This window comes from Paenibacillus foliorum (genome assembly GCF_013141765.1).
GTDB lineage: Bacteria > Bacillota > Bacilli > Paenibacillales > NBRC-103111 > Paenibacillus_S > Paenibacillus_S foliorum.
In genome coordinates this window covers 57,672-173,014 of sequence record NZ_WHOD01000013.1, presented here as the reverse complement: position 1 = coordinate 173,014, position 115,343 = coordinate 57,672, and the positions used below count along the sequence as shown (strand labels likewise).

General features: G+C 45.2%; 93 protein-coding genes and 1 pseudogene (2 of these 94 cut by a window edge). 16 read left to right on the top strand and 78 right to left on the bottom strand.

The features are described 5' to 3' along the window. The 3 genes from GC093_RS03410 to GC093_RS03400 all read left to right on the top strand — a co-directional run. Positions 1–910 carry the 3' portion of an alanine racemase gene (locus GC093_RS03410; protein ID WP_171650452.1) on the top strand. 203 nt of this gene lie to the left of the window's left edge, so 910 of the gene's 1,113 nt are visible here — the last part of the coding sequence; its start codon lies beyond the left edge, outside the window; its stop codon occupies positions 908–910. A 33-nt stretch (positions 911–943) separates the two neighbouring features. After that, entirely contained in the window at positions 944–2,551 is a 1,608-nt protein-coding gene (locus tag GC093_RS03405) for an N-acyl-D-amino-acid deacylase family protein (protein ID WP_171650451.1), read from the top strand. 82 nt (positions 2,552–2,633) lie between these two features. Next, a complete protein-coding gene (locus tag GC093_RS03400; protein ID WP_171650450.1) occupies positions 2,634–3,098 on the top strand; it encodes a RidA family protein in 465 nt (154 codons plus the stop codon). 106 nt (positions 3,099–3,204) lie between these two features. Here GC093_RS03400 and GC093_RS03395 read toward each other — a convergent pair whose 3' ends face one another. The 15 genes from GC093_RS03395 to GC093_RS03325 form a co-directional block, all read right to left on the bottom strand. Then, positions 3,205–6,375: an alpha-mannosidase gene (locus GC093_RS03395; protein ID WP_171650449.1), complete on the bottom strand. Its 3,171-nt coding sequence runs from the start codon at positions 6,373–6,375 to the stop codon at positions 3,205–3,207. 53 nt (positions 6,376–6,428) lie between these two features. Next, the gene (locus GC093_RS03390) at positions 6,429–7,454 is read right to left on the bottom strand and encodes a LacI family DNA-binding transcriptional regulator (RefSeq protein ID WP_171650448.1); all 1,026 of its coding nucleotides are present in this window, start codon (positions 7,452–7,454) and stop codon (positions 6,429–6,431) included. Between the two features lie 86 nt (positions 7,455–7,540). Further along, a complete protein-coding gene (gene aroC, locus GC093_RS03385) occupies positions 7,541–8,698 on the bottom strand; it encodes a chorismate synthase (protein ID WP_171650447.1) in 1,158 nt (385 codons plus the stop codon). Between the two features lie 234 nt (positions 8,699–8,932). Next, positions 8,933–9,523 carry a hypothetical protein gene (locus GC093_RS03380; protein WP_171650446.1) on the bottom strand — a complete coding sequence of 197 codons (591 nt, stop codon included), beginning with the start codon at positions 9,521–9,523 and terminating at the stop codon, positions 8,933–8,935. 216 nt (positions 9,524–9,739) lie between these two features. Beyond that, a complete protein-coding gene (locus GC093_RS03375; protein WP_171650445.1) occupies positions 9,740–10,534 on the bottom strand; it encodes an SDR family NAD(P)-dependent oxidoreductase in 795 nt (264 codons plus the stop codon). Between the two features lie 20 nt (positions 10,535–10,554). Further along, positions 10,555–11,715, bottom strand: a complete 1,161-nt coding sequence (locus GC093_RS03370) for a UxaA family hydrolase (RefSeq protein WP_171650444.1) — start codon at positions 11,713–11,715, stop codon at positions 10,555–10,557. Between the two features lie 129 nt (positions 11,716–11,844). After that, the gene (locus GC093_RS03365) at positions 11,845–12,165 is read right to left on the bottom strand and encodes a UxaA family hydrolase (RefSeq protein WP_171650443.1); all 321 of its coding nucleotides are present in this window, start codon (positions 12,163–12,165) and stop codon (positions 11,845–11,847) included. A 123-nt stretch (positions 12,166–12,288) separates the two neighbouring features. Next, on the bottom strand, positions 12,289–13,215 hold the full coding sequence (locus GC093_RS03360) for a fumarylacetoacetate hydrolase family protein (protein ID WP_171650442.1): 927 nt from the start codon (positions 13,213–13,215) through the stop codon (positions 12,289–12,291). A gap of 172 nt (positions 13,216–13,387) precedes the next feature. Then, positions 13,388–14,161, bottom strand: a complete 774-nt coding sequence (locus GC093_RS03355; RefSeq protein WP_171650441.1) for an SDR family NAD(P)-dependent oxidoreductase — start codon at positions 14,159–14,161, stop codon at positions 13,388–13,390. A gap of 28 nt (positions 14,162–14,189) precedes the next feature. Beyond that, complete coding sequence (locus GC093_RS03350; protein ID WP_171650440.1) at positions 14,190–14,945, bottom strand: IclR family transcriptional regulator; 756 nt, start codon at positions 14,943–14,945, stop codon at positions 14,190–14,192. Between the two features lie 257 nt (positions 14,946–15,202). After that, the gene (locus tag GC093_RS03345; RefSeq protein WP_171650439.1) at positions 15,203–16,294 is read right to left on the bottom strand and encodes a mandelate racemase/muconate lactonizing enzyme family protein; all 1,092 of its coding nucleotides are present in this window, start codon (positions 16,292–16,294) and stop codon (positions 15,203–15,205) included. Positions 16,295–16,344: 50 nt separating this feature from the next. Further along, on the bottom strand, positions 16,345–17,883 hold the full coding sequence (locus GC093_RS03340) for an extracellular solute-binding protein (protein ID WP_171650438.1): 1,539 nt from the start codon (positions 17,881–17,883) through the stop codon (positions 16,345–16,347). Between the two features lie 65 nt (positions 17,884–17,948). Continuing rightward, the gene (locus GC093_RS03335; protein WP_171650437.1) at positions 17,949–18,860 is read right to left on the bottom strand and encodes a hypothetical protein; all 912 of its coding nucleotides are present in this window, start codon (positions 18,858–18,860) and stop codon (positions 17,949–17,951) included. Positions 18,861–19,027: 167 nt separating this feature from the next. Further along, positions 19,028–19,909 (bottom strand): carbohydrate ABC transporter permease, encoded by an 882-nt coding sequence (locus GC093_RS03330; protein WP_171650436.1) that lies wholly within the window; start codon positions 19,907–19,909, stop codon positions 19,028–19,030. A gap of 52 nt (positions 19,910–19,961) precedes the next feature. Further along, entirely contained in the window at positions 19,962–20,888 is a 927-nt protein-coding gene (locus tag GC093_RS03325) for an ABC transporter permease (protein ID WP_376768624.1), read from the bottom strand. Between the two features lie 340 nt (positions 20,889–21,228). On the opposite strand from GC093_RS03325, the gene GC093_RS03320 reads away from it, so the two are divergent. Both GC093_RS03320 and GC093_RS35435 read left to right on the top strand, forming a co-directional pair. Beyond that, entirely contained in the window at positions 21,229–23,559 is a 2,331-nt protein-coding gene (locus tag GC093_RS03320) for a helix-turn-helix domain-containing protein (protein WP_171650435.1), read from the top strand. 130 nt (positions 23,560–23,689) lie between these two features. Continuing rightward, positions 23,690–23,905, top strand: a complete 216-nt coding sequence (locus GC093_RS35435) for a hypothetical protein (protein WP_216624475.1) — start codon at positions 23,690–23,692, stop codon at positions 23,903–23,905. Positions 23,906–24,033: 128 nt separating this feature from the next. Here the strand turns inward: GC093_RS35435 and GC093_RS03315 are convergent, their stop codons facing one another. From GC093_RS03315 to GC093_RS03300, 4 genes are all read right to left on the bottom strand, one after another. Continuing rightward, positions 24,034–24,819: a LutC/YkgG family protein gene (locus GC093_RS03315; protein WP_171650434.1), complete on the bottom strand. Its 786-nt coding sequence runs from the start codon at positions 24,817–24,819 to the stop codon at positions 24,034–24,036. Continuing rightward, positions 24,816–26,318, bottom strand: a complete 1,503-nt coding sequence (locus GC093_RS03310) for a LutB/LldF family L-lactate oxidation iron-sulfur protein (protein ID WP_171650433.1) — start codon at positions 26,316–26,318, stop codon at positions 24,816–24,818. Before GC093_RS03310 ends, GC093_RS03315 begins: the two co-directional genes overlap by 4 nt. Next, on the bottom strand, positions 26,299–27,045 hold the full coding sequence (locus tag GC093_RS03305; protein WP_171650432.1) for a (Fe-S)-binding protein: 747 nt from the start codon (positions 27,043–27,045) through the stop codon (positions 26,299–26,301). The genes GC093_RS03310 and GC093_RS03305 overlap by 20 nt, the downstream gene beginning before the upstream one ends. A 780-nt stretch (positions 27,046–27,825) precedes the next feature. After that, the gene (locus GC093_RS03300) at positions 27,826–28,539 is read right to left on the bottom strand and encodes a FadR/GntR family transcriptional regulator (protein ID WP_171650431.1); all 714 of its coding nucleotides are present in this window, start codon (positions 28,537–28,539) and stop codon (positions 27,826–27,828) included. Between the two features lie 202 nt (positions 28,540–28,741). Here GC093_RS03300 and GC093_RS03295 point away from each other — a divergent pair, with 202 nt between their 5' ends. Then, positions 28,742–29,404 carry an HAD family hydrolase gene (locus tag GC093_RS03295; protein WP_171650430.1) on the top strand — a complete coding sequence of 221 codons (663 nt, stop codon included), beginning with the start codon at positions 28,742–28,744 and terminating at the stop codon, positions 29,402–29,404. 128 nt (positions 29,405–29,532) lie between these two features. Here the strand turns inward: GC093_RS03295 and GC093_RS03290 are convergent. The 11 genes and pseudogenes from GC093_RS03290 to GC093_RS03240 form a co-directional block, all read right to left on the bottom strand. Continuing rightward, positions 29,533–29,730 (bottom strand): annotated as a pseudogene (locus GC093_RS03290) (YunC family protein); the annotation flags it as partial. A 78-nt stretch (positions 29,731–29,808) separates the two neighbouring features. Then, complete coding sequence (locus GC093_RS03285; protein ID WP_171650428.1) at positions 29,809–30,918, bottom strand: site-specific integrase; 1,110 nt, start codon at positions 30,916–30,918, stop codon at positions 29,809–29,811. 111 nt (positions 30,919–31,029) lie between these two features. Then, positions 31,030–31,212 carry a helix-turn-helix domain-containing protein gene (locus GC093_RS03280; RefSeq protein ID WP_171650427.1) on the bottom strand — a complete coding sequence of 61 codons (183 nt, stop codon included), beginning with the start codon at positions 31,210–31,212 and terminating at the stop codon, positions 31,030–31,032. Between the two features lie 339 nt (positions 31,213–31,551). Continuing rightward, positions 31,552–33,372 (bottom strand): ABC transporter ATP-binding protein, encoded by a 1,821-nt coding sequence (locus tag GC093_RS03275; protein ID WP_171650426.1) that lies wholly within the window; start codon positions 33,370–33,372, stop codon positions 31,552–31,554. 120 nt (positions 33,373–33,492) lie between these two features. After that, positions 33,493–33,783: a lasso peptide biosynthesis PqqD family chaperone gene (locus GC093_RS03270; protein WP_171650425.1), complete on the bottom strand. Its 291-nt coding sequence runs from the start codon at positions 33,781–33,783 to the stop codon at positions 33,493–33,495. Further along, entirely contained in the window at positions 33,780–34,712 is a 933-nt protein-coding gene (locus tag GC093_RS03265; RefSeq protein ID WP_171650424.1) for a phosphoenolpyruvate carboxykinase (ATP), read from the bottom strand. The genes GC093_RS03270 and GC093_RS03265 overlap by 4 nt, the downstream gene beginning before the upstream one ends. 96 nt (positions 34,713–34,808) lie before the next feature. Further along, positions 34,809–34,937 carry a paeninodin family lasso peptide gene (locus GC093_RS03260; RefSeq protein ID WP_171650423.1) on the bottom strand — a complete coding sequence of 43 codons (129 nt, stop codon included), beginning with the start codon at positions 34,935–34,937 and terminating at the stop codon, positions 34,809–34,811. A gap of 15 nt (positions 34,938–34,952) precedes the next feature. After that, positions 34,953–36,875, bottom strand: coding sequence for an asparagine synthase-related protein (locus GC093_RS03255; protein WP_171650422.1), 1,923 nt, complete (start codon positions 36,873–36,875; stop codon positions 34,953–34,955). Between the two features lie 154 nt (positions 36,876–37,029). Next, entirely contained in the window at positions 37,030–38,274 is a 1,245-nt protein-coding gene (gene fliB / locus GC093_RS03250) for a flagellin lysine-N-methylase (protein ID WP_171650421.1), read from the bottom strand. Positions 38,275–38,567: 293 nt separating this feature from the next. Further along, complete coding sequence (locus GC093_RS03245; RefSeq protein ID WP_171650420.1) at positions 38,568–38,717, bottom strand: hypothetical protein; 150 nt, start codon at positions 38,715–38,717, stop codon at positions 38,568–38,570. A gap of 184 nt (positions 38,718–38,901) precedes the next feature. Further along, the gene (locus GC093_RS03240; RefSeq protein ID WP_171650419.1) at positions 38,902–39,090 is read right to left on the bottom strand and encodes a YqaE/Pmp3 family membrane protein; all 189 of its coding nucleotides are present in this window, start codon (positions 39,088–39,090) and stop codon (positions 38,902–38,904) included. Between the two features lie 372 nt (positions 39,091–39,462). Between GC093_RS03240 and GC093_RS03235 the strand changes: the two genes are divergently transcribed. Next, positions 39,463–39,930: a hypothetical protein gene (locus GC093_RS03235; protein WP_171650418.1), complete on the top strand. Its 468-nt coding sequence runs from the start codon at positions 39,463–39,465 to the stop codon at positions 39,928–39,930. Positions 39,931–40,103: 173 nt separating this feature from the next. Here the strand turns inward: GC093_RS03235 and GC093_RS03230 are convergent, their stop codons facing one another. The 18 genes from GC093_RS03230 to thiM all read right to left on the bottom strand — a co-directional run bounded on the left by GC093_RS03230 (position 40,104) and on the right by thiM (position 61,619). After that, positions 40,104–42,038 carry a sensor domain-containing protein gene (locus GC093_RS03230; RefSeq protein ID WP_246313311.1) on the bottom strand — a complete coding sequence of 645 codons (1,935 nt, stop codon included), beginning with the start codon at positions 42,036–42,038 and terminating at the stop codon, positions 40,104–40,106. Between the two features lie 182 nt (positions 42,039–42,220). Then, positions 42,221–42,601 (bottom strand): DUF423 domain-containing protein, encoded by a 381-nt coding sequence (locus GC093_RS03225; RefSeq protein ID WP_171650417.1) that lies wholly within the window; start codon positions 42,599–42,601, stop codon positions 42,221–42,223. A 216-nt stretch (positions 42,602–42,817) separates the two neighbouring features. Next, positions 42,818–43,120, bottom strand: a complete 303-nt coding sequence (locus tag GC093_RS03220; RefSeq protein ID WP_171650416.1) for a hypothetical protein — start codon at positions 43,118–43,120, stop codon at positions 42,818–42,820. Positions 43,121–43,237: 117 nt separating this feature from the next. Continuing rightward, positions 43,238–44,254, bottom strand: coding sequence for an HD-GYP domain-containing protein (locus tag GC093_RS03215; protein ID WP_171650415.1), 1,017 nt, complete (start codon positions 44,252–44,254; stop codon positions 43,238–43,240). Between the two features lie 161 nt (positions 44,255–44,415). Further along, entirely contained in the window at positions 44,416–46,791 is a 2,376-nt protein-coding gene (locus GC093_RS03210; protein ID WP_171650414.1) for a glycoside hydrolase family 95 protein, read from the bottom strand. Between the two features lie 354 nt (positions 46,792–47,145). Next, positions 47,146–48,075, bottom strand: a complete 930-nt coding sequence (locus GC093_RS03205) for a DUF6973 domain-containing protein (protein WP_171650413.1) — start codon at positions 48,073–48,075, stop codon at positions 47,146–47,148. A 119-nt stretch (positions 48,076–48,194) separates the two neighbouring features. Next, positions 48,195–49,229, bottom strand: a complete 1,035-nt coding sequence (locus GC093_RS03200) for a zinc-dependent alcohol dehydrogenase (protein ID WP_171650412.1) — start codon at positions 49,227–49,229, stop codon at positions 48,195–48,197. A gap of 61 nt (positions 49,230–49,290) precedes the next feature. After that, the gene (locus tag GC093_RS03195; RefSeq protein ID WP_171650411.1) at positions 49,291–50,739 is read right to left on the bottom strand and encodes a CoA-acylating methylmalonate-semialdehyde dehydrogenase; all 1,449 of its coding nucleotides are present in this window, start codon (positions 50,737–50,739) and stop codon (positions 49,291–49,293) included. Then, positions 50,736–51,581: a class II fructose-bisphosphate aldolase gene (locus GC093_RS03190; RefSeq protein WP_171650410.1), complete on the bottom strand. Its 846-nt coding sequence runs from the start codon at positions 51,579–51,581 to the stop codon at positions 50,736–50,738. Before GC093_RS03190 ends, GC093_RS03195 begins: the two co-directional genes overlap by 4 nt. Positions 51,582–51,631: 50 nt before the next feature. Beyond that, positions 51,632–52,627 carry a 5-dehydro-2-deoxygluconokinase gene (iolC, locus tag GC093_RS03185; RefSeq protein ID WP_171650409.1) on the bottom strand — a complete coding sequence of 332 codons (996 nt, stop codon included), beginning with the start codon at positions 52,625–52,627 and terminating at the stop codon, positions 51,632–51,634. 71 nt (positions 52,628–52,698) lie between these two features. Beyond that, the gene (iolB, locus tag GC093_RS03180; RefSeq protein ID WP_171650408.1) at positions 52,699–53,523 is read right to left on the bottom strand and encodes a 5-deoxy-glucuronate isomerase; all 825 of its coding nucleotides are present in this window, start codon (positions 53,521–53,523) and stop codon (positions 52,699–52,701) included. A 25-nt stretch (positions 53,524–53,548) separates the two neighbouring features. Continuing rightward, the gene (iolG, locus tag GC093_RS03175; protein ID WP_171650407.1) at positions 53,549–54,559 is read right to left on the bottom strand and encodes an inositol 2-dehydrogenase; all 1,011 of its coding nucleotides are present in this window, start codon (positions 54,557–54,559) and stop codon (positions 53,549–53,551) included. Between the two features lie 78 nt (positions 54,560–54,637). After that, a complete protein-coding gene (iolE, locus tag GC093_RS03170) occupies positions 54,638–55,519 on the bottom strand; it encodes a myo-inosose-2 dehydratase (RefSeq protein ID WP_171650406.1) in 882 nt (293 codons plus the stop codon). A gap of 33 nt (positions 55,520–55,552) precedes the next feature. Beyond that, complete coding sequence (iolD, locus tag GC093_RS03165; protein WP_171650405.1) at positions 55,553–57,415, bottom strand: 3D-(3,5/4)-trihydroxycyclohexane-1,2-dione acylhydrolase (decyclizing); 1,863 nt, start codon at positions 57,413–57,415, stop codon at positions 55,553–55,555. 191 nt (positions 57,416–57,606) lie between these two features. Beyond that, positions 57,607–58,614: a LacI family DNA-binding transcriptional regulator gene (locus GC093_RS03160; RefSeq protein ID WP_171650404.1), complete on the bottom strand. Its 1,008-nt coding sequence runs from the start codon at positions 58,612–58,614 to the stop codon at positions 57,607–57,609. 35 nt (positions 58,615–58,649) lie between these two features. Continuing rightward, positions 58,650–59,333 (bottom strand): MgtC/SapB family protein, encoded by a 684-nt coding sequence (locus tag GC093_RS03155; RefSeq protein WP_171650646.1) that lies wholly within the window; start codon positions 59,331–59,333, stop codon positions 58,650–58,652. 364 nt (positions 59,334–59,697) lie between these two features. Beyond that, a complete protein-coding gene (locus tag GC093_RS03150; protein ID WP_171650403.1) occupies positions 59,698–60,681 on the bottom strand; it encodes an aldo/keto reductase in 984 nt (327 codons plus the stop codon). Positions 60,682–60,809: 128 nt separating this feature from the next. After that, a complete protein-coding gene (thiM, locus tag GC093_RS03145) occupies positions 60,810–61,619 on the bottom strand; it encodes a hydroxyethylthiazole kinase (RefSeq protein ID WP_312886452.1) in 810 nt (269 codons plus the stop codon). A gap of 312 nt (positions 61,620–61,931) precedes the next feature. Between thiM and GC093_RS03140 the strand changes: the two genes are divergently transcribed. The 3 genes from GC093_RS03140 (at position 61,932) to GC093_RS03130 (ending at position 65,364) form a co-directional block, all read left to right on the top strand. Continuing rightward, positions 61,932–63,293: an LLM class flavin-dependent oxidoreductase gene (locus GC093_RS03140; protein ID WP_171650401.1), complete on the top strand. Its 1,362-nt coding sequence runs from the start codon at positions 61,932–61,934 to the stop codon at positions 63,291–63,293. A gap of 54 nt (positions 63,294–63,347) precedes the next feature. After that, positions 63,348–64,394 (top strand): aliphatic sulfonate ABC transporter substrate-binding protein, encoded by a 1,047-nt coding sequence (locus GC093_RS03135; RefSeq protein ID WP_171650400.1) that lies wholly within the window; start codon positions 63,348–63,350, stop codon positions 64,392–64,394. A 154-nt stretch (positions 64,395–64,548) separates the two neighbouring features. Continuing rightward, positions 64,549–65,364 carry a DUF2935 domain-containing protein gene (locus GC093_RS03130; protein ID WP_171650399.1) on the top strand — a complete coding sequence of 272 codons (816 nt, stop codon included), beginning with the start codon at positions 64,549–64,551 and terminating at the stop codon, positions 65,362–65,364. A gap of 2 nt (positions 65,365–65,366) precedes the next feature. Here the strand turns inward: GC093_RS03130 and GC093_RS03125 are convergent, their stop codons facing one another. From GC093_RS03125 to GC093_RS03060, 14 genes are all read right to left on the bottom strand, one after another. Then, positions 65,367–65,717 (bottom strand): YmaF family protein, encoded by a 351-nt coding sequence (locus GC093_RS03125; RefSeq protein ID WP_216624474.1) that lies wholly within the window; start codon positions 65,715–65,717, stop codon positions 65,367–65,369. Positions 65,718–66,015: 298 nt separating this feature from the next. Beyond that, entirely contained in the window at positions 66,016–66,144 is a 129-nt protein-coding gene (locus tag GC093_RS36270; protein WP_281365135.1) for a hypothetical protein, read from the bottom strand. Between the two features lie 7 nt (positions 66,145–66,151). Further along, entirely contained in the window at positions 66,152–67,747 is a 1,596-nt protein-coding gene (gene ggt / locus GC093_RS03115) for a gamma-glutamyltransferase (RefSeq protein WP_171650398.1), read from the bottom strand. After that, positions 67,744–68,979 (bottom strand): (S)-ureidoglycine--glyoxylate transaminase, encoded by a 1,236-nt coding sequence (locus GC093_RS03110; protein WP_171650397.1) that lies wholly within the window; start codon positions 68,977–68,979, stop codon positions 67,744–67,746. The genes ggt and GC093_RS03110 overlap by 4 nt, the downstream gene beginning before the upstream one ends. Before the next feature lie 85 nt (positions 68,980–69,064). Beyond that, the gene (allC, locus tag GC093_RS03105; RefSeq protein ID WP_246313310.1) at positions 69,065–70,336 is read right to left on the bottom strand and encodes an allantoate deiminase; all 1,272 of its coding nucleotides are present in this window, start codon (positions 70,334–70,336) and stop codon (positions 69,065–69,067) included. 63 nt (positions 70,337–70,399) lie between these two features. Next, the gene (locus GC093_RS03100) at positions 70,400–71,776 is read right to left on the bottom strand and encodes an allantoinase (RefSeq protein WP_171650396.1); all 1,377 of its coding nucleotides are present in this window, start codon (positions 71,774–71,776) and stop codon (positions 70,400–70,402) included. Between the two features lie 38 nt (positions 71,777–71,814). Then, the gene (gene uraH, locus GC093_RS03095) at positions 71,815–72,180 is read right to left on the bottom strand and encodes a hydroxyisourate hydrolase (protein ID WP_171650395.1); all 366 of its coding nucleotides are present in this window, start codon (positions 72,178–72,180) and stop codon (positions 71,815–71,817) included. Further along, a complete protein-coding gene (gene pucL / locus GC093_RS03090; RefSeq protein ID WP_171650394.1) occupies positions 72,177–73,688 on the bottom strand; it encodes a factor-independent urate hydroxylase in 1,512 nt (503 codons plus the stop codon). Before pucL ends, uraH begins: the two co-directional genes overlap by 4 nt. Before the next feature lie 112 nt (positions 73,689–73,800). After that, on the bottom strand, positions 73,801–74,301 hold the full coding sequence (locus tag GC093_RS03085) for a (2Fe-2S)-binding protein (RefSeq protein WP_171650393.1): 501 nt from the start codon (positions 74,299–74,301) through the stop codon (positions 73,801–73,803). 14 nt (positions 74,302–74,315) lie between these two features. Further along, positions 74,316–76,658, bottom strand: a complete 2,343-nt coding sequence (pucD, locus tag GC093_RS03080) for a xanthine dehydrogenase subunit D (protein WP_171650392.1) — start codon at positions 76,656–76,658, stop codon at positions 74,316–74,318. A gap of 16 nt (positions 76,659–76,674) precedes the next feature. Then, positions 76,675–77,568 carry an FAD binding domain-containing protein gene (locus GC093_RS03075; protein ID WP_171650391.1) on the bottom strand — a complete coding sequence of 298 codons (894 nt, stop codon included), beginning with the start codon at positions 77,566–77,568 and terminating at the stop codon, positions 76,675–76,677. A 168-nt stretch (positions 77,569–77,736) separates the two neighbouring features. Further along, entirely contained in the window at positions 77,737–78,315 is a 579-nt protein-coding gene (locus GC093_RS03070) for a nucleotidyltransferase family protein (RefSeq protein ID WP_246313399.1), read from the bottom strand. Next, complete coding sequence (locus tag GC093_RS03065) at positions 78,278–79,327, bottom strand: XdhC family protein (RefSeq protein ID WP_171650389.1); 1,050 nt, start codon at positions 79,325–79,327, stop codon at positions 78,278–78,280. The genes GC093_RS03070 and GC093_RS03065 overlap by 38 nt, the downstream gene beginning before the upstream one ends. A gap of 46 nt (positions 79,328–79,373) precedes the next feature. Beyond that, a complete protein-coding gene (locus tag GC093_RS03060; RefSeq protein ID WP_171650388.1) occupies positions 79,374–80,960 on the bottom strand; it encodes a PucR family transcriptional regulator in 1,587 nt (528 codons plus the stop codon). Positions 80,961–81,394: 434 nt separating this feature from the next. Between GC093_RS03060 and GC093_RS36790 the strand changes: the two genes are divergently transcribed. Then, positions 81,395–81,541, top strand: coding sequence for a DUF5680 domain-containing protein (locus tag GC093_RS36790; RefSeq protein ID WP_376768623.1), 147 nt, complete (start codon positions 81,395–81,397; stop codon positions 81,539–81,541). An 81-nt stretch (positions 81,542–81,622) separates the two neighbouring features. Here GC093_RS36790 and GC093_RS03055 read toward each other — a convergent pair whose 3' ends face one another. After that, a complete protein-coding gene (locus GC093_RS03055) occupies positions 81,623–82,210 on the bottom strand; it encodes an amidohydrolase family protein (RefSeq protein ID WP_171650387.1) in 588 nt (195 codons plus the stop codon). On the opposite strand from GC093_RS03055, the gene GC093_RS03050 reads away from it, so the two are divergent. Beyond that, positions 82,204–82,596, top strand: a complete 393-nt coding sequence (locus GC093_RS03050) for an Lrp/AsnC family transcriptional regulator (protein ID WP_171650386.1) — start codon at positions 82,204–82,206, stop codon at positions 82,594–82,596. The two genes, GC093_RS03055 and GC093_RS03050, sit on opposite strands and share 7 nt — an antisense overlap. Before the next feature lie 93 nt (positions 82,597–82,689). Here GC093_RS03050 and GC093_RS03045 read toward each other — a convergent pair whose 3' ends face one another. From GC093_RS03045 to GC093_RS03035, 3 genes are all read right to left on the bottom strand, one after another. Then, the gene (locus tag GC093_RS03045; RefSeq protein WP_216624473.1) at positions 82,690–87,825 is read right to left on the bottom strand and encodes a right-handed parallel beta-helix repeat-containing protein; all 5,136 of its coding nucleotides are present in this window, start codon (positions 87,823–87,825) and stop codon (positions 82,690–82,692) included. A gap of 405 nt (positions 87,826–88,230) precedes the next feature. Continuing rightward, entirely contained in the window at positions 88,231–89,253 is a 1,023-nt protein-coding gene (locus tag GC093_RS03040) for a DUF7309 domain-containing protein (protein WP_171650385.1), read from the bottom strand. 391 nt (positions 89,254–89,644) lie between these two features. Next, entirely contained in the window at positions 89,645–89,902 is a 258-nt protein-coding gene (locus GC093_RS03035; protein ID WP_171650318.1) for a hypothetical protein, read from the bottom strand. Between the two features lie 254 nt (positions 89,903–90,156). Between GC093_RS03035 and yhbH the strand changes: the two genes are divergently transcribed. Both yhbH and GC093_RS03025 read left to right on the top strand, forming a co-directional pair. Further along, the gene (gene yhbH, locus GC093_RS03030) at positions 90,157–91,314 is read left to right on the top strand and encodes a sporulation protein YhbH (protein WP_171650384.1); all 1,158 of its coding nucleotides are present in this window, start codon (positions 90,157–90,159) and stop codon (positions 91,312–91,314) included. After that, positions 91,311–92,738: a SpoVR family protein gene (locus GC093_RS03025; RefSeq protein ID WP_171650383.1), complete on the top strand. Its 1,428-nt coding sequence runs from the start codon at positions 91,311–91,313 to the stop codon at positions 92,736–92,738. Before yhbH ends, GC093_RS03025 begins: the two co-directional genes overlap by 4 nt. A 121-nt stretch (positions 92,739–92,859) precedes the next feature. Here the strand turns inward: GC093_RS03025 and GC093_RS03020 are convergent, their stop codons facing one another. The 4 genes from GC093_RS03020 to GC093_RS03005 all read right to left on the bottom strand — a co-directional run bounded on the left by GC093_RS03020 (position 92,860) and on the right by GC093_RS03005 (position 99,789). Then, complete coding sequence (locus GC093_RS03020; RefSeq protein ID WP_171650382.1) at positions 92,860–93,210, bottom strand: hypothetical protein; 351 nt, start codon at positions 93,208–93,210, stop codon at positions 92,860–92,862. Positions 93,211–93,274: 64 nt separating this feature from the next. After that, complete coding sequence (locus GC093_RS03015) at positions 93,275–96,367, bottom strand: AAA family ATPase (protein WP_171650381.1); 3,093 nt, start codon at positions 96,365–96,367, stop codon at positions 93,275–93,277. Further along, on the bottom strand, positions 96,324–97,520 hold the full coding sequence (locus GC093_RS03010) for an exonuclease SbcCD subunit D (protein WP_171650380.1): 1,197 nt from the start codon (positions 97,518–97,520) through the stop codon (positions 96,324–96,326). Before GC093_RS03010 ends, GC093_RS03015 begins: the two co-directional genes overlap by 44 nt. A 931-nt stretch (positions 97,521–98,451) precedes the next feature. Continuing rightward, on the bottom strand, positions 98,452–99,789 hold the full coding sequence (locus GC093_RS03005; protein ID WP_171650379.1) for a gluconate:H+ symporter: 1,338 nt from the start codon (positions 99,787–99,789) through the stop codon (positions 98,452–98,454). 381 nt (positions 99,790–100,170) lie between these two features. Between GC093_RS03005 and GC093_RS03000 the strand changes: the two genes are divergently transcribed. Next, complete coding sequence (locus tag GC093_RS03000; RefSeq protein WP_171650378.1) at positions 100,171–101,922, top strand: PdaC/SigV domain-containing protein; 1,752 nt, start codon at positions 100,171–100,173, stop codon at positions 101,920–101,922. Between the two features lie 107 nt (positions 101,923–102,029). Here the strand turns inward: GC093_RS03000 and GC093_RS02995 are convergent, their stop codons facing one another. From GC093_RS02995 to GC093_RS02970, 6 genes are all read right to left on the bottom strand, one after another. After that, entirely contained in the window at positions 102,030–102,725 is a 696-nt protein-coding gene (locus tag GC093_RS02995; RefSeq protein WP_171650377.1) for a response regulator transcription factor, read from the bottom strand. A gap of 85 nt (positions 102,726–102,810) precedes the next feature. Then, complete coding sequence (locus tag GC093_RS02990; protein ID WP_171650376.1) at positions 102,811–104,925, bottom strand: ATP-binding protein; 2,115 nt, start codon at positions 104,923–104,925, stop codon at positions 102,811–102,813. A 6-nt stretch (positions 104,926–104,931) separates the two neighbouring features. Continuing rightward, the gene (locus tag GC093_RS02985; RefSeq protein ID WP_171650375.1) at positions 104,932–105,855 is read right to left on the bottom strand and encodes an N-acetylmuramoyl-L-alanine amidase; all 924 of its coding nucleotides are present in this window, start codon (positions 105,853–105,855) and stop codon (positions 104,932–104,934) included. A 132-nt stretch (positions 105,856–105,987) separates the two neighbouring features. Further along, a complete protein-coding gene (locus GC093_RS02980) occupies positions 105,988–107,616 on the bottom strand; it encodes a putative bifunctional diguanylate cyclase/phosphodiesterase (protein ID WP_171650374.1) in 1,629 nt (542 codons plus the stop codon). A gap of 238 nt (positions 107,617–107,854) precedes the next feature. Next, the gene (locus GC093_RS02975; protein ID WP_171650373.1) at positions 107,855–109,750 is read right to left on the bottom strand and encodes a DUF2334 domain-containing protein; all 1,896 of its coding nucleotides are present in this window, start codon (positions 109,748–109,750) and stop codon (positions 107,855–107,857) included. 207 nt (positions 109,751–109,957) lie between these two features. Next, complete coding sequence (locus GC093_RS02970; protein ID WP_171650372.1) at positions 109,958–110,728, bottom strand: class I SAM-dependent methyltransferase; 771 nt, start codon at positions 110,726–110,728, stop codon at positions 109,958–109,960. 494 nt (positions 110,729–111,222) lie between these two features. Between GC093_RS02970 and GC093_RS02965 the strand changes: the two genes are divergently transcribed. Further along, positions 111,223–112,788, top strand: coding sequence for an ATP-binding protein (locus GC093_RS02965; RefSeq protein WP_171650371.1), 1,566 nt, complete (start codon positions 111,223–111,225; stop codon positions 112,786–112,788). 165 nt (positions 112,789–112,953) lie between these two features. Here the strand turns inward: GC093_RS02965 and GC093_RS02960 are convergent, their stop codons facing one another. Continuing rightward, positions 112,954–114,849 carry an ATP-dependent protease PrkA gene (locus GC093_RS02960; RefSeq protein WP_171650370.1) on the bottom strand — a complete coding sequence of 632 codons (1,896 nt, stop codon included), beginning with the start codon at positions 114,847–114,849 and terminating at the stop codon, positions 112,954–112,956. A 363-nt stretch (positions 114,850–115,212) separates the two neighbouring features. Then, positions 115,213–115,343, bottom strand: the 3' portion of a protein-coding gene (locus tag GC093_RS02955; RefSeq protein WP_171650369.1) for a sn-glycerol-1-phosphate dehydrogenase. The gene runs 1,210 nt beyond the window's last position; the window shows 131 of its 1,341 coding nt (coding positions 1,211–1,341); its start codon lies beyond the right edge, outside the window — the gene reads right to left on this strand; it ends in the stop codon at positions 115,213–115,215.

The following is a 115,343-nucleotide window of genomic DNA, read 5'->3' as shown; positions in this document are numbered from 1 at the left end:
AGCGGAAGTCATGGCCGACCACGGCATTGATGATATCTTCATCGCCTACCCGCTGATCGCGCCTGGCAAGATCCAGCGGGCGCTTGCACTCAATAAGCGAATCCGGTTAATAGTCGGCTGCGACAGCATGGAAGGCGCCAGACGGTTAGCCGAAGCTGCACTGCGAGCCGGACAAACATTGGAAGTCCGGCTGGAGGTCGACACCGGGCTTCGGAGAACCGGGGTGCCTTACGAGCAGGCAGTCGAGACAGCCGTACAGATTCACTCCATGGAAGGCTTGAGCCTCACCGGCATCTTCACATTCCGAGGCGCGATGCTTGCAGGCAAGCCAACGATGAATCTCGCTGCTGCTGGCGCGGAAGAAGGTCGGCTGATGGTGGAGCTCGGGGAAAGCATACGTGCCGCTGGCGTACAGATCGCCGATATTAGCGTCGGTTCGACACCAACCTCGGCCTTCGCTTCCGAGGTGAAGGGGATAACAGAAATTCGGCCAGGCACCTACGTGTACCAAGACCGGATGCAAGCAGCCTTTGGTGTGTGCGGGCTAGATGATTGCGCCGGAAGCGTGCGTGTGACGGTAGTCAGCCGTCCATCGCCGGACCTGGCTGTGATTGACGGTGGCAGCAAGACGTTCGCCACCGATGTGCAGCCGAACGCCGCCCCCTTGCACCTTGTAGGATTCGGCCATGTGGTCGGACTTGAAGATGCCGTTTTCGAACGGATGTCGGAGGAGCACGGCATGCTCCGTCTCGGCCCACTTGCCCAAAATTCGGGCCTGCAGGTCGGTGATGTCCTGCATATTATTCCAAATCATATTTGCAGCACAGTCAATCTTCACAATACAGTTATTTTCTTACGGGATGGACGCAGCGAGGTGGAACCAGTGCTCGCCCGCGGCAAGCTGGAGTAATCGAACACTTCACTCTCAGGGAGGGTCATTTACATGTTAGATGTAGTCATTCGTAACGGCCGCGTCGTTGATGGCACGGGCAATCCATGGTTTTTCGGCGACGTTGGGGTGAAGGACGGCCAAATCGCCTCAGTCGGACGGATCGATCAAGAAGCGTTGCGTATTGTCGATGTTCACGGCAGCGTAATTGCACCCGGATTTATCGACGGTCATTGTCACTCCGATCTGATGATCTTCGATCATCCGCACAGTGAAATCAAAGTACGCCAAGGTGTTACAACTGAGGTGGTCGGCAATTGCGGTTTAGCTCCGGCTCCGTATGTAAAAACATATGCCGAAGCGTTAAAGAGCTACGTACAGCCGGTGCTCGGCGCTACAAGCTGGGAATGGCCGTGGGAAACTCCGGAGCAATACATGGAACACCTCGCGGGAAGCGGTCCATCGGAGAATTTGGCTACTTACGTTGCCCATGGCGCACTCCGCATTTCAGTCATGGGCTTCGAGAACCGCCCTGCCACGTCTCAGGAGCTCGATCGTATGAAAGCGATTCTCGAAGAAGGATTACGCGCCGGGGCGATCGGTTTGTCTATCGGGCTGCTGTATGCGCCAGGCAGCTACACCACCCGTGAAGAACTCGCGAATTTATGCTCGGTGCTGCCGAAATATGATGGTCTGCTTTCCACCCATATTCGGGGTGAAGGTAACAACCTCATTCCTTCCGTCAAAGAAGTCATATGGATTGCCGAGAAGTCCGGCATCCCTCTGCACATTAGCCACTTAAAAGCTGCTGGCAAAAAAAACTGGGGCAAGGTGCTAGAGGCGTTGGAATTGATCGAAGACGCCCGTGCTCGCGGCATGGATGTTACCTGCGACGTATACCCCTATAACGCTGGGTCCACAACGTTGACTACCGTGCTGCCTCCATGGGTGCTCGAAGGCGGCATAGAGGGTACACTCGCAGCTTTCCGCGATAACGACCTGCGCCGCCGCATCCGAGATGAGCTCGGCCAAGAGCAAACAACATGGGACAATCTTGTTTGTTCCACCGGTTGGCAGGCCGTTATCATTTCCGCTACTCATACGGAAGCGAACCGCCATTTGGAAGGCCTGTCGATTGCCGAAATCGCTGAGCAGCGCAGTCAGCATCCTGTCGACTGCATTATGGATTTACTGCTTGAAGAGAATGGCCGCATCTCTATCGTTTACTTTCATATGTCCGATGACGATGTGAAGCAAGTCATCGGTTACGAGAAAGCGCTGATCGCTTCAGACAGCTTGACTTGCGAAACCGGTAAGCCGCACCCACGCTTGTATGGAACATTTCCTCGCGTATTCGCTAAATACGTGCGCCAGCAGCGCATACTATCGCTGGAACAAGCGGTCCGCAAGCTAACGTCGTTCCCAGTACAGCGCTTCAAGCTTGGCAAGCGCGGTCTGATTGTTCCGGGGTATGTCGCCGATCTGACGGTATTCAATCCAGATACGATCCAAGATCATGCAACATTCGAGAACCCCCGCCAGTATCCAGACGGCATCAGCCATGTATGGGTCAACGGCAAAGAAACGCTTATCGACGCACAGCATACCTATGCTCGCGCAGGCAGTCTTATCCGAACAACATCCTGCTGCCACCATCACTAAGCGTCAAGAGCACTAATGAGCTCCAAAAATTTTATGACAGTATGACAAATCCATCAACTACATTCATTGGAGGTAATTTATTTTGGCTATGATCGAACAACGTTTGCAAGAACTTGGATTGGAACTTCCCCCTTCCCCAGAGCCACGCTTCACCTACGTCCCGTGCAACCGGACCGGCAATCTGCTCTACCTATCCGGACAGGACTGCCGTATTAACGGCGAGTTAATGTACGAAGGCAAAGTCGGCAGCGATCTGACAATCGAACAAGGACAAGAAGCCGCACGCCAAGTCATAATCAACTGCTTGGCCGTCTTGAAAGGCTACCTAGGCGATCTGGACCGCGTTGTGAAAATCGTCAAGCTGCTTGGCTTTGTGAACAGTGCTCCAGGCTTCGGCGATCAGCCCTACGTCATGAACGGCGCCTCCAACCTGCTCGTCGACGTTTTTGGTGAAAATGGTAAACATGCCCGCTCGGCCATCGGTACCAGCGATCTTCCATTCCACACGCCGGTTGAGATCGAATTGATCGTGGAAATCCGTGATTAATTATCAACTTTTCCACATCTAACCGCGAACACAAGCAGGCAAAGCAAACCCCCGACTCCATAATGGAATCGGGGGTTTGCTTGTTGAATAAAGCTTCTTGCCCGTATTACTTAGCTATATCGATCAGCAGCGTTTTGATCTCATAAGGCTTAACTGCCAGACGCATTACAGCATTGCTGCAAGCTTCACCGATAGGTCGCTCCATCAGATCGCTCTCCTGCCAGCTTACGATCTTATAGTCGCTCGACAGCTCCACCCACCCGCGCTGGCCGGCAAATTCATGGAAACGCAGCACTATGAGGTTGCTGTCTTCCGCTTTTTTCACGGCATCGATATGCACATGCACAGACGACAAACGGAACAGCGATGCCTCCTTGTTATCTGTTGCGGCACCAGCCTTGCTTAACAACGGCGCATTTATATCCCAAGCTTCCTGTACCGTGTGACCCTCCAGCCAATCTCCAGCATGTGGAAGCAACGAATAAGTAAATGCGTGATGCCCTTGATCTGCCTGCGGATCAGGAACAAGCGCCGATTTGATTAAGGTTAATCGCATCAGATTGTCTTTGATGTCATAACCATACTTGCAATCATTCAACAAGCTGACGCCATAGCCGCGTTCGGACAAATCGGCCCATTGGTGGCCTACTACCTCAAAGCGGGCATAATCCCAGCTCGTATTCCAATGAGTTGGACGTTTAACGTTGCCGAATTGAATGTCATAGGAAGCTTCCGTAGAACGAATATCTACCGGGAATGCTGCCTTAAGCAGCTTCCTCTGCTCATGCCAGTCTACAGTAGTTTGGAAATCAATTCGACGGGATTCACTGTAAACGATTAGCTCTTGCACAATCATTGAATCCTTATACCTCCAACTGAATCGCACAACCGCTCTTACAGGCCCGCTTTCCACTACCTCAAGCAAAGTCAGCTCACGGACTTCTTCCATTTTCTCCTGATAATAAATATCGATATCCCACGCCTCATGACGGCTTTTCGGCTTGTCTTCGAACACCTGAAATATATTTCCACGAGCGCCTGCCGCCAGTACCTCGCGTTGTGACGTTTTATCCCAAATGGATGTCAATTGACCGTTCCCATCCCATTGCAGCAAGTAATATGGCGTTTCAATCCCACTAGCGGTAGCAATAAAAGAGTGCGGCTTGTCGGTCTGCCCCGACTTCTCTGAGAGATAGCGAATGACACTAAAGCCTAAAGACGGTACCCCTTGCACCTTTACCCGCCAACCATCGGCACTGCGCTGGGCCCCTAACATATTCCCTTGCTCGTCCTGCCACACACCTTCCTTTGCAGCAGCTTCAAGGCTCCGGTCTGATTCTATAAACACTATTCCGCTGCGCTCCCAGCCTGAGCTGTTCCATACCGTATATTCCGCTATTCCAGTTTCAGGCTGCCGAACACTCAATGCTGAATCAGCATGATGGTATGCCGCTTGCAGCAGCCCTTCCGCTTCCTCATATTCAAGACGTGAATCGTCGTATACCTCTTGGATCGAAGAGCCCGGAATAATATCGTGAAACTGGTTGCGCAGCACAATCTTCCATGCTTCAGCTAGTTTGCTTTGATCGTAGAATGACCAATCGTTAGCATGCACGCTTCCCATGACACCCAGCCATTCCGCTTCACGAGCCAACAGCTCCAGCTTACGATTCATACGCTTATTATAGGCTTGACTCGTGTAGGTACCTCGGTGAAGCTCCAAATACAATTCGCCATCCCATGTATGAACATATTCATCCGTTTCAGCTACCGTTTGCTGCAGCTCTGCGAAATATTCATCCACGCGTCCGGTTGTCACATTCGGCACACCCGGCAGCTCACTTAGTCTGCGTCTCAGCTCCAGCATCTCGCGATTTACACCGCCGCCACCATCACCATAGCCATACGCAAGCAGCAATTCACGGTTTACCGGCTTATCTCTGTACGTTTCCCATATCCCGTTCACCGAGCTTGCCGTTACTTCTCCGTTATACGTATACAACCAGCCCCCTGCATTATCCGGTGTCGTGATGAAATGTGTCAGCACCTCGGTCCCATCAATACCACGCCATTGGAAGGTGTCATGAGGCATCCGATTATACTGATTCCAGCTAATTTTGGTTGTCATAAATGTATCGATACCCGATTTTTTCAAAATTTGAGGCAAAGCCCAGCTATAGCCAAATACGTCCGGCAGCCACAGATAAGTACACTCTACACCGAACTCCTCTCGCAGAAAACGTGTTCCATACAGCAGCTGTCGTACAAGCGATTCTCCAGATGTCAAATTACAATCTGCCTCCAGCCACATGCCGCCGCCTGCCTCCCATCGCCCTTCCTTCACCCGCTCTTGGATCTGAGCATAAATATCCGGGTAATCAGTTTTAATATAGTCATACAACTGAGGCATGGTTTGCAAAAACACATAATCAGGAAATAGCTCCATCAAACGCAGAACTGTCGAAAAAGACCTTGCCGCCTTCTCTCGGGTATGCTTCAGCCTCCACAACCAAGCAACATCGATATGCGTATGCCCGATGCAGCGAACAGTAACCGCATGATGCTTGGGCAGCTGCTGCACGGAGGTACGAAGTGTTTCTGCCGCAGCCGTGATTGAATCATAGAAATCCGCTGACCCTGGTCTCGACCAATCCACCAGCAAAAAGGCGCGATCTACAGCGGACAGCAGTAATTGACGCTCTGGCGAATGCTCATGAAGCACTTGAATAACCTGCAGCGCTGCACGAGCTGTATAATACAGATCATCCGCGTCCGCATCGAGCCAGCACAGTTCTGCTCGCTTCAGCTGGTGTTCCATTATAGCTAGCGGCTTGTAGCCGCCAAGACCGGACCACAAACGGAAGCACAGGCTAACAGTTGCGCCAGCTAGCTCTTCAGCGAAAAACACCTCTTGATGATTCGTATCCACACCTTGATACGGCTGCCCGTTCACATATAGCAAAGACTCAAAGCCCGAATTATTACCGCCTCCGCCCTTACCAAAATCAAATCGTCCCACAATTTTACGACCTTGCCAAGCAGCCGGCACAACTACCTGAGCAGCCAGCCATAAATAACGGTCCCTACCTTCCCAACGTTCGCCCAGACGCATTTCTCCACTGCCTTGAACTGAGCTTAACGGAAGCGACGGACGTTCCCCAATTACACCTTCGGGATCCTCCAGACTATGAAAAGATGGAATCAATTGTTTATCTCTATAACGAAATTCGTCTAGTTCATGAATACGGGCTGTCAGCTTTTCCAAAGTATAAAGCATATCTATCACTCCCTATCAATTTTAATAACACGTGTTATATTTAGTGAAAAAAATTAGCTTCCCACGCTGTGGCGAGCCACCAGCTGTGCGGAAACCGAAATTGTGCTTTTGTCCTCATAGGATCTCTGTCCATCAATATATTCCAATAAACGCAGCGCTGCCAACCGTCCCATCTCACGATAAGGAATCTCGATAGAAGTAATGGCTGGAAATAGATGCTGGTTGATCCGCTCTGTATTATCTGCAGCCATTACATGGATATCCTTGCCGATCTGAATGCCCTGCAGCTGGGCTGCTCGGCATACATAAACCGCTCCACGCGACCAATTGCTTAGTAAAGCAAAAGGTGTTCTGCGCTCCTGAATCCACTTCTTCCAATAATCAGCTCGTTCTTCCCACGGCCCATCCGCAGCAGAATACATTTGCGGCTGCAAGCCTTTGGCTGCACACCACTCCAAATAAGTTTGCTTCCGCTCATGGTCTCCCCATCCTAAGGGCGCATGCTGATGGAACATTTCCAAGTATGCTGGGGGAAGTCCCGTTTGCTTCCACAAATAATCAAGCGCTTTGCGGATACTGTCGCCATAATCCATTAGAACGGATGCTATACGATTATGATCTGGATATCCCTCCACTGAAACATAGGGCAGGTTATGCTGATTAATCAGCTCCACCCATTCCTCAGAAATTTTATTCGGCCGATCCAATGCAACAATACCGTCAATCCGCCGCTGTAAATACAAATCAAGCAGTCCCTTTTGATCGGTTACAGGACCCGAAGCGTATAGTAATAAGTGGTAGCCGTTTCCTGCACATACTTCCTGCATCCCTTCGAGCACCTGCAAAAAAAGTGCGTTCGAAACATTGCCGTAAGCAGCAAGACATTGGCTTTTTCCCGTCTTCATGCCACGAGCTTGTGCATCCACCTGATAGTTCAAATCTCGGATCGCATCCAATACGGCTGCCCGCTTCTCAGCACTAACACCTATGCCCTGTGTACCGTTCAGCACGGCAGAGACGACGCTTCGTGAGACTCCTGCTTGCTTGGCTACATCAAAGCTGGTTACCCTTTTGCTCATTTTATGAAACACCTCTAGAGCTAATATAACACGTGTTATACCGACTGACAATCACGAATTTTCGGACTCGGACTCAACAGATAGAATTAATAATTGCGTATTTGTTCCAAATAATTGTTATAATTCCGTTCTATTTCCTCATAAGAATCTCCGCCGAATTTATCCAGAAAAGCGCAGGCTAGCTCCCAAGCAATTACATTCTCCATCACGACTGCAGCCGCTGGAACTGCACAGCTGTCGGAGCGTTCGATCTGAGCGGCAAAAGGCTGCTTTGTTTCAATATCAACACTGCTAATCGGCTTATAAAGGGTTGGAATTGGCTTCATTACAGCGCGTACAACTATCGGTTCGCCTGTAGTCATTCCGCCTTCAAATCCGCCGGCCCGATTGCTCGCACGTGAAAATCCGCTCTGCGAATCATGCATGATTTCATCATGAACCTTGGAACCGCGTAACCTTGCCGCATCAAATCCAACACCGAACTCACATCCTTTAAATGCCTGAATGGACATGACAGCTTGTGCAATTTTTCCGTCCAATTTCCTATCCCACTGCACATGGCTGCCCAGTCCGACAGGCACTCCTTCAGCTATTACCTCTATCAGGCCGCCAACAGAGTCCCCTGCTGCTTTTACTTCATCAATGTGCCTCATCATAGCTTCTTCAATGTCCTTATCTGCCGTGCGCAGTGGTGACTGCTCAGTAACCTGTCGGAGCTCCTCCACTGATAGAGCGGAGCGCTTAGCCGACACTTCTCCAATTCGCAATACTTGGCTTCCAATATGAATCCCGAACAATTGAAGCAGGCTTCTTGCCGCAGCTCCGCAAGCAACGCGAATCGTCGTTTCTCTAGCGCTTGAACGCTCCAAAATATTACGTAAATCAGTCTGTTTATATTTCAACCCGCCATTCAGGTCGGCATGTCCCGGTCTCGGTCTAGTAACTGCCCGCTTAATGGGCTCATCTGTTGGCTCTGCCCCCATAATCTGGCTCCAATGATTCCAATCTTTGTTTTCAACAACTAGTGCAATTGGAGCCCCGGTTGTCTTACCATGCCGTACTCCTCCGACAATCCGCACTTGATCACTCTCAATTTCCATCCGTCTGCCTCGTCCATATCCTTGCTGCCTCCGTCGCAGCTCTGTATCGATATGTTCAGCTGTAAGTCTAATATTGCTAGGCATGCCCTCTATAATAGCCGTCAACTGTGGTCCATGCGACTCTCCTGCTGTTAAATATCTCATTTTTCGTATCCTCCAATTATAAGGTCTATTGATATCTCTGATTATAAGACATAAAGTAGATATAAAGATAATAGATAGATTACATGTTTTGCATAGATAAATTTAATGTCAGGTGAACCAAAAATAAGGAGAGCCGTTAGGGCTTATCAAAAACAAAAAACTGCCGGAAATAACTCCGACAGTTCATATAAACTCTATATAAGAAGCTTGTTCGCATTATTTGATCAGATTTCCTTACACATGCATGAGCTGCTTGAAATTCTGCGTCACTATGAAATAGCGAAATTTATTTAAATCAGCTGGCGAAATATAGTGAATTTCGGAGCCGTAACGGATCGTCTTCTCCATAATGTGCGCATAGCGTACAATTAATTGCATTCTTATTGTTTCATCATCGCAAAAGATCGTACTCTCATAAACTTCGTTTAACTTTACAGTAAAATCATCAATCTTGAAACCAAGACTTAAGCAACTCACATCGGAAATACGTACAGCTCTTGTCTTAAAATCTTCAGTAATTGTACCGAAAGTGTTTAATTTATAGCTCTTGACGGCTTTTTGTTCTTCACCAACCAGCTCGCCATACTCTCTTCCGGGATTAGCCTCTATATGAAAAATTTCAGAATCAGCAGGAGCCAAAACGACCTTTGATTTAGATATATGCAAAACAATCGAAAGCTGACGTCTTTGAAAATTAAAGCATAACACTTTTTCTCCCAAACCAAACGCTGGCAATGTTGAGAGCTCAATTTCCATAAAATCTTCTTCGTAACCAATGATACCGTGATACACTTTTCCTTTGTGCAGTAGTTGAATATGTTTCATAAAACCACCTCCCTGATCTATATCTCTACTATAGAGCATAAACTTTTAAAAAGTTTGAGACAGATATTAGGAGATTATTAGATTTTATGACTGAATCGTAGAAAATTTGTCGAAAACACTTGCAAACGTTAAGAAGATTATACCAACAAGAGGCTTGCCTCCAGAAAAAAATAGAGCCCTTCTCCAAAGAGAAGAACTCCTTATTACCCAGAAATATTAATGCTCCAGATGGTCTTCAGGCTGCGCAGCCTTTACAGATAAACCTCCGTCTATCATCAGCAAATGTCCATTGATCTGCATAGCCTCATCGGATGCCAGGAATACGACTGCGTCACCGATTTGTCTTGCCGTACCAAGCCGTTTCATCGGATTAGCTTCTACCTCTTGGGCACGAATACGCGGGTCAGCCAAAAAGTCTGTGCACATATCCGTATCTACCGTGCTTGGTCCTACTGCATTCACGTTAATGTTATATTTACCTAGCTCAATAGCCATGCCCTTGGTAAGCATATTAGCCGCAGCTTTGGATGATTGATAATGAGGGATGACCGGGCTTGTAACGACAAGGCTTGCTGTCGACAGCACGTTGATAATTTTGCCGTACCGCTTCTCAATCATTGATTTAGCGGCAAGCTGCGAGCACAAAAAGATCGACTTTACATTGGTGTTGTAAGTTCGGTCCCAAGTCTCCTCGGTAACCTTAAGAAAAGGCTCGAAGGGTGCGATACCTGCGTTATTAACCAAAATTTCGATATCGCCAAGCTCCTGTTGAACCTGCTGGAACATGGCCTCTACCTGCTCCTTATTGCCCACATCGGCCTGTACAACAATTGCTTTACTACCCAATGCTTCAACCTGTTCCTTCACTTTTTCGGCTAAAGAACGAGAGCGGTCGGATGTGTAGTTAATTGCTACATAAGCTCCCTCCTCAGCTAACCGAATTACGATGGCTTCGCCGATCCCTCGACTGCCGCCCGTTACTAGAGCTACCTTACCACTTAATCTGGCCATTGCTGATTTCCTCCCAAAAATTAAAGACTAGGTCCAATTCGATTTATGCTGAACTCTGTATGTCCGAGAATTTCTGCCTTTGTCAATTTACCGTTTGCTACCTCTTTGATCTCATTCCAAATCAGTTCTCCAGCATCCTCAAGGCTAATTGTACCCTCCAGCATGTCGCCTACATTGACATCCATGTTATCGCTCATCCGTTCGAACATCCGTGTGTTTCCTGTAATTTTAATAACGGGAATAACCGCTGAGCCAGTAGGTGTACCTCGTCCAGTTGTAAAGCACACTAGATGAGCTCCTCCTGCTGCCATTCCCGATACACATTCAATATCGTTGCCCGGCGAGTCCATAAAGTATAAACCACTCTTCGGGATAGACTCGGCATATTCTACAATCCCTTGTATAGGTGCAGTACCGCATTTGCTAATACAGCCAAGGGACTTCTCTTCGATAGTGGTCAAGCCGCCCGCAATATTGCCCGGGCTAGGGTTGCCCCCTCTCATATCGGCACCCATCCGCTCTACTTCTTTCTCGAAGCGGTTAACGATATGATACAGCTCGCCAGCTACTTCCTCCGTTGCGCAGCGGGATGCTAGAACGTGCTCCGCACCGATAATCTCAGTAGTTTCACCAATTACAACACCGCCGCCCAGTTGGATAAGCGAATCTGCTGCTGCACCTAGAGCCGGGTTTGATGCTAATCCGGAGGTAGCATCTGAACCGCCGCATTTCACACCAATGATCAGCTCGCTGAATGGAACCGGTTCAGGCTGCATAGCATTCAATTGCTCCTGCATTCTCTTGGCAATCTCGACACCATGCTGAATCGCCTTAACCGAGCCTCCAACCGATTGAATATCGAACACCTCTACCAGCTTGCCTGTAGGTCGGATTGCATCTGCAAGCTCATGAGGATCAATAACCTCACAGCCTAAGCTGATAATAATAACTCCGCCTACATTCGGATTTCTACCAGTCCCCGCCAACACATCGAATGTGCGCTCTTTATCCGCACCGATTTGGCTGCAGCCATGCTGATGTGGAATAGCAACTGTCTCAGCAACCATCTGAGAGATACGGCTGCACACTTGATTAGCACAAATGACTGTCGGAATAATGAGCAAATGATTGCGGATTCCTACCGTGCCATCCGGCCTTCTATATCCCATCATATGATCCATTTTGTTTTCCTCCTATGAGTTTCGCTTTAGCGAAACTGACTTTCGTTAGCATGATCTGATTTGCTGCATTTGAAGACATTTATGAATCCTATTAGATACCTATAAGGTTATTAACCTTATTCTGATTATTTAAGCCTTTACTGCCTGGTCGCCCCGGCCGCGTATACCTTCAACATTGTGCACGTGTACATGCTGTCCAGCCTGAATGTTAACTGTAGTTCTGCCGATTACTTCACCATATTTACGGATATCTATTCCGTCTGTAACATCTTCTATTGCAAATTTATGACCGAAAGGAATCGAATCAATTAGCGTCAGTTCTCGTACTTGGTCCTGTACGCGATAAGTTATTTTATGCCCTTGCTGCAAATCCTTGATTGCCGTCGCCACGTGATCGCGTGCGTCCATTACCAATGCATCGGCGCCTGCTTCAATGTGATGTCCCGCCATGTTTGTTAACCTCCTTAGAGTTTCGCTGTAGCGAAACTTACTTCGTAAGCATAATCTTATGAGCTTCGCTTTAGCGAAACCTACATCATTAGCATAATCTTTTGAATTTCGCACTAGCGAAACTTACTTTGCAAGCTTTTCCTCATCCACTAACCGGTTAGTCAGAGAACCAAGCTTATCGATTTCAATAGTCACGACATCGCCGTCCTTCAAATACACCTGCTGTGCCTCAGGCAAGCCCAACACTACACCTTCAGGAGTTCCAGTCAAAATCACATCGCCCGGAACTAAAGTCATGTGCTGAGAAATGTAGCTGACGATTTCATCACAATGGAAAATCATGTCCGAAGTATTAGAGTTTTGACGCACTTCTCCATTGACGATACAACGGATGCCCAAGTCGTTAGGATTGCCTACTTCATCAGCTGTTACAAGATAAGGACCTAGAGGGCTGAAGCCGTCGCAGCTTTTGCCAAGCAGCCATTGCTGTGTACGCAGTTGAAGATCGCGAGCTGACAAATCATTAACATTACAGTAACCAAATACATGGCTCAATGCGTCTTCTTTGGACACATATTTTGCTTTCTTACCAATAACAATTACTAGCTCCGCCTCATAATCGACTTTGCTGGAAACTTTTACTGGAAGCGGAACGTCTGCACCATGACCTGTTAATGTGTTATTAAACTTATTGAACAAAATAGGGTATTGCGGAATAGCTGCTCCCGTTTCCTCAGCATGTTTACGATAGTTAAGACCTACACAAATGATTTTGTTAGGATGCGTAACGCACGGTCCTAGAATCAGATCAGACTCATTTAAAACATAGCCGGAGTCTGCACCTGCTGCTGACAATGCTTGACTAACATAGGATTGAAGACCTTCAACAGCTGTTGCTCCGCCATCGATGACTTCATGTATGGTTTGTGCCACGGATTGGCCTGCTGCAGCCGGAACCTTTTGCAAAGCAGCGGTAATATGTACAACACCTTGTTCGGTCTTAACACCCAGCTTTTGCTGACCATTTTCGATAAAAGTTAGAAGTTTCATCCTATTTATTCCTCCATTAGTCAAATGATTTTTTTAAAAAAGTTCAACTTCAAATTCAGTAATTAGATGGATCTTTTCCAATTAAAGTCCTTACCCATGATGAAAAGGCCGAATTAGCTTCAGAAATTCCAGTTAAACGATTCGCTACTGACTTATCAAACAGTGGTTAATCCTAAGCATCCTTACCAAATACTACGCCACCATCAATGTACAGTGGAGAACCCATCATAAAGCGTGATTCATCCGATGCAAGGAACAAAGCTGCTTTAGCAACATCCTCAGGTCTGCCAAGATCGCCGCTCAATTGGCGTTTTTTCAATCCCGCAATAGCTTCCTCAGGATCGTCATAAGAGTTGCGCAAATAATTTTCAACAAACGGAGTTAGGATAGTTCCTGGCAGCAGCGCATTGACACGAATTTGGTAAGGCGCATAATCGACCTGCATCGATTTGGTCAAAGCCAGAACAGCACCCTTGGTTGCTGAATAAGAAGCGCGGCGAGCCAAACCGATCTCAGCAATACATGAGGACATATTGATGATCGATCCTTCGCGGCGCTCCATCATATGAGGAATCACATACTTACTTGGCAAATACACGCCGCGGATATTAATGTTAATAACACGGTCCCACGCATCAGGCTCCACCTCATGGATCGCACCTACGCCGCTAACACCTGCGTTATTGAATAGTACGTCGATTCGACCATAAGCTGCAATCACTTGATCGACCATAGCTTTGACCGATTCTGGATCCGTAACATCGGCTTGGATAAAAACGGCATTGCCTCCGGCCTGCTTAATGAGTTCAACCGTCTCTTGGCCTTTTTCCTCCAATAAATCGTTAACTATAACTGTAGCGCCTTCCTTCGCGAACAAAAGAGCCGAGCTTTGTCCGATTCCCGAACCTGAGCCCGTGATTAAAGTAATTTTATCCTGCAATCTCATAACTGCACATCCTTTATAATAGATTGAATTATGACGTACTCTGCGATAATCTTGCAGCCAGCGCACATATCTCACGCTGTGCAAGCTCCCGCTTCTGCTCCCACTCATGCTGGAACATAGAGCAGCTTATCGCAGCTATAGCCTTACCTTGAGCATCATGCACGGGTGCAGCGACACAGCAAAAGCCCATGACCGCTTCTTGCAGGTCAAAAGCATATCCATCCACGCGCACAATTTCTAACTGTGTCAATAATTCACTGCGTTGATTTATCGTATGCGCCGTCGGGCAGGGCTCGAGCTCCTCTTGCGGAAACAATTGCATCACCGTTGAGTTATCCAACGATGCAAGCATCGCTTTACCAAGCGCTGTAACATGCGCCGGCAGCTTCATGCCCGGCTCCGAGGCCAAGCGTACGGGAGACGGCATCTCCTCCTTGGCTAAATAAAGCACTTCGTGCTGCTCCAGCTTAGCCAGTTGGATCGTCTCTTGAATCGTATGCTTAGTCACAGCTGCTTCCTTACGGAAACGATCGATTAAGCTGAATTGCTTGAAAAAAGCGTTTCCAATGAAACCCAGCTTAGAACCTAACGAATACGTGCCTTCTGTTTCCCGAACTACCCACTCCAAGGTCTCCATAGTGTTCAGCAAGGAGAACATAGAGCTTTTGTTAATACCGAGAAGATTGGATAAATCAATAAGTCTAAGCTTCGAAGGCTGCACCGAGATCATCTGCAGCACATCGTTGGCCTTTTCCAAAGCCGGAACCCAATATTTCTTTTCCATTGCGTCCTCCCAAGCTGAAAGACAAATACGAGGTTTACTATAATAAACCTTAGTTTTGTATAATCTACAAATAGATCGTACCACCGATAAAAAACGGTGTCAACAGGTTTTAGCCTTTTTCAAATAAGATAGTTTTGTGATAAAGCTTATCCCCTAGTTGCACATCAAAATGGGCACTTCTCACCATTAATCAGGTGGTTTGAAGTGCCCCTCTCAATAATCCGCGATCACATTAATATGTCTTCCAGACTTCAGCCTTATTTAACAACATGCAATACGCTTTCCATCTTCTCTTCATCCAGATCTATCCCAAGTCCAGGTCCATCCGGAACATGAATGAAGCCATCCTTGATAACAAACTGTTGGGTTAAAAACTGCTCCCTAATGCCTTCCTTCTCAATGGAATACTCATAATAGCTGGTGCATTCCGGAGTGCTGGAGGCCAGATGGAGGGCAGCGGCAAAGCCTACTCCACGTGTTGTATTATGCGGTACATAATGAATATTAAACGCACGGCATAACGTCGCAGCCCGCTTCGCGCTCAGTATCCCGCCGCATTTGATCGGATCAGCGGCATACAAGTGGCAAGCGCCTTTGGCAATGAAGTCACGGAAGGTGAAAATATTCCAGTCCTGCTCACCTACATGAATAGGAACCGGCAGCGTGCTGCACAGCCGAACATAGGTATCTACATCATAATAAGGGCATGGTTCCTCATAATGATGGATATCATACTGCTTGATTTTATCAAAAAGCTGCACAGCCTGAATGTATGTGTAAGAGCTGTTGCCATCAACCATCAGCTTGCAATCGGGTCCAATCTCCTCTCTAACCCTCCGCACTTTTTCAGCATCTTCATTCAGATCTACCGGAAGACCCGTGCCAAACCTAGGACCGACCTTGATTTTAACAGCCTTAAACTGAAATCTATCCAGTCCCTCACGCAGCTTGCCTGATTCCTGATCATTACTAAGGTCTCTGCTCATGCTTGACCCGTATAATGGAATCGTTGCCCTATATTTCCCTCCCAGCAGATTGTATAAGGGCTGACCCAGAAATTTGGCTTTTGCATCCCATAACGCAATCTCTACACCGCTATAGGCTGCTGCCAGCAATTGTCCGGATATTTTATAATGCTTTCTCATAATCTTTTCTTCAATTCTTTCGATATCAAAAGGGTCCATTCCAATCAGCTGTGGCTTGATAACGCTCTCAATGATTTGCAAGACCGAGTCGACCTGCATGGGACTGCATTCTCCATAGCCTGTAATCCCTTCATCCGTCTCCACTTTTACATAGAACATTCTTTGTTGAATCCCCACATAGGAAACCACATTGGTGACCTTCATTTCTCGCTCCTCCAGACCCAAATCTGAACTTGGTTTAACAGCTACATCGGTTACTTCTTATTGGTATCCTTTGCATACTCCTGACTAAGCTCCTCGATCACCTTGTCTCCACCGGCTTTAGTCCATTTATCCAATATATCCTTCCAGCCCTTCTCATCGAGCTCGCCCATGATGTATTTTACGCGGCCGTCTGTAATAATTTTGTTTAATTCGGATCCTTTGCTCACTAAGGTAGGGGTAATATAAGCCGCAGCGGGATTGATTACAAGGTTCTTCTCAACAGCTTTTTTGGCAGCTTTGTATTTAGTTGTATATTTGTCAAACTCTCCTGGCATCGCACGCGACCCATCCGCTACTTGTAAAGCCTGCTGAAGATGGATAACCTCTGAGGCATATTTCGTATCCTGCTCCGGCGTACGCTTCGCCTTACCGTTATCTACTGAATAATGAACACCCTGAATGCCCCATTCAAAAATATTTTGACCTGTCTCATCAGACAGCTTATCGAAATAAGCCAAAATTTTACGAAGCTCAGCCTCTGATTTCACACTTTGCTTAGGAATCAGGAATGCTCCTGACCAGCCATTATCCATAAGCACCTTAGTCCCCTTGGGGCCACTCAGCGTACTCGAAACATCCAGCTCCGCTTTTGGGTTAATTTTGAAGAGCTCCGAATGCCTTGTAATAAAATCAGGATCCCCTAGGCGAAGTCCATACAGGCCTTTGTTAACATTATCAATATTTTTCACTCTCGTTGTGATGGCAAAATCAAGATTGATCAGCTTCTCCTGATAAAGCTTGCGATAAAAGTTCATAGTATCCATGTATTCCTTGCTGAATGCCGTTGGAATCAGCTTCCCGTCCTTTATGTCATACTCATTGCCGCCGCCATAAGCCGCCATAATAAACTTGAAGCCGCGAATCGACATTTCCTCGCCTATGCCTAGCGTATCATTTTTACCGTTTTTATCCGGATCGTTCAGGGTATACGCTTTGATAACATTGTAAAGCTCATCAACTGTAGTTGGCGGCTTTAAGCCTAAGGCCTCCAACCAGTCCGTCCGATAAATCATTCCATCTCCTATCAACGACCTGCTTCTGAACATATAATAATTTTTACCATCCACCGCCGTGTTTCTCAGTACATCCTTGTTCATCGCTCTTTCCAGATTCGGATAATCCTTCAGATACGATCCAATTTCCCAGAAATGACCCGCACGAATCGCATTGATGATAGGCATTGGCTTATTATTAACCAGGATCACCATAGGAAGCCCGCCCGAGGCAACCGTCGCATTCAATTTCTCATCATAAGTGGACCCGGGCACCCATTGAATTTCCAGTTTGGTGTTGGTATGCTTCTCAATCGCTTTAATAATCGGATCATCAGGACGTGGAGGCTCAGCCAATACACTCTGGTTCATCATCGTAATGCGAAAAGGTTCATTGCTCGTTGCTGTTGGCTGCTTATCTCCTTGAGGGGCAGTTCCTCCGCCACTCCCGGCGCTGCATCCGATAATGCTCACACTGAAGGCTGTAACTAAGCTTACTAACGATAATTTGCGTAATTGTTTTTTAGATTTCAACACACCTGATCACCCCTTAGTTGATTTAATGAAGAGCTATAATCTCTAAAATGACGGCCTGTTCCAGCTTAAACGGAAATACCATCACGGCCTTTTTTACCAATATCCAGCTTGTCTCTAAGTGCATCTTCTTCCAATTTACCGGAGAAAAACTGACTCGCATTATAAATATAGTGAAACCCTGTCTTGATAGCGATAGCATAATGGCTTCTAGGCTCTGTACCAAGGGCTGCTGTCAATTCCTGTTGAGATACCTCTGCACCATTCCGAAGAGCTGCTGTCAGCTGCAAAATCGGCTCATTACGATCATAAAAATTGGGCTCAATAACAAATCTTTTGACTTTAGCAGGGTCTGGAGTCACTACCGCATTGGCATAACGGTCCATATGAATAATCTGCTCCTGATGACGTGCGTACAGCTTATCCATCCAACCTTCAATATTCTCGGTATCCGGAATAAAGGTGTGCATTTCAATTAGCGCTCTTTGATGCAAAATCCGATAGAAATCCGTAAGTGCGGTTATGTTAAATTCGGCGGCAATCGGCAAGCTCTCTATCCCCTTCTCGAAGCTCGCCATTTCAAAATGAAACGGAGTATTGCTCCGCTTAGCATAGAGCTCGCTAAAAATGAACGCATCATGATAAATACTGCAATCGGTAGGAAATTCCGTAGATTCCGGTTCGTGCTCTCTGAATACCGGCTTCATTTGCCGATCCGCGGCTCTGTGGGAAAGCCATCCCAATATAAAAGCCAGCTTATAATCCAATCGGTCCTCGGGTGTTCTTGTTTCCCATCTCGATCTGTAATCCTTCAACAAATTTACAGTGAACTTATCGCCAGACCGTGTTACACTCCCAAATTGAGCAAACTGCGGAAATTTCTTACCAACCTCCTTGAATGAAGCATGGATATTATCCGATGCATACATAAGATTAAAGCAATCCTCCAGCACCGCTGTGTGTGTTACGTGTTCTGACAATGAAATCACTCCTTAGATCGATTTTGTGTCACGCCCGCCCGCCAGTCAGCCAGTCAGCACCTTTCCAGATCCTAGGGCGGCCGGACCCTCTCTTTTGAACTAGTTGTTACCATCTCTTATCACCTTCTACCGTGAAGTAAATTGGAGCTTTTTTCATGTAGGGCTAACTAGCCTTTAACAGAACCAATCATCGCTCCCTTGGCAAAATGCTTCTGAAGAAACGGATACACGCAAAGAATAGGGAGAGTGGATACAACGATAACTGCCATCTTGATGATTTGAGCTGGCGGAACGATATAATTTTGATCAAACGCCGTAGAATCTCCAATTCCACCTTGAGCCAAAATAACAATTTGCCGCAGCCATACCTGAACCGGCCACATGCCGTCATTATTAATGTAAAGAACCGCAGAGAAGAATGAGTTCCAATGTCCAACTGCATAGAACAAAGAGAACGTAGCAATCGCAGGCAATGAAAGTGGAATGACAATCTGCCACAGTATCCTCAAATCGTTACAGCCGTCTATTTTGGCCGCTTCCTCCATGCCTTCAGGCATCTGTTGAAAAAAGTTTTTCAAGACAATTAAATTAAAAGCGCTTATGGCTCCCGGTAATAGCAGCGCCCAATAGGTGTCCAAAAGGCCTAAGGTTTTGACAACCAGGAAGGTCGGGATCATCCCCCCGCTGAAAAGCATTGAGAAAATTACCATCAGCATGAGCGGCTTCCTCCCGTCCAAATCCTTTCTAGATAGCGGGTAAGCCATTAGGCAGGTAAATATCAGATTAATCAAAGTCCCGGCAATGGTTATAAAAACCGTCACACCCAGACTTTTCAAAATAACATTGGAAGAGAAAATATAGCGATAGCCATCCAACGAAAATTGAGTTGGAAACAAGACGAATTTCTTCATAATCATTTCTTCCGGGGCCGTTAAGGAACCGGCCACTACATAAATAAAAGGCAGGATCGTCACTATAGCAAATAATGATAAAAAGATATAATTAAACGCATCAAACAACCGGCTACCAATCGAGCGGTCTTCCACCATCAGCGTACACACCTTTCTTTCTTTATTAGTGCTTCGTATTTTACTAGCTGGCTTAGTAGATTCCTTCCTCGCCTGCTTTTTTAGCCAGGAAATTAGCGAGCAGCACCAAAATAATGCCAACCGTAGATTTAAACAAGTTAACAGCCGTCGCATAGCTGAAATCTCCGCCTTGAATTCCTTTTGTATAAACATAGGTATCGAATACCTCCCCAACCTCCGTATTCATTGGGTTCAGCATAAGAAAGATTTGTTCAAAGCCTGAGTCCAGGAAATTGCCTAATCTTAGGATTAACAGAATGACTATTGTGCTTTTAATCGCTGGAAGTGTAACGTGCAAAAGCTGATGCCAACGATTAGCCCCATCAATACGCGCAGCTTCATACTGTTGAGGGTCTACTCCCGCCAGTGCAGCAAAAAACAGGATTGTCCCCCATCCGGTTTCCTTCCAGATAACCTCGCTAATGATCATGCTTCTGAACCATTCCTTGCTTAGTAAGAAGTTAATTTTTTCACCGCCAAAATAGACAAGCATATTATTCACAATTCCGTCTTCCGTAGTAAACAAGATGTACGCAATCCCTACAACCACTACCCAGGATATAAAGTGGGGGATATAGATTAACGTCTGAATAAACCTTTTGAACATTTCCTTACGCATTTCGTTCAACAGCAGAGCAATCATGATGGGTAATGGGAAAAAGAAGAACAGGTTGTACACAGCCAGAATAATGGTATTCTTAAAAATTTGAACAGTAGACTCATTCTCAAAAATCGTTTGAAAATGCTTCATACCGACCCAGCTGCTATCCCAAAAGCCTGAAAACGGCGAATAATCCTGAAAAGCAATTAACACGCCCCACATGGGCAAATATTTAAAAAGAATGAAATATAATACACCTGGAAAAAGCATGAAGTACAACCACCGATTTTTGATGACCCTTTTTATCCATGGCGTGCGTAAAGTTCCAGCTTGGCTCAACCCTTTGGTTAAACTAATATTCAAGGCAAGACCCTCCTGTTCTGTTCTATTGAGTAGACTTCCATTCGGCGGTTCCAATCGGTTTATAAACTGACCTTAACATGAGCCTGAATGACTTGATAGAATCATTAGAGAGCCATTTGAAAACCCTTACATAGTAGGTGATGCCGCATTCAAATAATCCACAGCATGTCAAAGCATAATCCTTACAGAGACAAATACTTATCTATTACAAGACCATTTAATCCTCAGGTGACATCATTAAAATCTTTATTAAAAAAGTAAGTATGCATATAATAAAGAAAGCGCATTCAAATAAATCAGAAAATAGGGGTGCTCTATGTTCCGCTTGAATAAATATTTGACGAAGCTGCTTATATTTAGCCTATGCTTGAGCACGGTTCCCGTTATTTTACTCGGAAGCATCTTTTATAACCGCGCAACAAATTCCATTCAAGAAAAGGTTAATGAAGGAAATGTGCACATTCTGGAGCTAACCCGCCTGCGTGTAGAGCAAGTATTACAAACCGTAGATCGGTCACTGGAAAGATTGGCGGATAGCAGCAGTGTGATTGAATCGCTCGACACCTATATAACTCCCACCAAATTTCAGCTATTCGGTGAACTGACACAGGCCATGTACCGGGTACAGACGTTTGATGTGGGTGTTCAGGATGTGCATTTAATCAATTTGCAAAAAGGATGGATCATCAATAACAGCGGCTTTTACAGCTTTGATGAAATCAATTATAAGGAGCGTTTCAATCAATACGTCAATATGACGGATTCCAAGTTTTGGACAAGTGAACAGAGCGGCTTAACCAAGGACAATCGTTCCAGCTCCAACAGAGTTATAAGTCTTGTGAAGAAAATACCAGCCAACTCAGATAACCCCTCAGCCATGCTCATTGCTGAAATCTCAAGCCGGGAGCTCTCCAATTTAATCAGTAAAAACAATTCGCTCGGCGAGGTTATCATTTTCGACCGTACCAACCATATTCTAGCCATGCAAAACGAGAATTTCAGCGGGCAAAACTCGGACATAGAATCGCTTTACAATCAGCTGTCCGTTTCAAAACTATTGCCTGGAAACTTGGTAACCTCTCTCAACGGGAATGAAGTAGGCATCGTGCATCAGCAATCTACCTATAACCAATGGGGTTATTTGTCCATTATCCCTCTGGAGGAAATATACAAGGAATCGCGTAAAACGGGTTGGATTGTGCTTGTCTCCTGCCTGCTTCTGTTGTTATTAAGCATTCTTATCTCATGGTTGGTTTCCAAAAAGCTGTATATGCCAATCCGCAGATTACAGGAATCCTTCAGGATGTCTTCTGATCCTATGAACGCAAGCAGGAACGAACTTGCAGACAAACAAGTTAATGAATTCGATATGATCAACAAAAGTATTTCACACATGCAAACGTTGCAAAATCAAATGTCACAGCAGATCAACGGACAGGTCAAGCAGCTTCAGGAGCTGTTCGTCCTAAAATTACTGCAAGGGGAGCTTAAACAAACGGAAATTAAAGAGAAGCTGCCCATACTTATGAGCGCTCCTCCCTATCAATTAGATTGGATGGTCGTGTTTGCCTTACAAATCGATACGCTGGAGGGAAGCCGGTTTAAGGAAAGAGACCGGGAGCTGCTGTTGTTTGCCATCAACAATATGATCAATGATATTATTCCTTACAAGCAGCGCCTTCTGCCTATCACCATTCATAAATATCAAGTCACCATCGTCTACACCAATCATCATTCAGCAGAGCAATTCAAAGAATTCACTTACGCTATGGTAGAAAAAATTAAATTGGAAATCGGCCGCTACTTAGGCATTCCTATCAGCATCGGAATCAGCAGACCGTATAAGGATATCAAAGATGCACCTCACGCCTATGATGAAAGCTTGAAGGCTTTGAAAAACAGGCCGTTCGCGGGGCAGAACACTATTTTATATTACGACCTGCAGCAGACAGGTAAAATCGAGCTTGGGCACTTTCCAGAGGAAACCGAGAAGGCGTTAATTCAAGCTATTAAGTACGCCGATGCAGATAACATCGATGTGCTGCTGGATCGTTTTCTGGATGAAATCACCCATTATAGCACTACCTACAGCGAGTATCAGGTATCTCTAGTCCGATTCTTTGTTGATGTAACCCGGCTTATTCAGGATTCAGGAGCTGCATTTCATAGTGTATTTGAGAATGATAAGCCATCCTTCGAGGAATTGTTGGAATTAAAGACAAAATCCGAAGTTCAAGCTTGGTTTAAGCATCAAATGATTCAGCCCCTTCTCCCCTTGTTTGAGGAAAGAAGAAGCAATAAATTCCAGAATATTTCCAGGGAAATTATACGCATGGTGCAGGAGGAGTACGATACCGACCTTACGCTTGAAATTTGTGCGTCGAGATTGAATTATCATTCCAGCTATATTAGCCGCGTACTCAAAAATGAACTAGGGGTTAATTTCAGCGAATATTTGTCACAATACAGGCTGAACGTGGCCAAGGAGCTGCTGGAGGAAGGAAGTATGAAAATTTCTGCAATTGCAGAAAAGCTTCGTTACCATAATCCGCAAAATTTTATCCGCTATTTCCGTAAAATGGTTGGTATAACTCCAGGTAAATACAGGGAGATGTATGCTAATGAAACAGATAGTCATGCGGAGTAGAAGGGTTGCTGCGAAGAAAAGGGGGAAGCCTCGCTCACCCCAAACCGTCAGGGAAGCCTGACAGCCCTTCATGCGCGAATCCATTCGTTGGTGCGTGGGGAGGGCATTGCGGGTGTGGGATTAAAATCAAGTGTCCTCGTTAATAGCCGAGCTGCATCCACGGAGGTGGAGGAAAATAGCGGAAGCGTTAGTTCCTTTATCACCTGAAAAGCACAACAAAAAGAGAGATAACGGAACAGCTACTTCCTTTATCTCTCTTTTTGTTATGCACTATGCCCCCATTCGCCCTTATAACGGAAGTCCGACTTCCGCTATAGCCTTCAATTGGAGGCGGCAGATTGAATAACGGAACTATTAATTCCGTTCAATCCCTCAGGGCTCCTAGCAGCTGCGCCGCTCCTTAAAGGATAACCGGCTGCACCGCCATCAAGACGAGCGTAGCTGTCTAGGTTGAGCGATGCAAAGTATAAAAACTTACTTAATTATTACAGCATACACCTTACCGGGACCGTGAATCCCGATAGTCAAATCATTCTCAATATCCGCGCTGCGGCTTGGACCCGTAATCAGGTTAAGCGATGACGGATACTGCCGCGCATCCGATTTGCCTTTGGTAACATGACCGAATGCTTCGCCCATGCGGGTAACCAGCTGGTCCGCCCTGAAGACGGCGAACAAAATATCGGTGAGCAGGCTGACCGAGCGGCCATGCTCCGGTGAGCACTGCAGCACGAGTGTACTCGTGTTGGCGACCGCATAATCCGGCCAGATGATCCCCATCTGGCATCTTTCCGTGCGCTGCAGCAGCTCGCTGCGCTTGGACCAGTTCGAGCTGGACTCCGCATCATCGTCCAGCGGCAGAGCCGCCTCGGCTGCAGCAGCAGCCTGCTTCCACGGCACCACAGTGATGCCGGAGGCAGACAGCGCCTCGTCCAAGCCCAGCCCAATGAGTCCCTCATTTTCCCAGCGGGACACCTGTGTTACTTTGAGCTCCGCAGCTACTTCCTGCAGCCATGCCCCAATCTTCTCATTCGCTTCAGCCTCATCGACTACAAGAACCTTACCCGTCAACGCAGTCCAGTTATCTGTGAACAATTCAATCTTCTCATCTGTGGTGCGCTCGATTTCTTTATAGAAATCGGGAGCTCCACGAAACGGATGCTCAGGAGCAACCGCAGCTGGCGCTTTGCGGCCCAGCCGCGATGCTATATTGCCAATAAACGCTTCGCGTCCAGTTATGTTACCTATGTTTGCACTCATTGGTTGTCACCTCTTTTATCTGCCGCGGACCCGGAAGGTGCCGACTGGCCTTTAGCTCCGTTTGCCAGCTCCTGCTGAAGCGTTGACCAGCGATCACGGAAGGACTGCTTCGGCTTCATTGGGAAGAAGCGTGACTGCGTCCAACCGGACATCGGGCCCGGTCCATTCTTAATGAAGCCTTTGCTGATGAAAGGCTTCTGCAAATAGTAGGCGGACTTTGTCGCCACCTTGTAGAGCGTGACGTTCCCAAACGCAGTTTGGAACGTCTTGAAGGCAGCGCGCTCGGCAAGTGGGGTCAGCCCCATCTTGACCTTGCGAGCGCGCAGCTGCACGAGCATATCGTGCAGCGGGATCTTCACCGGGCATGCCTCATAGCATGCCCCGCACAGACTGGAAGCGTAGGCCAGCTGGCCAGCTTCCTTCATGTCCTGCTGCAGCAGCGGCGTCAAGACGGCCCCGATGGGGCCGCTGTACACGCTACCGTAGGTGTGCCCGCCCACGTGGCGGTACACGGGGCACACGTTCAAGCATGCTGCACAGCGGATGCAGTGCAGCACCTCTTGGAACACCGGATCGCCGAGCTGCGCCGAGCGTCCGTTGTCCAAGACGATCAAGTGCAGCTCCTCCGGTCCGTCGAGCTCACCCTCGCGGCGCGGTCCCGTAATCATCGACGTGTACGTCGTCAGCTTCTGTCCGGTCGCGCTCCGCGCCAGCAGGTTGAGCACAACCTCCAGGTCGTCGAAGGTTGGTACCAGCCGTTCCATCCCCATGATTACCACATGGGATTGTGGGATCGTGCTAACCATCCGTCCGTTCCCCTCATTCGATACGAGAGTAATCGAACCCGACTCGGCAACGCCGAAATTACAGCCGGTCAGACCAATTTCGGCCTCCAGGAAATAATTGCGCAGCCGCTGCCTTGCAAAGTTGGCAAGCACCTTCGTCTCCGGCGGAAAGCTTTCGCCGGATTCCGTATTAAACAAATCGGCAATCTGCTGTTTATTTTTATGGATGGCAGGAATGATCAAATGCGATGGAGTTTCCTTCGCCAGCTGCAGAATGTATTCACCCAGATCCGTCTCGATCGCTTCAATTCCATGCTCTTCCAAATGATGGTTCAGATGGATTTCCTCCGACACCATCGACTTGCCCTTTGCAACAAGCTTGGCTTTACGCTTCTCAGCAATATCCATGAATACCTTCACAGCCTCATCGGCCGTTTGACAAAAGTAAACATGTCCCCCAGCCTTAGCGACATTATCCGTAAATTGTGTCAAATAATAATCCAGATTATCGATCACATGTTTACGAATCAACCGTCCACGTTCACGCCAGTCTTCCCATTGCCCAAAATCATCAGTAGCTTTCAGCTTCCCTGTTTTCAGCTTATCCGTTGTGAAAGCAACCGCTTTGCGCAAAAACTCGTCAGCCAGCGCTTCTTCCGTCCTTTTTTTCAAGCCTGTCCCGATCAGTTCCTTTTCATTTACGACCTGACTCACTTTGCTTCACCCCTTCCTCTAGTAGCTGCGCCAAGTGCATGACACGAATTGGTTTATTATCTTTATTTAAACGTCCGCCGATATTCATCAGACAACCCATATCTGTACCTACCAGAACCTCAGCGCCAGTGGAACAGACATGGTTCGCTTTTTCGCACACCATAGCCTCCGACATATCCGCCATTTTCACCGCGAAGGTACCGCCAAATCCACAGCAATCTTCTTTTTTAGGCAGCTCAATCAGCTCGAGCCCTTTTATTTCAGACAGAAGCTTCCCTGGTTCTTCCTTCACACCCAATAAACGCATCGCATGACAGGACGGGTGATAGGTTACTTTTTCATTTAAAACAGCACCTACATCCGTCACACCCAGCACATTCACTAAAAACTGCGAAAATTCATACGTTTTCTCTACCAGCTCTTCAGCCTTTTTCAACCACTCTGGCTCATCGGCAAACAGCTGTGGGTAATAATGATGCACCATGCCTGTACAGGAGCCTGACGGTGATACAACATAATCACTATGCTCAAATGCACGGATTAACCCTCGAGCTACTTCCCTCGCCTCATCCTGGTAACCGCTGTTAAAAGCAGGCTGGCCGCAGCATGTCTGCGCTTCCGGAAAATCCACTGTACAACCATAACGATTCAACAGCCTTACAACACTTTCTCCTACTTCCGGATACAATTGATCCGCCAAACAAGTAATAAATAAAGAGACGCGCATCAGTTAACCTTCCTTTACAATGAAGTGAGAGTTCAAAAAGTCATCTTCCAGCTACTGTTTGAACAACCTCTATAAGAACTTTAAATTGCAGCTTAATAAGACTTACTTGATTTTACTTAGTTTTAATTTATATAAACGATTTAAACCTATAGTTATCAGGTTATCAGATAAGTTCTTTTTTGTGAAGTCCCTAGCCTATTAATCTTCCAGTTTCCAAATATAAACATACAAAGATCCCTGTCTATTTTTCAATAAACAGGGACCTTTATTCAGAATTACTATTCACTTTTTTTAATTGCAGCTCCATTCATAGAACCTAAACAACAACTGGGTTCAAAATATAAATACTTTTTCGTTGGATTCCCACATGCCCTAATAGATTGAACATGCTTCGCTAACATTCTCCAATGGACTATCCCCTTTCTCTCCAAGTGTTTATTTTACATTCGACCACAGGGGTTCAGATTTGTTTCGGTACGCTTGCCTGCTGGGAGGTCAAGACTTGTACCCAAAAGCCCCGGATCGAAACTTGTAAATAATGTGAAGGTTGCTGTAAGGTTTGTCCTTTTGTTAAGCTAATATTAATATATTATTTGAATATTGTAAATATTCAGAATACTTAGAAATATAGGCTGAGCAGCTATTCCAGTCAAAGATATAACCTTTTTCATGCTTATATTAAGCTTTTCTCCATTTTATGCAGGGAGCTGCTGCTTGATTTTTGCAGCATATTCCCTTGTCCTCTGAACGGAAGTCTGATTCTATGTAAACTAACTAAGCTTACTTCTTCAAAAATTTCAACAGCACCTGCTCGACATGAAATAAGTGGCGGCGCATTGCTTCTTCGGCCCCAGCAGTATCTTGATCCCGGATGGCCTCGAAGATCGCTTTATGCTCCTCCCACAGCTGCTTGGATACAGTTTTGCTTGAATACATCTGCAGCCGTCTCGTTTCTCGAATCGCTGTCTGCATTTGAGTCGAGATGGAATCAATCATTCGCGCCATAATTGAATTGTGTGAAGCTTCAGCTAGGGTAAGATGGAACAGCATATCCGATCGCTCGCCTTCCTCTTCGTTACCTAGAAAATCCTCCATATTTTTAAGAACGGCCTCAAATTTTACAATATCCTCATTCGTCCGCTTATCAGCTGCGAGCGCTGCATTGGATATTTCTAATGCTTTGCGCGCCTCGATCAGTTCAATGACTGTTTCCCGGTTCATCAGCAGCGAATCAAATACCGGCAGGTCTACATCCTGCGATTCTATACTTCGAACATAACTTCCTTCTCCTTGATGAATTTCCAACAATCCCATTGCCTTCAAAGCACTTAATGCCTCTCGCAGCGTAGAGCGTCCAACCTGAAACTTCTCTGCGAGATCCTTCGTGGATGGCAGCTTATCTCCCGGTTTTAATGTACCGCTGATGATTTGCTCCTTGATCTGATCTGCAATGGCCTCATATATTTTACGCGAAGAAATTTTTTGAATATCCAAAATGACCTTCCTCCCACAAGCTTTTCTATAAAAAACTATCATAATAAGCATCTGCTGAAACCATAATTCCGAGCGGCTCCTGTATCATTACTATTATACCGATCTGCCGACTCGAATCCAATTGCTTAGACGAATGCCGTTAACTATTATAACCTATGATAAAATGAAGTAAATTCATTTTCTAAGGCAGGTGTGAACGCGAATGGTCCAACAACGGAGACCTACTCAAGGAATTATTTTTGATATGGACAACACGCTATTGAAATCATTTATAAACTTTCCAGCTATGAAACATGCTATTTTTGATTTTTTGGTGGACCAAAGTATACTTCCGAGCACCTTGCCTATTGAGCATCACACTACAGCCACGATAATTGAGCATGCAAAGCAATTACACTTAGATGTCGAGCTGGAACAGCAGGTATGGAGCATCGCATCCCAGTTTGAGCTTGCAGGTATGAAAGGCGCAGGTCTGGAGGCTGGAGTGCTTGACTTTCTAGCTTCCATTCACAACAAGTTTACTTTGGCAGTCGTGACGAACAATGCTCTGACAGCCGCCCAGCATGCCCTGCAGGAAACGGAGATTGACCGTTATTTTGATCTGATTGTCGGCAGAGAGCAGATGACCTCGCTCAAGCCCTCTCCTTCCGGTTTTCGGTATGCTCTCGACCATTTTGCCCATATACCCATTGATAGTTGGATATCCTTGGGGGACTCCTGGATTGACGGCAAAGGCTCTAATGACGCTGGAATTCCATTTGTAAGCTATCAAACCGATTTGAACATCATGAAAAACAGAGGTGTTATGGCAATCGGCCGAATTGGTGAAATAAACGAACTGAAGCAATTTCTGCAGTATTTATGAAAAGTTACGCCAGCTGCTCCGATTATGTGTTTCACACAAAAAAACAGACCATTGAACAACAATGGCCTGCCTATATCCTGTCTCAGTAATACTCCAATTTTCTTGTTCAACATGCTAAAATTGTTTACCTATCTCATTTTCAAAACAGCGTCTCTACCTTTCATTCCTGGTACTATTCCAAGCTGCTCTGCTTCGTATGTGACCATTTCCAACGGAGCATCCAGCAACTCTTCAATTGTACGAACACCGGTTGCCCGGGCAGCAATAATGTGGCGATCCTTAAGCCGTTCATTCAGCAAACCTACATCAAGAGCGCCGCACATGATATTTTGCCCATAAACCCTAGTAGTTACAAGGCTTTCGGCCCTTTAAAATCAAGCTGATCACAACTTGATCACAGTAAATTAAAGGTTAATAATTTCATCCAGCTTATGGGCAACATCCTGCTGCATACTGGGAAGCACATGACTGTATACATCTAGCGTAACACCAATCTTAGAATGACCCAACCGCTCGGAAATCACCTTTACATTGACATTCTTTTCAATCAGCATTGTCGCATGAGTGTGACGTAATGAATGAAAGGGAATATGAGGAAGGCCTGATTGCTTAACATCTTTGATATACGTTTTCGTCAAATTTGCTGGAAAAAGACTGCCTCCGTTCTTCAAGTTGTACACGACCAAGTCCAAATCAATGAATGGATCCACTTGAAGCTTGAATGCCATGTATTCGTTTTGCTGCTTCTTAAGTATGGATATCAACTGATCCGGAAGTGAAATGATTCTCTCGCTTGAAGTTGTCTTCGCTCCGCTCTTAAGGCATTTTCCGTAATGAGTCAAAGTCTGTCTAACCGTAATTATCTTCTTATCAAAATTGATGTCCTTCCAACGCAATCCTAAAATTTCACCTTGTCTCATACCGGTCATCAGCGCTAACGCGTATACACAGTAATATCTCTTGTTCTTCACGAAATGCAGAAAATGATTAGCCTGAGACAAAGTCCAAATCCTCATTTCCTTTTTCTGGGCCTTGGGTAGCTTCACTTTTCTCATGTGATTCACTTTAATGTATTTATAGTCTATGGCTGAATCCAAGGCTAACTTGATGAGCGTGCAGACTCTGTCAATGGTATTGCGAGCATACCCTTTCTGATGCATATCGTTCACAAATTTTTGGCATAGCACGGGGGAAAGCTGCTGTAATTTATATTTTCCAAGGCCAGGGATGATGTGATTTTTCAGATAGAGAGCATTATTATAATAGCTAGTTTCCTCACACTCATGCTTCCTTACGTTAACTAGCCAGTATTCCATGAATTCGCCAACTGTCTTATGGCTGATCCCAACATACTCAACAGCTTGCACTTCATTTTGTAGACGGACTAATTCATCATTCGCCTCCCGCTTTGTTTTATACCCCCTTCTTCGCACTTGTTTTCGTTTTCCGTTAACATAACAGTCAAACACAAATTCCCATTTTTTCGTTTGTGCGCTCTGAAATAGTGAAGCCATACATTTTCCTCCGTTTCTTAATGACTGCTATCAAAACGGTGCCAAGCCATGTGACTTTTTGTATGGTCCATTTTTTATCACACTAGCCCGCTCTAAAGAGACTCCAATTAGTCATTTTTTTAATATTTCTCCCTTTAACCAACTATCAAAGACCTGTTCGTGCACCAAAAATCTTCGGCCCACTTTTATAGAAGGAAATTCACCTTTCTTCATAATTTCATATGCTCTATCACGGCCAATCCCCATTTTTTTCATAATATCCGTGACACCTAACATAATTCTTTCATTTTTCATTATTAATCACCTCTGTTACGAAATTATGCAATGCCAAAGTTGTCTTATTACTCGCTATTGCTTATCAGAAAACAGAGGGAGTTGCAGAGTGGAGTAGCAATGAAGTCCCCTCGTCCACAACACTGAAAAGTTTTGATACGCGATGTTATATAAACAAGAAAAGGGCTTGATTTCCTACAAGTGTAGAAAATCAAGCCCTTTTCATTGCTCCCGGAAGCATAAAGGGGGCGCTGATAACCCAGCCTTCCACAGCCTCACCACAGCCTCTAGTTGGAACTCTTGTTCAGCAGACATCCATTTTACTGAGGCATCGGCTCAAGCTAATGTATGCGTTGCCCTTCATTCGTTTAATACCAATTCAACTTCCCCCACTTGATGCCCTAACAGACTTCGAAACAATCCTTTTTTCTCCGTGGCCAATTGATTGTATCTCCCAGTTTGGACAATACGCCCTTGATCCAACACGATAATTTGGTCAGCATTACGTATGGTTGACAGGCGGTGAGCGACCACGATTATCGTCATCTTTCCTTTCATCCGTTGAATGGCCTCCTGAATCTTTTTCTCGTTTTCGGTATCTAATGCGCTAGTCGCTTCATCTAGAATGAGGATGGAAGGTCGACATAATAGTGCCCTGGCCAGCACGATACGTTGCCGCTCTCCGCCGGAAAGCCGGATGCCCCGGTCTCCAATCACCGTATCCAGGCCTTGGGGAAGCTTATTTACAAAGTCTGCCGCCGAGGAAGAAGTCAGTGCTCCCCATATTCGCCCCTCATCAGCATCCGGTTCCATCATGAGCAGGTTCTCGCGAATACTCGCGTTAAATAGAAAAGGTTCTTGCGGTACATAGCTGATGGATTTTCTCCATTGCAAAATTTTTTCTCTGGTCAAAGGGATATCATCCAGCAGCACTACCCCTTGACTTGGCTGCAAAAGTCCCATCACAAGATCAATAAACGTGCTTTTGCCCGCTCCTGATCGCCCCACAATAGCAGTCATGCGGTTAGCTGGAATTTGTAGGTTAATCTGTTGAAGTGCATAAGCTCCTTCTTGTGCTTGATATTTAAAATGCACCTCGCGGAATTCGATCTGGTTAAGGATTGATATGCGCGATTGCTCATTCATCGGATCGTGGTCTAAGCTCTCAATTTCTCTGACTTCCTCACATTCCCGTTGTAAATTTAACAAGGCTTTAAGAGAAGGAACCGACATCGCGATTTGTTCCAAGTTGGCTTGAATCCCGGTAAACCTTGGCCATAATCTAGAGAATATAAGGAAGATTAACAGAAGCTGCCCTGGTTCCGCATGGAACAAGTTAAAGAATAACCAAATAAATACAGCGATGAATGCGGCTGACGCTACTTTATAGGTAAACTGCGATGAGGCTTTCAACTGAATGAACTCCAGTTGTTCCTCATTCATGAGCCGGCTCATCCGGCGGACCCATACCATCCGCGATTGTTCCAGCGTATTGCTTTTGATCTCCTTCATCCCGTTCAGCTGATCCGTCATTCCCGCAAGATAGCTCTTGGCTATGTCTGAGGATTTACCTCCTAACCGTTTCGACTGTTGGATACGTTTGCGGGATAAGAAAGCCAACATAACGCCGCAGAGCAAGATCATCAAAGTAAGCTTTGATGATAACCAAAAAGCCAACCCTAACTGGATCAGCATAAAGACCAAAGAGGCAAGAAATTGCAGAGATACGTAAACCCCAACACTTACTCGTCCATAATCACTGGTTAACGCATGTATAAGATCCGACTTTCTCTTCTGTATATATAAATCCCAGCTTGCACGAAGCAGCGCACTGTAGAGCTCTATTCTTAGCCATGTCGTAAAGTTTTGCTGTATCTTTGTATTACGGATCGTAAAAAACTTCTGTAAATAGTTTTGTCCTGCAACCAGAAGAATAAATATACCTAATATAAGCGGAAGTAGTACGGTTTGTTGAATGTCCTGAAAAATCCAGAAATCCTTAAACATTGTAAATACTCCCGCATCGAAATCAACGATGCCGCTTAGCCTTAGCATCGGCAGCAGCATTATAATACCTGCCCCTTCAAGTAGACTTATCATCACCATCCCCATGAGGGCGACATACAGATTTCTACCGGAATGAGCATACAAGTACTTGATAAAATACATAACATCTTTCATATCTATAACCCTCCTGAGGAAATGCACTGCTTCGCATTTTCCTCCAAAAAAAACAATAGCATGTGACGCAATTAAAAATTTAAAACATGAAGGATGGTTGTCCTATCTTCATTCCTTTACTTAGCTACACAACAGAATTAAGTCTTCGGCATATAACTGCTCCAAGAAGGAAATAACCTGCCTCTCACACTCGTTTTTCTCGATATGATAATTAGAGAGCAGCGTTAAGATGACTTCCTCTATTGAAGCAGGATTTTTGATAGCCCCCCATATCACGCCGCCGGTCTTGCCCAGATTATAATATTTCCCATTCTTAATATTCAGCATGACTGTATTTCCGTCCATATTACTTATAATGTTCCCCTCATTCTGCATAACCACCTGTACCAATGAAAGCTTATTTCCTATCATCTCACTGCCTCCTCTCGTATTGTATTCAGGATAAGCGAAACCATATCGCTTGCGCTTAAACCCGATGCGTCCCGCACCAACCGATAGATGTCAATGCCGTTTGCGAGCTTCACAGAATTGTTAAAATGCCATTCCATTAGACCTAAGGGCTCGATTAATTTTTTTCGAAATGTATGCGTATAAAGCGTTTGAAGACGCAATATATCTTCAATTTGATAGAGTCCGCTAGCCTCATTGTCCGATGTGACGATCTCAAAAACAGCCGCAAGGGGTAATGTATGCTTGAAAAAAAGATGGGGTACCGGGATTGCATACTTCGTTAATCTATTCAAGATAGGACGGTAGTCTTCGGAATTCATCCCGAGATTAGTTAAGCTTTCCTGCCATAGCTTTTGCTGTGGGTACGCTGGCGTGACATAGGGGGTGTTGTCATGTGAAAAGGATACTGCAATCACGTCGTCACTCAGAAGCTGGTATCCTCTCTGTAAAAAGGCCGAGGCAAGGGTAGATTTCCCTGCACCTGACTGTCCCACGAAACCAAATGCTTTTCCGTCAATAACAATTGCACTCCCATGCAGCGGCAGTATCGCCCTCTGCAGGAGCAGCGCGCCCATACATGAGCCAAGCAAATAAAGACGGATCCTATCTTCATCATAATCCATCATTGGAGATATAATAATCCGCTTCCCATCTTGAATTAAAAACAATGCCGCTTGATCAATGCGGAACATGACGTTGTTATCATATACAACAAATTGCTGCCCCTCACCGCCCCGTTCCTCCCAGTCTCTCGTTAAATCTGCAAATTCAATAACGACGTCAATCCGAAGGTCTTGACCGGTCTGATCTATGAGTTCAGGCAGACGGATTTCACTTAACATATTTAATCCAAAGGCTCTATATACTCGATTGATTTGATGTTCAATCATCTTTTCCCTCCGGTACTCCGTCATGGCTTTGAAAAAACACCCTCGTACTTTTTAAAGGTATGAGGGCTGACAGATATGTACTACCACGTTGATGATTTAGCTGCCCGAGGAATCGGAATCATCTCCGCCTTGCCCACCATCATTGGATTTAGAAGATTTGCCATTCATGGTTTGCTTGATATCAAGAGCTTCCAGCATGGGTACAGTCCAATCGTTCTTTTGCATTGGTATCACCTCCTTTCATACCCATTTTTTTATAAACCTATAAACAATCAAGCTTCTCATTAATAATTTGAACTCAACATCAAATATATACTCCGGTCGAGGTTCATCCTTAATTTTTTCAATAGCAGCCGTAATAACATGGGTATTCAACAATCCATTGATTATAGAATCCTTGCTCATTATTTGCAGCTCCTGGATGAAAGACTTCCATGAGGCACTCATCCGATACACGCCGTCAGCTCCTTGTATGCCCCTGAAACGTTGGTTTAAGCGGACCTTATCCGGCAAATAATCCTTGGTAGCTCTCCGGATCAAGGCCCTGTCCAAGCCCTGCTGAACGAATTGCTCCCCCGGAAGGGATAAACAGAATTTAACAACCCGCAGGTCATTCGTAGGATCGCGATCCCATAGAGAATGGCGCAAAGATAATTTGCTTCCAAACGTGCCAGTTATATTCCAATAAAACAATTGCTCGAAATGCTTATTTCTATGCTCATAATGACTTAAGCTTGAATTGCCCAGGTTATCGCTATGATGCTCTTGAAGTCTCTCGAACACTTGCGTCCGTCCGGCTAATTCATCATGGATCAATCTCGGATCAAGTACAGGGGAAGGCTTCAGAAATGGAAATGTTTTTTTGATCATCCTTTTAATTAATCTCGATTTTTTTACTCCCTTATTTCTGCTGTATTGACAAAGTTCTTGATAGAAGCGAATCCATTTCAGCTTACCAAATAAGGAAAGCTGATACTCCAAAGCAGATCCCCAGGATACTGTCGTATTTCCTCGTTGACCACTTAGCAGCACTCCAATTCCCTGTTCTTGTGCCTTCTCATACATTCCCTTTAACCAATAGGAGTTGATGAAAAATTTATAAGGCATCTCAAGAGTCTCCAACCAATCGTCAATATCCGTAAACGGGTTTTTATCTTCGAAGCTCAAGTAGTGATCCGTAATATTACCGACATACTGAACCGTTGATTGAATATAAGGTCTCTCATCGGCAACCCGGTTTCGAGATGTCCAATCCACGAAGCCATCGATAGGTACATAGCTGAAGGTATGCAGCGGTTTATTCTCTTTGCGTAGTTCTCTAGCTGCAAAGCTTACGACCGCACCAGAGTCCAACCCTCCGCTGAGATGTGCCCCGATCTCCCGGTGTGTTCGCAGCCTGTCGGAAACGGCTCTTCGAAAAAGCTCACGGAACGCTTCCTCATACTCACCATTTGACTTGAGGCGGAGCTTTTCCCCCGAAGGCAGCGTGCTGTACCGGACAAGGGAGATCCTGCTCTCCGATATCGTTATCCGATGCGAAGGAGGCAGCTGTTCAATATCCTGAAAAACCGTGGAATGAATATCTGTAACGTCGGCCATTGTGGGAATAGCAAGAAATTCAGCAAGCCATTGTTCATTTAGCGTTTTATGGTTGTGTGACAATTTAAGCAGCGGGTGGATTATTGTACAAAAAGAGATGCAAGTCCCTTTTCGAGAAAAATAAAGCGTCCGGCTACCCGAAAAATCCCTGGCTCCAAACAAGATACGCTTTTTCACATCCCAGATCATAAAGACGAAGTCGCCTACCAAATAGTTGGGAGCTTGTTCCCCCCATCGTTCATAGGCCAGCAAAATTAATTCACTATCTGTCATTGTTTTTCTATGCTCGTTATGGACTTGAAACAATGCAAACAATTCATGCCGATTATCGATAATAGCATCCGCTGTGATCACAAGCTGCCTTTCTTTATCCATATAAGGCAAACGCTCGTTCATTGATTCCGGTGTAATCCATTGTGCATGACATCCTAAGAAAATACTTTCATCATTCCATATTTGAACATCATCGGAAGGATATTGTTCCAATGCTCGCATTATGCAGGTACCTTGCTCCGATACATTGATAGTTCTGTTAAAGTCTACAATTCCTGCTATGGCACTCATTGGCCCCTCCTTTTGCATGTTACAATACGTATCAATGGGGATCAAAAAAAAACTACTGTTAGTTTTATCCGTCCTTAAGAACTATATTAGGATACCTTAAATGTGAAGTCAACACATGATTTCCTTCAAAATCAACGCTATTTCGACGTATTTCTCACCTTTTCACTAACGCTTCATTTTGTATCAAAATTGCTGCAGTATTCAAATTCATCTGTCCATTATCCTTCATCCATTTTAAAAATTGACGAACATAGTTTGGAGCATGCTCGAAGTTTCTGGAGAACGATTGAATCAGCTTGAGGATATGGTTTACGTTAAACGCCTCTTTATAATAATTCATCATTCCTATTATATGGAACTTTATTAACGCGTAATGCACAATATACATCATATACTCTTCAAAGAAATCCTTGCGGGAAGGAAACATTCCTTTAAACATATTATTAATCAGATAGTTCTCGAGAATGTATTCATGTTCCGTCATAAAAGGTTGATAATAGGTTTGATATGCGCTTTGGTACGCTCCTATGCTCTCATCATTTATCGTATCTCCTGCATACTTCAGCCCATCTAAGCTTTCCATAATGCATTGAAGGTACCGTTTATGATCGACACCTGCAAATAAACGCATGTCAATCGACTTCCTGACAAGCTGCATTTGATCGGCGATGGATATTGGAAGACCAGCGAATCGTTCCGATATCGTCCCTGCTGCAATCTGCTCTCTAAACGAGGCTATCACGCTTGGGATTTCTTCAGCATTCCCTACCCCTATACAATCCTGCAACTCCTCAATGAGCAGGCTCAAGATTAGCAGCCGTTCCTGCAGAGCGTACGTCCGATTTTGCAACACTTCAAAGGTGATGGTCTGCAGCTCCAAGAAGTATTTGTGCCTCTGCTTCGACGGTTGTCTTGTATCGATGTGAATCGCATCCCACCGGTTCTCCTCAACGACCTCCTGAATCTCTTCAAACAAGATTCCATTCGGATTCAACAGAGCCAATCGCGCCGCTTCGGGACAAGACAATGTAGCTGATTTTTGGTAAATCCCATTCACCCTATTCGACACACGGGGGTAGGTCACGCAAATATTGGAGAGATGCTCCTCGCCGAACTGTAAGTGAATGCTGCACAGCTTGTTCTCATTTAGAAGGGGACAGAGCAAATTTTCATTCAATTGAATCTCCGCAAATTGTTGACTGCTAGGAGAGGGTTCAATTACCTTCAAATGTCGAAGAACTGAAGGCATCGATTCGATCTTCTCAAAGCCCTCATACTTGTTGTATGTTTTTTGATCGATATTGATTTGCCAGCTTGAGCAGCATGTATCTTCACATTCGGACCCGACACATGAAAACTCATTCATATACTTCGGTATCAATATAGTCTCTTTTTCCATTTTCTCACTCCTTATTATTCACTTACTTTGAAAATACCAGTATCTACCACTATTGGCAATACATTATTTGGGTGAGAAACTCTAAAAATATGTTTATTAAATAGAGATACTCATTTTGTTACTAAGAATCCTCCTATATCCATTCTTTACTACATTAAAGCAGTCACAAAATTGATCACAAAAACCAGTTATTATTCATATCATTTCAGTATTTACCAGAAATACCCGGGAAGACAATGATACGTGCTAAGGCTTGTCCTACAAGGCTTTATCCCAATCTTTCCGGTTCATTCTTAAGCAACCATCGAAACACCTACGCTAAGAGCGCCGCACATGATATACCCTTTGTCGGTAGTTACGACGAGCAGGGTTGTTTTCGGCAGCTTGACTTCAATAGCTAATGCTGTAAAGCCGTCCAAGGAAATGGGTTCCACACGCATCATCGTCAGCATCTCCTTTTGTCAGGAAAATAGTTATAGTATAACTATATGAGCCTGAGCTCAGATACGTGAATCCAATGGTTTAAAAAAGGGGGGAATTAATCACATGCCTCGCAGAAGATGGTTCGATTGATTTTCAGAGGCTTGAGGAATGGGCAAGACATGAAAAAACCTCCATCGCTGGAGGTTAATGTCTCATGGTTCTTGCTAGCTTTTCCATTCGTTTATTGCTCTTTGCTTCATTCACAACCATTATTGCATGTATAACTCCAGGAATCCAAAAAAAGCACGTTAAAATAAAATTTAATAAGGCTTGAAATGGCTTTCCACAAAACAGCACTGCCACAGGAGGCAACAAGATAGCTAGTAGATACATCTAACTCACCTTCCTTATTCAATAAATCGTAATACTTAATATACGTGCTTTATTCAATATGGTTAGATAAAAAAGTTAATTCTATTTCTTTTAATTGTACCACAATTCAACCAATCCCAACAGTAACTCCAAAGGCTGGAAGCCGCTTGCTTTTATATTTTTGGTTGAGAGTTCAAGAATATTTTGGTGGTAATAATGATAATTTGAATAACAACCCTGCTAAAATTCACCATTTATGCGAATACTTATAATCGAGTGCTTCATCCAATGGGGTCACGGTTTTTTAATGATTCAGGAAATACTTGCAGGACGCGCTACATTTTTCCTAGGAGAAATGATATAGTAAGGAGTAGGTCAAAAGAAGGAGGCGCCATGAATACGGGACAAAGCGATAAGCGCAAGTTTTTATTCAACGTAGATATCCTAATCGAAGAAGACAGCAATGGGCGTGCTCTTGAAAAGCTCCTTCACATGCTAAACTCAACTGATATTCAAGATTATCTGATCAAGGAAGGGATTCTGTTAGGGAAAACCATAGAGATAGCATTGAGAGAAACTATTAGCAAAAAGAAGACATCACCCGAAGAAACTCCTGCACTAGCGCCCAGACAGGATGCAAAATCTAACATGGAAATCTGGAAGCAATTCCAACATTTCAAGCTCAATAATACATTGATCCGTTTGACCATTATCAAGGGGAAGGGTATTAAGCTAAACATGCCCTGTCGAATTCTCAATATCGATCTATCCACTGATAATGTTTCCGTCTACCACGTTGACGAGAAACAGGTTTACTTATTTAAAATCAATGAAATTGAAGACTTTGCCGTTACCTCCTGACTTCCAGTACATAACATCCACGAAATTCAAGAAAAAAGCGATCGGATTACATAAGGAGTACACGCTCCCTCATGGAATCCGATCGCTTTTTGTATTCGGTTCTTCTACGTATATCTATGTATTCGTGGTAGTACTCCTTCCGCACCTCGTCCAAACGAATGCAAATAGGCAGTTTAGTCCCCTTGCTGTGTAGGGGCAGCTTGTTGATGGTGTTGAAGCATCATCTCTAATTGTTCAGCAGGCAGAGGTCTACTAAAGAAATAGCCCTGGATTTCGTTACAATTGTTCAGATGAAGAAATCCGAGCTGTTCCTCTGTTTCCACTCCTTCAGCAATGACCTTTAAATTCATATGTCTGGTCATTGCAATTATAGAAGCAACAATAGCCGCATCATTCGGATCTGTCATGATATCGCGAACAAATGACTGGTCGATCTTCAGCTTATCTATTGGGAAACGTTTCAAGTATGAAAGTGAGCTGTAGCCGGTGCCGAAATCATCAATGCTGATTTTGATTCCAAGCTCCTTCAATTCAAGCAGGACACCAATGGCATAATCGACATCCATCGTGCTGCTCTCCGTAATTTCCAATTCCAAATAGGATGAATCCAGTCCCGTTGACTTCAGCACATCAGCTACCTGAGCGCATAAATTAGGCTGCAAAAACTGGCGGGTAGAAATGTTGACCGAAACCGTCATATGCGGGTATCCCTGCTCTTGCCAAAGTTTATTTTGCCGGCAAGCCTCCTGCAGCACCCATTCGCCGATCGGAACGATTAAGCCGCTTTCCTCGGCAAAGGGTATAAAATCCATCGGAGAAATCATCCCTTTCTCGGGATGACTCCAACGGATAAGCGCCTCAAATCCAACAATATTACCGCTGATTATATCCATTTGCGGCTGATAATGAAGAATCAGCTCATTTTGCAAAATTGCTTTCCGCAGCTCATTTTCCATCGTTAAACGTTTTAATGAGATCGTCTTCATCTCTGTGTTAAACACCTGATAGTTATTTTTCCCTTTTTCTTTGGCTAAGGATAATGCGATGTCGGCACATTTGGTTAGAGAGGCGGCATCCTCTTCTTCTTGGGACAGAATGGCCACACCAATGCTTGCCGTAATATGCAGCTGGTACTGCTCAAAGCTGAATGGTTCTTCGAGAACCTGACGAATGGCTTTTGCCAGATCAATAACCTGATTAGGATGAGCCAGGCCGGAGAAAAACAGTGCGAACTCGTCACCTTCTGTACGAGCTAAAAAGTCGTTTTCCGAAATACACCGGGTAAAGCGTTCGCCCAATTGTAAAAGCAGCATATCGCCGTAATCATGTCCGAAGCTCTCGTTAATAATTTTAAATCGATCAATGTCTAAATAAAATACAGCTACAAGCTGATTATTTGAGATTGCTTTAGTGATCGATTCGTTTAAACGATTCATAAACAATCTGCGATTTGGCAGCCCTGTCATATCATCATAATAAGCCATATGACGTATTTGCTCTTCGGTCCGCTTCCTTTCCGTAATATCTTGGCCTATGACTATGACCCCATTCACTTCTGCGCCATCTTGGATAGGAGCCGCGGTAATATCAAGATCGACACGGTACCCTTCCTTATGCTGAAGCATTGTCCTGAATGACTGCGGGTCTCCTTTGCGTGCATCACTCAGCCTCTCAAGAGTATTGCTGACGCATTCTTTGCATAGCAAAACATAGAAATGACTGTTCTCCAATTCACGTTTGTTATAACCAATAATCCGTTCTATATTTCCGTTAACTTTCGTAATCATGCCATATCCATCAATTATACAAACGACATTAGGATTATGCCTGAATAAAGATTCAAATAAAGGCTCGCTATCCGTTAAGCTTCCTTCCAAAGCCTTCTGGTTCTCTATAGAAGCAGGCTCAGAAGCATTACTCACAGGATTGATTCTAACCCATGGATTTCGATAAATAAAACCGGCCAGAATGAAAAAGGTAATAATACAAAAGCCCCATGCCAATGGATGTTGAACCCGCCATGCCATCCAAATCAAAATCGAAAAATACACTAAGAATGGCACATACAGCTTACTCGGCACTGTTCTGGTTCCAGCCGTTTTTCTCATCTTGAGCTCCCCTCAATAGACATGCTTCGACAAAGAAATCAACTACCAAATTCTACATCTATAGTCCTAATTCCTGCAAGTACGGATAAAAATTAACCTAGTTCTAATAACCCCCCTCTCTTATTTCTTATACTTTCTCTACCAAGAAAAAAATTCGGCTGCAAAAGTCAGCCGAATTTTCATTATTTTTGTTTATGTCGAAATGCGGCTAAAGCTACCAAAATCCAACCGATTAGAAAGGCTACCCCTCCAAAAGGCGTGATGATTCCGAGCATTTTAATGCCTGTAAGACTTAGTACATACAGACTGCCTGAAAATAGCACCATACCCGCCAGCAAGAACCAGCCCGCTCTGATGAGATGCTTGCTGCCCGGCATAAAACCGGCTGCAATACCAAGAGCAAGCAGGCCTAAAGAGTGCATCATTTGATACTGTACACCTGTCTGAAAAACAGACAGACTATCCGGCGTCAATACATCCTTTAACATATGAGCCCCAAAAGCACCAAAAGCAACCGATAAAAAAGCGCAAATGCTGCCTATTATCACAAATCTCGCATTCATTTTTATTCACCTCCGGTTCATGGTTCAAGGTTGTAGTCATTGACTTTTATCATAAATGATTTTGTTGAAGTATGCCAATTTAGCGCCCAAGACACCTAAGATATTACCCTAAATAGATAATCCACAGAAAAAAGGCTGCACGCTAAGCGTACAACCGGAACTTATTATGTAGAATACTTATAGAGGTTGTTCCTAATTTCTCTTTAGATCTCTCAGTTATACTATTTCGCCGACATCATGCTGGCCGATAATCAATACGATAGGTTCCAGATAGGCTCGCGTAGTTGCAGGCTTAACCAACAAATCGATTTCAATATCAACAATTTTACTCCGCTGCTGCTTACCCGCTCTTTTGTCTTGTACAACCTCAAACTGCTGCAGTCCCAATTGATATGTAATAACAGACGAGCCTACTGCTATAGCAGATAGCTCATGCTCACCGTGTTGAAACAGAACCTCCGAGATAATCTCGTCATTCATATCAACAATTTTGACGAACTGGCAAATGGAATATTTCATATATTATCCCCTTTCAGGTTCTCTGATGCTTATATCCCTATTCGACACAATTTGCCAAAATTCCTGCAAACTTGAGTACTTCGCAGCATATTTAGTGAAATTGCTGCCCTTCGAACATTATCCTAATATTTCTTGCAGATTAACAGAGTGTTCTTTGCTTAAATCAATGAAATAGCTGTCTACTTTCATCAAAGGTCTGATTGGATCGAAGCGGTTCGCCATAACAATCGTACCTCTTCTTCCATCCGTCAGCAGTGCTTCATTTCCAACCATCGATTCCATCATTCTGTTCATAAATACGAAGAAAATTTTGGCATTAAACTTGCCAAGCACATCCGAATGCATCTGTTTGATGACTGAAAAAAATGAAGAAGCTGCGTGATACGATCTTTGTGTGGTCATTGCGTGGAATACATCGGCTATGCTGACAATTTGCGTGAGATCATCGAGCCTGTCCCCTTTCAATCCAAAAGGATATCCACTCCCATCCTCACGTTCATGATGCTGCAGCGCAATCAAAGCCACTCGATGAGGAGTGCCTTCCGTGCTTTTAAGCAGCTTATAGCCATCGATTGTATGCCTTTTCATTAACTGATACTCCGTATCGGTCAGCTTTCCAGGCTTATGTAAAATCTCATTCGAAACTTTCATTTTACCGACATCATGAAGCGTTGCACCCAATATCAGCATAGATAATTCGTTCTCATCCAGGTTCATCCATTTCCCTATGATGGTAGCCAGCACACCTACCCCGATATTGTGCTTATAGGTATAATCATCCTTGGACCGCAGCCCACTAAGCAAACGAAACAAATTAGCTGACTCTGCAGCCTTCCGGATTCCAGGTACCAGCGATTTCTTAATCTGCATTAAAGGGATACTATGTCCATAACGAATTGCGTCGAAAATTTCCTTCACTTGGATGGAAGCATCCTCGATAAGTTGGTTAACTGGATCAGATACAGCTTCGTGATCTTTCTGTATCCAAAACTCAATCTCTCTAAGATCAACCCGATGGTTAACCAGCTTATTGATGTCTTCTTCCTTTAGCTTCGTATTCGCCGGAACCAACAGATTGCCTACCCTATTATAAATATCCTTCTTAATAGAAACTCCGATTTTGATCTGCGCCATACATCCACCCCCAAGGTTTTTTTCGTCCTCCAGTTTAGATCATGATGCGCAAATTATTAGAAATATAAGTAAAATATAACAAAATAAAACAACCCTGTCGAGGTCCAAAAAGGCTGTTCGACAGGGTTCTGCTAAAGCTCTAATTATATCTTACCATTTGCTTAATGGAGAGGAATCAGGTTGTAGGTTTCGCCATTTTTCACATTAAATTCGAGAACAGTTCCATCAAATATCGTGCTTACCTTCTCATCCCCTAAGCTAACTGCAAGCTCAGTTTCAGCATAGATACGGCATTTCCCAACATTAGAGGCTCGAATAAACGCTTGCTTCAAGGAGCCATTGCGCCATTCAAGATCAATTTCGAATCCTCCTCTGGCTCGAAGTCCTTTGAGGCTTCCATCCTGCCAAGCATCAGGAAGTGCAGGAAGCAGAGCAATAACACCACCGTGCGACTGCAGCAGCATTTCCGCGATGCCCGCCGCTCCTCCAAGATTGCCATCGATTTGGAATGGCGGATGGGCGTCCAGTAGATTCGGGTAAGTTGATTTAATCAGCAGCTGACGCACATTCTCATAAGCAAGGTTGCCCTCGGCTAATCTTGCCCAGAAATTAATGATCCAAGCCCTGCTCCAGCCTGTATGCCCGCCTCCGTGGGAAAGACGTCGTTCAAGCGTGCGTTTAGCCGCTTGCGCCAACTCTGGTGTACGGTGCACATCGATCAGCTCTCCCGGATGCAGCGCAAACAGCTGGGAAATATGGCGATGGCCCGGATCGTATTCCTCGTAATCCTCCAACCATTCCATCACTTGACCATGTTTACCGGTTTCGATGCCTGGAATACGTTCCAACGCATGGTTCAGCTCATCGCCAAATGACGGGTCACAGCTTAATATTTGCGTTGCTTCGAAACAAGCATTAAACAAAGTTCGTACAATTTGCAGATCCATAGCCGGACCCATGCATACGTTCCCAGCAACCCCATTAGGCAGTATAAATTTATTTTCAGGAGACATGGACGGTCCAGTAATCAAGCGCCCCTTCTCATCTTCTACCATATATTCCAGCAGAAATCTGGCTGCCTCTTTCATAATCGGGTAGGCACGTTCGGATAAGAACTGCTGATCTAGGCCGAAGCGGTAATGCTCCCACAAATGAAGAGACAACCACGCAGCTCCCATAGGCCATATCGATGCGGATACGAGAATACCTTCGACATGTGTATCGCCCCAGAGATTCGTATTATGATGAGCGACAAAGCCGTTGCAGCCATATACTTCCTGTGCCGTCAACCTGCCGTTCGGAAGCATGCGCTCTATTAGCTCGAATAAAGGCTCATGGCATTCAGTTAAATTACATAGCTCTGCAGGCCAATAATTCATCTCCGTATTGATATTAATTGTATATTTGGACTCCCAAGGAGGCGTGTAGCTGTCATTCCATATACCCTGCAAATTCGCCGCAAGGCTTCCCGGGCGTGAGCATGACATTAGCAAGTATCTGCCGTAATTAAAGTACAGCTGGACCAGACCGAGATCATCCCCACCATCTTGGAGACGTTTAAGACGGGCATCCGTCGGAAGCTTATGAGGCTGTTGAGATACTAGTAAGTTAGCTTCCATAGAATCGGATGGTGCATCAGCGATTGACTTCGAATCTAAAGCTCCCGCCAGCTCCAATTGGACTCTGCCGAACATAGCCGAGTAATCAGCTACGTGCGCTTGCTTAAGCTGCTCGTATGACTTCTGTGCTGCAGATGTCAGCTGCTCCAAACACACCTTCTCCGGATCTTGATGACGATAGGTCGTTTGGGCTGCAAGCAGCAATGTAACGGCATCAGCATTCTCAACGGATAGAAAGTCTCCGATTGTTTGTACACTACCTCCTTCTACAACTGCCTTCAGCCCAGCCCGAAACTTGACTCCATCTGTGCCGCACTCGCCTAACATCATGATCGTATCATCTGCCAGCTTCTTAGTGCCCGCATCAAAAGGTCGCCTCATGAGATGAGCGCCAAATGTTAAACCACTCGGTTTATTTGTCGTCAGTCTAACAACTAGTATATGATCAACAGCACTGCTGAAATATTCGCGTTTATAATCAAACCCATCCAGCTTATATGTAACACTGGCTACGGCTGTCTCCAAATCAAGCTCCCGGTGGTAGGCCTCGGGCTGACGATCATGGCCCAGCATATAGATCAACAAGTCGCCTAGAGGCTGATAAGGATGTAGATATTTAGGTGCAGACATCAATCCCATCCGGCTCAAATGCTCGGCTTCCTGCTGCTTTCCTTCGGCTAGTAGACGTCGGATCTCCGGCACATAGTGAAGCGCCTCAGAATTATTGGCCTTTTTGGGACCGCCGTACCACACCGAATCCTCGTTAAGCTGAATTTTCTCTTGAGCAACCGTTCCAAAAACCATCCCGCCGAGACGTCCATTACCTATAGGCAGCGCCTCCTGCCACTTTCCCGCAGGTCCCTCATACCACAAAGTATTTTTGAGATGATCTACCTCATTAGCTTGCCTGCTGAACATAACTGAAAGCCCCTTTCACATGAATCCACATCAAATTTAATATGTTTATATTTGATCCATTTTACCCTATCCATCTGTAAATACCATGTATTATTTACACTTATACTTGCATAAAAGTAAGATATTTAAGATATCCGAGCAACTAACATGAAATGAAGACTGCAAGAATACAAAAAAGCCTCCTCCTAAGCTGGGCAACTACAGGTCAAAGCCCTGAATAACCCTTCGAGGAGGAAGCATTACTATGAAATACACTATCTTATCGACTTAATCTGTGAACACGTGCATGCTGTAACCTAATAGGAATACTGTTGGAACTGTAGTATTTCAACGGATATGCATCCCTATATGCCGCTATTCTGCCTGACTTGCGTTCACTTTCGTATAGTCAGCATTCCTGCCAGTAAACTTTTCTGCATAACCGCTTTTCTCGGAAAGCTTCATCAAATCCCCGCTGTTGTAAATTCTGTGAAGGAGAATCTTGATTTCCCCTGGGGTATTGTTACTAGTTATATCATTATTGGATGCAGCTAATCTTCCTACCAATGCATTATTAGAGTCCATTGCCTTCTCCTGTTCATTTTGCAGCAAGGATTTATTATCATCCGATTGCTGCGTTGCATCCCAAGATCGTACCCATGCATAGTCATTGGTATAGTACAAAGTATATACACTAGAAGCCATTTTGCGAAAAGCATCCGTGCGGTCATTATCGCTATTTTGCTTAAATAATTGATCAGCAAATTTGATAGCTTCTTCACGTGCTAATAGCGCCTTAAAGCCTTTGACCGGATTGCTATTATAAAGATTCGTAAGGTATGGATCCAGCTTGACTTTCCCAGCCTCTAATGGATAGAACAGCTCAGTCGGGATCGGCTCAGGAGTAGCAGACGGCGCCTTTAGGTGAGCATAGTTATACCAATCGCACAATTCCACAAAAAATTCATTCGCATCGTTCGGATGGGCATTCGGATGCTCTTCCTCGTATTGAAGGAGCTTCTTGTAAATATCGGCTCTAAAATCGTAATTCAGCAAGCTGATAGCATTCTTTTCCTGAATCCCTGCCAACGATTTATTGCGCCACTCGTCCCTAACACTTTCGTCGGCATACATATCCGGACTCTTCAGAAACTTTTCGTATTTTTTTACATGTATATCTTCCATATTCATAATTTGCATTTCCGTCATTTCTATCAAGGACTGAGCTGCTACAGCAAGCTGTGGAACCAGACTAATACTAATGAGCCCAGACAATAGTACGGAGTATACTTTCTTCTTGATCATTGTAAATCTCCTTATCCACCAAAAAAAATATGATACCCTCTTAAGGTATCATATTTTGGAAAAATCATCCACTTCTACCTAATTTATTGAAGAAGCCCTCAATTAGGATAAGATAACTCTTATTCATCATAAGTCAGCAGAACCTTCAAGCCCCGCTTCATTTCACAAATATCGAAGCCATCTCTCCACTGACTTAACGGAATCGTATGCGTGACCGTTTGCAGCAGAGGCAGCCTGCGCTGCCGCAGCAGCTGCAGCGTTCGGCTCCAGGTTTGCATCGAGTGAGCCAATGAGCCAACCACTTGCAGCTGTTTATACAGAATGGTATCAAAGGCCAAACGAATCTCCTTGCCCAAAATACCGACCTGGACGTATCGTCCGCGCCGCTTCACTGCCTGGAGGCAGGCCGCTACGGAAGCTTCGACTCCTGCGCATTCCATGGCAACATCGACTCCGCGACCATCCGTCTCGCGCTGAATGACCTCCTGCAGGTTCTCCTGCAGCACGTCAACAGTCAGCGCCGCCCCCAGTTGCATCGCCATATCCAGACGCAGACGATCCTGCGTCGTTCCGGCGACGATCACTTTGCAGCCTTTGGCAACGAGCAGCAGCAGGCAAAGCGTGCCTATGGGACCCGGCCCGGAGAGCAGGACCGTATCGCCAAGATGGATATCCGTCAGCTCCTCCACGGCCTGTACAGCGCAGGCAAGGGGTTCGGCTAACGCAGCTTCTTCCAGAGAAACGTCATCAGGCAGCTTATACACCTGATCATCCCGTACTACCGCATACTTCGTAAAGGCTCCGTTCACACCATGTCCCATGCCGCGACGGATCGAGCAAAACATATAATACCCCTGCCTGCAGTAGTCACACTTACCGCAGGTAACTGCTGTAGAAGGATTAACGGCTACACGGTCTCCTACACTTACATCCCTTACACCTGCACCTGTTTCGGCAATTACACCCGAAAATTCATGGCCGAGAATAACGGGGGGATAGTTCTTGAATGTATCATGCAGAACATGCAGATCTGTGCCGCATATACCTGTAAACTTAACCTCGATCTTGACGTCACGGTCACCGCAGCTCGGCTCAAGCACATCGATTAACTCGACGTGACCTGGGCCTTGCGCTGTTTTGACAAGAGCTTTCATCCGTTCTTTCTCCTCTCAGGAAGCCTGAATTCATGGAAGTATGGAAGTGCGGAAATGATGACTAATAGCGGGCAACGACCATTTTCTTGCGTGTATAAAATTCTACGCCGTCTTTGCCGTTTGCATGCAGATCGCCGTAGAAAGACTTTTTATAGCCGGAGAAAGGGAAGAACGCCATCGGTGCGGGAACCCCTACGTTTATGCCAAGCATTCCTGCATCGATATTATCGCGATAATATCGAATCGCTTTGGCGCTGTCCGTATATAAGCAGCCTCCGTTAGCAAATTCAGAACGGTTGGCAATGGCAATAGCCTCTTCCAGACTATCTGCACGCACTACTGCTAGGACGGGAGCAAAAATTTCGTCACTCCAAATTTTCATGCCATCATTTACTTGATCAAATACAGTCGGGCCTACAAAATAACCAGCACCTTCTGTTGCCGCCACCTTACGTCCGTCTAATGCAAGCTTGGCGCCTTCTTGCTCACCCGTTTCGATATAACCGAGAGTACGTGCTTTGTGAGTATCACGGATAACTGGACCGAGGAACACGCCTTCGTCCATTCCATTACCGATGGAAATTGCTTTTGCCGCTTCCACCAGCCTGTCGACCAGCTCGTCTCCAACAGAACCGACAGCTACCACAACGGAGGTTGCCATGCAGCGCTCACCAGCAGATCCGAAAGCTGCATTAACGATCTCTTTAACCGCAAGATCTAGATTAGCATCCGGAAGGACGATCGAATGGTTTTTGGCTCCAGCTAGAGCTTGCACTCTTTTACTGTTGGCAGCCGCGGTTTTGTACACATATTCGGCTACCGGCTGCGAACCAACGAAAGAAATTGCACTGACATCACGATGCTCCAATAGGCCGTTAACCACATCATGAGCTCCATGTACGATGTTTAATACGCCAGCAGGCAATCCGGCTTCTGCGAACAGCTCTGCCAAACGGTTGGCAAGCATGGGTGTGCGCTCCGAAGGCTTCAGCACGAACGTATTACCGCAAGCAATAGCAAGCGGGAACATCCAGCATGGCACCATCATGGGGAAGTTAAACGGCGTAATTCCGCCCACTACCCCGATTGGATAACGATGGAAGTTAGATTCGATACCTGTAGCGATATCCGGCAGCGTGCTGCCCATCATGAGAGTCGGTGCTCCAGCAGCGAACTCAACACATTCAATGCCGCGTAACACTTCGCCTTGCGCCTCGGATAAGGCCTTGCCGTTTTCACGAGTTACGAGCTCAGCCAGCTCCTGCCAATGATCCACCAGCAGCTGCTGGTATTTGAATAAAATTCTGGCACGGCGCGGCACTGGTACTAGCTTCCACTCCTGAAAAGCGGCTTTGGCTGCAACAACAGCACGGTCCACATCTTCCTTAGAAGAGTGCGGCACCCTAGCAATCGTCTCGCCTGTAGCTGGATTCGGTACTTCGTCTGTATGTGCGGAAGCGGCCTCAACCCATTCGCCGCCGATAAAATTTCTCAATGTTGGTATTGTCATTGTGCTCTCCCCCTGCATCCCATAATAATCAATTTCTGTTTGGCTATTGCTTCCACAGCCGCCATTGGCTCTTGGAATAAGCTGACCCGATCAAATGCCTTTGGATTTTGTTCCATTTCTCCCCGCATCGTATATCCAAAAGCCATACGCAGAGCGGTTCCAATGTTAATTTTGCCAACTCTTGTCTTAACAAGCTTCTCCAGATCGTGATCAGGTACTCCGCTTGATCCGTGAATTACGAGCGGAATGGTAACGCGGTCTTGAATCCGCTGCAGCAGTTCAAAATCGATGCTGGCTCCCTGGGTTTCCATCCGGTGCACAGTTCCAACCGACACGGCAACAGCGTCAATTCCCGTTTCTCGTACGAATATCTCAACTTCCTCCGGATTAGAGAGGATGTGCTTCATTGCAATAGAAGGGTCCGTGTAGCCAACAGATCCGATCTCCGCTTCTACGGATACACCGTGAGCATGCGCATAATCCGCGATCTCCTTCGTTGTGCGGATATTATCCTCAAGCGACAGCTGCGAGCCGTCATACATGACGGAGCTGAACCCATGCTTGATCGCATCGATGCAGGATTGCAAATCCTTGCCGTGATCAAGATGAACACATACAGGCACGGATGAGCTGCGTGCGGCAGTCAGCATCTGCGGGGCCAAAAAAGCCAAAGGCATGTGCTTCAATGCGGGCAGGTTAGCAGCGATGATAACAGGTGCTCCAACCTCCTCGGCTGCCCGGATCACCGGTATTATATCCTCATATCCGTAAACATTGAATCCGGGTATAGCGTAATCGCTGTCCGCAGCACGGTCTACAATCTCTTTTAACGTAATTAGCATGATGGTACTCTCCCTTTCCCTTCATTCAACGCCTGCTTGCAGCCGAACTTTTATTTTGCTGGATTAGCGTCAATAATAGCTTGAATTTGCTCAACAGTTGGCATGGCATCCGAGCAGCTGTGGCTTGACACGACGATCGAAGCAGACGCGCTTCCGAACTCTTGACTGCGGTCGACTTCCCATCCATGCATAATGCCATAAATAAATGCCCCTGCGAACGAATCGCCTGCTCCAAAGGTTTTGACGACATTGGCTGGGAATGTTCTTCCCGTAAGCACCCTGCCATCCTTCGTAAACGCTACTGAGCCGTCTCCCCCGTGTTTCACCAGTACAATTTTGGCATGATGATCGAACCATTTCTGCGCGGTTGCTTGATCGTTATGCTGTAGCGGCCCATGGACGGCTTCCATCAAGTCAAACTCTTCTCTGCCTCCTAAGATGACATCGCTCTTTTCAGCAACAAGTCCGCAGTAAACGCCCGCTTCCTCACGCGATACCCAGCTATAAGGACGATAATCAATATCAAAAAACACTACAACATTATGCTTTCTTGCTAGCTCAATAGCTTTAAATGCAGCTTCTCTAGACGGACTTTTGGCAAGAGCGGTACCGGAAATTAAAATGGATTTGGCACTTTTAATATATTCCTCAGACACATCGCCTGTCTCCAGCTTGAAATCCGCTACATTATCGCGATACATCAGAATGCTGCACTCTGTCGGTGATAAGATCTCGGTAAAAGCCAGCCCTGTTACACTGCCTGAACGATCCGTAATTACACTGGAGGTATCGATGCCTTCTTTCTCTAAATACCCAGTAATAAAACGACCATGCTGATCATCGGAGACACGGCCAATAAAGCCCGTCTTCATGCCCAAACGGGCCATTGCGATAGTAATATTAGCCGGAGAGCCTCCGACATACTTGGTAAAAGTGCGGGTTTCTTCCATTGGGCGATGAATTTCATTAGCGTTTAGATCGATACATAAGCGGCCTAAACCGATGAAATCGACTGCGCGATTTTGTTCGAATGATAACAGGCTCATAAGAGATACGAGTCCCCTTCCATGAAATGATTATGATGATGATGATAGCTGCTCTAAATGTTACGAAAGTCTTACTTCTTCCACTGCTTCATTATCCACTCATGATCCGGATCGTTATGAAACTTCCAAGTACGGATCGGTCCGGCCATAACATTTAAGTAATAGACGTCATATCCCGGAGGAGCGGAAACTGGGTGGTATCCCTTCGGAACGAGCACCGTATCACCGCTTTTCAAAATCAACGTTTCATCCAAGGAACGATCATCCGTATAAACACGTTGGATCGCAAAACCATGCTCAGGCTGTATTTTATGATAATACGTTTCTTCCAAATAGGATTCCTCAGGCAAATTATTCTGATCATGCTTATGCGGAGGATAGCTGGACCAATGGCCGTTTGGTGTAAACACCTCAACTACGAGCAAGCTCTCTGCCGGTTTATTTTCAGGTAAAATTTGATGAATTCTACGCTCTGTATTGCCTTGCCCACGGATTTCAACCTCTATATCTTCAGGTGCAATTAACCGGGGCTCCAGCTCGCCCTTGGCCGGTGCGCTGCATATTGCAAGCTCCACATCCGTCAATGCTTCAAGCCCAAGCTCAAGACCTGCGGGGACATAGACGCAGTAGGGCTGCTTTTGCTCAAACACGCTCATCCGGTCACCGATTTCTCCCCATTGTTTTCTACCTGCCGATGCATTTGCTTTTCCGCTCAACAGCACCGCACAAAGCTCTGATGAATCATCAGCTTGCCTTTTAAATGATTGACCAGGAGCTAGCTTGAATACTTCAAAACCAACATAGGTCCATCCAGCCGAAGCAGGAGTTACAGTTACGATATTACCGTTAGCATCCGGCTCCGGCATGCTTGATACGATCAGTTCGGATTTGGCCATGATTGACTATTCCTCCTTATACTCCCTAGATTTCTTCCAGTTTAACTGGTCTGCCTTCCAGCAATGAACGCTTCGCCGCAGCGGCTATACGCTCAGCTTGAAACGCATCATTACCGTCAACCGGCACCTTAGTACCATTAACTATGGCGTGAAGAAAGGCCAAAGTTTCCTCTGCATATGCCTGCTCATACCGTTCCAGAAAAAAGTATTTGGGATTATCGCGGTATACGGCATCCTTCGTGCTGATCTCTGCTGTATTGGGATGGTCATTAGCTATTTGAATGCAGCCCTTCGAACCAAATACCTCTACTCGCTGATCATAGCCGTACACAGCCTGACGGCTGTTATCGATGACGCCCAACGCTCCATTAGCAAACTTTAGCGTCGTTATAGCCGTATCGATATCACCGAGCTCTCCGATCACTGGATCGACCAAAACCGCTCCTTGCGCGTATACTTCTACAACCTCGCTGTTGGCTACAAAACGTGCCATATCAAAGTCATGGATCGCCATATCCATAAACAATCCGCCGGATACCTTGATGTATTCTGCCGGTGGTGGAGCCGGATCACGGGATGTAATTTTGATGAGATGAGGATCTCCGATTTTGCCTTCCAGAACGCAATCACGTACACGCTTAAAGTTATGGTCGAAACGTCTGTTAAAGCCGGTTTGCAGTAAAACGCCATATTCTTTGACCGTTTCCAATGCTTGCTGAGTTTGTAAATAATCCATGCTGATCGGTTTTTCGCAGAAGATGTGCTTGCCTGCCTTTGCTGCTTCTTCTATTAAAGGGACATGTGTATGAGTGGAGGAGCAGATATAAACAGCCTGCACTTCCGGATCCTGTAGTACATCACGATAATCCGCAGAAACATGGGGGATTCCTAGCTCCGCCGCCCACTCCTTAAGGGAGTCCGAAATCATTACATCGGAAACAATGTGCAGCTCCGCTTGCGGATGTCGAGCGATATGCCCTGCATGCAGTTTGCCGATTCGACCAACACCGATAATACCAATTTTTATTTTTGTCATAAGTGCTGAACCTCTTTCAAAATAAAGATGTATATTCCTTAAAATACGAGTTCAAAAGGGGGCTTTTTGAACAACCTCTTACGCAGGAGTAATTTCTGCAATATATTGCTTGGCTTTACGCGCGTACTCTACGGGCTCTGCAATAGCTGGATCCTGCTCGGCCTCGATCGTAACCCAGCCTTCATAGCTGCGATTAGCTAATTCCTCATAGATCGGAGCGAAATCGATAACTCCATCACCCGGTACGGTAAATATTCCTTTGCGTACCGCTTCGCGGAAGCGAATACCATTAGCTTGTTTCCATTCCAATACATCCTTACGGACATCTTTTAAATGAATGTAAGGAATGCGGTCGTAATAGGTCTGTAAAATCTCCAACGGATCGCTTCCTCCGAAATAGGCATGCCCCGTATCGTACAGCATATGAACCAGATCAGGATCCGTGGAATCCATCAAACGTTTGATTTCTTCCCCGCTCTCTACAACGGTTTCTCCATGGTAATGGTAGACCAGCTTCATCCCTAGCTGCTTGCAGTAGCGGCCCGCCTCGTTAAGACCTTCCACCATGCTGCTCCATTGCTCATCAGTCAACGGTTCGATATGAACGCTATTCGTGTTCAAATCTTCAAATGCATTTCCGGTTTCACAAGTAACGACATGCTTGCAGCCCATCTCATGCAGAAAGTCGGCATGCTCACGGAACGCCTGTAATTCTTCAGAATGCCGGGATTTATCGCTAAAATGCACCGACTTCCACTGTGAGGTAAGCACCATTCCATAGCTGTCCAGCAGCTTTTTCAGTGCTTCGGTATCACGCGGAAACTTGCGGCAAAACTCCGTTCCAACAAAGCCTAGCTCGGACATTTGAGACAATACCTGTTCTGCCGTGTAATGATCTCCAAGAGCCATAATATCTTCATTCACCCAATTGATAGCAGATATGCCGTACTTGATTTTCATTGATAGGCCTCCTATTATCCATTCGTCATTTTTTTACCAGACCTTGGCTGTTTCCTTCTTCCGCTTCATATTCTCGTACGCAGCCTGAACACTTTCTGATTCTGAAACCTCGGCCACTCCTACATGCCACCATGATTCGTATCCATCGGTATTAGTTCCAGGCAACACTTTGATGTCTATTAATGTAGTTCCTGTCTCCGCTTTTGCGTTCGCGAGCGCTTCGCGCAGTTCCTCTACGTTACGTACAGAGTAGGAGGCGGCCCCTAAGCTGCGGGCATGAGCGGCAAAATCAATCTTTAAATAATCACCGTTCAATTGCGATGACTCTGAACTGCGGCCACGGAATTCATTACCGAAGCTTCCTCCGCCTTGTCCTCTTTGCAGGTTATGAATACACTGGAAGCCATGGTTGTCAAAGAGCAGGATAGTAATTTTGCGGCCTTCCTGCACACTCGTAACAAGCTCGGAATGCAGCATGAGGTAACTTCCATCGCCAACCATTGCATATACTTCGCCGTCGGGTTCAGCCAGCTTCACGCCAAATGCGCCAGCAACCTCATACCCCATGCAGGAAAAGCCATATTCCATATGGTAAGTCTTCGGTTGCGTCGTTCTCCATACACGGTGAAGATCCCCCGGTAAGCTGCCTGCCGCACATACAATTACATCCTTGGGACCAACAAATCCATTAATCTCACCCAATACACGAGTTTGTGAAAGTCCTTGCTCCATGTCGATATTGTACAAACGATCTACTTCAGCATCCCATTGTGATTTCAACGCTGATAGCATTTCCGCTTCATAGGAAGCATGATAGTCTCGTTGTGCCAGCTCTTGCGATAACGCTTGCAATCCAGCCTGAGCATCCGCAACAATAGCTGCACCCTCCAGCTTGAAAGCATCCATCGGGCTCACGTTGATATGTACTACCGTTGCCTCTGGATGAAAGGCCGATTTGGAAGCAGTTGAGAAATCCGCGAGCCGTGTACCCACGCACAGCAGCAAGTCTGCTTCTGCCGCCAGTCGGTTCGCTCCTAACGTTCCTGTTACTCCAACACCGCCAAAGGCCAAGGGATGCTCCCAGGAAATCGCGCTTTTGCCAGCTTGCGTCTCGACTACAGGAATACCGAACTGCTCAGCGAAACGCACAACCTCTTCGGTTGCCAGAGAGTAATGTACGCCTCCGCCGCATAGCAGCACCGGACGCTTTTTAGTGGAGATAATAGCTGCCGCTCTTTCAATAGAAGCTGGCGAAGCCGGCTTGCGGTCAATACGATGTACGCGCTTACTAAAGAAGTCGACCGGGTAATCGTAAGCCTCGCACTGCACATCCTGCGGAAGAGATAAGGTTACTGCGCCTGTATCAGCAGGATCAGTCAATACGCGCATAGCCTGCATCACAGATGACATAAGCTGCTCCGGTCTTACTATCCGGTCCCAAAACTTACTTACCGGCTTGAAAGCATCATTAGCCGTCACTGTGTAATCCAGAGGATATTCGATCTGTTGAAGCACTGGATCCGGCTGGCGGCTGGCGAACGTATCACCCGGCAGTAATAGCAATGGAATCCGGTTTACCGTAGCCGTACCCGCTGCCGTTACCATATTCAATGCGCCAGGTCCTATGGATGAGGTGCATGCGAACATTTCGAGCCTGTTTTTTTGCTTAGCAAAAGCCATAGCTGCATTTGCCATACCTTGTTCATTTTTCCCTTGAATAAATAATATTTCATTCTTATATTGCTCCAGTGCTTGACCTAAGCCCGTCACATTACCGTGACCGAAAATACCCATTACGCCCTTAAAGCACTTGTATTCCTGTCCGTCAAATTCAACATATTGATTATTCAAAAACTTTAATAGTGCCTGTGCCATCGTTAAGCGGATTGTTGTCATTCTTTCACTCCTGTCATAATTTGATTAATAATTATATGGGTACAATAAGTGATAAATAACGTCCAAGGAAAGAAACTGGTTAAGCGCTTTCCCTTATGAGGATTATAGCATAAGCAGTAGTACGCGTGTCAATCACCTTTTTAAATAAAAAAAGCTCCTTGACCGATGTTACCCGGTACAAGAAGCGTTTGCTAAGCTTTGATAACAGCCGTAGACTGTCGTATTATCAGCTCGGGCAGCAGCACAGCTCTCTGTTTGATTGATTTCTCGTTGCGTATTTCTTGAATAAGCAGATCGACGGCTTGTCTTCCGATCTCCTGTATCGGTTGAGCAACTGTTGTCAGGGGTGGATCAATCATAGTAGCTAATATAGTGTTGTCAAAACCTACCACCGACAATTGATCAGGCACCTTCAGCCCCTGCTCCCGCGCAGCTTGAATGCTTGCAATAGCCAATAAATCATTGCAGGCAAATAATGCCGTTGGCGGTTCAGAGCCGTTCAACAAGGCTGTAGCGGCTGCTCTCCCGCTGTCCAGGGTAAAGCCTCCAACCTGAATCAGGTTATCATTAATGGCCGCCCCCTCATCTCGCATCGCCTGGACACAGCCCCGGATGCGCTCCTGATTACTGATATGATTCAAATCTTCAGCCAATATGGCAATACGCCGATGACCTAAATCCACCAGATGCGATCCTGCCTGATAGCCTCCAAGATAATCGTCCACCATCACTGTATCTAAGGCAAGCGCTGGCATCTCACCAGCTATTAAAACGATCGGTACCTTCTTCTGAACGAGCTGTTTCAAGAAAAGCTCTTTGGAGGTGCGAGTCGCTACGATAATGCCGTCCACTCTTTTTTGAGTCAGTAAAGAAAAATACCTGTCTTCCTTCTCCGGATCATTATCCGTGCTGCAAATAAACAAATTAAATCCATGCTCATGGCCGCGGTCTTCAACCGCCCGAGCAATTTCCGCAAAGTACGGATTGGCCAGATCAGGAATGGTAAGTCCAATTGTATAAGTGCTTTTCCCTGTTAAGGCAGAAGCAACCATACTGGGTTTATACTGAAGCCGATCCATAACGGCAACAACATGCTTACGAGTTTTATCACTGATACGTCCAGTTCCGTTAATTACTTTAGATACGGTCGCAATCGAGACCCCTGCTGCATCCGCTATATCATATATGGTGCGTTTCATATCAAGCTTGGAGCTCCTTTCTGCTGTCTGATTACTTAAGCACTAATATTTTCTACCTCAACGGTTAACACATGCTTCAGTTGTCTTATTTTATGATAAATCTCCGTGATTGGAATTTTACTTGATGCTGAGATAACCAACTGAATTTGTTGATGATCATCAGCCACATCTTTAACCTTACTATGCTTCACTCGCATAGAGTCACTTTGAAGCTGTTCAATTACTGCTGTCATCCCATCGATATGCTCCACTACAACATTTAAAGAAAGGTCGCGCTCATTCAATTTATTCGGCCCAAAAAGCTTAATAAACATAGGAAATAAATTGACGGCTATAATAATCAGAATCACTGCAATTGAAGCTTCAAAATAAAATCCTGCACCAGATGCAATACCAAGTGCTGAAGCAGCCCAAACCATAGCAGCCGTTGTCAATCCTGAGATTACATCATTCTGTCTTCTTAATATAACACCCGCGCCGATAAAACCGACTCCACTTACGATTTGTGCAGCAAGCCGCAGCGGGTCCATCACATTCTGCCCGGGAATCGCGAATTTGTGTGCAGCTTCTATGGATACTATAGTAATCAAACAGCTCGCTACAGAAATAACCATGCTGGTTTTCATTCCTAACGGCTTATGCTTCAGCTGACGGTCTATGCCGATCAAAAATCCCAAAAACAGCGACATACACAGTTTAAAAACAATATCAAACATTATTTGCGTCTGCACCTGTCTACACCTCTTCTCTCTCTCTCAGTTGCTGTAAGTTAAGCGCTTAATCCTAAGTTCTTTTTTTTGCTTAGTATAGTGGATAGCACACCACTTAGCAATCCCTTTATGCGACAATGTTAGATTTGTTAACCTTCATATGAAAAAGGCCTTCTGGCGCCCTTGGTGTACGATCTACGTTTGTCTGTTTTGGAGAGGAGTGTTGAAAATACAAGCAAACAAGCTTCCATCCCCACTTTGTCAGCGGTTTTGGAAGCTTGTTTGTTTGAATGTCGGACTGGCTCATTCCGTACTACTCTATTGGGATAGCCTCTTACTCACGATTACTTTAATTGCCGGCCAACCAAGCCAATTAGTAAGCGCCACGGATATGCGCGTGCACTTCTTGTTCATAGAATGCGCGCAGCTTCTCATGTTCTGTAGAGCTAAAGGATGCTGCGTCCAGCACTCCCAGGTTATCCTCAACCTGAGCAACATTCTTAAACCCAGGAATAACGCATGTAATATTCGGATTATCCAATATCCAACGCAAGGCAGCTCGTGTCATATTGCCTTTGCCCTCTGCAATCCAGGAAAGCTCGCGGCTCAAGGCAACACCCTTCTTGAATGGAAGCCCTGCAAAGGTCTCACCAACATTAAAGCTGTCCCCATTCTGGTTATAATTACGATGATCCCCTTCTTCAAACACCGCGTCTTCCTTGAACTTTCCGGTCAACAAGCCGCTGGCTAAAGGCAAGCGAACCAATATTCCAACGCCCTTCTCTTCAGCTTTCGGGAATAGCTCCTCCTGCGGCTTTTGCCTAAAAATGTTATAGATCACCTGCAGCGCCTTCACATTAGGAGACTCCAGACAAACTAAGCCTTCCTCCACAGTTTCCACGCTAACGCCGTAATGCCTGATTTTACCTTCCTCACGCAGCTTATCCAGCACACTAAACACGGATCCATCGCGTAAAATTTCAATAGGAGGACAATGAATTTGGTAGAGATCAATACGCTCGCGCTGCAGCCGCTTTAAGCTTTGCTCACAGTAAGCTCTTACTGATTCTTCCGTATACAGAGCAGGATCATGAATGTCACCCGCACGGCAAAATTTCGTTGCTATATGGATGCTGTCTTCTTTGCCTTTAGTTGCCTTCGCCAGCAGCTCTTCGCTATGACCATTTCCATATACATCCGCCGTATCAAAAAAGTTGACTCCCGCCTCCATCGCACGTTCCAAAGCACGAAGCGACTCCTTATCATCAACCTTACCCCATGAGCCGCCGATTGCCCATGTGCCGAAGCTCACTTCACTAACGGATAACTCTGTCGATCCTAATTGTCTATATTGCAATTATAGACCCTCCTCATATTCAAGTCATAGCTTATACTGCCTACTTTGATCATTATACAGGGTAGATAAAGAAGTCAAAATAACGCAATAATAGTTGACTTACTTACATTAGAGTAAGTGACCCTCCATTAATCAGCTTTACTTACAGAAGCAAGGCGCAATAAATCATCGCTGCTCACTTTGGATAACTGATTAATAAATTCGATTTGGAAGCTTCCCGGCCCTTCATGACCTTTCTTATCAGCAGCCACTTGGGCTGAGACACCGTAGTAAACAAGCGCAGCCGTTGCTGCTTGAAGCTTGTCCTGCTCGACAGCGACAAACGCACCGATTACAGAAGTAAGAAGACATCCTGTCCCCGTCACTCTAGTGAGCAGCGCATCTCCATTGTCTACCAAATAGGTAGTGGTACCATCTGTAATGACATCGGTTTTGCCTGTGACAACAGCTATGCAGCTCAACTGCTGCGCAGCCTTTTGCGCCAGCTCAACAACATTTCCAGTGCCCTCTCCTGCATCTACCCCTTTGATTTCCCAGTGTTCCCCAACCACATTAGCTATTTCGGCAGCATTTCCGCGTAAAACTGATACTTTCACTTCATTCAAAATTTTTCTTGCAGTATCCGTTCGGTAACGAGTTGCTCCCGCTCCTACAGGGTCTAAAATAACGGAAACACCATGCTCATTGGCTGATTTGCCTGCTATGATCATCGCTTCTACTTCCGTTTCATTTAACGTTCCAATATTTAATACAAGTGCACCTGCAATTGCGGCCATGTCCGCAACCTCTTCCTTGGCATAAGCCATTACAGGTGAAGCCCCGAGTGCAAGTAGTCCATTAGCGGTAAAGTTCGTTACGACCACATTCGTTATATTATGAACAAGGGGACTAACGCTCCTAACCCGATTTAAGCAGTCAATAATTTGGTTGATTTCCACGAATATACTCTCCTTTATGATTCTGTACTCTCTAACGCTAAGACACGAATGTATCTTCATCGATTGGGCTTCGAATAGAAGCTTTTCTTATATCTAAAAAGTGTACCACATTATGAGGCATCTTGATAAATACGAATAATTATAAATGTTTTTTAACCAAGATTACCTACTTGAATTATCGGAATTGATATGTTACCATTTCACTATCCATTACATATTAAAGCCAATTGGACCGCCAAAGGCTCCCCAGCTGTCAGATTTATTCTGATGATGCTTTCGGGGGCCTATTTTAATTCAGGGGTGAGATCGAACATGAGTAAATCTGACCGCAAACTTCATCTTAACCTATTCATGAACAGCATGGGGCATCACGAAGCGGCATGGCGCCATCCACAATCGGATGTAAACCTGGCTGCTGATTTCGGACATTTTCAAAGACTGGCGCAAAAAGCCGAACAAGCAAAGCTGGACTCACTCTTTTTTGCCGATAGACTGGCGACAACTCTAACCGCAGCCAAATATGGAGCAGCAGGCGGTCTCGAGCCTCTAACGCTTCTAGCTGCTTTGACCGTGGTAACCAAGCGAATCGGTCTGATCGCTACGGTCTCTACCAGCTTTAACGAACCCTTCAACATCGCACGCCGTTTCGCATCCCTCGATCATCTCAGCGGAGGCAGAGCAGGATGGAATATTATCACCTCCGGTACGGATGGCGAAGCCCGTAATTTCAATTACGAGCATATCCCTGAGCATGGCAACCGTTACGAGAGAGCCAATGAATTCGTTGATGTCGCTATCAAGCTGTGGGACAGCTGGGAAGAAGATGCCCTCATCCGAGATAAGCAGACTGGCATTTATGCGGATAACAGCAAGGTGCATGAACTGAACCATAAAGGAACCTTCTTCTCTGTCAAAGGGCCGCTGAATGTTACCCGCTCCCCTCAAGGACGACCGATTCTAGTGCAAGCAGGTTCCTCCGAGAATGGAAAAGAGTTCGCCGCACAATATGCGGAAGCCATATTTACCGCGCAGCAAACCTTTGAAGATGCCCGTACCTTCTATGCCGATCTTAAATCGAAGCTTATCCGGTACGGAAGGTCTCCCGAGCATGTGAAAATCCTGCCGGGCATCTGCCCCATAATCGGGCAAACCGAAGCGGAGGCGAAGGATAAGGAAGCCGAGCTCAACGAGCTGACAAATCCTGAATACAGCCTGCTGCAGCTTTCCAATCGGATAGGCTATGACCTATCCTCCTATCCACTGGATGGACCGCTGCCTGAACTGCCCGATGTAGAGCAAATCAACGGCCATCAAAGCCGGACTCAATTGATCAGGGATCTAGCCCAGCGGGAACAGCTGACGATCCGCCAGCTGCTGCTTCGTCTTGCCGGGGGCCGCGGTCACTACACGATTGCGGGCACGCCTATGCAAATCGCCGATCAACTGGAAGAATGGTTTGTTGGAGGAGCTGCTGACGGATTTAACATCATGCCTCAGTTAATGAACGGCGGATTAGATGATTTTCTGGACTATGTAGTCCCTGAGCTGCAGCGGAGAGGCTTATTCCGGACCGAATACAACGGACGGACATTACGTGATCACTACGGCCTTCCTTATCCCTTAAACTCTTTTAGGCAAGAAAGCAAGCAGCACGAAGTGAACCGTATAGTTTGAGTTGGCAAGAAATTAGCTAGGAAAATGACTATTTAGAAAAGGGGATTCCAACCTATGAAGAAGAAAAGATGGACTATTTCATCACTTGCACTTATTACTGCATTATCATTTATCGCCCTTACCGCTTGCGGTAAAACGGAAGCAACAGGAGCAGGGGCAAAAAGCCAAGCAGCTGGAAGCGAAAAACCCAAGGAAAAAATTGTTGTAAACATTGGGGTTCAAGGTAAAACAGGTATTTTCCCATACGCTCGTGAAAAAGGATATTTCGAGAAAGCTTTTGCCAAAATTGGTGCCGAGGTCAAGTGGAGCGAGTTCGCCAGCGGTCCTCCCCATTTTGAAGCTTTAACTGCAGGCAGACTGGATTTTGGAGCGGTAGGTGGAACGCCAGTTGTTTCGGGACAAACAGGGGACGTTGATTTTAAGGCGATTGCCGTGACAGCAGATGGTAAGAAAGGCAACTTTATTGTCGTACCGAAGAACAGTCCAATCAAGGATCTCAAGGATTTAAAGGGTAAAAAGGTAGGTGTGGCTAAAGGCAGCAGCGCCTATAACTTTCTCTACATGGCCATTGATAAAGGCGGGCTGAAAGGCGATGATATTAAAGCCATTCAGCTTCAACCTGATGAGGCAAGACCGGCATTAGACAGCGGTGCCCTAGATGCTTGGTCGATTTGGGAGCCCTATGCGGCAACCGCTGTTTTCCAGACAGGAGCTAAAATATTGGTGAGCGGACAAGACTTGAATATTAATGCACCCAGCTTTATCGTAGCTAGAACGAAATTTACGCAGGAGCATCCCGATCTAACTGTGGCATTTCTGAAAGCCTACGAGGAAGCGCGTATTTATTACGTTGGACATTTGGATGAAGTGACCGATGACTTGGTCAAGTCGCAAAAACTGGACAAAGAAATTATTAGCACTGTTTTGAAAAATTCCGAGCCTATCCTTTCACCAATAACCCCCGAATTTGCCAAAGCACATCAAGAACAGGCTGACTTCCTTTTCTCAGCTGGAGCCATTAACAAAAAGCTGGATACCTCCAAAGTGATGGAAAGCAAGTTCGTTGAGCAAGCTCTAAAAGAAATAAAAGAGAAGAAGTAACTAGAGAAAAACAATTAGTGAATAACTGATAGAGGAATATGACTTGAGGAGAAATATGCAAGACGAGGGAATGGCTCCCTCGTCTTTTAGTACGTATAACCGACATAATGCTCGCATACGGTATTAAAAACATAACCAATGGGAGGTTATACGTATGCCGGATGCATTTGTAATACGTTCAATTGATGAAATACGTTTTTGGTCCCGCATTATGAAAGAGCATTCGCTCTTTCTAAGGTTAGGTTTTCGCTGTGAAGATACACAACTCATTAATGAAGCCAATTATTTTTATAAATTATTTGAAGGGATTGAACAGCGTTCTCACGCCTTTGGTGTAAATACAGATCCTACAACGATTCAAAAATTCAACATCGAGGTTCATACTGCCGCCTCTCATATTTGGGCTTTCAAAAGAAAAATATTAGGACTTATACTAACCTGTCAGCTTCCCGGACAAAATAACTTCCCATTATTAGTGGATCACACAAGCCGGGAAGCGAATTATTTCAGAAATCGATTGGAAGAGCTGAACCAGGGGAAATTGGAACCCTTACAGGATGCAATCATTGATGAAAATGTGTTTTTCTTGAAAATAATGGCTGATCACGCCAAATTCATTGGGCATCTTCTAGATCCTTCAGAGCGTAAGCTTGTTGATCAAGCTCGTGAGTTCAGCCATGATTTTGATCAATTGCTATTCCAGGCACAGGATTTAGATTCCATGCGACCACAATCCCAAACTCAACCGCTTTTAAATCAATTTTTAGACCAAAACAAAGTTTCAGTGAAATCCTTACGAGATTTCAAGGAAACGGCAAGAGATTTAATTAATCAATGTAAAATTAAAAGCATCATCCATCCATTATTGGCGGATCATGTTTTCCGGGAAGCAGAGAGATTTTTAGAAATTATCGATATGTTCGAAGCTGCTCTAACTGGCGTAGGCAAACGAGCCAACTTGACTCATTAAACTTATACAAGAGGTTGTTGAATTAATGTAGCGAAATTGAACTGATGCACATGCCCATCATTTAGTGTAGTCATTCCTTTTACGAAGTGTACATGTTTGCCATTGCCTACAGGTATCGCAAGTCCGGTCCTTATTTTTTTAAGATTATGAAAATGATTTAGAAAATCAGTATGCGTAAGATCTATTTCATGAACATGACTGTTACCTACTCGAATCACTTGACCGGTAACACCTGCAAAACGATGATTATGTCTATCCGCACCTTGCTCTGCTAATTTAGTACTGCCTTCAAATTCATGCACATGTGTCTGTTTTCTTGTTGCATTAATTTTTTTTGCCATTGGTTTTCTCATCAGAATATCCCTCCCCAAGATAGTAAATCCATGTATACTATTAAAATCTGTAAAGGAATGTGTAGTCATATATCTAACCATATCAATTATTCGTACAAAAAAGCCAACCCCTTATGGGTTGACTTTTTTTGTGCTGCATGGATACCAATACTTGACAAACTAATCAGCTTCTAAGAAAAAACGCTCCAATTACCAGCGACATAAGAATACCCCACACCGCGTTAAGCTGTAAATATTGGACCATAATGAAGAAGATCGCAGCAATCGAAAATAACCGGTTGGATCCCGCGAATCATCCCTAACCATGCCGGTTCACAACCTGATCCTGATAGATGGGTATAATGGAAGGGACTCCACCATAACCCAGCATAGTCGCCGTTCCAAATGATAAAAATAAAGCCCATAGCTTCGAGAATAATACTGTCATTATTCCATCACCATCCAATTGCCAATCCGTCTCCCCTAGGATCAGCTGCTCCGCTCAACTGACCGTCAGGATGAATCATGATACCTTGCGCTTGACCTACTGCCGGGTCCCACGTCTCTAATGTTTCTACAGGATGCCCCCATGCGCGAAGTAGATTTATTGTGGAATCAAGCTTTCGATTTTCCATCTTGAGAGTATCGCTGTCCACCCCCCAGGTCCGCCCGTATACCCATCTGGGCAATGCAATCGCTTCTTGAATCGAGCAATTATAATCCAGCACACCGGTTATTAACGATAGTTGAGTCTGCGGCTGCCCTTCACCGCCCTGTGTACCCATAAGCAGGAAGGGTTTACCTTCACGCAGAATCATACCTGGCATCAGAGTATGGAAGGTTCGTTTACCTGGAGCCAGCGCATTCACCTCACCCGAGTCCAATGAGAAAAAAGAACCGCGGTTTTGCATAATAACTCCGGTTTCACCTGCTGTATATGCGCTGCCGAAGTCATAATACAAGCTTTGGATAAAGGACACAGCATTGCCTTCGTCATCAACTACTGCCGCATAAGCCGTATCTTGGCCCATGGCCTTGGATAAGAACGATTCTCCCTCAGGAGGGGAGAGCTGAATTTTTCGGTACAGCTTTCTTGCATACTCTTTGGACAATAACCGATCCAATGGAACTTCGCTAAATTCTGGGTCCGTCAAATACGCATCACGGTCACTGAACGCTTTCTTGACCACTTCCGTTATTAAATGATAGAACTCCGCTGAATGCCGGGGAATTTCGGATAGCTCCGTTTGCTCCAGCATATTCAGCATCATAAGCGCCGAGAATCCTTGTGAATTAGGAGGCATCTGTACAACCGTGCTGCCACGATATGTACTTGAGATCGGCTTGACCCATTGGCCGCGATGGGAACGGAAGTCATCCTCGATCAGAATTCCTCCATCCTTGCTCATGGCACCGACTATGTGCTGCATAAGCTTGCCTTGGTAAAAAACATCTCTGCCCCCATCACTAATCATTTTTAGTGTTTCAGCAAGCTCAGGCTGCAGAAGCTTCTCGCCTATTTGAAGCGGTTCGCCATTAGGCATGAACGTTCGCCGCATCGTTTCCTGTACCATAAGAAATTCCTTATCTTTAACAATCCAACGGTGCAAATCCCGGGAAACCGGTACACCTTTCTCCGCGTATGCAATAGCTGGCTCCAACAGCTTTTCCCAAGCGAGCTTTCCATACGAAGACCACACCTCCCACCAAGCATCAACCATACCAGGAACGGTAATGGCACTCAGCACCCCACGCTGCGGAATAGCATTCAACCCTCTGTCCAAATAAAACTCCGGTGATATTTGACTACCCGAGCGGCCGCTTCCGTTAAATCCTTTGACCTCACCGCTTTTTGCATCATAGATGAGAAAGAAGGCGTCCCCACCAAGTCCCGTCATGTGGGGATATACGACTGCTAATGTCGCGCTGACAGCAACTGAGGCATCGAATGCATTGCCTCCCTGCTGTAGAATCGAACAGCCGACTACGCTGGCTAAATGCTGCGGCGAAGCAACCATACCTCGATAAGCAACAGGCATGATATTATTCATCGAACATCCCTCCCATACATATCAAGAGCAGCTTGAACCGCTTTGCCTGCATTGACTTGAAAGCTATGACGAATTAACACAGCTTCGAGTGCCCCAAGAGTGAGCAGAACATTTTTCTTATTGCAGCTGAAGCCCATAGTTCCGACTCTCCATATTTTCCCCTTCAAAGGACCGAACGAGCTGGCAATTTCAATTCCGAATTCCTGAAGAAGCATGCCCCTGACAGATTCGCCATCCACTCCATCTGGAATAAGAATGCAAGTAACCACTGGAAGCTTACAGGATGCTTCTCCGAAGAGCCTAAGTCCCATTGCTTCGATACCGGCCACAAGCGCTTGCTCATGATACAGGTGGCGGTCAAAACGTTCCGTCAAACCTTCCTCCAGCACAAGTCTTAATCCCTCGCGCAGTGCATACAGCATAGAGGTGGCTTCCGTATGGTGATTCAGCCTTGCCGAACTCCAGTAATCCTGAAGCTGGCTCAAGTCAAAATAATTGCTGCGAATTGCAGCTACTTCCGCAGTACCAGCTGCTGCGGGATCCCGGAGTCCGCGCTCAATCCTTTTGCGCTTAAGCACCTTAGCCTCTGCTCTCTCATTGTAAGTAATCGGGGCCATGCCAGCTGGAACAGACAAGCACTTCTGAGTTCCGCCTATAACAGCATCAAGCATCCACTCATCTGTCCTTACCTCTGTTCCGCCAATTGTAGCTACTGCATCAACCACTAATAACGCATCAAGCTCTCGGCAAGCTTTTCCAATTCCAGCAAGTGGTTGTATGCGGCCCGTAGATGTTTCCCCATGTACAATCGCTACAAGATTAGGTTGTGTTTCCCTTATGCGCTCAACGATAGCTTCGGGCTCAAATACAGTTCCCCACTCCTGCTCCATCGTTATAACTTCCGCTCCGCACCGTTCTGAAATTTCTACCAACAGATGGCCAAAACGTCCGAAGATCGGTACCAGCACTCGGTCCCCCGGTTCAATCAAGCTGGTAAGTACCGCTTCTATACCTGAACGCGACGTCCCATCTATCGGGAAAGCCCAACGATTATTCGTTTGAAACAGTTCCTTCAGCATATCCATAGTTTCATTCATAATATCTGTAAATTCAGGATCAAACTGTCCCAAAATAGGGAACGACATGGCTCGCAAAACACGAGGATCAACCTCAACAGGCCCTGGGGTCATGATTGTTCGTAAGGATGGGGCTAGATCTCTGTATCTTTTCATATGGTCTTCCCCCTACACATTTTCGTAGACATTTACTTCTTAAGCATTCCGTTATAGAGGTTGTTCAAAAGCCCCTTTTGAACGATCATTTGTAGGCAATGGAATAAAGCAGATCCATCAACACAATGATTCCTGTTCCAAGATCTTGCGGTTCTGTATATTCAGCAGGCGAATGACTAAGCCCATTATGGCTTGGAACGAACACCATAGCTGTTGGGCATATCGGTGCAAACAATTGGGCATCATGCCCCGCTCCGCTGTACATCTTTTTAAAGCTTAAATTCCGAGATTTGCAATTGCTTTGAAGTAAGTCCGTTAATTCCGTATTCATAAGGATAGGAGCGGCGTCCATCCACTGGTTCGCTGATAAAGAGAGATCGGAGCTTTCTGCTATTCGTTCCAGCTTATTTAGTAGATTCGAGCAGAATACGTCCAGCTCCTTATCACTAGCGTGCCTGACATCCAAAGTGAATTTCACACAACCAGGCACTACATTCGGCGCTCCTGAAACAACCTCAAGCTTACCGACAGTAGCAACCATCGGATTACCATAGCTAAGAGCTTCATTTCGAATAGTCATGATCATTTCACTAGCCCCGCACAAAGCATCTCGTCTGTAACCCATCGGTGTCGTGCCAGCATGATTGGACTCGCCTTTCACCTCAAAGGTAAACCGTCTTTGCCCAACTATTCCTTGAACAATCCCAATAGGGAGCTTCTCCCTCTCCAGTATGTTGCCCTGCTCTATGTGCAGCTCTATAAATGCAGCCCAGTCAGATCGTCTGCCAAGCTGATAACGATTGAGTCCAAAGCCTGCTTGATACATAGCATCAGCCAATGTCATACCTTCGCTGTCACAAACCTCGGGAGGAGTTGACGCCGAGTACAAGCCCGTTACATTACCCGATCCCCAAAAGGTTAAAGGAAAGCGACTTCCTTCCTCTTCCGCAAAGGATACGATCTCGATTGTGCGCAGCGGTTGACCATATTGTTCCTTTAAAAAAATAACGGCTAGGAAAGCCGCAACAATGCCGTAAGCACCGTCATAACGACCCCCGTTCAGCACGGTATCGATATGGGAGCCCGTTAGTACAGCTTCTGCTTCTGCTCGGCTTCCCCCCATTCGGCCAAAGAGGTTTCCTGCTTCATCGTAATAAGTGTTAAGTCCTGAAGTCTGCATACGATCCTTTAATGCCGATTGCGCTTGCTGCCAAGCCGGGCTGTATAAGAGACGCGTAACTCCTCCATCAGATTCACCACCGAATTGCGCTAACCACCCCATCATACCGGCTGCATCCAAAGTAAACCTGCGGACGAGTTCATCCTTGGATGACGGAGCATGTAAACTTTTTTCCATAGATGCCTCTGCCTCCATTTCCGCACTGGGCTTTGTCGATTAGAATGCTTGTAATGCTTAAAGTCAAAGTCTGGAGCTATAACGCAGCCACTTTCCTTGATCATCCACTCTAGCACCCACCAGACTGCTATGGTTATATACTAATTCACCTCTCACAAATGTGGCACTCACATGGCAGGAGAACGTCCGACCTACGTAAGGACTGTAAGCATGACGTTGCTCCAGCTGCTCAGACTTCAATGTATAAGTATGATTCAAATCAATGATGGCCAAATCCGCATCCGCCTCTAAGGCGATCTCTCCCTTTCGGGGATACAGGCCGAACCTTCGAGCCGGATTCAAAGACAGCAATTGACTAAGTAGAGGCAGCGGAAGTCCACGCTTTATATGACCTTCATCCACCATCAGCTCAAGCGAGCTTTGTGCTCCGGCAATTCCACCCCATGTCTTGAAAAAGTTCTCAGCCTGCTTCAATTCAGGAGGACTTGGCGAATGGTCAGAAGCAATCAAATCAATTTGTCCAGCTGCCAAAGCGTTCCAAAGCTTCTCCTGCTCCTCTTTGCTTCGCAAGGGGGGAGCGCACTTCGCGACAGCACCGAGGTTCATCATATCATCCTCAGTAAGCGTCAAATAGTGCGGGCATGTTTCCAGCGTCACATCAAGCCCCTGTGCCTTGGCGGCATGAATGAGCTCTACAGCAGCAGCGCTGCTGATATGAACAAAGTGCAGCGCGCAGCCGGTTTGCTCTGCCATAAGCAGCGCTTGGCGCACCGCTTCGCATTCAGCGGCAATGGGCCTTGATGCGGCGTAGTCAAGCGCGCCGCCTTTACCGCTGCTGGCCGCTCGCTCTGCCAGCATAACCGTCATCGCCTCATCCTCGGCGTGCAGGGCAAGCACCCGATTCAGCTTAGCGATGAGCTTCATGCCCTCCAGCAGCGTTGCTTCATCGACACGCTGGAACCGTTCCTCGCCATCTCCTCCCGGCTCGGACATGAAAGCTTTAAAGCCTATAACTCCCGCGTTCGCTAGAGGCTCCAGCTGATCCAGCTTCCCAGGCACAAGGCCGCCCCATAAAGCATAATCCACCTTGGAACGTCCTTCTGCTGCCTTCAGCTTGCTCTCCATTGCGGCAACGGACACCGTAGGGGGCAGACCGTTAAGCGGCATATCTATATAAGTCGTGCATCCGCCAGCCGCTAAGGCTGCTGATCCGGTTGCAAAGCCTTCCCAATGTCCCATAGCCGGCTCATTGAAATGAACATGAGCATCCACCATACCCGGCAGCACGTGCATTCCATCAGCTTTATAGTGCTGAGCAGCAGTCTCATCAGCCAAGCTATCTTCCAACCGGACAACTCTGCCATCTTTTACGCCAATATCCAGCCGCCTAACTTCATTTCGCAATACAACGTGTCCTCCCGTAATTTTTAAATCCAGCATTAGCTTTCCCCTCCTCCCTCGCTGCCAGTGCAAGGAAATTAACTGCCTCGATAAGTGCTATATCCTCCGGGTGCAATCAACAGTGGGACATGATAATGCTCTCCTACATTACTTATTTGAAAACGAATCGGGACTACCTCCAGAAACATCGGAGCTTCGAGTTCTATGCCCTTACTCACATTCCGATAATATTCCCCCACGTAAAACAACAGTTCGAACGAGCCTGCGAGCATGTTATCCCCACTTAATAACGGTCCATCTAAGCGTCCGTCGCTGTTCGTTACCGCCTCCTGGAGTTTAGACGCCACTCCTTCATCTGAAAAAGCAACTAATTGGATCCGCATCCCTTGAGCAGGCCTTCCAGCTGACAGCTCTAATACATGAGTCGTTAGCCGACCGCTCATTTGAGCTCCGCTGAAGCAGCGGCCTCCAGCAAATTCCGAGCCTCCGCCAAATCGCTCTGCGTCAATGAAAATCCTTGAAACCCATAAGGAGGACGAGGTTCGGTATATACTCTACCCTCAGAGCCGGGAACATTCTCAACAATCGTTTCCCAGGTCCGATTATTAGACTCAAACCATACCTTGCCAAGCTGAGGGAACCGTTCTAAAATGCGCAAGCCAATATCATAAATCAGCTTTTGAATAGAAGGACTATTGAGCTGGTGGAAAAGTGTATGGGTAATGTCACTGATTTGTTCCGCCGCCACATACTTAACCTCTCCTTCGCTTACCGCATCTTCATAATCCGCATATTCCCAGCCTATATTAAGATAAATGTATAATGGACGGTCAAAGCTTTCCGGCAGTGTTGTATATTCATCACGGACAAAACCGGCAAACATACTGCCCTTCACCTTAATCAAATGCAGATTGGACAGCAATGCGGAATGCCCGAGGACCTCGTAGCCTGCTTCTCCACGCTCCATTTTAAAAGTGAACACACCGCTCTCATTACGGGAATGCCTGAAAACCAGCCCACTATCCGTAAAAAAATCGCCTCCTGATGGAACCTTTACCGGATCAAAAGGAATACGTTCAGCCGATAGCTCAATGCCTGTTAAATGAGTATATTTGTCCATGAACAAGGTTGCCATATCCCGCAAATAAGCTTCGACCGTATTTCCAGTAAAGTCTGCTGTATGCCGCAAAATAAAATTTTTCATCGAATCTGTAGCCACAACCGAGGTGTTATCACCTTCCGTAAAAGAGGTCAGGAGAATATCTGCCCATACAGAGATTTTGACATTTAATGCGAATACAACGTTATCCGTACCTATATACGTGGATTCAGGCACCGGCTGTACCCGAAGCGGCTTTACAAAAGTACGATAAACCAATACATCCCCTTTTCCATAATGCATCGTTCGTTTATTCGTAAAATTCTCCATGGGTTGATCTCCTCCATTATTAGTAATGATCAGATCATTAATGCGAAAGCGGGTGATGTCAGCGATCTGCTTTAATGCTGCTTGTTTTTCAGCTTCTTGATCCAAAGTTATTCTGTATTTCATCGCTTCCAAAATCATTTCTTTGGATTTCCCGCTAACCGCGATGATAAACGGAAAACCGAATTTATGAGTATACTCTGTGTTGCAAGCATGAAATTCTTCATATTGTTCAGCTGTAAGGTCTGACAAACCAGATCGGCGTTGTTCATTAACCGACAAGGGACTCATTTGCAAACGTCCCCCCAAATCGGGATGAGCACGGATCAGCTTGAGCTTCATGTCCTCAGGAGCTTGCTCTACAACGTCCACCATGGCTGCATGAAGCTGCTCTTTATCCGCAAAAGGTCGAGAGCTCCAAGCTCCTTCGGCAACCCAAGGGGAATGCTCAAAGATATCTCCCAAAGTCTTTATAAATGGGCTCTGGTTCATTCGATTCAAATCGTTGATGGTAAAAGACTTCATGAGAATTTCACACCTTCCTTCAAGTCTTCCTAGGTCCTCAGCTGCTGATGAAGCGCGTTTTCTTCAAATGCTTGTATCCACTCTCTTCTAAAAGCTTTTTTTCTATTCGCTTTTAAGTAGGTCCAGTCGCTCTGCAGCAGTTTCGCACAGCCGTCTCGGCCGCTCGCATAATACCGCCATAGCCTGTGCAGCGGCATATATTACCGGACAAGCCCTCTGTAAGCTCTTCATGAGTCGGTGTAGGGTTAACGCCCAATAATCCCACCAGTGATATGACCATACCCGGCGTGCAATATCCACATTGAAAACCGCCCTCCTCCAGAAAAGCCTGCTGTACGGGATGCAGGTCGTCACCCTCGGCGAGGCCCTCTATCGTGACCACTGAACGTCCCTCCAGCTGGTAGGCCATCAACAGGCAAGCATTCACCGGTTGACCGTCCAACAAAATCATGCATGCTCCACAGCGCCCGATTTCACATGAAATCTTGGTTCCTGTCAGTTCCAGATCTTCCCGCAATATATCGATGACACGACGGGAAGGCGATGCATTAAGCTCAAGCCGCTTGCCGTTTAATTGAAAGGACAGCTTATCGTCTGGGATTGGTTGAATCATATGACCGCTCCCCCCTATTTAAACGCTTGATCCGACATTAGCTCCTCAGGAGCAATTGGGAGGTGCTGAATCCACTTCCCTACCGCTTGGTGAACGGCAGCAATAATTGCCGGAGCCACAGCAACCGTACCGATCTCTCCTACACCCCGCGGTCCGAATGCGTCTCCTTCCGGAAGCTCATCAATCGCATCCAATCTCAGATGGTCCGGAACATCCTTGATGGTCGGTATTAAATAAGTATCAAAGTTGTTCGTCAAGTAGCGCCCATCCTTCATCACAGAATCCTCTGATAATGTAAACCCAAGCGCCATACTGCTGGCGCCTTCGATTTGACCGACATACCCCATCGGATTCACAACAGGGCCGGCAGCAACCGCATGGTATTGATCCGTCACTTTTACTTTCCCTGTCAGCAAATTGACCTCTACTTCTACGGCAACGGCCGTGTACGTATGCAAGTAATGAGCTCCGAATATTTCATCGGGGGTTGTTGGAAAGTCAAACTGGGATTCACTTTCAAGTGGCGCTGCTTCACAATGCTTTGCAAGCTCGCGGTAGCTAATGATTGGCCTGGAATAGGTTCTGGAGCTGATCCATGCCTCCGATTCGATGTAAGGCTTCGTTTGAGCAGTTTCATCTCGTGTCGGCTCCAGGGTCTCTGCTGCCTTTAGCCAAATTCCGCCCAAACCGGTTGTTAGCGAATCCGTTGGAATTCCCGTCTGCTCCGAAGCGGCTGCCAGCAGCTTTTGGGTAAATAGAGGCCCCATCCGTTCTAATGCCTGCCACATCATACTGGTTGCTCGTGAAGCCGTGCTTGATCCACTATGCGGAACACGTGCTGTATCGCCAATTACAATTTCTACATCTTCTTTACCGCAGCCGAATCTTTCAATAAGTAATATTTGCAGGGTAGCAATGAGCCCTTGCCCAAATTCCTCATAGCCGAATGAAGCTTCGATTAGACCTTCTTTGTTAAGTCTAAGACGGCCTCCAGCAGAATCTGGCAATCCATAGCCAAGCCCTGAGCCATGCATAGCTATGGCAGCTCCGATTCCATGCCGGATCCACGGGGGACTTGACGTATCTCTGTGTTCACGATTTTTCATAAGCTCAGAGCCTGCTACAGATTCCCAAACCTGCTGCGCCCCATCCGTCGGTACGATTCGCTGCCCGAACGGTCCAGTATCCGCTCTTTCTCGAAGGTTCAGCCTTCTTAATTCCCAGCCATCAATTCCCGCTGCCTCTGCCAAACGGTTCAGCTGTCCCTCAAGCGCGAAGATGATTTGATTGCCCCCGAAGCCGCGAAACTCACCTGATACGCCATTGTTGGTATAGACTGATACCCCCTCTATAGATACATGAGGGATACGGTAGGGACCCTGAGCATGCTCGGTGGAAAAGTTAAGCACCGGCGCTCCTAGTGTGGCATAGGCACCAGTATCGGCTACAATCTGTACCGTATGTGCCAGCAGCTTCCCTTCCTTATCCATGCCCGTCTTCATCGTGACCGTCATTGGATGGCGCTTCAGTCCGGCTCGCACCGATTCGAAGCGTGATTGATGCAGCTTGACCGGGCGTCCGCTTTTGAGCGCAAGCAGCGCTCCATAAGGCTGCACGTTCAATTCATCCTTACCGCCGAACGAACCACCTATCGGACTCGAAACCACGCGAATTTCAGATTCCGGAATGGCTAGAATACGAGATAGCTGCATCCTATCCTTATAGCCGTGCTGAGTAGGAGCATACACGGTTAGTCCGCCATCCTTCTCAGGCACGAACAGCCCACCTTCCGTCTCCATATAAGCATGCATTTGGCGGGGTGTCAGGTATGTGTTCTCTGTTACGAAAGCACATTCTGCAAAAGCATCCTCAGCGTTACCGCGTTGATATTCTGTCCTGTGAAGCACATTGCCGTTCGGGTGAAGCTTCGGCGAATCCGCTCGTAATCCAGCTTCAGGACTATCTATTATCGGCAAAGGTTCGTACACGACATCGATCAATGAAAGTGCATATTCGGCTATCTCCACACTTTCAGCTGCCACGGCCGCTACAGCATCACCTACATATCGAACACGGTCCTCACAAAGCACCGGCTGATCGGGAGTAGCTATTCCGAACAAATTCATTCCGGGAACATCCTTATAAGTAATTACTGCGAAAACCCCTGGAAGCTGCTCTGCACACTTAGTATCTATGGATAGAATCCATGCATGGGGATGAGAGCTGCGCAAAATTTTGCCAAATAACATATCCGGTAGTCGCATATCCGTCAAGTAGGTGAGCCTACCTGCCACTTTATCCAATCCATCGGGGCGGACATGCCATCTAGATCCTGCTGTTTCTCTATCAAGCAGCATAGCGCTCACACCTTTCTCAGCGGTTTTTACTGGAAATTCGACTCCACAGAGCCGCCGCAATCATATTGGCTGCGGCTTGCTTACGGTACTCGTTCGAAGCGAAAGCATCAGTGCCTCCGTCAAATTGCTTTATTATTAATGGATGTATATGTTTGATCAGCCCCAGGCTGAGTTGCTGTCCTTCTAATGAAGCCTCTGTATCCGTTAACCGGATTGCCATCGCCGCAGCACTGCCGGCAGCTAAGCGAACACTTCGAATCTTATCTTCTGTATCCATATGAAGCTCCCCAGCGATTGTAACGACAGAAGGGCAAAACGCTTCTCTTCTACCTAGCTTTTCGTAGAATGGAGCCATTAAATAATTTGTTTCTTCGAGCTTAGGAACTATGATTTCAAGCAATAATCTAAGTTCTTTCATTGAAGGCTCCGATCGTCTCTGCTGTAACCAATCTTCTGTTGTTTGTATGATCGTATTCGTTCCATTAAACCAGACCAAACGGGCATCGACTGCCAACAGTGCAGGAATAGAGTCTCCTACGGTTGACATTATGTTTCCACCTAGAGTACCTATATTACGAATTGACGGTGCAGCAATATTCCGACAAGCTTGCTTCAAAAGCGTTGGTGTTCTTAAATCACGCAAGCAGGCTGCCAACGTGACAGCTGAGCCCAGGCGAGTTTCTTGATTATCTGAATGTATGCCGCGCAATTCCGGGAGAGATTCAAGACTAATGAGATGGAGAGGCTTCGGAACAGTTCCGGATTCCCACTGCGTTCTAAGCAGAGTGCCTCCAGAAACGAAAATCGCTTGATCTGTAAACTTCTGCTTCAACTGCCATGCCTCCATAATCGTTCGGGGCTGCCATACTTGCCTAAGAAATTCAGGATTCGAATAAAGTCCCATGGCCATTTGAAATCCCTCCTTTGCTGCTTGGTATCTAAACTATACAAATACGTTATATTGGCGTCAATAAATATGACATATATTCGTATTTGATAACAATTTCAACTATCGTTTTTGTAATTAATTCAATAAATTCAGTTATGATCGTGATGTTATATCACATATATAATCAAATCATCCATTCATACGCTTGAACCTTTCCAAATCCTGAGGGGTATCTACATCAACAAAAAGCCTTTGATCCAGCTCCGCTAGCACTCTTCCATGAAACTCAGGCTTCAAAAGTAGCTTGCGAGCACCTTCATCACCCTGCAGTCCTCTGAGAGCCCCAAACATAGAAGCAGCCAATAGCACCGGTGGTTTTGCTACTCCTGCATCACCTGAAGCAACATAATCAAGCGAAGAATCGGATTCAAAAACACCTATTAACCTGTCGATCATTTCTGTAGTAATAAACGGTTGATCTGCCAGCACCACAATAACAGCATCGGGAGCATCCCATTCCTCTACCGCAGCTTGTAAACCTGCTCGAAGCGAGTAAGCCATCCCCCGCTCTGCTTCTTCCGCCACAACAAAACGGCATCGCTGCTGAAGGTGGGAATCATCTTCTCGATGGGGCAACCAATCAGGCAGCCCTTCTTCATTCAAAACCACTACAATACGATCTAGACGAGACTCCATGACTCTAGAAAACGCATATCCACCTATTTTCCTTTCATTGTCGAGCTGTATGGAAAGCTTGGGGACTCCCATACGCCGGCTTAGTCCAGCTGCCATATACACTCCCGTCACTTTGATTCCCATGAGCGTTCACTCCTCGACCCGAATTAACCGCATTGCGCTTAACAGCTATCAATTCTGCAACTATACTAACCGCGATTTCAAATGGACCTTCGGCTCGAATTGGCAGCCCCACCGGGCACCTAAGCCAGACTGGAGGGGTACGCCCATTCAGCACCTGAGCAGATCGAGTCTTCGATCCAAGCAGGCCCACATAGCGAGGCGAGAGAGACCAAAGCGCCTCTAAGCATTGACGATCTCGCTCCAACTGATGACTCATAATCACAACATAGTCAACCTCACTGATTTGCAGCCTCTCAATTAAGTCATTTGGGGAACCAACAGCCGTTTCGCATCCTTCTGGAAAGCTTCCGCTGCAGCAGAGCGCCTCTCTCCAATCAGCCACAACAACGCGAAACCCCGCCTGCCTAGAAAGTTCAACCAGCGGCTGCGCATCGGTGCCAGCTCCAAAAACAACCAGCCGCGGCCGCGGTTCACAATAGAACTGAAGAGAAGTCCTTCCAGCTGCCGCTTGTAAACCATGCATGACTGCAGACTCAACCTTGTAGCTGACACAACCTTCTGCATCCCACTCTCTGCTTAGCAAACAGACCTGCCCCAGATCAAGCATTGCTTTTACTTCAGTCAGAACCAAGTCCAGCTTCTCAGTTAAGGGCTCTACGAGCACATGGACGCTACCTCCGCAGCCAATCGCTTCTCCCCAAGCAAAATCATCAGGATTTCTCATATCGTATTCAACATACAGGGCCCTCCCATGCTCCAAAACTCCCGTAACCCTTTCTTGGAGATCGGCCTCTAAACAACCAGGACTTATACCTCCCACCCGCTCCCCATCCTCAAACAGAAGCATGGAGGCTCCGATCTTACGGTATGCATGGCCTGATACCTTAACTATAGTGGCTAGGGCAGCTTTTCTGGCCAGCTTCTCCCTATCCCAGTAGTTAAGCAACTCGTGTAAATCCATAACAACCGCCTCCTTTGTAATTAAAATTGATCTGTGGGTATAATTTTCACTTTTCTTCCACCATTTTTCGGAAAACGAACGCCAGCTTTAGCCTCATAAGATCATTGATTTTCTTAAAATCAACCCCCAGCATTTCACCGATTTTCTCTAACCGATAAGCTGCAGTGTTCCGATGAACAAACAAATGCTTCGCCGCCTCATTAACTTGACCATCATGCTCCAAAAACACCTCCAGCGTACGCAGCATCTCCTGCGAATAATCCGGATCCTTGGCAAGCAGCTCTGACAAAACTTCATCGCTATAAGCCCTCATCTTTTCTTTGGTCACATGCTGGAAAACGTAAGCCAGCTCAATGGAGCCGAATTGAATAATCCGATCCGCCATCCCTAGCCGACCTGACAGCTTCAATGCATCGGAGCATTCCAGATACGCTTGACGCAGCATTTCCCGCTTCGTTTTCTTAGCACTTACGGAGAGCTGAATTTGCGTAATGATACCTTTATTCACGATAAATTCAAAAGATCGTGATAATAAATCAGGCAATTTACCAGCATTTTCAAATGCATCCGCCCGAAAGATCGAGAATACCCCTACATCCACAATAAAATGCACAACACTCAAATCACGGAAAACAGGATTGTATTCAAATTCCTCGCGGATCTCCTTTACTACCAACCTGCGACGCCCATCCCTATCATCAGCAGTAACCTTCGTCAATACACATTGGAACGCCCCACTCAGCACACGAACACCCAAATTCTCAGCATAGTCCGCAAGCATATCGATCGGGATATTTTGATTTAAGTAGCGAGTAAACAGCTCTCCCAAATCCTTGTTCAACGACTGCTCCAGTGCATCTCTGAAAATATAACTCATATGATGGGCAATCATTTCCGAGGTTTGATGAAACAATCCCTCCTCTTCCTTCAATAGAAGCGTTTCTGGAGGAAAGAACAACACGGATCCGATACATTCCTGTTTATAGTCAAGTGAAATTCGGTAATGACCCCCATACTCGGCACGCACCCACTGATCATTTTTATGCCATGGCCACTGCTTTAACAATTGTCCGTCCGGATATGCTGTTGCATTAAACACCATTTGGCCGCGAGAGCTAACCACTGTAAAGGGATAACCGATAATAGCAAGCACCTTGCTGAAAAAGTCCGTTTCAAAGCCAGATTTCAAGGCAAACTGCATCAGCTTTTTTTGCTTATCCAACAGCTTGTGGAGCGACCGCGTGTTGCGTTCCATCTCTGCATAAAACAAACCGCTCATCTGATCGGAAAATGTAAATTGAAAAGGAAGCTCAATTAGAGGAAATTGCAGCCGATCCGCTTCTTCAACAATAGGCTCGGGAATACTGGTCCAAAACCGCCCCAGCTTGACACCAAGTCCGGCAGATCCTCTGGCATCCAGCTTCCGCAGAAGCCCGACAGCCTCTTCAGGATGATCCTTCATAATATATGCTGTTGTGAATAACATCTCACCTTCCTTAATCCATTCTGTAATATCAGGGGCATCCATCACATTGACTGATTTCACGATCCGCGAGGCTCCACCTCTGCCAGCTATTAACCGGCCCTCAGAAAGTGGGTATATGCTTAACGCCTGTTCCACTGTAATATTCATTCGGATCTCCCCCTTACAATTTGGATTAAACTATTCACACTATAACAAGCCGTATTAACTAATGTAAGTTTATATAACATTATATTCAGGTATTCAGAAAAGAACAATCACTAAAATCATATTCAACAACAAAAATAGCTCTATTCATGTCTTTTTAAAGAAAAATTATTGTTTTATATGTTATGTTTCATAACATTAATTTTGATTTCTTATCTAAACCCATACGTTTGTACGCGGGGAGGGAACTGGGTGTGGGATTCCGACCGCTCTTGAAGTCGTGTTCCTTGAATTACAGGCTTGCAGCGGTTGGAACACGAGCTTCAAAGGCGGACGCTGACGCTTCTCCATCCCACACCCATCCCCTCTCTTGTTCTACCTTAACCAGTCAGCTTGAATTCAGTATCAGAATGTTTCAACTCTGCTGTAGACGATAAATTCTGTACTTCTATCGAGATATTTATTTTGGTTCCGCCTTCTTCATTGGACAAGAAACAGTTGAGTTTGGAAGTCGTCCGATATGGTCAACGGTCTATTCTGGAGGGGCCATTATTCCAAATGCAATACAGGACCAATCCTATTGATCTGTCGAGCATTGGTTTGGGTTTTGAACAAAAAAACCGCCCCCATCTCCACAAGAGAAACCAGACAGTCCCGATTACAACTTATTCATTTCCTATAGAAGCAAAGAAGCTTGTTACCGCAGGCAGCGTCTCCGCAACGATACGCCCTTTGCTAACCACATAACGACATACCGGCTGCCGACGAATAAGGTCAACCGAATCTGTTGCATCCACAAGCACAAAGCTCGCCGGTTTATTAACCTCTACTCCATATTCACCCTCAATTTGAAGCGTCTTTGCAGCTCGGTTCGTTATCATCCTCACAAGCTCGGCAACCTCCTCTCGTCCAGTCATATGAGCAATATGCGCCGCCATATTAGCTGCCTGCAGCACGCTCCCCGTACCCAGCGGATAGAACGGACTTTGAATATCATCATGTGCAATACTAACATTCACACCGGCTTGCCACATTTCTTTAATTCTGGCAATACCGCGCCCCCTCGGGAAACTGTCTAACCTCCCCTGCATCGCACTGTTAATCAGAGGGCAACAGACCACATTAATGCCGGATCGGGATAACAAACCCAGCAGTTTCCGGAAGTAGGCCTCTCCATAATAAGAGGATGCATTAGCATGACTCACAGTGACCCGTTCTCGCAATCCCGAAGTCAAAGAATGGACGCATGTCATATGCGAAGATCGGGGAGCAGTTGAATCTTTCACGGGTTGCCATTCAAAAACGCGTTGAGGCTTTGGTAGAAAATGAAGTCATCGAGAACTTTACCATTCGACTTAACGCTACAAAACTGGGAAAAGTAGTTAGCGCCTTCTTCGAAGTTGAAGTCGAGCCCCGTTTTGCCCAGAATGTCGGCAACTCGTTAAGCGCTGACCCCAGTGTGATCAGCATCTATCAAATGACCGGCCCAAGCACTCTGCATATGCACGCTTTATTAAAGGATGAGGAAGCTCTGGAGAACTTCCTATACAAGCACATCTACACCTTGGAGGGCGTTGTCCGTGTCAACACACAAGTCGTCATTAAACGCTTTAAGCAAGGCACCGGACTGGAGTTGTAAGAATGGGAAAAAGGGCCGATCCTCAGTCTGAAATGACTGTTAGATCGACCCTTTTCCTATTGCCACAAAAAAGAATGAAAATACTTTATACTATTAGTTAATGAACTCTACAAATTGCAGCAAGCGTTTAAGCATAACCGCAGCTTCCGCGCGAGTTGCTTGATCTTTAGGTGCGTACGTTTTGTCTGTTACGCCATTGACAATACCAGCATTAACCGCACCAGCTACAGCATTCTTCGCCCAGTCGGAGATCTTGGAGCTGTCATCAAAGGCTGCAAGCTTTTTGGCATCGGTATCGCTTTTCTTGCCTGCAAGCTCAATCGCACGCGCAATCATAACCGCGATTTGCTCACGAGTGATTGTTGCGCCCGGTTGGAATGTGCCATTCTCGAAGCCGTCTACTAGACCTGCTTTCGCTGCTGCTCCAACCGCTCCTGCATACCAATCAGATGCTGATACATCGGAGAACTTCGTCGTTACTTCTTCTGTAAGACCTGTTGCGCGTACAAGCAGCGATGCAAACTCAGCACGCGTGATTTGATTTTGTGGTGCAAAGCTCGTATCGGTCGAACCATTAACAAGCAGCTTGGATGCAAGCAGCTCAACGTCTGCTTTTGCCCAGTGCTCATTAAGATCAGCAAATGTTTTATTCGCTTGAACAACCGTATAGATGCTGTTACCCGGTCTTAAAATTGTTACCCTTATTGAAGTACCATTAGTGCTGAACTTAGTCGGAACAAACGTCATGGTGCCCGTGGTAGGGTTATATAAAACCCCTGTTGCTTTCTTGGTATCAACTGAGCCCGAAATCTCGAAAGATCTGGATACATACGTTTTACCAAAGTCATTAACTGTTATTTTCTTACCGTTCGCTTCTGCTGTAATGATGAAATCTACAGCATTAACCAACTGAGTAACCCCATTTTTGTTAGCATTGGCATCAATAGACTTAGCAATAGCTCCGCTAACCTTTTCTAACGTTATGCTTAGCTTCACATCCTTGGCTTCTACGCCAAGCGACTTAGCCAATGCGGTTACATCAATCGCTTTAACAGGTAAATCGTATGTGGTTCCGTTAGCTTTGATCGATAAAATGGCATTTGGAGATTTCGATGCCGCTTCAGTCAATGATGTGGCTGAAACCTGAACGATCGATACGGGTTCGGAGCCTTTCACTTCGATGGTAATCGTATTCGAACTCGCTGTAAGCAATTCAATCGCTTTAGTCAGCGCCGCTGCGTCAATTGCAACCAACGCGGCTGATTTCCCATCTACTGTTACTTTCTGTGGTTCAGGACTAAGCAGTGACCCGTTACCACTAGATTGTGGCGCAGTATCTACGGTCGGACCTGTTCCTCCACCGCCACCCGGCGAATGTTTGTTGTCTTGTCTTAATACAGGTGCTGTGAATTTAAGGAAATCACCTAGGATGATAGCACCCTCAGCATCTCTCAGATAAGGCAGTACAGGCTGTAAGCTTGCAAAATGTCCATCCACAAGAGTTAAGCCTTGCTTATTTACAGAATTGGTACCGTTAAACATAAAGTTACTATTATCGTTTAATTCTGCTGGATAATTATCCTTAGCCGTATAGCTTTTTTGGTAGGAGACAAACCCATTAATTTTAAAATCAGTAGGTATACCTGTATAAGAGGTAAAGTTCAAGTTCCCTTTTGCATTATTAAACGCAATATTAGTACTTTCAGCTCTAACGCCCGGGTTACTATTGCTTGCAAATCCGTAAGCACCATTACCAAAAGCAATACTGTTGCGGATAATATGAGGCACGTGAATTCCTTCACCCCCAAGTTTAAATCCGTTCTTGTCCCCTGCACCTACTGTACCATCGGTCAAAGTACCATTGTTATAGGCGATACTATTTTCAATAATAACAGCACCGATAGCTCCAGTGCCTACCTTGGTGTATAGATCCCAACCATCATCAATGTTGTTGTGAGCGATGTCACCTCTGAAGATGTTGCCTACGCCTGAAGTAAGCTTGGCAGCAAAACCGTCTGCGTTATTGTCAGCAGGGTCACGGTTATCAAATGATTCGCAATTCAGAATCAAGTTGTAAGACGGCCAAAGCGCTTTGTCTTCGGAATCATCCGTACGGCTAATCTGCAATCCAGTATCACCGTTTCCATAGAAGCGGCTGCCTTCTACAATATTGTAGCTGCCACCTACGGTAAAGCCTTTTGTGTTGCCGGCTGTGCGTGTAAAGTCTATGCCTTTTACATGCCAGTAGTTACCGCTGAGTACTACACCTTCCGAATATTTGTCAAAATCAATAATCGGCTTGGCTCCAGGAGCAGCTATAAGATATTTCTTGGCTGTTGCCGTCCCGTCGTTCCCCTTCTTGATATCAATTTTGCTGGAACGTACATATTTACCGTCAAGCAAAACAACCTTCTGTCCTTCTCTTACATAAGAGACAGCGGTATCCAAATCAAGCGGGCTATTAATGGTTCCGTTCCCCTTGCTGGTACCTGTCGGGGATACATAAATGTCCCCATTATCCACGAACGATTTCATATCCACAGTCAAATTTTTGACTAGCTTGCTGGCGGATGCCAAGTTCTGCGTATCATCTGGTACAAAGCTTGCGCTAAAGTTAGTATACGTATTTGCTGTAACCGTAGTGTTATGCGATAAGGTTCCACCCGCTTGAACAACTGTATCCTTAGCAATTACTTTTTCTCCCTTTTTGATCGTAAATGAACCTTTAACGTTGGATTTGACCCCTAAAGTATACGCCTCTTTGGAAACCTGGTTCAAGGAAACGAAATTAAAATCAGGTGTAACTTTTGCTGGAGGTGCTTCCATCTTCGGTGCATCTGTTTGTGCAGCAGATACTTTCAAATCAATATGACTAACCTCGATTGTCGCAAGACGAGCGGCAAAGAAGCCTACATACATTTTGGAGTTTTGTACTTTTAGAATGTCCGGCTCAAAATAAAATGGCTCTGTACCGTCATTCAACTTACTGTTGTCATTTACTCTAGCTGTAAAGCCGCTGTTCGTTTTGACCAAAGTAAGCTTGTAGCTTTTTGCCGGATACGTATTGGTTATTGCTGGTCTTTCATTGATTAGCATTGTATTTAATACACTACCCGTACCTGTTCGGATAAATAGCTGCGTTCCATTCGCTTTTGTCGTTCCACCGCTATATCCGCCAACGGCCGCAATGTTTGATGTAAATACACTGGAATCGCCAGCGGTTCCAATAGCGTCTCTCGCCATAATACCGAATGATTCTTGTCCATCATATGGTGTTTTGGCATATTCAATAACTTTAATGTCCGCTGATAACTCAAAGTTATCTTGGTTCGCATCAAGCTCGGTATAATAATAGGAGATACCGTCATGATCCCCTGTCACTTTACCTCCACCTTCTAAAGCGATAAGTTGAACAGTTCCATCTTCTTTAACCACTACTTTATTGTTCGCATCCGATGTAGATTGACCGAATCGGATCGATTTCCATTGCTGCTCAACAGCTTCCCTTACTGTTGCTTTAATCGTGATTGGTGCGATCGATTTGTTGACGGGAGTGATTACAATAGGGTAAGTTCCTGTCTTTTTACTGTCGAATGCAGCAGGATTAATTGTGTATTGATCCGATGGCAATACCGTTTTATAGGTGCTGTCAAAGACAGTCTTATCATAAAGAGTAGATACATCTAGCCCAGTTGAATCAAAAGCTTGATCCACCTGATAGGTGGTCTTAGGATATTTCGTAACCTGTATACCAGTAGCTGCAGGTTGCTTCACATTAACATCTACAATAGCTGTCTTGGTCTTATCTGTAATATGTGTAACTTTAATTTGCTTTGTCCCTACTGTCGAAGAATTAAGAGCCTCAATAGTATATTCAGTATCTCTCATAAGCCTCGCTTCGGAACCATCGCTATATTTTGCATAAACACTCATTCCGTCTGGCACGAATTGGTCGCCGACAAAATACTGTGTCCTCTTCGGTTGCTGTCTAACCTCAATTCCGGTAAGCTGTACATTCATAACCTCTATGTCAAAACTCGTATTAGTGGCGGGAGTGACAGTAGAAGTTACTTTCACAGTCTTAATACCTGGGGAAGTGAAGTAATATGTCGACTCAGTTACGCTAGACCCAGGCAGAGAAAGTGTGTACTGACTGCCGGTAAGTTCTCCAGTAGGGGAAGCTCCGTTGTAACCGCCAATTACGGTCAACCCTTGCGAAATAAACGGTTCCCCGAGATTGTACGTCATCTTAGCAGGGAGGTACTTGATACCCAGCGCCGTTACAACCAACGGTTTTACGATCAAGTTAATTGTTGCCGTTTTACCGTTAAAATTGATTGTTATTGGGTTGGTTCCCGGTACGCTGTTATTAAAACCTGAAACAACATAATCCTTTGATGTAAGCTCATCTTCATGTCCATCTGTATAAACAGCTGTCACTCTAAGACCTGAAAGATCCAAGCTGTCACTCACGAAATACTCCGTTTTCATTAAAGATGTATCCAGCTTTAACTCCTTAGGTGTTCTAGTATCCATCTTTAAACTAATATCACTGTAGGTCACTGTAGTATTTCTTGAAGTAAAAAGACCTGCATAAGTTAAATCGTTAGTAAAATTCTCAATCACCTTTGTTTCATTTCCGATCTTTAACAAGTAAGTATTACCCGACTTTTTAATACTCAAATCATAAACATTACCGCCTCCAGGTAAGACCGCATTATCAAACTCTAATTTAGCAGGAGCACCTGCGCCTTGTTTATATAAGGATTTCATCTTCTGCTCAAATGCGCCTAATGAGACGTAATCACCTGTATAGGACGTCTGATGCGTGTTATCGAGTACATTACTTCTCAGCATTATCCCGAAAGCTACCTGACTATTAGCCGTCCATTTATCGACAGTAGCCTTCGCAGATAGTTCATAATTGGCATTAGCGGGGACCTTTTTAAAATAATAAGCAATCCCTTCTGCTGCACTAGCAGAGGACACAATTTTTCCTCTGTCATTCAAGCTTTTTAGTGTAACGGATCCATTTGCATTTTCATTAATTCCGAAATTTGTAGATGTTATCTTATCCTGTCCTCCTACATCACCAAAGACGCTGCCTTCCCAATCGCTTGAAATATTAATGAAATCTACCGCAGCCGAAGCAGTAACCGGTATCATCGACACAATCAAACTCAAACACATAATCAAAGAAAGTAATCGTTTATAATTTCCTAGCTTCAATAAAATACACCTCTCAAGTTCATAGTTGATTAATAAGTAAACGCTTTCTTTTGTTCATAAATAACCATGTAAAAACTTCATTCGTAAATAATATGTACTAATAAATATGTTTCACCTACGCCTACCTTACACCTCCTTGAAAAATAAGCGCTTCCTCTTATCGAGCATAATTACATCCATCTCATCATATAAGGAAAGCTGCAAATTATCATCGCCATATTTTAACCAGTTACTAAATATTGTTAGTTTCGGGCTTTATTTTTGAATATGCTTTTTTTAACCTGAGTGTGCTAAAAGCAATCTATTACCAGATAAACAATAAGTCCGCTCTTATTCAAAAGAAAAAAGCCTAAGCATAATGCCCGGCTCTTAAACTTTGTATTGTGCATTTTTTTCAGGAAGCTTCTATCTAATCCCACTTTGAAAAAACTCTCTCATGCCTTCTTTGGCCTCTTCAATTGCAGGCAGCTCCAGCGTCAAGTACACTTGCAGATTGAAAATTTTAAGCAGCTGGGACAAATACATAAACACCTGTTCATTGACAGCCCAGATTTCCGTAGGAAGCATCCCCTTCTGTTCAACAAGCTTCAAAAAACTAGCAACTGCGGCATTAGGCATTAAAGATTGTTCCTGTAAATCTATGTTTAAGATTTGCCCTGTCTCTTGATCGACGATCATATACATCATTGGATAATAGGGTCTATCCCCGTCTTTAACAGGCGTTGGCGCAAAGAAGCAATCCATCTCCCATACTCCAGCGGAGCCTTGAATATTCTTTTTGATTTTGGCTATTCGAAGCTCATCTACAGGGTCTGCCGCTGGGATAGGGATATCCTCAATATCTCTAGGTAGAATCCATTCACTGGACCATACCAGACCATTGTCCGAGTTTACTGCAACTCTCGTAAGAAAGGTTTCATCCTCTGCTTCTATAAGAGCATCAGGATTGGATTTGTATTCATTAGCGACTTCGAGTGCCTGTTGCAAAGCTAAGGTTAAGAAAGCAACTTGTTCTTGATTCTCAATAGGCCAAGGCACAAATCCAGGTTTATACTCTCTGAAGGTTGGCCAAGACTTAGCCCCACGGAACGACAAACCCAGCTCCTTGATTTGCTTCAATTCTTGTGATTGCAGTTCATTGCGGTCGTCAAAGGAAAGCATCAAACAATGCTGAGTGTAAAGCGGATCTTCATCCAACTCCCCTGTTAGCATTCCAACGAAGGTTTCCAATCCAGCCGTTCCCAAATAAACAGCCAAACCATACAACTCACCGCCATTGCCCATCACACAACAATACCCAATTTCCCCATTGGCCGGATTTTCTACACCGAATATATGTCCGTTCGAGAGCCATTCCCAACAACGGACTTGTTTAAACTCTGCAGCAGCAGCATATAGGTCTTTCCATTGTTCTACTGAAGGTATCATCCATTTACTCCTAATCGATAAATTTTTCCTGTTTATTTCATTATAACGGATAAGTACAGGATCTTACAAAAATCTACAGATAGAGCACTGATGTCTTATGATTTCCTCTATTCCGAACATGGAGAAAATAAATAACCGAAACGTCATAAGAGGTTCGGCTCAATGTAGGGAGAGTATAAGAGTCGGTTTTGGCCATTGCTTTTCTTTAAAACTGACAGCACGGCCTTAGCCGCAGTCTTCCAGCAAATGCCTACTGACACTTGCTCAACTCAAATTAGTCTTTCGCCTTACTATATCGCAGGTTGCCACATTAAATCTGTATGGCTTATCACATTAACGTTAGTTTTTTCCAAAAGATACAAAAAAATGTCCAATTCTCTCCTTAGCCACATCATCGGAAAACTTGCTCTGATCCTGTACAGCTGGACGCTTCTTCATTAGTCAGAACCACTGCTCGTTTCGGAGTTCCTTTAATTGTTGTGGTGCCCATCGCATGCTTTACCGTATATTCCTTCTCCACATTCCCGACTCCGCCAGTCTTGGTTGCTTCTGCGGAAGACTGTGAGCCTGATGAAGCCTTATCCCCCTGAGTTGCAGCTGGCTCCTGCTTAGCTCGACCCCCTCCACAACCAGACAAAATAATCGCCAAGGAAAGCAGAATATCAGAAAATAGGCACCTGTCCTACTCACATAACCCCTCGGGACTTGAATATATTTAGTAACAAGCACTTTTTTCTACTGTTTGTTACCCCATCTTTCGAGAACAGCAACCCATGTAATATGTATTTTCAGTGTAAAAAATTAAGCAAACCCATCTTGTACGCTTTTTACTATGCAGATTTGCTTTCAATGCTTACGAAGCCAGCTTACCTATGAAAAGAAAGCCCTCAGGAGGTGTCCCGCATGACAGAACCATTGTTTATCGTATCCCGAGAGGATTGGTCACTTCACCGCAAAGGCTATCAGGATCAAAACCGACATCAGGAAAAAGTTCGTGAAGCCATCAAACAAAACCTGCCGGACATGGTTACCGATGAAAGCATTATCATGTCAGACGGCAAGCAAATCATCAAGGTACCTATCCGTAGTCTGGATGAATATCGGCTCCGCTATAATTTCAATAAGAGCAAGCATGTTGGCCAGGGCGATGGAGATAGTCAAGTAGGCGATGTACTGGGGGTGGACCCGACTCCTGCGAAAGGACCGGGTAAAGGAGAAGGTGCGGGCGACCAGCCTGGCGATGATTATTATGATGCAGAGGTGCAGATGGAAGAGCTGCAAGCGATGCTGTTTGAAGAGCTGGAGCTTCCTAATCTGCAGCAGAAGGAAAAGGATATTCTGACCACCAAAGACGTCATTTTTAACGATATCCGTAAAAAAGGCATCATGTCTAACATTGACAAAAAACGGACTATCTTGGAAAATTTGCGCCGCAACGCAACAGCGGGTGATCCTGGCATTCATGGCATCAACCCTGATGACCTTCGTTTCAAAACATGGGATGAAGTGATTACCCCACAATCCAATGCTCTTATCATAGCTATGATGGATACCTCTGGCTCCATGGGCTCCTTCGAAAAATATATAGCACGCAGCTTCTTTTTCTGGATGACTCGCTTCTTACGTACCAAATATGAGCATGTTGAGATTATCTTTATTGCTCACCACACGGAGGCTAAGGAGGTTACCGAAGAGGAATTTTTCACTAAGGGCGAGAGCGGTGGCACGATTTGTTCCTCAGCTTATCAACTTGCCTTAGAGCTAATTGACCGGCGTTATTCTCCGGCTAAATATAACATTTATCCTTTTCATTTCTCCGACGGTGATAATTTGACTTCGGACAACGAACGCTGCGTTAAGCTCATCAACGAGTTGATTAAGCGTTGCAACTTATTCGGCTATGGAGAAGTGAATCAATACAACCGCAGCAGTACACTGATGTCGGCTTACCGCAATCTTCATGATCCTAAGTTTGTACATTATGTAATTCGTGAGAAAGGCGAGGTTTATAAAGCCTTAAAAACCTTCTTCCCAAGATCGGAAAGGGGAATCGCACGATGAATACCGACGATATCAAAAAACTGGAGTACGCCATAGCGGAAATTACCGAGGTTGCAGACGGGTTCGGCCTAGATTATTTTCCAATGCGATATGAAATTTGTCCGGCAGACATCATCTATACGTTCGGCGCATACGGTATGCCAACTCGGTTCAGCCATTGGAGCTTTGGAAAAACCTTCAACAAAATGAAAATGCAGTACGATTTCGGTCTTAGCAAAATTTATGAGCTGGTCATCAATTCAGACCCCTGCTACGCCTTTCTGTTGGACGGAAACTCATTAATCCAGAACAAATTAATTGTGGCGCATGTATTGGCGCATTGTGATTTTTTCAAAAACAACGCTCGTTTTTCCAAAACAAACCGCAACATGGTCGAAAGCATGTCAGCCACAGCTGAGCGTATCCGCCAATATGAAATTCTATACGGTACAGAAGAGGTTGAACATTTCATCGATGCGGTGCTTGCCATCCAAGAGCATGTTGACCCTTTGATCTCGAAGCCTTATGATGCCGGAAGATATGGAAGGAATATGGAAAAATCGCGCAAGACAGAAACAAAGGAACGCAAGCTGGGTTATGAGGATTTATGGGATTTGGACACACCAACCGAGATAGACGCGCCGCGCAAGCAGGAACCAACTAAGTTTCCATCTTCTCCGGATAAAGATCTGGTGCTGTTCATTGAGGAGCACGCACCTTACTTGACGGATTGGCAGCGTGACATCATGACTATGCTGCGCGATGAAATGCTGTATTTCTGGCCGCAGCTGGAGACCAAAATCATGAACGAAGGCTGGGCTTCGTACTGGCATCAGCGCATCTTGCGCGAGCTGGATCTTACCGTAGAAGAAACCATCGAATATGCAAAGCTCAATTCGTCCGTAGTCGTACCTTCGCGTCATAGCTTAAATCCGTATTATTTAGGCTTGAAAATTTTTGAAGACATCGAGAAACGGTGGGAGAATCCATCAGCTGAAGATCGAGAACGATTGGGCTGCAAAGGCGGGGAAGGCCGGCAAAAAATGTTTGACGTACGCGAGTATGACTCTGACATCTCCTTTGTTCGCAATTATATGACGAAGAAGCTTGTGGATGAACTGGACTTATATGTATTTGAGAAGAAAGGACCCGAATGGAAAATCACGGATAAATCCTGGGAATCTATCCGCGACCAGCTCGTTTATTCCCGTGTCAATGGCGGGTTTCCCTACATTGTTGTTGAGAATGGCAACTACGATAAAAACGGCGAACTCTACTTAAAGCATGCCTACGAGGGGGTTGAGCTGGATTTAAAATATGTTGAACGAACCATACCATACATTCAACAGCTGTGGGGCAGGACCGTTCATTTGGAAACGGTTCTTGAATCAAAGCAGGTGCTTTTCTCCTATGATGGGAAGAAGCATAACAGGAAATTTTTGTAATCAAAAACATTCCATGTAAATCCTCCTTTTGCCTACCGCGTTCATCTCGACAAGTAAAAAGAACCCGAACGAAAGCATAATGCTTTTGTTCGGGTTCTTTCCTTCCACTTTTACTTTACTTCTACTTTTTATCCACATGAAGCAGCATTACCGTCTTTACCGTAAAGGTATCCTTTATCTTTTCCTCTGAGATCACATTAAGCTTAATCAAGCTCGTGATCTTGGAAGAATCTGATTTGGAGAGCATACGCCACACTTCGGAGTCAGGCAGCGCTTCGTACAACTTGCTATCATCGTATTCCTTGCGCTCCTGGAAAACAATCTTCACTCTGTGACCGCCAACCTCCAGCTCGGAAACACCCTGCTCTGTACAGTAGGTCGTAATGTCGTTGCGGAGCTCTGTCAATTCTTGCTCTATCTCTTTATGCTTTTGCTTCAGCTGATAGTAACGTTTCACTTTCTTGTCCACCATGTTCACTCTCCTTTTTATTACATATTTATGCGGAGAGCACCGATTTAGGACAGGATTTCATGAGTTAGCTTACGCAAAAGTTCGTGTAGCTGTACCCTTCTCTTGTTTTCTTAACTTCCAAAATGGCGGGTATGGCTTGCTTCAGCTCCTGAACATGTGAAATGACGCCAATCATTCGACCAGACTGCTGTAATTCGATTAGAGTATCAATCGCCTTGTTCAAGGATTCTTCATCCAAAGAGCCGAAGCCTTCATCGATAAACATCGTTTCTATCGAGATTCCACCTTCATAAGATTGGATAACATCCGCCATCCCGAGCGCTAAACAGAGTGAAGCGTTGAACTTTTCTCCTCCGGATAACGTCTTCACGTCCCGCAGCTGGCCTGTATAATTATCAAAGACATCAAATCCAAGACCACTCTGCTTGCCGCGCTTCTCCAAACGGTCACTACGAACCAGGTAGTACTGTCCGTCTGACATCCGCAGCAAACGTTGATTAGCGGTGTAAATAATCTTTTCCAGAAACTCGATTTGCAAGTACCTCTCAAAGGAGGTTTTCTTGCCATTCTCTCCTCGAACAACGTCGTATAAATCCTTCACTAGCTGGTACTCACGTTCGGCCTGCTGCCAATTATTCTCGGCCTCGGCGATGTTCGCTTTACCGTCCACACCCTTGTCATAGCTGTTTTCGGCTTGTATGTAATGGCTGCGAATCGACTCTATGTATTGTTCCAGCTCTTGTAAGCTCTGTTTCAGCACGGCAAGATCTTGACGAGCTTTACCTGCAAGAGTAACGGATAGCTCCTCTATTTGTTTGCTTACCGCTGCCAAGGATGTACTATACTGCTCAATCTGCTTCTTCAGCTCCGCCTGAGCTGTATCGGTCATCTTGGCCGCTTTATAGACTTCTTCCGTCTTAAATCCAGCTTGCTTTAACGCATCGATGTAGCTTTGAAGGGCCTTTTCCTTATTGGCTGTCGCCTCATTCTTCTGACTCTCAGCATTATCACGGCCAGCAACTGCCTTGATATTCCGCTCGTTCCCCTCTTGGTATTGCAGCTGGGCCTTCTTCCATTCAGCCTCCAGCTGCATCTTGCGTTGCTCCGCTTCTCCAATTCGCACTTGAAGCTGCTCAAGACTTCGCACTTCCTCAGGTAATGACGATAATGCTTGATCGTACAGAGCCTTCTCTGTGGCATAAATCGTCTTCTTGTCATTGAAAAGGTTCGCCAAGCTTTCCTTATGCTTACGGATTTCATCAAGCTTACTGTCCAACGTTTGGAGCGACTGTTTGAGCGGAATCAGCTTCTCGCTATCCACCCTTAAACTCTTTACCTCTTCTGCTAACGCCTTACCTACTTGCACTAGCGCGAGATAAGCTTCATGTATCCCTTCCAAGCTATATCCCTGTTCGAGCACTTGATGCTGCTTCTCCTGAATCTGCCGTGCAGTGGCTGTGAGTGTCGCTTTCGCTTCAAGATATTTCTTTTCTAACGCAGTCTTTTCTCCCCGCAGCCGTTCAAGCTCTTCTTTGGTTGGGATGTCTTCGGTTACAACTGCTTTCTTAGGGTGATCCTCACTTCCACACACAGGGCAGGAATCACCATCATGCAGATGCCGAGCTAGCAAACCTGCTTGGCCTCCAATCCAACGGTTCTCCAACGCAGAATACGACCTCTCCGTTCGTTCGAATGCCCATTCGTGCTGTTTCTCTTCCTCTTGTTCTTTTTTGGATTTTTGTACGAGGCTGATATACTCTTGCATCTGTGTAGCTTGTTGTCTCAGAAGGTTAAGCTGCTCCGTTTTATTCGGCAAATGGATAACCTTATCTTCCAACTCCTTGACTTGAGCTGCTGTCAACAACCGTTCGGATTGCTTACCCTCAAGCTCCGCCTCTACAGTACGCAATTGCTTCGACAAAGCTACTGTATCTGTTTCTAATGTCAACACCAGCTGCTGTTTTTCATTCAGCTCCTTAACCGTAGGCAAAAATCCTTGGAGTCGATCGAGCTCACGAACGGATTGCTCTCTTTCTTCCGCTTTTCCCTCTTCCTGTGCATATTTCTTCGCAGCTGTTTGCAATGCTGTCTCTGCTTGCAAGCATTCGAACAGAGAATCTTCGAGAAGCTTGGTTTTGCGGGTAAGCTCCTCTATCATCTCTGCGTTCTGCCGCTCATACACATGAAGATGAACAGCTTGCTCAGCTAAAGATAGCTGCTCCGTTTTCTGCTTAAACTCCTGTTCCTGCTCTATTAGCTGTTGTTTGGCCGTTACCTTTTGATCCAAGAGATCGAATTGCTCGTTCACGTTTTGAGCTTGATGATAGATCGTCGTATTCTCTTGGTACTTAGCCATTTCTAGCTGCAGCTGCTGCTTTTTTTGCTTGATTTGTTCCGCGTAGTAATCAACCTCTTTATCCAATGCTTCCATAACTTGATATGTATTGTAATGCTGCTGTTGAAATACTTGCAGCAGATCGGATCCTTCACGCCCGGACAAAGAACCCTTCACATTGTTGATATGATAATCCCGAATGCCAGCCAGCTCCACGCAGATCTGTTGCATTTGCTTCCGTTTCTCATTTAGATGGTCGGCGACAATTTTGTATAATCCGGTCTTAAATATACGACGTAAAATCTCCTCTTTATTTTCGGTCTCCGAGGTCAGCAGCTTGCGGAATTCACCCTGAGGCAGCATGACGATCTGACCGAACTGATCCTTCGTGAGCCCAATAATTTCGCGGAGCTTCTCATCCACCTGCGATATGATAAAGCGGTCAGTTAGCGGAGCCTCTTGCCCACCAGCTATTCCATACAGCTCATGACGGTCTCCCGTCGCACCCTTGTTGCCTGCTTTGACATGCGCCAGCTGCCTAAAAACACGGTATGTCCGACCTTTTATTTCAAATTCAAAATCAACAGATGTGTACACTTGATCATCGGCGAAATGACTGCGAAGCATTCGGCTATCATTCCGATCCTCCCCGCTCGCCTCTCCGTACAAAGCGAAGCATATGGCATCAAATATAGAGGTTTTCCCGGCCCCTGTATTTCCCGAAACGACAAACAATCGATGCCCCTTAAGCTCTGAAAAATCAACAATTTCTTTATCTTTATACGGCCCGAACGCCGTCATCGTAAGCTTTAACGGTCTCATGGCGCTCACCCTCTTCCTTGTGGATCTCCTGCAGTGTCTCGATAAACAGCCTCTCCGTTTCCGGGGTTAGCTCAGTTCCTCTTACTTCCTTATAAAATGCTTTGAATAATGAAAGGTCGTCCATCATAGCTCGTCCTTCAACTGCTAACGCTTCCCCGGTCAGCCCAGCCATAGCCATCTTTCGTTCAACATGCATGGCATTCGGATAAACAGAGCGAACCCGTTCCATGGGGGACAATACGGGCGCTTCATCCAGCAACCTAACAAATACATAATCTTCATTAATCGCATGCTGCTCGATATCCGCCATTAGGCCTTCTACAGTACGCATGTCACGTAGCGGAGATAGCTCTCTTTTCTCAACTGTCACACTTCCAGGCTGGTTAAGCTCGACGACAAGGTATCCCTTGTTATGACGTTCTTCCGAGATGGAATACTTTAGAGGCGAACCCGAATATCGAACCGTCTCGTTTCCGACATGGTGGGCTTGATGCAGATGTCCTAAAGCTGTGTAGGTAAATCCTTCAAAATGCTTGGCACTAACGTGCTCAGCCCCCCCGATGGATAAGGGCCGTTCTGAATCGCTTGTGTTAGCCTCAGCTTCACCGCCTGGCGTAACAAAGGCATGTCCGACAAGGACATGGCGAGCATTCGGATCCATAGTCGCTTTAATGGCTTCGGTTATTTTTGCCATCGCGTCATTATGGGTTTTTATTTCGTCATCACCAAGTAAGTAGCGCACTTTTCCCGGCTCCGCATAAGGAATCAGGTGAAAATGAACCTCGCCATGCTCGTCCCGCAGAACCACTGGTTCAAACGGGTATGTAAGCTCGCCTGCAATATGGAAACCTGATGCTTTCATAATGCGGCTGCCAAAATCTAAACGGCTAGGGCTGTCGTGATTACCCGCGATCGCCAGCACAGGAATTTTTAATCGAAGAACAATCGCTTCCAGCATGCTGTCAAGCAATTGCACAGCTTCTGTCGGTGGAACCGCACGATCATATAAATCACCGGCAATGATGACGGCATCCGGCCTTTCCGTTTCTATGTCTTTAATCCATTGCTCAAGCACATATTGTTGATCTTCCGTCATATAAACGCCTTGTACTAATTTCCCTAGATGCCAGTCGGCTGTATGGAATAGTTTCATTTCACTTATCCGTCCTTTCGGTTATCATGCGTGTTCAAAAAAGCTATCCGCTCTATGCCCAAGCAGCTTGGATTCTATAATATCAACAGTGGGACAGCACTCTGCATGGAATATATGTTCTCGTAAAAACTCTGTTACTGTTATTTCGACATGATTTATCATGAATCCTGTTATTTCCCCTAGTTCCATAATCGCCAAGTTCTGGGTATGGATTATGCTGGAACGATAAACATGGTAAAGAACCTGTTCGGCTACTTAGCAGGGTTATTCTTCTATATCAAACACAGCCTCAGAAAAAATCCAATAAACACCTTCACCAAAAACAAAATAATCTTGTTCGAAGTCTGCCCTGATGTAAACAAACCTCTCATTTTCTAATAAAGTGCATATGCCAAATATGAATTTACTTTAATCATCAAGAGTAAACTCTACAGGTACATGTCCCTTGCGCTGCGTTTTCTTTTATTTTAGATGGTACACATCTGAGCCAAGCTTCAATACCGGTCCCTGCTGCTCCATAAATGCAATAAGCTTTGCAGCTTCGCACCTCTTAGGAAGAAAATTTCCCATACCTATCAACTCTTTGCATAAAAATTTGATTCAACCTCAAATCAGTACCAGACCCTCCCCCCGATCATCAGCCTGCATAATCCTGCAAACATGCAGTTATTATCTACTGAAATTTTCTTGTAGAGGAAAGAACTGCAAAAGTACAGCAATTTAATGAAAAGCGGTCCGGTTTCAGCTAAGAGTGAAAAAAAAGCTGCACATTTGCATGAATTCACCAAGATTACCGATAAAACGGCCAAAAGGCTGTATAGCTGCAGGTTTTTGATGCTAGGCAATCGCTTAATTTTTCACAAAATAACCAAACACAAAAAAACACAAACAAGAGACCTTGTTTGTGTTTTTTCGTGCTAAACCAATTTAATTAGATGAACAGGCTAAGAAGCAAAACAACCCCTAGACCAACGATCGAGTTAATGAATAAAAGAAGGCCCCACGTTTTGAAAGTGTCTTTAATAGATAGGTTAAAGTACTCTTTGAACAACCAGAAGGAAGCATCGTTTACATGTGTAATGGTGTTACTTCCAGCAGCTGTTGCTAATACCATTAAGACAGGGTTCACATCGAAAGTGGTAATAAGGGGACCCACTATGCCAGCCGCTGTAATGGCGGATACAACACCTGTACCTGTTGCGATACGAAGCATAGCTGTGATGACCCATGCCATAATTAATGGAGAAACGCTTGTATTTTGCATCATGGCTGCAATGTAGTTACCTATGCCGCTATCCAGAATGATCTGTTTGAACGCACCACCTGCACCCACGATGAAAACGATCATAGCAATGCCTTCAATAGCACCTGAGAAAGATTTCATAATTTCCGGCATGGTCCGCCCTACGCGAATACCAAAGACGTAAATGGCTACTAACACAGCAAGAAGCATACTGATTTCAGCACTACCAAAAAAGTTTACGATTTCATAGAACTTTGTACCTTTATCGATAAAAAGATCTAAAATGGTGGTACCTGTAATGATTAAAGCCGGAATCAATGGAACGATTAAGCTGATCGCAAATCCTGGCATTTCTTCATTAGTAAATTCCTTTGGTTTTTTCAAAAGCGGTGGTACAGGACGGTCTAATTTACGCAGAAACCTTGGTAAAATAATACCAGCGCATATTACTGCAGGAATAACAACAACTATCCCCAAGATATAGACCATACCCATATCTGCGCCATAGGCTTCAACAAGTGCAGTTGGACCAGGCTGCGGCGGGAAAATACTATGAGCCATTGTCGCGGAAGCAACCATCGTAACACCCAGACGTAAATATGGAATTTTCGCCTCGATTGCAATGCTAATAACAAGGGGAGCTAATATGATAAACGCTACTTCATAAAAGACTGATATACCGAAGATAGCACCGACGATCAAGATGGCCCATTCAACATATTTCACACCAAATTTGTTTAATAGTGAAGTCGCAACACGCTGCGCTGCACCTGAATCAACCATCAATTTACCTAATACAGCACCAAGACCGATGATAAGCGCTAAGCTTCCAAGCGTACCGCCAAGACCTTTTTTTACAGAGGCTACGACATCCATCAACGGCAGTCCGTTCAGAATACCTACTAATACGGCTACGATCAAAAGAGCAAGGACACTGTTAAGTTTCACTCGCATGTTCAAGTAAAGAAGTAATACGACACCAAGAGCTACCCAAATAATCGGTAAGGACTCTGTAATCCAATGCATGTTAATTTCCTCCTAAGCTGAATTCCCTGTACTTACTTTTCATTCCTTAAATGTCTTTCATGAAAAAAATTTACAATTTCATGGTCCATCATGAAAAAAAATTACAAACACAAGGTCTTATAATAGCCAATTCATTTGGTTTAGTCAACTAAACTAACCACACATCATTGTTATTGCAATTTTCATAATTTTCTGAGCCACAAATGCATTTTAAATTCCGTAATATCAACGATTTTTAGGTATTAAGGCATAATCTCTTACATCTATAAAATATGAAAAAAATGAATCTATTCTATGGATTAAGCTGTAACATCTTTGTAACCAACTCCGTCAAATAATCAACTATACTGAAGCTATAAACACAACTAAGGAGGTTGTCACATGAAAAAATCATTCAAAATGCTCACAGTATGTATATCAGGGTACTGCTTAATAGCAGCTTCAGTCCCTCAGTTATCTTATGCAGCCAGTCTTCCAATAGCTGAAGCAACTTCGACAGTCGTAGCCTTCCCAATATCTGCATCTTTAAATCAACAACAAGGGGTTAATATTACGGGGAAAACGATCAAAGAACAAACTGCGGAGGTTCAGGTGGACATCTTGATTCCAGTTATCGAAGGAATGAAAGATACCCAATACCAGAACCAGCTTAACGACATCATCTCCTCACATGCTATGAAAGATTTGGAAAACATCAAGAAGCAAGCAAGCGATGCAGCGGTAAAAGCGAAAGAATCAGGCTACGAAATGAGACCTCATACGCTAAATATTCAATACGAAGTCAAAGCGGATGGAGGAACGGCCAATGCTAACATCATTTCGATCAAAATGACAACCTATACATACACGGGTGGAGCTAACGGTATGCCGCGGGTTGATACTTATAATGTGTTGGACGAAGCACAAGCTAAGCGGGTCGAGCTGAAGGAATGGTTCGGTGATAGCTATAAAGATAATATAAATGCGCAAATTCAACAGGAAATCGCCAAGCATCCTGAGAATTTTTTCCAAGGTGAGGAAGGCTTCAAAGGTATATCGGATACGCAATCCTTTTATATTGAAAAGGGAGCTGCCGTTTTCGTTTTCCAAAAGTACCAAATCGCTCCTGGTTCATCAGGAACTCCTGAATTCCATATTTCACTTAGCAATAAAACAAGCACAGGACAGCAAAATGTGAAAATAACAACGAAAACAATAAAAGATGAATCTGCTTATTTCACTTCAAACTTGAATATCCCGGTCTTCGAAGGTCTTAAGGATACTAAATACCAAGCACAGCTCAATGACATTATTGAACGGCACGCTATGGAAGATCAGGATAATCTAAAGAAGCAAGCGCAAGCAGATGCAGTTTCAGCAAAGGAATCCGGCTACTCAATGAGACCTTATTCGCTCAATATTTTGTTCGAGGCTAAAGCTGATGGGGGAGCCGATAACGGTAATATGGTCTCTGTCAAAATAATAACCGATACTTACACAGGTGGAGCACACGGAATACAGCGGGTTGATACTTACACAGTCAGGGACGAACCAGAGACCTCACGAGTTGAACTGAAGGATTTATTCGGAGCTAACTACAAAGAAGGCATTAATAAACAGATCGGGCAGGAAATTGCCCAACATCCGAATGATTATTTCAAAGACAGCTTTAAAGGAATTTCGGATACCCAATCTTTTTATATTGAAAAAGGAGATGCAGTTATTCTCTTCAGCCCTTACGAAATAGCTCCCTATTCAGCAGGTATCCCTGAGTTCCGTATAGCTCTGCCTAAGGAATCAACCGCTCCTTCCCGACTAGCTGTTGGTGGTGAGGAACTATCTTCCGTTGAGGCTTCTATCTACATCAGTGACAATGGAACATCCTTAGTACCTCTACGGATCATTGCTGAGCGCTTAGGGTATAACGTGAAATGGAACGAGGACAAGCAATTAGTTGAAATCAACAAAGGAGCTCAATGGACGAGTCTTCAGGCAGGAAAGGATTCGTATATAATCAATAGAATGGCTCCTTTACCATTAGGTCAAGCTCCTGTGATCAAGGAAGATGGAATGATGTATGTACCTCTGGACTTCTTCTCCAAAATATTAAAAGCCGAGGTTCAAGCGGAGTCCGGTTCTATCAGCATTAAATAAGAAGCTTATAGCAAACTAAAAGCCGTCTCTTACGTAGATAAATCTACGTAAGAGACGGCTTTCTATTTTACATACAGCTAATTACCACTACACGAATGATCCCCTTTTTATGAAAGAAGAAACTTATAGCCCACTCCGTGTACATTGATAATATGCTGGGGGTTGGAAGGGTCTGTCTCTATCTTTTTGCGCAAATTGCTGACATGGACAATAATAGTGCGGGTATCGTTAAAGCTCTCTTGTCCCCAAATTTCACGGAACAGCTCTTCATGACTGAACGTTTGACCCGGCCTGCCTGCCAAAAACTTCAACAAATCGAACTCTTTTTTGGACAATACGATCTCTGCGTCATTGACTTTGACTGTTCTGCTTAGCAGATCAATATGCAGAGCTCCAAACTCCAATTTGGTTGGATGCGCTGCTTGATTATTAGAGAAAAAAGGCCGTCGCAGATTCGCTTGAACACGAGCAACTAATTCATTCGGGCTGAACGGCTTTGTTATGTAATCGTCCCCGCCAAGGGTTAGACCCGTTATTTTATCCTGCTCCTCCTTCTTGCAGCTTAGAAAAAGAACGGGTACAGATGTTTCCTGTCGTATTTCCTTACACACTTCAAACCCATCTTTTCCGGGAAGCAGCACATCTAGAATTATCAGGTCGGGCTGCACAGTCCGAACCATCTGAAGCGCCTCATCGCCCCGTTCTGCCAAAGCAACTGCAAACTTATGCTTCTCCAAATATAATCGGATCACATCGCGGATTTCCGGATCATCCTCTACTACCAAAATAGTTTGTCCAGCCACTTATATAACACCACCATTACTTATTAATCTAGATTCGTTCTAATTCGTGCTATTATTTCAAGAATAGACAAATGACGGCAACTGGTCAAGAAGTTTGTATAGGAACAGTAAAGCAAAATTCGGTGCCCACATTTAATACCGAACGCTCTACCCATATTTTACCGCCGTGGGATTCAATAATTTCCTTAGATATAGAAAGGCCCAAGCCTTTCCCCCCCGATACCGAATTGCGCGATCTATTGCTAGTGTAAAAACGGTCAAAAATAAATGGCATATCATTCGCTGTAATTCCCGCTCCTGTGTCCGAAATACGGCATAACATTTCCGAATCTCCATCATCGATCATCTCCACTCTAATTTTACCCCCTGCTTGCGTAAATTTGATCGAATTATAAATGAGATTGGAAAAGACCTGATGGAGCCGTTCTACATCTACTTCAACCTTGGAAAAACTCCCGCTTTCAGCCGCTTTTCCGTTAATAATTAACTCGTAGCTGATACCTGCATTGCTTGCATCCAGCTTATAACGAGAGAACAGCGATTCCATTAAGATCTCCGTAGATAAGTTCAACTTTTGAAAAGCAACCTGCCTAGCCTCTAATTGTGACAACTGAAATAGATCCTCAATCAACCTGCCCATTCCAAGCACTTTTCCATGAATGAGCTGAACATACTGCTTCCGCTGTTCTTCCGTATCCACCATACCATCCAGAATTGCCTCTATATAGCACTGGATCGTTGTTAACGGTGTCCCCAGGTCATGTGAGATATTACTTAATAAATGACTTCGAGATGTTTCCAATCGAGACATCTCGCTGTTTTTTACCCTAAGCTCATCGTTGACGAGCTCCAGGTCAGCTGTACGGTCTTTGATTTTAATACTAAGACTGCTGTTCATCTGAGCCAGAATTGCCGACATTTTCTCCTCATTGGAGAAGGCACGCGACAGCTTCATCGACAGCACACCGGACTGACAAATAATAAAAAACAATAAGCCGAAGCCAGATGCGCGCCCTGTTGTACTAACCCATTCGTTCGCATAGATCATGTCATTGATGATAGATACCGCAAAAATAAAGCTAGCCACTAAAATAATGGTACAGCCTTGCCTTTGAAGGTACCATGCCCTCATTAGCACATAAAGCTCAAATACAATAGCCAATCCGAGAATGATATGGAAGCTTATCAAGAACCTTGTATAAACCATCGCAGGGAATACAAGGGTAAGCACTGTATAGCAGCTTGATATGAGAATAAAGCTTCGTTGAATCTTACGGTTGCTTTCATTAGGAAATAATTCTCCAATAAACAGAATGAAAAATACTAATCCCAAATAGGCGCTAATGTATTCAAGCTTCAATTCAAGCTCCCAAGGAAATGAAGGAAATACCTTTAAAAGGGTGATTTCCCCTATAACAATTGTCCTCAGCGCAATCAGAACACAAAATAACCCAAAATATAAGGTAGATCGGTCATTTGGCCTAATGGAAAACAGTCCTAGATGGTAGAGTCCCATGATCATCAAGCTGCCGAACAGCAGCATATCGAAGCCTACACTTATTTCTTTTTTAGGAATGATTTGATCAAAAAGGCCTAATTCAAACGGTTGGCGAAGCCCTCCTTTCATATGATGAAAATTTGAAACCTGAAGCAAAATTTCAATTTCCGAATTATTTGGATGAAATCCCACTGTCTTAGTAGAATACGTTGCAAGGGATTCCTCATAGGAAGTTCCAACCTTGCCCGACTCCGCCAATAGTTCACCATTAATCCATAGACTATATGCTGAAGTGATGAATGGAACGCTCATTGCATAGGTGCGGCCGCTGGAACTTAATGGAAGTATCACTTTCAATCGGTATGTCACAAAGCCTGATCCCGAATAGGACTTAGAATTAATAGGCTGTCTATTCCACGAGCCTGGAACGACTGCCATCTCCGGCGCTTCAAGACCTTTAAAGCTTTCAGGTGTATACAGCTGAGCCCAATAGAACTCCCATTCCCCATTTAACCACAAGCTTCCATTGTCTTTAAAATTCCACTTCGTTAGGTCCATAACTCCCTGAGAGGCTTTGGGGGAATCGCCTTTTAGCCATTCCTCTGGTTTGCCCTGAATCTCAGGCAGTGTAAACACTGCCACTATCATTAAGAGAAAGAAGAGGAGTATCCAGCTGCTAAGCTTGCTCTTAATCCATAACACTTCGAGCTAGTCCTCCTTTTGAACCATGTAAATATCGATCCCTGCGGCTATAGATTCCACAAACTGCAGCTGGTAAGCAGGGTCAGACATGTCTTCATCCTCCGAGGGATTTGTCATAAAACCCATCTCTACCAGTACGACAGGCACCGTTGACCAATTAAATCCGGTTAAATCTTTTCGCGGCTGCAGTCCTCTTGACGAAGCCCCCGTACCCGTCTTTAAAGCTTCTAATATCGATTCAGCAGCAAGCCGGCTATCCGGTTGAATACTCCTAGTTACACTAACCGATGCGTCTGGGTACAGCACAGAAAAACCCTTTGCCTTAGGTGAGTCATTACCATCGGCATGAATCCTTACAACCAGCCGTGCGTTCGCAGCATTAGCCATTTCGGCCCGCTCAACATTGCTGAGATTCACTTCATGCTCCTCACGGGTCAATAGTACCTCGAATCCCCGTTTTATGAGTGTTTCCTTCAACAGCAAAGCAACCTCTAGGTTAAGAACATATTCCGGTTTACCCGTGGAAACGCCTGTTGTTCCGCCTGTAACCCTTGCCTTGGTTATATTGGAGTCTGGGGAGACGGGCTCCTGCTTCGAATCCCCCCTTCTCTGATGGCCGGGATCCAAGTAAATCAATCCTCGAGAGATGGATACTTTAACCGCAGTATCGTTCGCAGAGACAGGATCGCCAGCGGCTGGTTGGGCCCCTAACTCCTGGGGAGCTGGGTTGTTAAGCGTCTGGCCTGCCGCGGGCGCTAGAGAATCAGCAGCAGTAGCGTCTTGTGTCTTTATCGTCGTAGACGGTATGATAACAGCTGCGGCAGGCTTAATTTCTCGGCCTGAATCGGGCTGGTTGGCATAGGTAATCGCAAGAAATGCTGCTGCTGCCGCCACAATTGCAGTAATACCACTTGCATGCAGTTTTTTCAAAGTATCCCTGCCTCCTGTTTGGTCTATTCCTCAGCTTACATCTGTTTATATGCATAATAAGCCCGCAGGTCGGATATCTCTGCGGGCTCTCAGCTGTGTGTTGACATTTGTTGTGCTTCCAGAATACTTCATCTATGCTTTAACTAATAGTGGCTTCAATTCCATAGGATCCATCGGCTTACTAAACAAATATCCTTGTCCCTCCGTGCATTGCTGCTGTCTTAAAAACTGCAGCTGCTCCTCATTCTCAACTCCCTCTGCAATGACGCTGAATCTTAAATTCCGCGCCATGGAGATGATCATGGAAATGATTTCTGCATCGTCACGATCGTGCATCACGTGGGCAACGAAGGATTTATCAATCTTTAAAGAGTCAATCGGAAACTTTTTCAAGTAGCTTAATGAGGAATATCCCGTACCGAAGTCATCGATTGATATTTTAATCCCCAAGCTTTTCAAATCATGCAGCTTGGCAATAACTAAGCCTTCATTAAACATGGCCACACTTTCTGTAATCTCAAGGTCCAAATATTGCGCAGGCATACCGGTATCATCCAATATACGTGTTACAACCTCAACCAAATTTTGCTGCTGAAACTGACGGGCAGACAAATTAACTGCAACCCTCATAGGCAAGAGTCCAGCATCAAGCCATTCCTTATTCTGTAAACAAGCTTTCCGAAGAATCCATTCCCCGATCGGTACGATCATTCCATTTTCTTCAGCAAGCGGCACAAATTCAGCTGGCGATACATTACCCAGCTCGGGGTGAGACCAACGAAGCAACGCCTCCATGCCTGTAATCCTGCCGGAATCTAGATCGACCTGTGGTTGATAATGAACTGATAGCTCCTGCCGCTCCAATGCTTTGCGAAGCCCCTTCTCCAGTTCCACCTGCTTGGTCATCCGCTCATTCATATCCGATGTATAGAACCTGTAATGATTGCGTCCCTGCTCCTTGGCAAGGTACATAGCTGTGTCGGCATGCTTCACCAATGTTTCCACATCTTCACCATCATCGGGAAACATGCTGATTCCCATGCTCGGTGTAACGTAAAACTCATTGCCTTCAAGCACAAACGACTTCGAAAGCTCATCGATCAGCAGCTGTGCAGTCATCATAGTCTCTTCTCTATCTGAATCTGGCAGCAGCAGTACGAATTCATCGCCTTCAATCCGTGAAACGATATCATTAGGCCGGATATGCTGCAGCAGCCTTCTGGCTACTGCCCGCAGCAGATCGTCCCCTTTCGTATGACCGAACATATCATTGATAATTTTAAACCGATCCAAATCAAGAAACAAAACAGCTGCTGTTGGTTTCTCATGTCCACTGGATAGCTCCAGAGCATTCCTGCTCTGCTCTTTGAAAAGAAGCCGATTAGGAAGTCCTGTCAGAAAGTCATGATGAGAATAAAAATCGATCTGTTTACTTTTGTTCATCAGTTCATCTTGGTATTGATGCATCTGCTGACGGATAAAATCGATATGTTCTGCTACGGCATCCAATTCGTCAACAGATCTGCCCATTTTTTCCCCCTGCAGCCTTTTAAGCATCCCACGGATGGGCCGCACTAAATATTCAGCCATAAAATAGCCAATAATCACGGTAGGGAATACAATGGCCACAGATAGCAAATAAGGGGAAAATCCCGCATCATCGGCTAATGCTGCAAGCCTGTGAAGCAGGATATTGTTCATGGCAATCAGCAGCGCAACGGCCGCTGTAAACAAAGCTATAATTTTATTTCTAAACGACATTGCAAAATGCCTCCTATGTTGTAGCTTATCCCATTGTCCGGCATAATCAACGCCCTATTAATTTTCGACATAATGTTCTAAGAATCGCGCTAGTTCGTCACGTTGGAATAATTCGCCACATCCTGAATAAATCCTTCTTTTTCCCTATACAAATCTGCTCTGTATAAACAAAAGAAGGATCCTGCTGCCGCACAGGATCCTTCTTAATTTGTAGGATGGGACTTCAAGTAAGCTATAGCTACTTGCTTTCGAACGATAGTGCCGAATCCAAATAACCATCCTGTAGCCTTACAAGTGCCAAATCGGTTTTTCCATTCCCATCCAAATCACCTGTAATTAGCTTAGAGCCTGAACTTCCCCAAGGACCAAAAACAGACAGCAGCTCATAATCGTCTGCTTCCTTATGAAGGTAAACAGTAAAACGATTATGCTCATAATTCCAACGCAGCACATCCTCTTTCCCATCCCCATTAAAATCACCGAAACGGATTTCTCCATCCTCATTAGGAATATTCAACTCCGCTTTCTTCATCTTCCAAGACATCGCGGCTTTATCCACGCTGAGCTCAAGCCCACTGACCGCACCCGATCTTGCGTAAAACAGCGACTTGGTACCATCATCCTGCGTACGAAGCTGTAGCTCATTTTTCAGCTCATTCTTAAACTTATAGGGCTTGAGCGGTTTGATTTCTCCGCCTTTGCTCACATAATAACCAAACAAGGTTAATCGATCTGATGATAAACCCGCAATAACTGTATTTCCACTACCCTGCCTCAGCACATATAGATTCGAGCAGTTGCGCGGTGCTATCTTCCATTCTTTTTGAAGTGTAAAATGCTGGCTGTCCGACTCGAACCGCTGCAGCAATCCGGTGGGGCTCATTATCCATAAGCCATTCTTTCCTTCAGCACTAGCGTCGCCCGCTTCCAACGCTGCAACGGCTCCATCCTTAAAAGGTACATTGGCCCATACAGAAGATGTACCCTGGGCATTATTACGCATCCCCCTAAAAGAGCCAGGCGTTACGGTAATCGTTCCTTTCTGTGAATCCCAATTTACTAGATCACTCTGCCCATCTCCAGTAACATCCCCAAGCATCAGCTTATCCTGCTGACCTGTCGGTTTAATCTGTACTCTTTGTGATGGTGTGAAAGGAACGTAATCCTGAATGGAATAAAACTTATAGCCTTTTGCCTTTAGTCCTGCAATAAGCTTTTGCAGTACGCTTTTATCCTGCGCAGGGTAACGGAATTCTGGCAAACCATCACGAAGCACGGGTTCACCCTGATCGTTGGTAACCGGAATCAGATGTTTAAATTCTAGAAAGGGATGATAGAAAAAAGAGTTGATATTATTTGACTTGCCTACACGGTCAATAATCACTTTCTCGTCTTTGTTAAAAGAAATATAGTCAAATGGCGTAGGAACATAAACAGCCCCCATCGAAGAAGCACCGTACCCGCTATTAGGCTCATTAATATATTGAGCGACCGGTGTATTGCGGTCGATTTGCACATCTGCCTGGTAATGAAGGCCGAAGTAATTACGAAACAGCTGATCCTGCTCCGGAGTGGAGCGGTAGTGCGGCGACTCCCAGAATTGCGGCTGGAGTCCCGCATTCTTAAAGATGGCGAGCCCTGCCTTCAAGCGTGGCTCTGCGAACGAGGCAGTCAGCGTCTCTTCAGAACCGGGCACATTAAACTCATTGCCAATACCTGATTCTTGATGTCCGTCATCTCTGCGTATATTCCCAACCTGATGAGTATATCCATGCATACCGAGAGTAGCTCCGTCTCCTACGGCTTGCTTCAGCAGCTTCTGATAGGCTTCTACATAAGGATTGCCAGTTTGATCGAGAGACACATCATAACGAACTCCGTCTGGCGAAACATCAATCCAGCGAGGGATGACCGCCAGATGGTAAATAACATGCTGCTCCCGCAAATAATCCAGTACGGCCCGTAGCTTACCAAGCTGTTCCATAGATCCATATTGCCCACCAGGACCAATATCTTCGAGCCGCATAAGAACTACACGAGGATTACTCGATTCGCCTTCAACCGTTATAATATGGTAAGCCGTGAACAATACACATACGACTAATGCTGATGAAACAAATTTTAACCATTTCAATTTCCTAAAGTATGTCACGTATTGTTAGCTCCCTTCTAGATGTCTAAAAAACTACGGAATTAAAGCGTTTACATAACAGTGAAACTATGATGATTGTACCAAATTTTCTTTCCATCGAACATCATTTTTTCTAAAAAAATAAAGGAACAAAATGCCATCAGGCACTTTATCCCCTTATTGTATATATCTAGGTCATCTTCCACTTGATCATTTCAGCACAGCGGAAAAGCGTAGTCTGCGGTAATCAGCAATCCAGTGTTTCCCATTGTATAGATCTGCTTCCAGCAGCTTGCAGCAGCGTGCGTAGGCCTCGCGCTTCAGCTCTGCAGCAAGCCCTGCAAAAAACATCCCTGCAAAGGCATCAAGCCAATGCTCAAGCCCCTTCACACCGTCATCTAGCTCTGTTGGTCGATCGTACAACTCCATCCAGCGCACCTCAAAGCCTTGGGCTTCCAACAAGCCGCTATATTCGCTCACACTTGGAAAATACCAAGGATTGCGTGCTTCCGCATCTATTCCATAATCCCCTAGCACCTCAGCTATTGCTTCATAAATGTGCCCTACATTTCGTTTGCCTCCGAATTCTGCAACGAATCTTCCCCCTTCATGAAGAGCCAGCCTAGCAGATTCAATTACACGCTCCGGCTGTTTCATCCAATGCAGCGCGGCATTGGAGAATACAGCATCCACTGTCTTATCCAGGCGGAACATATGCCCATCCATCGCTACAAATGATATCTCAGGATATTTGCTTCTGGCTTTTTCAACCATATCTGCCGACTCGTCTATGCCCACACAGCTAGCTCCAAGCTGCACGATAACATTAGTCAGGTCACCTGTACCGCAGCCCAAATCTACAATCCGTTCTCCTGGTTGTGGATTAAGCAGCTCTACAACTCCTTTCCCCAAACGTGACACGTATCCGATCTTACTATCATAAAGTCCGGCATTCCACTCCTGATTTACAGGTTTGTTCATAAGAATCAGCTCCTCTTAAATCCTATTATGGATGCTATTGCTTATTATTTGAAATATATAATGATTATCACTTTAATAGTTTTTACCTATAAATAAAAAAAGTTATGGCCCTTTTTATACATGATTTTAAACAGAGCAATTAAAATAATTCATTTACTTATGAATTCTTCTGGCGATATAATGGATTCATTGTGTTCTAAATGTTCATTGGGGATCTTCCACATGAGCTTCGCCACCTCGATTACGCATATCAACAGTAATTTCGTCAATTTTGTATCCACCATGTGGTTTACGATCTAACATACGCCGGCTTTACCTCCAACCTTCCACCCGTCATGAATGGCAAGCTTGCCATTGACAATACCCGCACATTAGGAGCTTTCGGGAAATCCTATACGTTATAACTTCCCTTTGCCGCGCTGATATAAGTACAAATAAATTTCATTTCGATTGTTATCTTTAATTGATGTAGGCAGGCAGGTGATCAGAAATAGATGCAGAAAATTCCAGTCACAAGAGACGGAAAAAAGGGATCCGATATCCTAATCATTCATTCCGATGATGTAGTTAAGATCGAATCTGTGAAAGAAAAAGAGCTGGTCATTCACACCGCAAATAACAAATATTATTGGGCAGCAACATTGGAAGCTTTTGAAGAGTGGATGTATGAGGAAGGCTTTCGCTTAATCGATCAAATGAATGTGGTAAATATGAATCATGTCTCAGAGTATGATCTCAAGAAAGGGATCGTAACCCTGCAGCCTGAGCACGAGACCCAGTCCAAAGCAGCCTCTGCCGCATGGATTCACAAAGATCATATTATCAATGTGATGAACATGCTCGATGAGCTGAAAAAACTGAATAAAAGCACGGATCCCGATGAGTTTCAGGATGATATTTTAGAGTCGATTTTGGCTCAGGAGGAAGATAGCCGTTTTGCTCGTTCTTATGCTATGATCCAAGCCATCTTCGAAAAGAAAAAAGCAGAAAAGCAATTGGAACAAAGCGAGCAGCGCTACAAATCATTATTCCGCCATAACCCGGATCCGATCTGCTCTTTCGACCGCAATGGATTCTGTACCAGCGCTAATCCGGCCTTATTCACCATGACAGGGTATACGGAGGAGGAGCTGCTTAATAAGTCGATCCACCATTTGATCGTTCCTGAACAATTAGAACGGTGGCATGATTTTTTTGCAGATACACTGAGAGGGCAAACTCGGCATTATGAAGTGACATTCTTGCACAAAAATCAAAGCTATGTGGAATTAAGTATTTTAAACGTCCCCATAGTCGTGAATGGTCAATTTAATGGCGTCTATATGATCGGCAAAGATATCAGTGAACGCAAACGAGCCGAACAAATGCTGATTCGTTCGGAAAAATTGTCAATTGTCGGTCAATTAGCCGCAGGAGTAGCCCACGAAATACGTAATCCGTTAACCTCTTTGAAGGGCTTCGTTCAATTGATGCAAACTAAAGTAAAAGGCTATGATTCATACTTCGAAATAATGAAGGATGAGTTGGAGCGGATTAACTTTATTGTCAGTGAGTTTCTCGTAATTTCGAAACCGCAATCGGTCCGTTATGAAGCAAAGGATGCATTGCAAATTTTGCAAAATACAGTCGTACTATTGAGCTCGCAAGCATTGATTCATAAAGTAAAGCTGCTAATCGAAGAAACGCAAGACAACCTATCCTCAATTAATTGCGATGAGAACCAAATCAAACAAGTATTCATTAACATACTCAACAATTCTATGGATGCCATGCCGAATGGCGGCACTATCCGAATGGAACTACTTAATCATGATCACCAGCATATTATGATACGTTTTATGGACGAGGGATGCGGTATACCCGAAGAGCGCATTCCGCGTTTAGGTGAGCCATTTTATACCACTAAGGAAAAAGGAACCGGGCTTGGTCTGATGGTCACATTTAAAATAATTGAAAGCCATGGCGGACGCATGCTGATACACAGCCAAGTCAACAAGGGGACGACCGTTGAAATTATTTTACCTACAGCATTAGTCCACTCAAACCCCTTGAAGTGCTAGCAAGCGTACAAAGGCACCTCCTGATCACTTTGAACCCATGTGATCAAGAGGTGCTTTTGCATTCCTGTTCTCCCTTTTCCTTTTGAGATAACGATCTACTAAAAATATATGTGCGATCGCCTAAGGGGTGAATGCCTACCTGAAAAATGGGCGGGTATTCTGTACTTATCGGTTGAGCAGACTGCCTACATAGCGGAGCAGCTCATTAGCTGAGGCTGTTGAATAACCATGCTCTTCAACCAAACGCTTGATAACCTCATTGATCCGTTTTAGCTGGTTGCCATCCGGTGTTTTGGTTGAGGTGGTTATTTTCACAACGTCCTTCATATCAGCAAACAGTTTCTTCTCAATAGCTTCACGCAGTCGTTCATGGCTGCTGTAGTTAAATCTGTGACCTTTGCGTGAATACGAAGATAATCGAATTAATATTTCCTCACGGAATGCTTTCTTCGCATTTTCCGATATTCCGATCTGCTCCTCAATGGAGCGCATCAGCCTTTCATCCGGATCCATGTCTTCCCCAGTCATCGGGTCCTTCACTTTTCCCCAGTTGCAATACGACTCGATATTATCGAGATAATTGTTAAACAATGTCTTCGCCGACTCCTCGAACGAGTAAACAAAAGCTTTTTGAACTTCCTTCTTAGCCAGCTCATCATATTCCTTACGTGCCACAGAGATGAAATTCAAGTAGCGCTCGCGCTCTTCCTTCGTAATGGAAGGATGCTGATCCAGCCCGTCTTTCAACGCGCGCAGAACATCCAACGCATTTATGAATTCGAGTCCTTGCCTGATTAACGCGCTCGAGATCCGATTAATGACATACCTCGGATCAATCCCCGACATCCCTTCTTCCAAGTATTCACTTTGCATTTCCTTCAAGTCGGCTTCCTTGTAACCCTCGACTTCCTCGCCATCATACATGCGCATCTTTTTAACCAGATCCATACCCTGCTTCTTGGATTCCTTTAACCGGGTTAAGATGGAGAAAATCGCCGCTGCACGTAAAGAATGCGGGGCAATATGAACATGCGCCATATCGCTTTGCTTGATTAGCTTGGTATAAATTTTCTCCTCTTCCGAAACCTTCAGATTGTAGGGAATCGGCATCACAATCATCCTGGATTGAAGCGCTTCGTTCTTCTTGTTGGAGATAAACGATTTATACTCTGACTCATTCGTATGTGCAATGATCAGCTCATCTGCCGATATTAAGGCAAAGCGTCCGGCTTTGAAATTCCCCTCCTGTGTCAGCGACAATAGGTTCCAGAGAAACTTCTCGTCACACTTTAACATCTCCTGAAACTCCATGATGCCCCGGTTCGCTTTGTTCAGCTCTCCATCAAACCGGTAAGCACGAGGATCCGATTCGGATCCGAATTCCGTAATCGTGGAAAAGTCTATGCTTCCTGTTAAATCAGCGATATCCTGTGACTTGGGATCTGAAGGACTGAACGTTCCGATCCCTGTCCGCGTATCCTCAGAGAGAAGCACACGCTCCACCTGTACATCCTCAATACGTCCTCCATACTCCGTTTTTAACCTCATTTGGCAGGAAGGACATAGATTCCCTTCAATCTTCACCCCAAGCTCCTGCTCAACCTCCGGTCGCAGCTCCAGTGGAATTAAATGCAGAGGTTCCTCATGCATCGGGCAACCCTTTATGGCATAAACTGCACCTTCATCCGTACGCGAAAACTGCTCCAATCCACGTTTCAGCAGAGTTACCAGGGTTGATTTACCTCCACTGACCGGCCCCATGAGAAGGAGGATACGCTTACGGACGTCGAGGCGTCTAGCTGCAGAATGAAAGTACTCTTCAACAAGCTTTTCAATCGCCAGATCCAATCCGAATATTTCCTGCTCGAAGAAGTGGTACCTGCGTCTGCCGTTATCATCTCCTACACCTCTCGAAGCGATCATTTGATAAACTCTACTGTGAGCGGTCATCGCCAAGCTAGGGTTCTTGTGAACCATTACGATATATTGCGCAAAGGTTCCCGTCCATGCCAATCTGTCGGTTTCTGTGCGGTAATCCGAAATTTTCTTGAATATGTCCATGGGTCAACCTCCTTCGTACGGTGCTTTTGCAATGACAACATCAAAGAAATGAAGTGTAGTAAATACCTATGCAAGTTAGGGGGATAAGTTGCCCGAAAATTTAATATAAAATTAGAGTTGAGTGTAGGAATCCGATTCACCTAGCCTATTTACAAGGACTTCCTTTAACATCGAAGAGGTGAATGTAAGATTCTAGATAAGGGCAGTTTTACCCGCGAAACTCCTTAATCAAAAAGGCTGCTTGAGCACCCTCTAAAAGACACAAAAAAGCAGCCTCTCGTCCGCCGATTTCCCAGTACGGAAAACCGTGCGTCAAAAGACTGCCCGCAATGTCTGCTAATAATTTTCAAAAAATCAAACTTTTTATAACCACTGATGAAGCCGTATGATCGTGTAACGGTTACGAACATACATGGCATATTCCATGCTATCCTGCAAAAGCTCAGGCTCAACACCCAGCTCAGCGACCGTAGTCGGTCCTGCAACTCGCCGCA

Bases quoted from the DNA above. Each gene is read 5' to 3' on its own strand.
- GC093_RS03405 (WP_171650451.1), top strand. From the start codon at position 944: ATGTTAGATGTAGTCATTCGTAACGGCCGCGTCGTTGATGGCACGGGC.
- GC093_RS03395 (WP_171650449.1), bottom strand. From the start codon at position 6,375: ATGCTTTATACTTTGGAAAAGCTGACAGCCCGTATTCATGAACTAGAC.
- GC093_RS03390 (WP_171650448.1), bottom strand. From the start codon at position 7,454: ATGAGCAAAAGGGTAACCAGCTTTGATGTAGCCAAGCAAGCAGGAGTC.
- aroC (WP_171650447.1), bottom strand. From the start codon at position 8,698: ATGAGATATTTAACAGCAGGAGAGTCGCATGGACCACAGTTGACGGCT.
- GC093_RS03380 (WP_171650446.1), bottom strand. From the start codon at position 9,523: ATGAAACATATTCAACTACTGCACAAAGGAAAAGTGTATCACGGTATC.
- GC093_RS03375 (WP_171650445.1), bottom strand. From the start codon at position 10,534: ATGGCCAGATTAAGTGGTAAGGTAGCTCTAGTAACGGGCGGCAGTCGA.
- GC093_RS03370 (WP_171650444.1), bottom strand. From the start codon at position 11,715: ATGGATCATATGATGGGATATAGAAGGCCGGATGGCACGGTAGGAATC.
- GC093_RS03365 (WP_171650443.1), bottom strand. From the start codon at position 12,165: ATGGCGGGACATCACATTGAAGCAGGCGCCGATGCATTGGTAATGGAC.
- GC093_RS03360 (WP_171650442.1), bottom strand. From the start codon at position 13,215: ATGAAACTTCTAACTTTTATCGAAAATGGTCAGCAAAAGCTGGGTGTT.
- GC093_RS03355 (WP_171650441.1), bottom strand. From the start codon at position 14,161: ATGAGATTGCAGGATAAAATTACTTTAATCACGGGCTCAGGTTCGGGA.
- GC093_RS03350 (WP_171650440.1), bottom strand. From the start codon at position 14,945: ATGGAAAAGAAATATTGGGTTCCGGCTTTGGAAAAGGCCAACGATGTG.
- GC093_RS03345 (WP_171650439.1), bottom strand. From the start codon at position 16,294: ATGAAGGTCACCAATGTGGTTTCCTATGTGGGGATTCAACAAAGAATG.
- GC093_RS03330 (WP_171650436.1), bottom strand. From the start codon at position 19,909: ATGGTGGAAGACCGCTCGATTGGTAGCCGGTTGTTTGATGCGTTTAAT.
- GC093_RS03320 (WP_171650435.1), top strand. From the start codon at position 21,229: ATGTTCCGCTTGAATAAATATTTGACGAAGCTGCTTATATTTAGCCTA.
- GC093_RS03315 (WP_171650434.1), bottom strand. From the start codon at position 24,819: ATGAGTGCAAACATAGGTAACATAACTGGACGCGAAGCGTTTATTGGC.
- GC093_RS03305 (WP_171650432.1), bottom strand. From the start codon at position 27,045: ATGCGCGTCTCTTTATTTATTACTTGTTTGGCGGATCAATTGTATCCG.
- GC093_RS03295 (WP_171650430.1), top strand. From the start codon at position 28,742: ATGGTCCAACAACGGAGACCTACTCAAGGAATTATTTTTGATATGGAC.
- GC093_RS03285 (WP_171650428.1), bottom strand. From the start codon at position 30,918: ATGGCTTCACTATTTCAGAGCGCACAAACGAAAAAATGGGAATTTGTG.
- GC093_RS03280 (WP_171650427.1), bottom strand. From the start codon at position 31,212: ATGAAAAATGAAAGAATTATGTTAGGTGTCACGGATATTATGAAAAAA.
- GC093_RS03275 (WP_171650426.1), bottom strand. From the start codon at position 33,372: ATGAAAGATGTTATGTATTTTATCAAGTACTTGTATGCTCATTCCGGT.
- GC093_RS03270 (WP_171650425.1), bottom strand. From the start codon at position 33,783: ATGATAGGAAATAAGCTTTCATTGGTACAGGTGGTTATGCAGAATGAG.
- GC093_RS03265 (WP_171650424.1), bottom strand. From the start codon at position 34,712: ATGATTGAACATCAAATCAATCGAGTATATAGAGCCTTTGGATTAAAT.
- GC093_RS03260 (WP_171650423.1), bottom strand. From the start codon at position 34,937: ATGCAAAAGAACGATTGGACTGTACCCATGCTGGAAGCTCTTGATATC.
- GC093_RS03255 (WP_171650422.1), bottom strand. From the start codon at position 36,875: ATGAGTGCCATAGCAGGAATTGTAGACTTTAACAGAACTATCAATGTA.
- fliB (WP_171650421.1), bottom strand. From the start codon at position 38,274: ATGGAAAAAGAGACTATATTGATACCGAAGTATATGAATGAGTTTTCA.
- GC093_RS03245 (WP_171650420.1), bottom strand. From the start codon at position 38,717: ATGATGCGTGTGGAACCCATTTCCTTGGACGGCTTTACAGCATTAGCT.
- GC093_RS03240 (WP_171650419.1), bottom strand. From the start codon at position 39,090: ATGTATCTACTAGCTATCTTGTTGCCTCCTGTGGCAGTGCTGTTTTGT.
- GC093_RS03235 (WP_171650418.1), top strand. From the start codon at position 39,463: ATGAATACGGGACAAAGCGATAAGCGCAAGTTTTTATTCAACGTAGAT.
- GC093_RS03230 (WP_246313311.1), bottom strand. From the start codon at position 42,038: ATGAGAAAAACGGCTGGAACCAGAACAGTGCCGAGTAAGCTGTATGTG.
- GC093_RS03225 (WP_171650417.1), bottom strand. From the start codon at position 42,601: ATGAATGCGAGATTTGTGATAATAGGCAGCATTTGCGCTTTTTTATCG.
- GC093_RS03220 (WP_171650416.1), bottom strand. From the start codon at position 43,120: ATGAAATATTCCATTTGCCAGTTCGTCAAAATTGTTGATATGAATGAC.
- GC093_RS03215 (WP_171650415.1), bottom strand. From the start codon at position 44,254: ATGGCGCAGATCAAAATCGGAGTTTCTATTAAGAAGGATATTTATAAT.
- GC093_RS03210 (WP_171650414.1), bottom strand. From the start codon at position 46,791: ATGTTCAGCAGGCAAGCTAATGAGGTAGATCATCTCAAAAATACTTTG.
- GC093_RS03205 (WP_171650413.1), bottom strand. From the start codon at position 48,075: ATGATCAAGAAGAAAGTATACTCCGTACTATTGTCTGGGCTCATTAGT.
- GC093_RS03200 (WP_171650412.1), bottom strand. From the start codon at position 49,229: ATGAAAGCTCTTGTCAAAACAGCGCAAGGCCCAGGTCACGTCGAGTTA.
- GC093_RS03195 (WP_171650411.1), bottom strand. From the start codon at position 50,739: ATGACAATACCAACATTGAGAAATTTTATCGGCGGCGAATGGGTTGAG.
- GC093_RS03190 (WP_171650410.1), bottom strand. From the start codon at position 51,581: ATGCTAATTACGTTAAAAGAGATTGTAGACCGTGCTGCGGACAGCGAT.
- iolC (WP_171650409.1), bottom strand. From the start codon at position 52,627: ATGAGCCTGTTATCATTCGAACAAAATCGCGCAGTCGATTTCATCGGT.
- iolB (WP_171650408.1), bottom strand. From the start codon at position 53,523: ATGGCCAAATCCGAACTGATCGTATCAAGCATGCCGGAGCCGGATGCT.
- iolG (WP_171650407.1), bottom strand. From the start codon at position 54,559: ATGACAAAAATAAAAATTGGTATTATCGGTGTTGGTCGAATCGGCAAA.
- iolE (WP_171650406.1), bottom strand. From the start codon at position 55,519: ATGAAAATCAAGTACGGCATATCTGCTATCAATTGGGTGAATGAAGAT.
- iolD (WP_171650405.1), bottom strand. From the start codon at position 57,415: ATGACAACAATCCGCTTAACGATGGCACAGGCACTATTAAAGTTTTTG.
- GC093_RS03160 (WP_171650404.1), bottom strand. From the start codon at position 58,614: ATGAAACGCACCATATATGATATAGCGGATGCAGCAGGGGTCTCGATT.
- GC093_RS03140 (WP_171650401.1), top strand. From the start codon at position 61,932: ATGAGTAAATCTGACCGCAAACTTCATCTTAACCTATTCATGAACAGC.
- GC093_RS03135 (WP_171650400.1), top strand. From the start codon at position 63,348: ATGAAGAAGAAAAGATGGACTATTTCATCACTTGCACTTATTACTGCA.
- GC093_RS03130 (WP_171650399.1), top strand. From the start codon at position 64,549: ATGCCGGATGCATTTGTAATACGTTCAATTGATGAAATACGTTTTTGG.
- GC093_RS03125 (WP_216624474.1), bottom strand. From the start codon at position 65,717: ATGAGAAAACCAATGGCAAAAAAAATTAATGCAACAAGAAAACAGACA.
- GC093_RS36270 (WP_281365135.1), bottom strand. From the start codon at position 66,144: ATGACAGTATTATTCTCGAAGCTATGGGCTTTATTTTTATCATTTGGA.
- ggt (WP_171650398.1), bottom strand. From the start codon at position 67,747: ATGAATAATATCATGCCTGTTGCTTATCGAGGTATGGTTGCTTCGCCG.
- GC093_RS03110 (WP_171650397.1), bottom strand. From the start codon at position 68,979: ATGAAAAGATACAGAGATCTAGCCCCATCCTTACGAACAATCATGACC.
- allC (WP_246313310.1), bottom strand. From the start codon at position 70,336: ATGGAAAAAAGTTTACATGCTCCGTCATCCAAGGATGAACTCGTCCGC.
- GC093_RS03100 (WP_171650396.1), bottom strand. From the start codon at position 71,776: ATGCTGGATTTAAAAATTACGGGAGGACACGTTGTATTGCGAAATGAA.
- uraH (WP_171650395.1), bottom strand. From the start codon at position 72,180: ATGAGCGGTCGGCTAACGACTCATGTATTAGAGCTGTCAGCTGGAAGG.
- pucL (WP_171650394.1), bottom strand. From the start codon at position 73,688: ATGAAGTCTTTTACCATCAACGATTTGAATCGAATGAACCAGAGCCCA.
- GC093_RS03085 (WP_171650393.1), bottom strand. From the start codon at position 74,301: ATGATTCAACCAATCCCAGACGATAAGCTGTCCTTTCAATTAAACGGC.
- pucD (WP_171650392.1), bottom strand. From the start codon at position 76,658: ATGCTGCTTGATAGAGAAACAGCAGGATCTAGATGGCATGTCCGCCCC.
- GC093_RS03075 (WP_171650391.1), bottom strand. From the start codon at position 77,568: ATGGCCATGGGACTTTATTCGAATCCTGAATTTCTTAGGCAAGTATGG.
- GC093_RS03070 (WP_246313399.1), bottom strand. From the start codon at position 78,315: ATGGGAGTCCCCAAGCTTTCCATACAGCTCGACAATGAAAGGAAAATA.
- GC093_RS03065 (WP_171650389.1), bottom strand. From the start codon at position 79,327: ATGGATTTACACGAGTTGCTTAACTACTGGGATAGGGAGAAGCTGGCC.
- GC093_RS03060 (WP_171650388.1), bottom strand. From the start codon at position 80,960: ATGAATATTACAGTGGAACAGGCGTTAAGCATATACCCACTTTCTGAG.
- GC093_RS03050 (WP_171650386.1), top strand. From the start codon at position 82,204: ATGTCATATGCGAAGATCGGGGAGCAGTTGAATCTTTCACGGGTTGCC.
- GC093_RS03055 (WP_171650387.1), bottom strand. From the start codon at position 82,210: ATGACATGCGTCCATTCTTTGACTTCGGGATTGCGAGAACGGGTCACT.
- GC093_RS03040 (WP_171650385.1), bottom strand. From the start codon at position 89,253: ATGATACCTTCAGTAGAACAATGGAAAGACCTATATGCTGCTGCTGCA.
- yhbH (WP_171650384.1), top strand. From the start codon at position 90,157: ATGACAGAACCATTGTTTATCGTATCCCGAGAGGATTGGTCACTTCAC.
- GC093_RS03025 (WP_171650383.1), top strand. From the start codon at position 91,311: ATGAATACCGACGATATCAAAAAACTGGAGTACGCCATAGCGGAAATT.
- GC093_RS03020 (WP_171650382.1), bottom strand. From the start codon at position 93,210: ATGGTGGACAAGAAAGTGAAACGTTACTATCAGCTGAAGCAAAAGCAT.
- GC093_RS03015 (WP_171650381.1), bottom strand. From the start codon at position 96,367: ATGAGACCGTTAAAGCTTACGATGACGGCGTTCGGGCCGTATAAAGAT.
- GC093_RS03010 (WP_171650380.1), bottom strand. From the start codon at position 97,520: ATGAAACTATTCCATACAGCCGACTGGCATCTAGGGAAATTAGTACAA.
- GC093_RS03005 (WP_171650379.1), bottom strand. From the start codon at position 99,789: ATGCATTGGATTACAGAGTCCTTACCGATTATTTGGGTAGCTCTTGGT.
- GC093_RS03000 (WP_171650378.1), top strand. From the start codon at position 100,171: ATGAAAAAATCATTCAAAATGCTCACAGTATGTATATCAGGGTACTGC.
- GC093_RS02980 (WP_171650374.1), bottom strand. From the start codon at position 107,616: ATGTCGTTTAGAAATAAAATTATAGCTTTGTTTACAGCGGCCGTTGCG.
- GC093_RS02970 (WP_171650372.1), bottom strand. From the start codon at position 110,728: ATGAACAAACCTGTAAATCAGGAGTGGAATGCCGGACTTTATGATAGT.
- GC093_RS02965 (WP_171650371.1), top strand. From the start codon at position 111,223: ATGCAGAAAATTCCAGTCACAAGAGACGGAAAAAAGGGATCCGATATC.
- GC093_RS02960 (WP_171650370.1), bottom strand. From the start codon at position 114,849: ATGGACATATTCAAGAAAATTTCGGATTACCGCACAGAAACCGACAGA.